This is a genomic window from Lacibacter cauensis, from assembly GCF_007830055.1.
GTDB lineage: Bacteria > Bacteroidota > Bacteroidia > Chitinophagales > Chitinophagaceae > Lacibacter > Lacibacter cauensis.
The window spans coordinates 173,014-288,356 of sequence record NZ_VLLE01000006.1 but is presented as its reverse complement, the minus strand read 5'-3'; the positions used below and the strand labels follow the sequence as shown (position 1 = coordinate 288,356).

85 protein-coding genes, 2 tRNA genes and 1 riboswitch (1 of these 88 running past the window's edge) are annotated in these 115,343 nt (G+C 42.0%); of the genes, 63 read left to right on the top strand and 24 right to left on the bottom strand.

The features are described 5' to 3' along the window. Positions 1-1,358, bottom strand: the 5' portion of a protein-coding gene (locus tag IQ13_RS17805) for an NAD(P)/FAD-dependent oxidoreductase (protein ID WP_144887981.1). Its footprint begins 244 nt before the window's first position; the window shows 1,358 of its 1,602 coding nt (coding positions 1-1,358); the start codon lies at positions 1,356-1,358; its stop codon lies off the left edge, out of view. A gap of 143 nt (positions 1,359-1,501) precedes the next feature. Between IQ13_RS17805 and IQ13_RS17800 the strand changes: the two genes are divergently transcribed. The 4 genes from IQ13_RS17800 (at position 1,502) to IQ13_RS17785 (ending at position 4,942) form a co-directional block, all read left to right on the top strand. Continuing rightward, a complete protein-coding gene (locus IQ13_RS17800; RefSeq protein WP_144887980.1) occupies positions 1,502-2,248 on the top strand; it encodes a 5'-nucleotidase C-terminal domain-containing protein in 747 nt (248 codons plus the stop codon). After that, positions 2,238-3,164 (top strand): bifunctional metallophosphatase/5'-nucleotidase, encoded by a 927-nt coding sequence (locus IQ13_RS17795; protein ID WP_144887979.1) that lies wholly within the window; start codon positions 2,238-2,240, stop codon positions 3,162-3,164. Before IQ13_RS17800 ends, IQ13_RS17795 begins: the two co-directional genes overlap by 11 nt. 141 nt (positions 3,165-3,305) lie before the next feature. After that, positions 3,306-4,739 (top strand): chromosomal replication initiator protein DnaA, encoded by a 1,434-nt coding sequence (gene dnaA, locus IQ13_RS17790; protein ID WP_129129938.1) that lies wholly within the window; start codon positions 3,306-3,308, stop codon positions 4,737-4,739. A 129-nt stretch (positions 4,740-4,868) separates the two neighbouring features. Beyond that, positions 4,869-4,942, top strand: a tRNA-Pro gene (locus IQ13_RS17785). Positions 4,943-4,999: 57 nt separating this feature from the next. Here IQ13_RS17785 and IQ13_RS17780 read toward each other — a convergent pair. Further along, entirely contained in the window at positions 5,000-6,028 is a 1,029-nt protein-coding gene (locus IQ13_RS17780; RefSeq protein ID WP_144887978.1) for a LacI family DNA-binding transcriptional regulator, read from the bottom strand. A 602-nt stretch (positions 6,029-6,630) separates the two neighbouring features. Here IQ13_RS17780 and IQ13_RS17775 point away from each other — a divergent pair. The 7 genes from IQ13_RS17775 to xylA all read left to right on the top strand — a co-directional run bounded on the left by IQ13_RS17775 (position 6,631) and on the right by xylA (position 21,663). Then, on the top strand, positions 6,631-9,774 hold the full coding sequence (locus IQ13_RS17775; RefSeq protein ID WP_144887977.1) for a SusC/RagA family TonB-linked outer membrane protein: 3,144 nt from the start codon (positions 6,631-6,633) through the stop codon (positions 9,772-9,774). Between the two features lie 18 nt (positions 9,775-9,792). Then, a complete protein-coding gene (locus IQ13_RS17770) occupies positions 9,793-11,577 on the top strand; it encodes a RagB/SusD family nutrient uptake outer membrane protein (protein ID WP_144887976.1) in 1,785 nt (594 codons plus the stop codon). Between the two features lie 126 nt (positions 11,578-11,703). After that, positions 11,704-13,152 (top strand): vanadium-dependent haloperoxidase, encoded by a 1,449-nt coding sequence (locus IQ13_RS17765; protein WP_144887975.1) that lies wholly within the window; start codon positions 11,704-11,706, stop codon positions 13,150-13,152. Between the two features lie 21 nt (positions 13,153-13,173). Next, positions 13,174-16,509, top strand: a complete 3,336-nt coding sequence (locus IQ13_RS17760) for a VCBS repeat-containing protein (RefSeq protein ID WP_144887974.1) — start codon at positions 13,174-13,176, stop codon at positions 16,507-16,509. A gap of 11 nt (positions 16,510-16,520) precedes the next feature. Then, on the top strand, positions 16,521-18,635 hold the full coding sequence (locus tag IQ13_RS17755; RefSeq protein WP_144887973.1) for a thioredoxin domain-containing protein: 2,115 nt from the start codon (positions 16,521-16,523) through the stop codon (positions 18,633-18,635). 166 nt (positions 18,636-18,801) lie between these two features. Further along, on the top strand, positions 18,802-20,280 hold the full coding sequence (locus IQ13_RS17750; RefSeq protein WP_144887972.1) for a xylulokinase: 1,479 nt from the start codon (positions 18,802-18,804) through the stop codon (positions 20,278-20,280). A 54-nt stretch (positions 20,281-20,334) separates the two neighbouring features. After that, positions 20,335-21,663, top strand: coding sequence for a xylose isomerase (xylA, locus tag IQ13_RS17745; RefSeq protein WP_144887971.1), 1,329 nt, complete (start codon positions 20,335-20,337; stop codon positions 21,661-21,663). Between the two features lie 88 nt (positions 21,664-21,751). On the opposite strand, the gene recN is transcribed toward xylA, so the two are convergent. Next, on the bottom strand, positions 21,752-23,404 hold the full coding sequence (gene recN / locus IQ13_RS17740; RefSeq protein WP_144887970.1) for a DNA repair protein RecN: 1,653 nt from the start codon (positions 23,402-23,404) through the stop codon (positions 21,752-21,754). A gap of 588 nt (positions 23,405-23,992) precedes the next feature. Between recN and IQ13_RS17735 the strand changes: the two genes are divergently transcribed. The 11 genes from IQ13_RS17735 to IQ13_RS17685 all read left to right on the top strand — a co-directional run bounded on the left by IQ13_RS17735 (position 23,993) and on the right by IQ13_RS17685 (position 43,290). Then, on the top strand, positions 23,993-26,944 hold the full coding sequence (locus IQ13_RS17735) for a SusC/RagA family TonB-linked outer membrane protein (RefSeq protein ID WP_144887969.1): 2,952 nt from the start codon (positions 23,993-23,995) through the stop codon (positions 26,942-26,944). A gap of 27 nt (positions 26,945-26,971) precedes the next feature. Beyond that, a complete protein-coding gene (locus IQ13_RS17730; RefSeq protein WP_144887968.1) occupies positions 26,972-28,549 on the top strand; it encodes a RagB/SusD family nutrient uptake outer membrane protein in 1,578 nt (525 codons plus the stop codon). A 50-nt stretch (positions 28,550-28,599) separates the two neighbouring features. Next, entirely contained in the window at positions 28,600-29,286 is a 687-nt protein-coding gene (locus IQ13_RS17725; protein ID WP_144887967.1) for a fasciclin domain-containing protein, read from the top strand. A 40-nt stretch (positions 29,287-29,326) separates the two neighbouring features. After that, the gene (locus IQ13_RS17720; RefSeq protein WP_144887966.1) at positions 29,327-30,379 is read left to right on the top strand and encodes a DUF5007 domain-containing protein; all 1,053 of its coding nucleotides are present in this window, start codon (positions 29,327-29,329) and stop codon (positions 30,377-30,379) included. Positions 30,380-30,427: 48 nt separating this feature from the next. Then, the gene (locus IQ13_RS17715) at positions 30,428-33,586 is read left to right on the top strand and encodes a SusC/RagA family TonB-linked outer membrane protein (RefSeq protein WP_158637435.1); all 3,159 of its coding nucleotides are present in this window, start codon (positions 30,428-30,430) and stop codon (positions 33,584-33,586) included. A 22-nt stretch (positions 33,587-33,608) separates the two neighbouring features. Then, positions 33,609-35,165 (top strand): RagB/SusD family nutrient uptake outer membrane protein, encoded by a 1,557-nt coding sequence (locus IQ13_RS17710; protein WP_199758308.1) that lies wholly within the window; start codon positions 33,609-33,611, stop codon positions 35,163-35,165. A 32-nt stretch (positions 35,166-35,197) separates the two neighbouring features. Next, positions 35,198-35,911 (top strand): hypothetical protein, encoded by a 714-nt coding sequence (locus IQ13_RS17705; RefSeq protein WP_144887964.1) that lies wholly within the window; start codon positions 35,198-35,200, stop codon positions 35,909-35,911. 59 nt (positions 35,912-35,970) lie between these two features. Then, complete coding sequence (locus IQ13_RS17700) at positions 35,971-37,641, top strand: DUF5008 domain-containing protein (protein WP_158637434.1); 1,671 nt, start codon at positions 35,971-35,973, stop codon at positions 37,639-37,641. Between the two features lie 68 nt (positions 37,642-37,709). Beyond that, the gene (locus IQ13_RS17695) at positions 37,710-39,470 is read left to right on the top strand and encodes an alkaline phosphatase family protein (RefSeq protein WP_144887962.1); all 1,761 of its coding nucleotides are present in this window, start codon (positions 37,710-37,712) and stop codon (positions 39,468-39,470) included. Between the two features lie 44 nt (positions 39,471-39,514). Next, the gene (locus tag IQ13_RS17690) at positions 39,515-41,539 is read left to right on the top strand and encodes a M60 family metallopeptidase (protein ID WP_144887961.1); all 2,025 of its coding nucleotides are present in this window, start codon (positions 39,515-39,517) and stop codon (positions 41,537-41,539) included. Positions 41,540-41,565: 26 nt separating this feature from the next. Then, entirely contained in the window at positions 41,566-43,290 is a 1,725-nt protein-coding gene (locus IQ13_RS17685) for an alkaline phosphatase family protein (protein WP_144887960.1), read from the top strand. Between the two features lie 132 nt (positions 43,291-43,422). Here the strand turns inward: IQ13_RS17685 and IQ13_RS17680 are convergent, their stop codons facing one another. After that, complete coding sequence (locus tag IQ13_RS17680) at positions 43,423-44,175, bottom strand: zinc ribbon domain-containing protein (RefSeq protein WP_144887959.1); 753 nt, start codon at positions 44,173-44,175, stop codon at positions 43,423-43,425. Between the two features lie 41 nt (positions 44,176-44,216). Continuing rightward, entirely contained in the window at positions 44,217-45,314 is a 1,098-nt protein-coding gene (locus IQ13_RS17675) for a Nif3-like dinuclear metal center hexameric protein (protein WP_144887958.1), read from the bottom strand. 135 nt (positions 45,315-45,449) lie between these two features. On the opposite strand from IQ13_RS17675, the gene IQ13_RS17670 reads away from it, so the two are divergent. From IQ13_RS17670 to IQ13_RS21415, 3 genes are all read left to right on the top strand, one after another. Then, on the top strand, positions 45,450-45,875 hold the full coding sequence (locus tag IQ13_RS17670; RefSeq protein ID WP_144887957.1) for a hypothetical protein: 426 nt from the start codon (positions 45,450-45,452) through the stop codon (positions 45,873-45,875). Positions 45,876-46,078: 203 nt separating this feature from the next. Then, positions 46,079-47,014: a hydrogen peroxide-inducible genes activator gene (locus IQ13_RS17665; protein WP_144887956.1), complete on the top strand. Its 936-nt coding sequence runs from the start codon at positions 46,079-46,081 to the stop codon at positions 47,012-47,014. Positions 47,015-47,112: 98 nt separating this feature from the next. Continuing rightward, the gene (locus IQ13_RS21415) at positions 47,113-47,271 is read left to right on the top strand and encodes a hypothetical protein (protein WP_158637433.1); all 159 of its coding nucleotides are present in this window, start codon (positions 47,113-47,115) and stop codon (positions 47,269-47,271) included. Positions 47,272-47,544: 273 nt separating this feature from the next. Here the strand turns inward: IQ13_RS21415 and IQ13_RS17660 are convergent, their stop codons facing one another. Beyond that, positions 47,545-48,420: a LysR substrate-binding domain-containing protein gene (locus IQ13_RS17660; RefSeq protein WP_144887955.1), complete on the bottom strand. Its 876-nt coding sequence runs from the start codon at positions 48,418-48,420 to the stop codon at positions 47,545-47,547. A 151-nt stretch (positions 48,421-48,571) separates the two neighbouring features. Between IQ13_RS17660 and leuC the strand changes: the two genes are divergently transcribed. The 6 genes from leuC (at position 48,572) to IQ13_RS17630 (ending at position 54,449) form a co-directional block, all read left to right on the top strand. Further along, positions 48,572-49,978, top strand: coding sequence for a 3-isopropylmalate dehydratase large subunit (leuC, locus tag IQ13_RS17655; protein ID WP_144887954.1), 1,407 nt, complete (start codon positions 48,572-48,574; stop codon positions 49,976-49,978). A gap of 114 nt (positions 49,979-50,092) precedes the next feature. Then, positions 50,093-50,689, top strand: a complete 597-nt coding sequence (leuD, locus tag IQ13_RS17650) for a 3-isopropylmalate dehydratase small subunit (RefSeq protein WP_144887953.1) — start codon at positions 50,093-50,095, stop codon at positions 50,687-50,689. Positions 50,690-50,710: 21 nt separating this feature from the next. After that, positions 50,711-52,246: a hydroxymethylglutaryl-CoA lyase-like TIM-barrel protein gene (locus IQ13_RS17645; protein WP_144887952.1), complete on the top strand. Its 1,536-nt coding sequence runs from the start codon at positions 50,711-50,713 to the stop codon at positions 52,244-52,246. Positions 52,247-52,339: 93 nt separating this feature from the next. Beyond that, positions 52,340-53,413: a 3-isopropylmalate dehydrogenase gene (leuB, locus tag IQ13_RS17640; protein ID WP_144887951.1), complete on the top strand. Its 1,074-nt coding sequence runs from the start codon at positions 52,340-52,342 to the stop codon at positions 53,411-53,413. A 105-nt stretch (positions 53,414-53,518) separates the two neighbouring features. Further along, on the top strand, positions 53,519-53,989 hold the full coding sequence (locus IQ13_RS17635; protein ID WP_144887950.1) for a redoxin domain-containing protein: 471 nt from the start codon (positions 53,519-53,521) through the stop codon (positions 53,987-53,989). 208 nt (positions 53,990-54,197) lie between these two features. Next, positions 54,198-54,449, top strand: a complete 252-nt coding sequence (locus IQ13_RS17630; protein WP_158637432.1) for a T9SS type A sorting domain-containing protein — start codon at positions 54,198-54,200, stop codon at positions 54,447-54,449. Between the two features lie 96 nt (positions 54,450-54,545). Here the strand turns inward: IQ13_RS17630 and IQ13_RS17625 are convergent, their stop codons facing one another. Next, positions 54,546-55,718: a class I SAM-dependent rRNA methyltransferase gene (locus IQ13_RS17625; protein WP_144887948.1), complete on the bottom strand. Its 1,173-nt coding sequence runs from the start codon at positions 55,716-55,718 to the stop codon at positions 54,546-54,548. Between the two features lie 170 nt (positions 55,719-55,888). Between IQ13_RS17625 and IQ13_RS17620 the strand changes: the two genes are divergently transcribed. From IQ13_RS17620 to IQ13_RS17575, 10 genes are all read left to right on the top strand, one after another. Beyond that, positions 55,889-56,440: a nucleotide exchange factor GrpE gene (locus IQ13_RS17620; protein ID WP_199758307.1), complete on the top strand. Its 552-nt coding sequence runs from the start codon at positions 55,889-55,891 to the stop codon at positions 56,438-56,440. Positions 56,441-56,517: 77 nt separating this feature from the next. Further along, positions 56,518-57,684, top strand: coding sequence for a molecular chaperone DnaJ (gene dnaJ / locus IQ13_RS17615; RefSeq protein WP_199758306.1), 1,167 nt, complete (start codon positions 56,518-56,520; stop codon positions 57,682-57,684). A 222-nt stretch (positions 57,685-57,906) separates the two neighbouring features. Beyond that, on the top strand, positions 57,907-58,353 hold the full coding sequence (locus IQ13_RS17610) for a hypothetical protein (protein ID WP_199758305.1): 447 nt from the start codon (positions 57,907-57,909) through the stop codon (positions 58,351-58,353). Positions 58,354-58,478: 125 nt separating this feature from the next. Continuing rightward, positions 58,479-60,323 (top strand): aspartate--tRNA ligase, encoded by a 1,845-nt coding sequence (aspS, locus tag IQ13_RS17605; protein ID WP_144887945.1) that lies wholly within the window; start codon positions 58,479-58,481, stop codon positions 60,321-60,323. 63 nt (positions 60,324-60,386) lie between these two features. Continuing rightward, positions 60,387-60,908: a hypothetical protein gene (locus tag IQ13_RS17600; protein ID WP_144887944.1), complete on the top strand. Its 522-nt coding sequence runs from the start codon at positions 60,387-60,389 to the stop codon at positions 60,906-60,908. Positions 60,909-60,968: 60 nt separating this feature from the next. Beyond that, complete coding sequence (locus IQ13_RS17595) at positions 60,969-61,811, top strand: alpha/beta hydrolase (RefSeq protein ID WP_144887943.1); 843 nt, start codon at positions 60,969-60,971, stop codon at positions 61,809-61,811. A 65-nt stretch (positions 61,812-61,876) separates the two neighbouring features. Further along, positions 61,877-63,139 (top strand): replication-associated recombination protein A, encoded by a 1,263-nt coding sequence (locus IQ13_RS17590; protein ID WP_144887942.1) that lies wholly within the window; start codon positions 61,877-61,879, stop codon positions 63,137-63,139. Between the two features lie 15 nt (positions 63,140-63,154). Further along, complete coding sequence (locus tag IQ13_RS17585) at positions 63,155-64,504, top strand: M28 family metallopeptidase (RefSeq protein WP_144887941.1); 1,350 nt, start codon at positions 63,155-63,157, stop codon at positions 64,502-64,504. Then, the gene (locus tag IQ13_RS17580) at positions 64,501-64,962 is read left to right on the top strand and encodes a GNAT family N-acetyltransferase (RefSeq protein ID WP_144887940.1); all 462 of its coding nucleotides are present in this window, start codon (positions 64,501-64,503) and stop codon (positions 64,960-64,962) included. The genes IQ13_RS17585 and IQ13_RS17580 overlap by 4 nt, the downstream gene beginning before the upstream one ends. Positions 64,963-65,121: 159 nt before the next feature. Next, positions 65,122-66,114 carry a hypothetical protein gene (locus tag IQ13_RS17575; protein ID WP_144887939.1) on the top strand — a complete coding sequence of 331 codons (993 nt, stop codon included), beginning with the start codon at positions 65,122-65,124 and terminating at the stop codon, positions 66,112-66,114. Positions 66,115-66,643: 529 nt separating this feature from the next. On the opposite strand, the gene uvrA is transcribed toward IQ13_RS17575, so the two are convergent. After that, positions 66,644-69,478, bottom strand: a complete 2,835-nt coding sequence (gene uvrA / locus IQ13_RS17570) for an excinuclease ABC subunit UvrA (protein ID WP_144887938.1) — start codon at positions 69,476-69,478, stop codon at positions 66,644-66,646. A 271-nt stretch (positions 69,479-69,749) separates the two neighbouring features. Between uvrA and IQ13_RS17565 the strand changes: the two genes are divergently transcribed. From IQ13_RS17565 to IQ13_RS17475, 19 genes are all read left to right on the top strand, one after another. Then, on the top strand, positions 69,750-70,208 hold the full coding sequence (locus IQ13_RS17565; RefSeq protein WP_144887937.1) for a hypothetical protein: 459 nt from the start codon (positions 69,750-69,752) through the stop codon (positions 70,206-70,208). An 87-nt stretch (positions 70,209-70,295) separates the two neighbouring features. Next, a riboswitch (SAM riboswitch) is annotated at positions 70,296-70,410 on the top strand. Between the two features lie 436 nt (positions 70,411-70,846). Continuing rightward, positions 70,847-72,169: an O-acetylhomoserine aminocarboxypropyltransferase/cysteine synthase family protein gene (locus IQ13_RS17560; protein WP_144887936.1), complete on the top strand. Its 1,323-nt coding sequence runs from the start codon at positions 70,847-70,849 to the stop codon at positions 72,167-72,169. A gap of 186 nt (positions 72,170-72,355) precedes the next feature. After that, the gene (locus IQ13_RS17555; protein ID WP_144887935.1) at positions 72,356-73,408 is read left to right on the top strand and encodes a homoserine O-acetyltransferase family protein; all 1,053 of its coding nucleotides are present in this window, start codon (positions 72,356-72,358) and stop codon (positions 73,406-73,408) included. A gap of 1 nt (position 73,409) precedes the next feature. Beyond that, the gene (locus IQ13_RS17550; protein ID WP_144887934.1) at positions 73,410-74,672 is read left to right on the top strand and encodes a homoserine dehydrogenase; all 1,263 of its coding nucleotides are present in this window, start codon (positions 73,410-73,412) and stop codon (positions 74,670-74,672) included. Between the two features lie 2 nt (positions 74,673-74,674). After that, entirely contained in the window at positions 74,675-75,409 is a 735-nt protein-coding gene (locus tag IQ13_RS17545) for a phosphoadenylyl-sulfate reductase (RefSeq protein ID WP_144887933.1), read from the top strand. A 103-nt stretch (positions 75,410-75,512) separates the two neighbouring features. Then, positions 75,513-76,421: a sulfate adenylyltransferase subunit CysD gene (cysD, locus tag IQ13_RS17540; RefSeq protein WP_144887932.1), complete on the top strand. Its 909-nt coding sequence runs from the start codon at positions 75,513-75,515 to the stop codon at positions 76,419-76,421. 89 nt (positions 76,422-76,510) lie between these two features. Further along, positions 76,511-77,752 carry a sulfate adenylyltransferase subunit 1 gene (locus IQ13_RS17535; protein WP_144887931.1) on the top strand — a complete coding sequence of 414 codons (1,242 nt, stop codon included), beginning with the start codon at positions 76,511-76,513 and terminating at the stop codon, positions 77,750-77,752. 68 nt (positions 77,753-77,820) lie between these two features. Continuing rightward, positions 77,821-78,630, top strand: coding sequence for a uroporphyrinogen-III C-methyltransferase (cobA, locus tag IQ13_RS17530; RefSeq protein ID WP_144887930.1), 810 nt, complete (start codon positions 77,821-77,823; stop codon positions 78,628-78,630). A gap of 15 nt (positions 78,631-78,645) precedes the next feature. Next, entirely contained in the window at positions 78,646-80,361 is a 1,716-nt protein-coding gene (locus IQ13_RS17525) for a diflavin oxidoreductase (RefSeq protein ID WP_144887929.1), read from the top strand. Positions 80,362-80,501: 140 nt separating this feature from the next. Further along, entirely contained in the window at positions 80,502-82,166 is a 1,665-nt protein-coding gene (gene cysI / locus IQ13_RS17520) for an assimilatory sulfite reductase (NADPH) hemoprotein subunit (RefSeq protein ID WP_144887928.1), read from the top strand. Between the two features lie 18 nt (positions 82,167-82,184). Then, positions 82,185-82,856 carry a DUF2490 domain-containing protein gene (locus tag IQ13_RS17515; protein WP_158637431.1) on the top strand — a complete coding sequence of 224 codons (672 nt, stop codon included), beginning with the start codon at positions 82,185-82,187 and terminating at the stop codon, positions 82,854-82,856. Beyond that, a complete protein-coding gene (locus IQ13_RS17510) occupies positions 82,843-84,330 on the top strand; it encodes a TSUP family transporter (RefSeq protein ID WP_144887926.1) in 1,488 nt (495 codons plus the stop codon). Before IQ13_RS17515 ends, IQ13_RS17510 begins: the two co-directional genes overlap by 14 nt. Positions 84,331-84,635: 305 nt before the next feature. Then, positions 84,636-87,218, top strand: a complete 2,583-nt coding sequence (locus IQ13_RS17505) for a TonB-dependent receptor (RefSeq protein WP_144887925.1) — start codon at positions 84,636-84,638, stop codon at positions 87,216-87,218. A gap of 74 nt (positions 87,219-87,292) precedes the next feature. Further along, positions 87,293-87,363 (top strand) — tRNA-Cys (locus tag IQ13_RS17500). Positions 87,364-87,377: 14 nt separating this feature from the next. Then, entirely contained in the window at positions 87,378-88,139 is a 762-nt protein-coding gene (locus IQ13_RS17495) for a DUF2490 domain-containing protein (RefSeq protein WP_144887924.1), read from the top strand. Beyond that, positions 88,136-89,020, top strand: a complete 885-nt coding sequence (locus IQ13_RS17490) for an aldo/keto reductase (protein WP_144887923.1) — start codon at positions 88,136-88,138, stop codon at positions 89,018-89,020. The genes IQ13_RS17495 and IQ13_RS17490 overlap by 4 nt, the downstream gene beginning before the upstream one ends. 10 nt (positions 89,021-89,030) lie before the next feature. Next, positions 89,031-89,354 (top strand): carboxypeptidase regulatory-like domain-containing protein, encoded by a 324-nt coding sequence (locus IQ13_RS17485; protein ID WP_144887922.1) that lies wholly within the window; start codon positions 89,031-89,033, stop codon positions 89,352-89,354. Between the two features lie 7 nt (positions 89,355-89,361). Further along, the gene (locus IQ13_RS17480) at positions 89,362-90,585 is read left to right on the top strand and encodes a sterol desaturase family protein (RefSeq protein ID WP_199758304.1); all 1,224 of its coding nucleotides are present in this window, start codon (positions 89,362-89,364) and stop codon (positions 90,583-90,585) included. Between the two features lie 92 nt (positions 90,586-90,677). Then, positions 90,678-91,853: an O-succinylhomoserine sulfhydrylase gene (locus IQ13_RS17475; RefSeq protein ID WP_144887921.1), complete on the top strand. Its 1,176-nt coding sequence runs from the start codon at positions 90,678-90,680 to the stop codon at positions 91,851-91,853. A gap of 174 nt (positions 91,854-92,027) precedes the next feature. Here the strand turns inward: IQ13_RS17475 and IQ13_RS17470 are convergent, their stop codons facing one another. From IQ13_RS17470 to guaB, 12 genes are all read right to left on the bottom strand, one after another. Then, positions 92,028-92,513, bottom strand: coding sequence for a hypothetical protein (locus tag IQ13_RS17470; RefSeq protein ID WP_144887920.1), 486 nt, complete (start codon positions 92,511-92,513; stop codon positions 92,028-92,030). Between the two features lie 193 nt (positions 92,514-92,706). After that, entirely contained in the window at positions 92,707-93,465 is a 759-nt protein-coding gene (locus IQ13_RS17465) for an SDR family NAD(P)-dependent oxidoreductase (RefSeq protein ID WP_144887919.1), read from the bottom strand. A 51-nt stretch (positions 93,466-93,516) separates the two neighbouring features. After that, positions 93,517-94,893, bottom strand: a complete 1,377-nt coding sequence (locus tag IQ13_RS17460) for a Gfo/Idh/MocA family protein (RefSeq protein WP_199758303.1) — start codon at positions 94,891-94,893, stop codon at positions 93,517-93,519. Positions 94,894-95,025: 132 nt separating this feature from the next. Beyond that, positions 95,026-96,327 carry a glycerate kinase type-2 family protein gene (locus tag IQ13_RS17455; RefSeq protein WP_144887918.1) on the bottom strand — a complete coding sequence of 434 codons (1,302 nt, stop codon included), beginning with the start codon at positions 96,325-96,327 and terminating at the stop codon, positions 95,026-95,028. A 168-nt stretch (positions 96,328-96,495) separates the two neighbouring features. Further along, a complete protein-coding gene (locus tag IQ13_RS17450; protein WP_144887917.1) occupies positions 96,496-97,029 on the bottom strand; it encodes a hypothetical protein in 534 nt (177 codons plus the stop codon). Positions 97,030-97,179: 150 nt separating this feature from the next. Then, complete coding sequence (locus IQ13_RS17445; RefSeq protein WP_144887916.1) at positions 97,180-98,511, bottom strand: Gfo/Idh/MocA family protein; 1,332 nt, start codon at positions 98,509-98,511, stop codon at positions 97,180-97,182. A gap of 229 nt (positions 98,512-98,740) precedes the next feature. Continuing rightward, the gene (locus IQ13_RS17440) at positions 98,741-99,037 is read right to left on the bottom strand and encodes a hypothetical protein (protein ID WP_144887915.1); all 297 of its coding nucleotides are present in this window, start codon (positions 99,035-99,037) and stop codon (positions 98,741-98,743) included. Positions 99,038-99,208: 171 nt separating this feature from the next. Further along, positions 99,209-99,640, bottom strand: a complete 432-nt coding sequence (locus IQ13_RS17435; RefSeq protein WP_144887914.1) for a hypothetical protein — start codon at positions 99,638-99,640, stop codon at positions 99,209-99,211. 211 nt (positions 99,641-99,851) lie between these two features. Then, the gene (locus IQ13_RS17430) at positions 99,852-102,500 is read right to left on the bottom strand and encodes a PKD domain-containing protein (protein WP_144887913.1); all 2,649 of its coding nucleotides are present in this window, start codon (positions 102,498-102,500) and stop codon (positions 99,852-99,854) included. Continuing rightward, complete coding sequence (locus IQ13_RS17425; RefSeq protein WP_144887912.1) at positions 102,497-103,321, bottom strand: alpha/beta fold hydrolase; 825 nt, start codon at positions 103,319-103,321, stop codon at positions 102,497-102,499. The genes IQ13_RS17430 and IQ13_RS17425 overlap by 4 nt, the downstream gene beginning before the upstream one ends. Positions 103,322-103,398: 77 nt before the next feature. Continuing rightward, positions 103,399-104,979, bottom strand: a complete 1,581-nt coding sequence (lnt, locus tag IQ13_RS17420) for an apolipoprotein N-acyltransferase (RefSeq protein WP_144887911.1) — start codon at positions 104,977-104,979, stop codon at positions 103,399-103,401. A gap of 158 nt (positions 104,980-105,137) precedes the next feature. Continuing rightward, entirely contained in the window at positions 105,138-106,634 is a 1,497-nt protein-coding gene (guaB, locus tag IQ13_RS17415) for an IMP dehydrogenase (protein ID WP_144887910.1), read from the bottom strand. 254 nt (positions 106,635-106,888) lie between these two features. Here guaB and IQ13_RS21410 point away from each other — a divergent pair, with 254 nt between their 5' ends. Next, a complete protein-coding gene (locus IQ13_RS21410; protein WP_158637430.1) occupies positions 106,889-107,614 on the top strand; it encodes a collagen-like triple helix repeat-containing protein in 726 nt (241 codons plus the stop codon). Positions 107,615-107,659: 45 nt separating this feature from the next. Here the strand turns inward: IQ13_RS21410 and dprA are convergent, their stop codons facing one another. From dprA to IQ13_RS17390, 4 genes are all read right to left on the bottom strand, one after another. Then, complete coding sequence (gene dprA, locus IQ13_RS17405) at positions 107,660-108,760, bottom strand: DNA-processing protein DprA (protein WP_144887909.1); 1,101 nt, start codon at positions 108,758-108,760, stop codon at positions 107,660-107,662. A gap of 23 nt (positions 108,761-108,783) precedes the next feature. Beyond that, positions 108,784-110,703, bottom strand: coding sequence for an OmpA family protein (locus tag IQ13_RS17400; protein WP_242009583.1), 1,920 nt, complete (start codon positions 110,701-110,703; stop codon positions 108,784-108,786). Positions 110,704-110,787: 84 nt separating this feature from the next. After that, positions 110,788-111,459, bottom strand: a complete 672-nt coding sequence (locus IQ13_RS17395; RefSeq protein WP_242009582.1) for a 7-carboxy-7-deazaguanine synthase QueE — start codon at positions 111,457-111,459, stop codon at positions 110,788-110,790. A gap of 23 nt (positions 111,460-111,482) precedes the next feature. After that, entirely contained in the window at positions 111,483-112,358 is an 876-nt protein-coding gene (locus tag IQ13_RS17390) for a bifunctional 5,10-methylenetetrahydrofolate dehydrogenase/5,10-methenyltetrahydrofolate cyclohydrolase (protein ID WP_144887908.1), read from the bottom strand. A 112-nt stretch (positions 112,359-112,470) separates the two neighbouring features. On the opposite strand from IQ13_RS17390, the gene IQ13_RS17385 reads away from it, so the two are divergent. Further along, positions 112,471-113,301, top strand: a complete 831-nt coding sequence (locus tag IQ13_RS17385; RefSeq protein WP_144887907.1) for a PorV/PorQ family protein — start codon at positions 112,471-112,473, stop codon at positions 113,299-113,301. Next, positions 113,298-115,343: a ComEA family DNA-binding protein gene (locus IQ13_RS17380; RefSeq protein WP_144887906.1), complete on the top strand. Its 2,046-nt coding sequence runs from the start codon at positions 113,298-113,300 to the stop codon at positions 115,341-115,343. The genes IQ13_RS17385 and IQ13_RS17380 overlap by 4 nt, the downstream gene beginning before the upstream one ends.

The window sequence follows — 115,343 nt, the reverse complement described above, 5'->3', positions numbered from 1 at the left end:
GCCAGTCGCAGATCATCGTAAATAAACCCCGGCAGTACAGTTGAAAGATCGGTACTGCTGATGCCCGGCAAATAGGAACAATCGGGCAGGGAAGAGGATTTTTTTTTATCGAACATATCAACAATTCGCTGGGCAGGTGCAACAAACTTACCACCACCTGCAGTAAATGCTTTTTGTTCAATTGTCTGTTGAAATTTCATCAGCAGCAAAGGGTCATCTTCTTGCAATTGAGGATTGGATTTTGGGTTTTGTTTTTTGAAATAGAGGTAGGCATCTTTTGCATCAACCGTAACAACCATACCACTGTTGGCAAAAGCATTGTTTCGTTTTGATGGGCTCCAGCCATTCACCACCAATTCGCCGGGCGATGTTGCAGCAGGCGCAATAATACCTCCCGGACACATACAAAAACTAAATACACCTTTGCCTTGCACCTGCTCTACTAAACTATACGAAGCTGGTGGTAAAAACTCGCTACGTACCGGACAACGGTACTGAATAGAATCGATCAATGCCTGTGGATGTTCAATACGTACACCTAATGCAAAGGGCTTTGCTTCGATTGCGATGTGATTGCTGTGCAGTAATTCAAATATATCTCTTGCACTGTGGCCGGTAGCGAGGATTGCAGCATCGGCATAGAGTTTTTCTGCATGGTTGATCTCGATACCTTTTAAGGTATTACCCTCTGTAATAAAATTGGTGAGCTTGGTTTCGAAATGAATTTCACCACCGCAACTGATAATAAACTCACGCATAGCCGTAATAATGTGCGGCAGTTTATTGGTACCTATGTGCGGGTGACTCTTGTACAATATTTTTTCCTCAGCACCAAAGCGCACAAAGAGTTGAAGAATACGATCAATGCTTCCACGTTTACTGCTGCGTGTATATAATTTGCCGTCACTATAAGTACCTGCACCGCCTTCGCCAAAGCAATAATTACTTTCAGGATTTACTTCGCCTTGTTTATTTAAAGCAGCAAGGTCTCTTCTTCTTGCACGCACATCTTTTCCTCTTTCAATAATAACCGGTTTTATACCAAGCTCAAGTAAACGGAGTGCTGCAAACAAACCTGCGGGTCCTGCACCAACAACAATCACTTTTTTGGCTGCATGCTGTACGTTTTGAAACGTAAAGGCAATCGCCGGTCGCTCCTGCACAGGCTCGTTAATAAATGCCTGTACAGTAAGATTGATATAGGCTTGTTTGCTGCGGGCATCAATTGATTGCTTGTGTACGTAATAGCCTATAACCGCATCGGGCGAAACTCCTGCAGTACCTGCAATTTCTTTTTTTACGGCAGCAGAATCAGCAGCCAAAGAGGGTAATAAACGAAGTGTAATTTGTTGTTGCATCTGTGTCAGGCAGTTAACCTAAAAACTATGATTTGCTGCAAAGATACCGGTAACAGGAATGGATAAAAATTTTACTGCAGCACAGTAAAAACATTTTTTTCTAGGTATAAAAAAAACTACCTTCCAAAAGTTAACACGAGTACATGAGAAGAATTACCCCGCTGATCAGTTTCCTGGTTTTTAGTTACTTTTTTTCAGCCTGCAATCCTGCATACAAGGCTGCTGCCGTACAATACAAGGGGTATACAATTGCAAACACTGCTAAAGATTCATCGTTCGTTACTTTTTTACAACCCTATACCGATAGTGTAAACAGCAGCATGAATATGGTTGTTGGCAAGGTTGCTGTAGATATGGATAAACGACAACCGGAAGGTTTGCTGGGCGATTTTATGGCCGATGCAATGTTAACCTTAGCAGAGAAATATTATGAAACAAAAATTGATGCCGCATTTGTAAACTATGGTGGCATACGTATTCCTTATGTAAAGGCCGGTAATATAACAAGAGGAATGGTATTTGAAATGATGCCGTTTGACAATATCATCATTTTACAAAAAGTATCAGGTGCTGTGTTGAAACAGTTTTTAGATCATATCGCAGGCCGTGGTGGTTGGCCGTTAGCAGGCATAACCATGAGCATTAAAAATGGAAAAGCAACGAATGTAGTAATTGCAGGGAAACCCCTCGATTTGTCGGCAACATATACCATTGCCAATTCGGACTATGTTGCGAATGGTGGCGATAACAGTGAAATGCTCAAAACAATTCCGCAAATAAACAGAGGCGTGTTGTTGCGTGATGCATTAATTGAATACATCCAGGAATTTTCAAAACAGGGAAAGCCTGTTACAGTAACCGTTTTAAACAGGGTAAGTAATGCTGAATAGACGAAAATTTATAAAACAAACTTCTTTAAGTGCAGCGGCTTTGCTTGCAGTGCAATGGGCTGCTGCAGAAGATACAGCTGTACAACGCCTTGTTATTTTGCATACCAACGATGTGCACAGCAGGTTGGATGCTTTTCCGATGGACGGCAGCCGTAACCAGGGAGCTGGAGGCGTTGCTGCAAGGGCAAAGCTGATAGAGGATATAAGGGCAGAAGCAGAACAGGTGTTGTTGTTAGATGCAGGCGATATTTTTCAAGGCACACCTTATTTTAATTTATATAAAGGTGAACCTGAAATGAAAGCCATGCAGATGATGGGTTATGATGCATGTACTATGGGTAACCATGATTTTGATGCGGGGCTGGAAAATTTTGCCACACAACTGCAACATGTTCGTTTCCCGGTGTTGTTGTGTAATTATGATTTTACGCAAACGCCCATGGAACATAAATCTGTTCCGTACAAAATTTTTACCAAGGGTAAATTGAAAATAGGTGTAACCGGGGTAGGTATTGAAATGAAAGGATTGGTGCCCGATAACCTTGCGGGTAACACCAAGTATCTCGATCCGGTGCAGAAGTTGAATGAAACAGCTGACCATCTAAAACGAACAAAGGGTTGCGATATGGTTATCTGTTTGTCGCATTTGGGATATCAGTACCGTGAAAATTCAACTAAAATATGCGACCTGATTCTTGCAAAAGAAACAGAACATGTCGATCTCATTATTGGCGGACATACACATACATTTTTAGATGAACCGGCGTTAGTAAAAAATAAAAAAGGCGAGGATGTGCTTATTAACCAGGTGGGTTGGGGAGGCATTCGGTTGGGTCGTTTAGATTATGAATTTATGCCGTATAAAAAGAAAAATCTGGCGGCGGCAAAATCCATTTCAGTGGGTAAAAAAACATAAGAATAAAAAATTTTTTTTTCCACAAAAAGTGTTGATATTCGCCGTCCCCCTAATTTTTTTATGATGATATTCATTATAGAAAAATGCACGAGAGAAACAACAGAACATTATTAACTCATTATATAAACTGCTTTTGGAACAATGACGAAAACGGCTGAACAAGTTTGGAAAAGTTGTTTGACCATAATTAAGGATATAGTCGAGTGGCAACATTTTAAAACTTGGTTTGAACCGATTAAACCGGTTGAATTAAAAAATAAGATCCTTACCATTCAGGTACCCAGTCAGTTCTTTTTTGAGTACCTGGAAGAACACTATGTAACGCTGCTTGCAAAAACGTTGAAGCGTGAATTAGGAAAAGATGCGAACCTTGAGTATCGTATTATGATGGACAGCGGTAACAACAGTAACCGGCCCATTACAATGGATGTTCCCGGTCATGGATATAAAACTTATACAAATAACGAAATGGATTTTCCGCTCGTGATAAACAACCCCGTTAAGAACCCGTTTGTAATACCGGGCTTAAAGAAGGTGCAGATTGATCCGCAGCTGAATCCGAATTATACCTTCGATACATTCATTGAAGGCGATTGTAACCGTGTTGCCCGCAGAGCAGGTAAAACAGTTGCCGATAAGCCCGGTGCTACTTCTTTTAACCCGCTCGTGATCTATGGCGGTGTTGGTTTAGGCAAAACACACCTGGCGCAGGCAGTTGGTAACGAAGTAAAGCGTCAGCACCCCAACAAGGTAGTGTTGTACGTAAGTTCCGAAAAGTTTATTAACCAGTTTGTCGACCATAGCCGTAACAATGCCATCAACGATTTCATTCACTTTTACCAGTTGGTAGATGTATTGATTATTGATGACGTGCAGTTCTTCAGCCGTGCAGAAAAATCGCAGGATGCCTTCTTTGCTATTTTCAATCACCTGCACCAAAGTGGCAAACAACTGATTCTTTCTTCAGACAAGCCACCGAAAGATCTGGAAGGTGTGCAGGAACGTTTACTCAGTCGTTTCCGTTGGGGACTGAGTGCAGATCTGCAAATGCCCGACTACGAAACCCGTATTGAGATCCTGGAAAAGAAAATGAAAAACGATGGGTTGGATATGCATAAGGATGTAGTAAAATACATCGCTTATAATATCAATACCAATATTCGTGAGCTGGAAGGCGCTTTAATTTCATTATTGGCACAATCCTCGCTGAATAAAAAAGAAATAGACTTAGATCTTGCAAAGAAAGTGCTGAAGAATTTCGTTAAAACATCATCCAAAGAAATTACCATCGACGCCATTCAGAAAATGGTGTGCGATTACTTTGATGTGCCTTACGAAAAACTGTTGCAGAAAACACGTAAGCGTGAAATTGTACAGGCTCGCCAGATTACAATGTATCTCGCAAAAACATTTACCAAAAACTCACTCAAAACAATTGGTGAACATTTTGGAGGAAGAGATCATACAACAGTTATTCACTCTTGCCAAACAGTAAAAGACTTGATGGATACCGATAGTATGTTTAAAGAAAGTGTGCTGGAACTGCAGCAGAAAGTGCAATTGGCTGCAATGTAAATAAGCCCCAAAACCTGATAAAAAAATTGATCCCGGATTCGTAAAAGAATTCGGGATTTCTTTTGGTGCTTTAACAGCATACAACTATTTTTGCAGCCCCTTAGGGGAGTTTACCGCTGGTAAACAAGGCGGGAGGTAGTTCAGCCCGGTAGAATACCTGGTTTGGGACCAGGGGGTCGCAGGTTCGAATCCTGTCCTCCCGACAGAGTAAAAAGGTAATCAGCAATGATTACCTTTTTTATTTTATATGCTGTTAGTTGTTATTTCTTTTTAAGGGAAGATCCTCTTACTAATAAAGAGGAATGCAGAATAATGCGATTTGTGTTTTTTACATTTTCATCTCCTTTGAGTAAATTAATTAAACAGGATACAGCTACCTCTCCAATTTTATTACCGGGATAATCGATGGTGGTAAGGTTCGGTTCAATCATTCTGCTAACAGCATCGTTATTAAAACCAACGAAAGCAATATCATCGGGAATGCGTATACCATGTTGTTTTAATTGTACCATGCAATAAACGGCAGAAACATCATTAGCACAAAAAACAGCATCCGGTCGTTGTGCTCTATCCATTGCCAGAATCGCATTAGCAAAATTCGTTGCGTCCTGTTCGTTTAATGTACTTGTTACAACACGCTTCTGGTCGAACGGGATGTTGTATTCGTCCAATGCATCCTTGTATCCTTTTAAACGATCAGCATAAATATCTCTCGTTAGGTCACCTGTCAGGTGCATAATTTTTCTACAGCCCTGCTCTAAAAGATGTGCGGTTGCTTTGTAGGCTGCCTGGTAATTATCGATAACAACAGAAGTGCTTTCTACACCAGGAAAGCTGCGGTCGAAAAAAACAACAGGAATCTGCCTGTCGAAAAAAGGTTGAATGTGTGTAAGGTCTGTTGTGTTATAAGCCAAGGAAATCAGTAAACCATCAATACGCTTGTTAAACATGGTATTGGCATTACTTTTTTCAAGTTCTGATTTCTCCAGGGACTGGCTGATGATAAGATCATAGCCCTCCTTACTTGCAACATCTTCCATACCTGCCAATACAGAAGTCATGAAGTAACTATTCAGTCGGGGAACAATAATGCCCAGGGTTTTGGTACGTTTATTTCGAAGGTTGCTGGCAAAGTTGTTATGACGGTAACCCATTTCTTCTGCTTTCGCCAAAATGCGTTGTACGGTGCTTTTATTCAAAGCCGTACTTTTTTTTAGTCCCCGGCTGATGGTTGCGGGCGACAGATTAAGTTCCCGGGCCAGGTCATATATCGTTACTTCTTTTTGCATCAGTTCTTTACAGTCTTCAACGATGAAGCTAACGGAAAAGATTTTTTAAAAAAAATATGCAATCGGTTGCATATTTGAAAATAATTCCTACATTAGCTTTAAGAAAGGCAGTAAGGCATTTCGAAATTGTGGCAAATTTCAAATTCAGCAACGGCTGGAGGTGAAAGTAACAACAGATCGAACCTTTGAGATTTGGTTTTGTTGATTTGAATACGGCATTGTAAGACGGGTGATCCGTTGGATAATGCTAATTTTTTGCCCGATTTATGCAACCGATTGCAAAAATAAAAAGCCTGTAAAAATCCCGAAATATCGGGGCCATTTATCGATCACTACTGTTATGAGAATGTTGATTGCTATGCCAAATGCTATGTTTGTTGCAACCTTTTTGCGCAAGAGCGTTTTCTGTTTGTCCTTACCTGGGCAAAGGTCATGGCTATCATGTTCCTTCCTTCAGTTACACAACTTCGATTTTGACATAACTAAGATTTTCTTCGAAAAGAATATCCAACATCCTCCAACCTGAAAAAGCATATTCCATCATTTTAAAATTCTGTCAAGACCATTCTAAACTGTTTCAAAACTCAAAACTCGAATTGACTATGCCAAACAAAACGATGAACTTGCCGCCTCTCAAGCGAAGGGCGATGCATGCAGTAACGCTGGCCATGGCCATGTTGCTGCATTTCCTGTTATTTAGTACATCCGTTACAGCTCAGAATCTTACGGTGAAAGGTAAGGTTACAGGCGAAGACGGATCACCGGTTGAAGGAGCTTCAGTAGTGGTAAAAGGTACAACAACAGGTGCTACTACAGACAATACCGGGAACTTTACCATTTCGGCTGCCAGAAATGCTGTTTTAGTTATTTCTGCTATCAATTTTGCAGACCAGGAAGTGAGGGTAACTGGTACCGAGCTTACTGTAAAGCTGGTATCTATTGAAAAGTCTTTAGGTGAAGTTGTGGTAATCGGTTATGGTACACAACGTAAGAAAGACATTACTGGTTCTACTGTATCACTCAAAGGCGAAACCTTAAATGAAATCAAAGCGCCTAATATTTTTAATCAGCTGCAGGGACGTGCTCCCGGTGTGGATATTGTAAGCAACAGTTCACAAATCGGTGCTGGTGGTGAAATTCGTATTCGTGGTAACCGATCTCTTACTGGAAACAACAATCCATTAATTGTCGTAGACGGTATGGTGTATGGCGGAAGCGTGAATGATATCAACCCTGATAATATAGCCAGCTTAGACATTTTGAAAGATGCATCGGCTACTGCCATTTATGGTTCACGTGGTTCTAATGGTGTAATTATTATTACAACAAAACGTGGTACAGTACAAAAAACAACTACAACCTATAACGGCTTTGTTGGTGTTGTAAATGCAATTGGCACTTATCGTTTATTTAACGGTGAAGAGTATGCTAAATTTAAGCAGGACGCACGTGAAGGTCAGCCAAATCCTGCCAACCAAAATCCTTACCAGTTAACTGCTGATGAACAAGCAAATTTAGCAGCAGGTGTAAATACAGATTGGCAGAATTTATTGCTTACAACAGGTATCAGAACAAGCCACGATCTTGGTGTTAGAGGCGGAAACGAAAGAACACAGTTTTATTTTGGTCTTGGATATTACAATGAAACAGGTATCATTCATGATCAGAATCTGAATCGTTATACATTTAATGTAAACATCGATCATAAAGTATCAGACAGAATCAAAATCGGCTTTACCAGTTTCAATACTTTACTCCGTTCTAACAGACTTGGTACAAATGCGTATGGTGCAGGTACTCGTTTAAGTCCGCTATACAAACCTTACAATGCTGATGGTTCGTTGAACTTTAAACCAGCTATTCAGCAAGGTGTTGATAATGCACAAATCAATCCGCTTACTGCTATCGGCAATAACGATCTGATTGTTGCATTTAACAGACGCTACCAGTTCCAGCACAACTTTTACGGCGAAGTAAAAATCCTTAAGGATTTAAAATTCAAAACAACATTTGGTTATGGCTGGTCGCAAACTTTTGCAAGCAATTATAATGGGCCTAACACTGTATTCAACATCAACGCCACAACTGCAGGTTCTACCATGAGCCAGAGTAACGCAGAAGGTTGGCAGTATACCATTAATAATTCGCTCGATTACAACAAAACTTTTGGCGGAAAACATAAGGTACAGGCTTTGGTGTTACAAGAGGTACAGAAAAACCATTTCCGTGCGCAGCAGTTTAACGGACAGGGTATTCCTGCCGACTTTATGCAGGATTACAACTGGCTGCAGGTTAACACCGTTAATCCACAGGCGGGCAACTTTAACGAATCTGCTGTAATAGGATACATGGGAAGAGCAGTTTATTCGTACGATGACAGATACTTACTTACTGCAACCATGAGAACGGATGGTGCTTCTGTGCTCGCACCGGGTAACCAATGGGTAACTTATCCTGCGGTTTCTGTTGGTTGGAATATTGCGAACGAAAAATTCATGAACGATGTTGATGCTATTTCGAATTTGAAATTAAGAGCAGGATGGGGTATCAGTTCAAATGCAGGTATTGGTGCCTACACAACTTTGGGTAGCCTCGGTAACAACTTCTACAACTTCGGTTCTGGCTCAACCATTGGTGTGAACTATGTAAACGGTTACCTCATCAATACAAGTCCAAACCCAAATCTTACCTGGGAAAAAACAACTGGTATCAACCTTGGTTTAGATTTCGGTTTATTTAAAAATCGTATTTCAGGTTCAGTTGATTTTTATAATAATAAAACTACTGACATCTTATTGCAACGTCAATTACCACGTAGTAATGGTGTAAACTCTATTTTGGTAAATGCCGGCGAGACTTCTTCTTATGGTTTAGAATTTTCGTTAAGCAGTGTAAACATTCAAAGCAAAAACGGTTTCAAATGGACCACTGATTTCAACGGTTTCTTCAACAAAGAAAAAATTGTTGCACTGCAATTAGGTCTTAAACAGGATTTAGGAAACGGATGGTTTGTTGGTCAGCCAATTACTACCATTTTTGATTACAAGAAAATCGGTATCTGGCAAACAGCAGAAGCTGCACAGGCTGCTGTATACGGATCTGCTCCCGGCGACATCAAAATTGAAGATGTAAATAAGGACAATGTAATTAATGCAGCAGACAGACAGATTATTGGAAACTTCCAGCCGAAACTTGTTGCTGGGTTAACCAACCGATTTGAATTCAAAAACTTTGATCTGAACATTGTCATGTTCGGTCGTTTTGGTCAGACAGTTGTTGTAAACTATTTATCTGCTGATGGCGGTGGTGCAGGTTATCCATTCTTCCTCAACAGCCGTGTTAATCAGCATAAGGTTGACTACTGGACTCCAACCAATCCAACCAATGCGTTCCCTCAGCCCGATGCAAGTAAAGATGCGTTGCTGTTTACTTCAACACTCACGTATCGTGATGGTTCTTTCATAAAACTCAGAACAATTGATTTGGGTTACAGTTTCCCAAGTGCAAAACTTAAGAAAGTAAAGATCGACGGTTTGCGTATTTATGCTTCGGCTCAAAATCCTTTCATTTTGTGGGCTCCGCTTGTTAGAGATGGATTAGGTATTGATCCTGAAGGAAACGGTAACGGTAATGCTGTAGGTTCACAAGGTGGTGGTGTAACACCGGTTCCCGGACGTGCTATTACCGTGGGTATGGGTGTTCCTCCAACACGCCAGATCATTTTTGGAGTTAATGTTCGCTTTTAACGTTTAAATTTTCATTGTATGAAATATAAAAAAATCATATTCAGTCTGTTTCTCGGCAGTCTCCTTCTTATGGCTTCGGGTTGTAAGAAATTATTAGAGGAGCAGCCAAGAACATCATTCACACCATCCTTCTTTGCAACTTCGGATGGTATACAAGGTGCGATTGCGGGTATCTATTCCAGCTTTCGTGGACATTGGGGTACACAAATTTTTACGCAATTGTTTAATGCCGGTACCGATGAAAGTTTGAAGGGTGCTGCGGCAGATGTGCAACACTGGTTTGAATACAACAATGCGGTTATTAAAAGTAACACCAATAACTATGAAGGTTTCTGGAACAGCATGTTCATCAACATCAATACAGCAAATGGTGTATTGGAGTATGGTGCAAATGCCGATATTCCGGCTGCAACAAAAACACAGTTACTGGCGCAGGCAAAATTCTTACGTGGATTTTGTTACTATTATCTCGTTACAACGTTTGGTGCAGTTCCTTTAAAAACAAAGTTCAATACTTCACCTTCTGCTGCAGATGCACCTGCACCTATTGCAGATGTATATGCGTTAATTATTAAAGATTTTACAGAAGCAGCGGCAGATTTACCCAATACGCCCGGAGCTGGTTTAGGTAAACCGGCAACAAAACCAACTGCCTTGTTTTTACTTGCAAAAACATATCTCTGGAGAGGCTGGTCGAATGTAGCGCAGGCAAACGATTTTCAGCAGGCATATGCAATATCAAAAGCATTAATTGATAACAGAGCAACTTATGGTTTAGCATTACAGCCATTCTTCCCTGATGTTTTCAGAGAAGGTCGTGAATACAGCTCAGAAGTATTGATGGTAATTGATCATACAAAAGATTTGAAGTTTGGACAGAACTCTGCAGTTGGCGCAGGTGCTACAAACGGTTCTGAAAACAAAGCCAACTTCTTCTGGCGTCCTAACTATCCCACCATCAATGCCAACTATCCTGCAGGTGGTGGTGCAAATGTTACAGTGCGTGATATTAACAATGGTCGTCCGTTCCAGCGTATTCGTCCAAACACACGTTATATCATGGATGTAGCATTTGCTAACCGTGCAACTGATTCTCGTTTCGATGGAACATTCCAAACTGTGTGGCTTTCTAACAGTTCTGAAATGTCTGTAAGAGGTTCGCTTGGTGCAACTACACCGAGAGGTCAGTTGATCAACGGTGTAGATACTGCCATCTGGATGCGTGACCGTTTGGTTACACCTGCAGAAAGAGCAGCATTTAAAGGAATTATGTTTGAACCTAACCACTTACCAGGTGCAGCAGTTCCATACACTGCAAGCTACTTCCCAAGTGTACGTAAGTTCGATGACTCTACAAGAGGCAACCTCAATGACTATTCTGACAGACCTTATATCTTGTTCCGTTTTGCAGAAGTTTATTTGGTTGCTGCAGAAGCGGCGGCAAAAGGTGGTGCTACTATGCAGGATGCGGCAGATATGATCAACGTGTTAAGAACACGGGCTGCTTTAAAAGCAAATCAAACCCCTGCAGAATATGCAGCAGCAGTAGCAGCTCAGCAAATTACAGCTGCCCAGATAACAATCGATTTTATATTAGAAGAACGAAGCCGGGAGTTGTTTGCAGAGGATACCCGCTGGTGGGATCTGGCCAGAACGAAAAAACTTGTTGAACGTGTTAAACTGTACAACACTGAAGGTGCTGCAGGTGTACAACCATTTAATATGCTGCGACCAATTCCTCAGTCGCAGATTGATCTGGTAACCGAAGGACCTAAGTTCCCGCAAAATCCTGGTTACGAATAGAGCTTAGCAAATTGTAGATAAACTAATCAAACCGGGTACCAGCTAACTGGTTCCCGGTTTGATTTAACTGTACAAAACAAAACGAAGAAGAATTTTGATTATTAACTTGTAGCAGTTTACCACAACATGAGTGTCCGGATTCTTTTTATTCTCTTTATAATAGTTTGCTCTTGTAAAAGCAATAAACAAGCTATTGCAGAACCTGAAGGAGCTCAGAATGCAGCCTACAAATGGGGTAAAATTGCTTTAGAAGCAACCGCAAATGATACAGAGAAATTCAGACCACGACCAACTGTTACTTCCAGAATGTTGGGGCTGGTATGGACAGCTGTTTTTGATGCATGGTCGAGATACGATGCGAAAGCTGTTCCTGTTTATTTGCAAAATGTAGAAAGAGTAGCTGTAAGCGACCGTACGTTAAAGAATAAAGAAGCCGCAATCAGTTATGCTGCTTACAAAATGATGCGCACCTATTTTTATTCCGATTCGGTGATGCTTCGGAATAAGATGAAAGAATTTGGTTTTGATCCCGATAGCGAATCCCTTGACCCAACTACACCAGAAGGTATTGGCAATCTCGCCGCCAAAGCTGTTCTCGAAAACAGACAAAATGATGGTTCAAACGAAACAGGAACTATGCCTGGTTCTGCCGGCAAAGCTTATGCAGATTATACAGGTTACCGGCCTGTTAACAGTGCCGATACACTAAACGATATTAAACGTTGGCAGCCCAAATATTTTGCCGATGGCAAAGGTGGTAAATTTGCACCGGCTTGTTTAACGCCACACTGGGGAAAAGTAAAGCCGCTCTTATTAGATTCAGGAAGTCAGTTTCGTTGCCAGCCGCCACCAGCTATTGGTTCGGTGCAGTTGCAACAGGAGGTGAAAGAAGTCGTGGAGTTACAGGCAAACCTTACCAATGAACAAAAAGCATTGGTTGAATTTATGCGTGATGGTCCAAAGAGTGTACAACAGGCAGGTCATTGGCTCATTTTTGCGCAGGATGTTTCTGTAAGAGACAAGCACACACTTGATGAAGATGTGAAAATGTACTTTGCTGTTGAAGCAGCAGCAATGGATGGTTTTATTGCCTGTTGGGATACAAAAATGGAATATGATTTTGCACGGCCTTATACGTTGGTGCATTACTACTATAAAGACAAAACAATTAAAGGTTGGGGTGGTCCGGAAAAAGGAATGATTGAAATGAAAGGGCAGGAATGGCGTCCTTACTCTCCTGAAACATTTCTTTGCCCTCCGTTCCCCAGTTATATTTCCGGGCACAGCAGCATTAGTGCAGCTTGTGCCGAAATTTTAAAGTTGTTTACGGGCAGCGATCATTTTGGTATTGAAGTGAAACGCATACCCGGAGAAATGACAGAGCCTGAACGAAAAGGAAAAGAGGTGACATTAAAGTTTAACAGCTTTACAGAAACAGCAAACATGGCAGGTTTGTCGAGAGTGTTGGGTGGCTATCACATACAATGTGAAAACAAAGAGGGTCTGCAGTTAGGACGTAATGTGGCAGCAGCAGTTTGGAAAAAATATTTATACCATATTGGTGAAACTATTTAAGCGATTGCATAATTATCAACCATGACAAAAAAAGCATTCATTACACTTTGCGCTTTAGGGATCTTTTTTGTTACAGCTACACTTTTACAGGGGTGTAAAGAAAAAAGTGCTGATGCTGCTGCAGTTGATCCTGTGTTTAGAAAAGTAGATTCATCGCAAAGTGGTATCGGCTTCGCTAATTATTTAAAAGAAGACTATCAGCGTTATTACTTCGATACGTTTGCTTATGTGTACAATGGAGCGGGCGTAGCCACCGGCGATTTTAATAACGACGGCTTGATGGATGTTTATTTTACCGGTAATCAGGTGCCGAATAAACTTTATCTCAATACCGGTTCCTTAAAGTTTAAAGATATTACCGCAACAGCCGGTGTAGATGGTGGCAACGGCTGGAATAACGGTGTAACGCTGGTTGATATTAACAACGATGGCAATCTCGATATTTATGTTTGCAGAGGTGGGTTTAGAGATACAGAGCAAGAAAGAAGAAACTTGTTATTTATCAATAAAGGCAACTTAACCTTTGAAGAGCAGGCAAAGAATTATGGGTTAGATGATGCTGGTTATTCTATTCATGCAGCATTCTTCGACATGGATAATGATAACGACCTGGATATGTATCTCACCAACAGGCCCGATTCGTTTTATCTCGGTTTGTCGAGAATGGTTTCAGGCAAACGAAACCCGCCCGATATGTGCCGGGATAAATTATACCGGAACGATAACGGACGTTTTACAGAAATCGGTAAACAGGCAGGCATCAATCATAATTTCGGTTATGCCTTGTCGGTAGTAACAGCCGATCTCAATAACGATGGCTACCAGGACATTTTTGTTTCGAACGATTATGCCGATAACGATTACATCTACATTAATCAAAAGAACGGAACCTTCAAAGATGAAGTGAAGAGCATGACGAATCATTTGTCGCTCTTTTCAATGGGTGCAGATATCGCCGATCTCAACAATGATGGTTATGAAGATATACTGGTGATGGAGATGTTGCCCGAAAACTACAAGCGTTCAAAAGTATCGATGCCCCGTATGGATGTGGAAGGCTTCTGGGCAATTGTTGACAGTGGTTTTCACAAGCAGTATATGCACAACGTGCTGCATTTGAACCATGGCAATGGTTTCTTCAGCGATGTGTCGCAAATGGCCGGTATTTCCAAAACAGAATGGAGTTGGTCTACATTGGCATCTGATTTCGATAACGATGGACAGCGGGATATTTTTGTAGCCAACGGTTATCGTCGTGATTTATTTGATGGTGATATTCAGCAAAAGCAAGACATGTATGTGCGTGCCAACATGCACAAGTACCAATCTGCCGACGAAATGTTTACCAAAGGTTTCCAGGAATACCTAAGTATTTACGATCCCATCAAAGTAAGAAATTATCTCTTCAGAAATAAAGGTCAGCTGCAGTTCGAAAATGTATCGGAAGCCTGGGGCTTTAAAGACAGTACATTTTCAAATGGTGCAGCTGTTGCAGATTTTGATAACGATGGCGACCTTGATCTTGCAATCAACAATATTGATGAAGAAGCTTTTTTGTATGAGAATGTAACCAACAAGAAGAATAATCACCTGCGTATTCAACTGGCAGGTCCGGAAAAAAATCAGGATGGTATTGGTGCAACAGTTTCATTATATTATGATGGTGGTTTGCAGCAATTCTTTCAACAAAAACTGGTGCGTGGTTATCTTTCATCCAACGAACCAACAGTTCATTTTGGTGTAGGTAAAAAAGATAAGCTTGATAGCGTAGTCATTCTCTGGCCCGACGGCAAAAAAAATACAATCAGTAATGTAGCAGCTAACCAGGTAGTAAAAGTTAATTACAAAGAAGCTGTTCAGTTTGTGCGTTCAGCGAATGTATCTCCTTTATTTGCAGAGGCATCAGCGAATTTGTTAGCAACGCCGTTTCTGCATACCGAAAATAAAATCAATGAATATGCCGACCAGGTTTTGCTGCCACACGAATTCAGCAGGAGCGGACCTTTTATTGCCACAGGTGATGTAAATGCAGATGGACAGGAAGATTTTTATGTTGGTGCTGCTAAAAACCAGGCAGGTAAATTATACCTGCAGCAAAACGGAAAATTCATCAACAAAGTTATTCCAGCATTTGAAGCCGATCAGCAGTACGAAGATATGGGCACCGCATTCCTTGATGCAGATGCAGATGGTGATCTTGATTTGTATGTTGTAAGCGGCGGCAGTGAGTTCAACGAAGGTTCGGCGATGTATCAAGACAGGTTATACCTGAACGATGGGAAAGGTAATTTTTCAAAAGGCATGTTGCCTGCAACAGTAAGCAGCGGTTCTTGTGTTGCGGTATTTGATATGGATGGGGATGGTGATCTCGATGTTTTCAGAGGAGGCGAAGTTGTGGCGCATCAGTATCCGTATGCACCACAAAGTTATTTGCTGGTGAATGATAAAGGAAAGTTTACCGACAGAACAAATGAAATAGCACCAGAACTTCGAAAAGCGGGGATGGTAAAGTCGGCAGTATGGGCCGATCTGAATGCGGATAAAAAGGCAGAATTGATTCTTACTGGCGAATGGATGCCGGTGAAAATATTTGAGTATGCAAGTGGTAAAATGAAAGATGTGTCTGCTGCATACGGTTTACAAAATACAGAAGGTTGGTGGAACAGAATCATAGCCGATGACATTGATGGAGATGGTGATCAGGATTTGGTTGCAGGAAACATTGGCGAAAACTATAAGTTCCAGGCAAGTACAGCCAAGCCATTTGAAGTGTTTGCAAAAGACTTTGATGCCAATGGTACCAACGATATCTTTTTAGCAAAACACTTAAGCGATAAAATGGTGCCCATCCGTGGTCGTGAATGTACATCGCAGCAATGCCCGATGATCTTACAAAAATTCCCAACGTATCTGTCGTTTGCAGAAAGTGATCTGTCGGGTATTCTTGGCGAAGATGAAATGAAAACAGCATTGCATTACAAAGCACATCTTTTCTCAACGGTTCTTTTTGTAAATGAAAAAGGAAAATTTGTAACAAAGAAGTTGCCGATGGAAGCACAGCTCTCTACAGTAAACGGTATCATCGTTAAAGATTTTGATGGCGATGGAAAGAAAGATATTCTGATCGCCGGTAATAAGTTTGATGTTGAAGTAGAAACAACGCCTGCCGATGCATCACCCGGTGCTTTCCTGAAAGGCATGGGTAACAACGAATTCAAAAGTTACAAACCGGGACAGAGTGGATTTTTTGTTCCCTACAATGTAAAAGATATTCAACCGATAAAAACAAACAGCGGATACGCTGTATTGGTTAGTTCGAATAACGACAGATTGCGTGTTTTTGAAAGCCGTCGTTAATAGTTGTAAGAATGCCAGCAAAGAAATTGACATATCACACAAGACTTTTTACAGCAGCAATTACATTGCTGTTGTTGAGCGGCTGTTCTTTGTTGGGAAAACATAAACAGGAAGGCAATAAATTAAGCAATGCATCAAGTCCTTATTTGCAGGAGCATGCAGACAATCCTGTTGATTGGTATGAATGGGGCGAAGAAGCATTGGCCAAAGCAAAAAAGGAAAACAAACCATTACTCATTAGTGTGGGTTATGCTTCCTGCCATTGGTGTCATGTAATGGAAAAGGAATCATTCATGGATACAGCTGTTGCAAGAATCATGAATGAATCTTTTGTGTGCATAAAGGTTGACAGAGAAGAGCGTCCTGATATTGATAATTTATACATGAATGCCTGCCGTCTTTTAAACAATGGCGATGCAGGCTGGCCATTGAATGCATTTGCATTGCCAGATGGTAAACCTTTTTTTGCCGGTACGTATTATGCAAAAAGCAATTGGATCACGTTGCTGAAACAGGTAGCAGAAAGTTACAGAACCAAACGTACTAAAGTAGAATTGCAGGCTGCATCAGTTTATTATGGTATGATTGATAATGATCAGTTGAACCTTCAACCTGCAGGTACAAAATCAACCGTTGATGCAGCATTTCATACTTCTCTTTTTCAAGCAGCGTATCAGCAGGTTGATGTTGTAAACGGAGGAATAAAAGGCAAGCAGAAATTTCCAACAGCACCTGTTTGGGATTTTATGCTGCAGTACTACTACATCACCGGCGATCAAAAAGCAAAGGATGCTACGTTGCACACGCTTACAAAAATGGCACTCGGCAGTATTTACGACCAGGTAGGTGGCGGCTTTGCCCGTTACTGTACCGATAGTGTATGGCGTGTGCCGCATTTTGAAAAAATGCTCAATGATAATGGCCAGTTAGTGAGTTTGTATGCACAGGCTTATAAATTAACGCAAAACAGTTTGTACAAAAAAGTACTGACTGAAACTTTGGAGTTTATCGATATAGAACTGTCTGCGCCGCAAGGTGGTTTCTACAGCTCGTTAAATGCAGATACAGAAGATGGAGAAGGAAGTTTTTATGCTTGGAGTTATAATGCGTTCAACAATGTAGTTACAAGCGAACAAAAAAAGTTGTTGGCCGACTATTATAACCTGACAGAAAAAGGCAATTGGGAAAAAGGAAAGAACCTGTTGTATGCAATAGATGATCCTGCTGTATATGCAGCTGCAAAAAATATGGATGTCGCTGCCTTTCAACAGTTGCTCCAAAAAAGCAGATCAGAATTAAAGGCTGCAAGAAACAAACGTACCAAGCCGGTTACCGATACCAAGATCTTAACCTCCTGGAATGCCATCATGCTCAGTGGATATGTAGATGCATACACTGCAACCGGCAATAATGCTTATTTACAAAGAGCATTAGCGAATGCTTCGTTCCTTCAAAAAAATATGCTTCGTGCAAACGGGGAATTGATGCGGAATTATTATCAAGGTAAAGTTTCAGTGTCTGCTTTTCTTGAAGATTATGCGTGGTTGTCGTGGGCATACATCAAACTCTACCAGGTTACATTTCAAAAACAGTGGATAGATCTTGCGAAGAAGATAACTGATCATGCAATCGTACATTTTTATGATCCTGCATCGGGTTTGTTTTATAATACTGCAGCATCATCGGATGCTGTGTTACGCAAAATGGAACTACAGGATAATGCAGTGCCTTCTTCCAATGCAATGATGGGCTTTGTATTGCATCAGTTGGGTACATTATTTTCCGATACGGCCTATACTGCTAAAAGTGAAAAGATGTTGCTGGCAGTTTCAGAAAAAATAAAAGCAGCACCAATCTATTATGCACAATGGTGTCGGTTGGCGGGTTTAAAAGCAGGCAAAACATACGAAGTAGCCATCATGGGTAGGCGTGCAAACGAACACAATATCGCATTGCAAAAAAAATACCTGCCTACCAGTGTGTTTCTTGGCGAAACGAGTAATGAAAATCTTCCGTTATTGGCAAATAAATATCAACCTGAAAAAACAATGATCTATGTATGCAGTAATGCAAGTTGTAAAAGACCGGTAGAGCAAACAGACGAAGCATTGTTGCAGATAAAATGAAATAATATAAAAATGAACAGCAGAAAACAGCAATTAAAAATTAAGCATAATACTCGAAAAGGTAAGGTAGAAGCTCCTTTTCTCATGTTAGTTTGTTTAGGGTCATAATCAACAGCACGGGGGAATGTTTCTCGTTCCCCCTTTATTTAAACTCAAAAAAGGAAGAATGTTATTATTAGGAATTGATATAGGAACATCGTCGATTAAAGTTTCGGTAGCGGATGCACAAACGCAACAACGTGTTGTGTCGGTCAACTGGCCCGATACCGAAACGGAAATTATTTCGAAACAACCCGGTTGGGCCGAACAAAGCCCCGATACATGGTGGGAGCATACCCAGCTGGCTATACAAAAAGCCAATGCCAGTAATTTGTATAACCCGAAAGACATTGCGGCTATCGGTATTTCGTACCAGATGCACGGGCTTGTAATTACCGATAAAGACAACAATGTGTTGCGTGAGAGCATCATTTGGTGCGACAGCCGTGCAGTTGAAATTGGTAACAAGGCGTTTGATGAAATCGGTCCTTCCAAATCGTTACAACATTTACTCAACTCACCGGGAAATTTTACGGCCAGCAAACTTGCTTGGGTAAAACAGAACGAACCACAGTTGTACCAGCAGGTAAAACATGTAATGCTGCCCGGTGATTACATCGCCATGAAGTTGAGTGGTTCGGTTACCACCAGTATTTCAGCCTTGTCGGAAGGCGTGTTCTGGGATTTTGTGAATAACGAACTGTCGAAAGATGTGTTCGAGTACTATGGATTCAAAGAAAGTTTTATTCCAATAATTAAAAATGTATTTGCAGAACATGGCCGTTTAAGTGAAGAGGTTGCCAATAAACTTTCGTTGAAGACAGGCATTCCTGTCGCATACAAAGCAGGCGATCAGCCCAACAATGCATTATCGCTAAACGTACTTGAAGCTGGCGAAGTGGCTGCAACTGCAGGAACAAGTGGAGTGATCTATGGTGTGAGTGATGAACTGACATTCGATCCGCAATCACGCATTAACAGTTTCGCCCACGTTAATTATACAAACGAAGCAAAACGTATTGGCGTACTCTTGTGCATTAACGGTACAGGTATTCTCAATCGCTGGATGAAAAATCTTACTGCAAACAACAGTTACCAGGCAATGAATGAAGCTGCAGCTGCTGTTTCCATTGGCAGTGATGGTGTATTTGTGCTACCGTTTGGTAACGGCGCCGAACGTATGCTGGAAAATAAAATTGCCGGCGCCCACATACAGGGGCTCGATTTCAATACACACACACAGGCACATTTATACCGTGCATCGCAGGAAGGCATTGCTTTTGCATTCCGTTATGGTCTGGATATTATGCGGGAAAATAAAATGAATCCTTCTGTTATTCGTGCAGGCAAAGCCAATATGTTTTTAAGCGATGTATTTACCAAAGCATTTGTGAATACACTTAACATTCCTGTTGAATTGCACAATTGCGATGGAAGTGTTGGAGCAGCATTGGGTGCAGGCATTGGCGCAGGAATTTATAAACATGCAAAAGAAGCCTTTAGTAACGCAAAGCCATTGGCAGTAATTGAACCGGACAGTACAGGTAAGCTGTACGATGAATTATATGCAGAATGGAATACCTTGCTGCACAAACAAATTAACTGAAATAGTAAACATTCGATAACGCTGCTGTAGAACAGCAGTTAAATAAAAACAACCATGAAAGTAGTAACTGGACAAACAGAATTTTTCAAGGGCATTCCTCAAATTAAATTTGAAGGAACTGGTAGTGATAATCCTCTTGCGTTCCGCTGGTATGATGAGAACAGGGTAGTTGCAGGAAAAACCATGAAAGAATGGTTACGTTTTGCTTGCGCCTATTGGCACAGTTTTGTTGGAAGTGGTGCCGATCCTTTTGGAGAACCTACACATATTTTTCCTTGGGATAAAAAAGCAGATGCAGTTGAGCGTGCAAAAGATAAAGCTGATGCGGCCTTCGAATTTATGACCAAACTTAGCTTGCCTTACTATTGTTTTCACGATGTGGATGTGGTGGATTACACCAACGATGTTAATGAAAACGATAAACGCTTACAGGCAGTAACAGCCTATCTCGCCGAAAAGCAAACTGCAAGCGGTGTAAAATTGCTTTGGGGTACAGCAAATTTATTTTCGAACAGACGTTACATGAACGGTGCTTCAACAAATCCTGATTTTCATGTGTTGGCACATGGTGGCGCACAGGTGAAAGCAGCATTGGATGCAACCATTGCGCTCGGTGGCGAGAACTATGTGTTCTGGGGCGGACGTGAAGGTTACATGAGTTTGCTGAACACAAACATGAAACGTGAAAAAGAACATCTTGCACGTTTCCTGCATACTGCAAAAGATTATGCACGCAAGAACGGTTTCAAAGGAAAATTCTTTATTGAACCCAAACCTTGTGAGCCAAGCAAACACCAGTACGATTATGATTGCGAAACAGTAATTGGCTTCCTTCGTCAATACGATCTGTTGAATGACTTCAGCTTGAATATTGAAGTGAACCACGCAACACTGGCTGGTCATACTTTCCAGCACGAATTACAGGTAGCTGCCGATGCAGGTTTACTCGGCAGCATGGATGCCAACCGTGGCGACTACCAGAATGGCTGGGATACCGATCAGTTCCCTAACAACATTAACGAGTTGGTTGAAGCGATGCTGGTAATTGTGGAAGCAGGTGGTTTTGCAGGTGGTGGAATTAACTTCGATGCAAAGATTCGCCGTAACAGTACCGATATGGAAGACCTGTTCCATGCACACATTGGCGGTATGGATGCGTTTGCCCGTTCGCTGGTAATTGCAGATAATATTTTGCAGAAATCAGACTACAAAACAATCCGCAGCAACCGTTATGCTTCGTTCGACAGCGGTAAAGGAAAAGAGTTTGAGGAAGGTAAATTAACATTGGAAGATTTACGTGCATACGCCATTGAACATGGTGAACCTGCTGCTACAAGTGGTAAGCAGGAGTATCTTGAAAATCTCATCAACCGCTTTATCTAAACGGGCGTAGTTGAATAGCATAAAAAAATCCCCTTCGCAATGAAGGGGTTTTTTATGCAGTATTGTAATTGATAATTGGAAGGAAGTATTAACCCGTTACCATTTCTCTTGCAGTAACAAGTGATGAATCGGTAGGTTTTTCTCCGCTGAGCATTTTTGCCACTGCTTCGATCTGCTCATCTTTTGTCAACCTGCGGATTTTAGTTTTAATAACAGATTGTTCATCCTGTTTATAAACAAAATAATGTGCTTCGGCTTTCGCAGCAATTTGTGGTAAATGTGTAATGGTGATTACCTGTTGACGATTCGCCAGCTCCTTTAATAAAATGCCTACCTGCTTTGCAGCCTCACCACTGATGCCCGTATCAATTTCATCGAAAAGCATTGTGGAAAGTGAAATACGTTCGGCTACCAGCGATTTAATACAAAGCATTAAGCGACTTAACTCACCACCACTGGCAACTTTACTGATTGGTTCAAAGCGGTTGCTTTTATTGGCATCAAACAGGAAATTAATTTTATCGATACCATAGGGTTGCAATGCACCCGTAGTGAGTTCAACTTTTAATTGTGCATTGGGCATGCCTACACGTGCAAGCAATGCGTTTACCTGTTTCACAAATGGCTCTGTTTGTTTGCTGCGTAACTGATGAATAGCTTTAGCTTCTTTCTCCAGCTGCAGTTTTAATTGCTCCGCTTCTTTTTCTTTTGCAGCAATGGTGTTGTCTGCATCCGCTACGGCCTGCAGTTCATTTTCCAGTTGTTGTTGTAAGGCAAGGAGTTCGTTGGTAGAATGCAGTCCGTGCTTTTTCTGCAGTTTATAACCGATCTCCATCCGTTCATTTAACTGCTGCATACGTGCTTCATCAATGCTGATGCTGTTTTGCAAATGATCGAGCTCCGAAGCAATATCGCTCAGTTCAATTTGCGCACTCAACAACCGTTGGCTGATGTTGCTGATATCGGGATGTACATCTTTGTATTGCTGTAAACGTTGCAGTACAATTTTCAGTTGTTGCACAACAGGGGTTTCGCCGTCTTTTAGAAAAGAAACCGAATCGGTTAACACTGCCGCAATGCTTTCAGCACTGTTCAACAGTTTTAATTCCTGCTCGGCCTCTTCCAATTCGTTTTCTTTAAATGAAGCTTGCTCCAGTTCATCCAGTAAAAACTGCTTGTAATCCTGTTCTTTTTGTTGTTGAAGCTGTTGTTGCTTTAACTGTTCCAGTTCTTTTTGCAAACGGGCAAAACTGAGGTATTGCGTGCGGTAGTGTTCTACTGTTTCTGTACAGCCCGCCAATGCATCAATCACCTCACGCTGGAAATCCTCTTCGCCTAATTCCAATGTATCGAACTGCTGGTGCAGATCAACCAAAGCAGCGGTAAGTTCTTTCAGCTGTGTAAGTGTAACGGGTGTATCGTTAATAAACGCTCTCGATTTTCCAGTGGCTGCAATCTCTCTGCGTAAAATCAGTTCTTCCTCAATATCAATTTCATTTTGTGTTAACCATTGCTGCAGTTGTTTTTTATTACTGCTGAACGTGGCTTCAACAATACACTTCTTATCGGGCGCACGTAAGGCAGAGCTGTCGGCACGGTTACCTAAAACCAGGCCCAATGCTCCCAGTAAAATAGATTTACCGGCGCCGGTTTCACCGGTAATAATATTCAGCCCTTGCTGAAAGTCGACAGTAAGCTCATCAATAATCGCAAAATTCTGTATAGATAAATGTAGCAACATAAGCAGCTCAAAACTAAATGAAATAGGGCAAATCTGCGAATGCTGTTTAGAGGGCGAAAATCACGATAATATTCTTTGCAATGGCAATTTTAGTGACCAAAATTAACACACAGAATGCATTCTTTTTTTCTTGTAAACCCACGATCGGCCCGAAATACTATGTGCCAACTTTTTCTTTGAAAAATAGCACAACCGTTTGCGCAGGTTTTTCAACCGTTTGCGCAAGTGTAAAGGGTTTCAGGGCTTTTGGAGAGATAAAATCACCCGTCTAAATTTGGTTTAACGAAGAGTTAATCATTACATCACAACAAAGTAATCGTTCGATAAAGTTGACGATGTATGAAAAGACTGTCGAGAACGATTTGCTTGATTACGATTGAAAATCCTTTATCCTGTTTGATATAAGTTGTATCGAGTAAACAGGAGATTAAATGATAAGGATAAGATTATTCCAGTGCAGCCCGATTAGAAGATTGAAGCGAATTTGATCAAGAGCCTGAAAGGTGGAGATTGATTTTGATAGACAGGAAAACTGCTGTTAACTGCTGCAGTGTTTTTTGGATATAAACCTAAACTAACTAGTTAATTATGAAGAAGCGAATGATTCTGTCTGCGACAGCACAGAAGCTTATTGTTGGTGCATTCCTGTTTTCTTTTATTGGTAATGCAAGTGCCCAATCCGACACTACTTCAGCCTCTCTCAAAGGCGACTCTGTACAAATGCTTGTTACCAATGGTATTAAAGTAGAAACTGCAACAGCAGGGTTTAAAGAAATCAGCTTTGTGCCTTTGCGTTATGCGCTCAAGCAGCCGGTTATTTCGTTACAGCAAATAGTGAAAGGTAACGCTGCAGGTGTGCATGTGCAGGAGCCAAGTGGTGAACCTGGCAGCGAGCAGAATGTGTTTATTCGTGGCATCTCCTCTCCATTACTCAGCAAACGTGAATTGTTCGATCAGCAGGCAGCAATTTTTTTGAATGGTATTCCGCTAGCACAGGATAATCCTTTTGCTTACGAAATACAGAAGTACGATTTTAACCGTATTGGCCCTGCTACCAATCTGCTTGCAGCCATTAGTCCCGATAATATTGAATCGATTGAAATTATTAAAGACCCGGTTACACTTGCGGCTTTGGGTCCGGTTGCAGCAAACGGTGCTATCTGGATTACAACAAAGAATGCACATTCCGGTTACAGAGAAATAACGGTAAACAGTTATTATGGTTATGCAATGAAGCCATCCTATACGCCTGTAAATGCAGCTTACGAAAATAATTTCCGCAAACCATTTTACGATCGTTTTGGTACAATCGCAGACAGGTTGAATTATCCGCCGTACTTAAGAGATTCAACAAATGCTGATTATTATGGTCCGGCAAACTGGGGCGATAAGTATTTCGATAATGCTGCGCTGTACAATCTTGATCTGAGCTTAACAGGCGGATCGGAGCGTGCTAATTTCAGGTTCTTCGGAAGTGCTACAAAAAATGCATCCAGTGCCGATCGTACAGCCATCAACCGCTACACAGGATCGTTCTTTATTAATGCTGCTCCCATTAAATGGTTAATGGTATCGAGCATGCTTAACTATAACCGTTTAGAACGTACACGTAACCGTAACATACGTGACCGCCTCGCAGAACAACGGTATATCCCCGATTTAACCAACCCGCTTACACCTAATAAAAATTTATACAGTGCCTATCTGAACGAGTTTAATAAGGTAATCGATAATAATACATCTAACGTTATTCAAGGTTATTTTGCTTTATCAGCCAACCTTAACAAATTCAGTTACCGTGGCCGTATTGCATTCGATTATAATGAAGGTATTCGTGATGTTTTCTGGCCAACTACTTTATTAGAGAAGAACAATTTCGTGTCAAATTATTTCGGCTACAATCAACGGATGGTAGTAAGTAATACGGCAACCTACCAAATTGATGTAAACCGTAAACAAAAATTAATGCTCGAAGCAGGCCAGAATTTTATGGCCGATACTTATAAGTACGATTATGCCTATGCTTACAATGGTCCTAACGATTTCGTGAAGATCAATGTTGTAAATGGTGCTACCGGAAGCGACTATTTACTGCCTGCTGCATTCAGAGTGTATTATTTCCCAAGTAAAATGCGTTCGGCGTTGGCTTCTTTTTCGGGTAAAGCAACATACTCCTTTGATGATGTAGTAAAGCTGCATGCTGTAGTAAGCAGGGATGGCTCATCGAACATGCAACCGGATAACCGCTGGACGACGAATTTTTCCGGTGGCGTTGAATGGGATGTGAAGAAACAGTATGGCGATGCATTAACCAACATGAATGCATTTACCGTAAACGCATCGTGGGCACGTTTAGGAAGATTGTTGAATGACGACCGTTTTAATGCAGGTGCTCAATACCGTGTAGATATGGGTTGGGGTAATGAACCAACATTGGGTTCTTATGCAGGTATTCCGGGCATATCAAGACCGTATACCAGTGGATGGGTTGGTTATGGTATACCCTGGGCACGCAGCGAACAGTCGAACCTTGCTGTGCGGATGGCTTTCTTGAACAGCAATCTCAAATTTGGTATTGATGTGTATAACAGAGAAGATAAACAGATGCTGTTGCCTGTACCTGTACCAACAGAATGGGGTTATACCGGTGCTTACAAATCGGGACTGCATGTGCGCAACAACGGTATCGACTTTACCATGTTTGCCAATATTCTTCCTGCAGAGAACCATCGTATCAGCTGGAGTATTTCTTCCAACTTTAATTATAACAGAAACAAACTTGTTGGCTTGCCCGGTGGTTTAAACGAGCTCATCATCGGTAACAATAAACTGGTTGTTGGTAAACGTATCGACGCATTCTGGTTACTGAAAAATTTCGGCACGTATAAACGTCAAAGCCAGATCACCGTTAACCCGCAAACAGGCGTAGCATTGAACTATCGTGGTGTGCCTGTTACAATGGGCGATCCCTGGTGGTTAGATTTAAACAATGATTTCCGCATCAACGATGAGGATAAACTCGTAACAGGGAACTATTTGCCAAAAGTTACAGGTGGTTTCAGTACAACACTTGCTTATAAAGCATTTACCCTCGATATGCAGTTTTATACAGCATTGGGCCACCAGGTATTAAATCAGTATGCATCATCACGTCTCGATTTTATTAATGTAGAAGCGAGTAATAATATCAACTCTGTAAAAGAAATTACATTCTGGCAAAAGAAAATGGATTTGTCGGGCTATCCCATGTACAATCCATGGAGTTCGGTAGTGCCTTACCGTCTCGATCAAAGCCTGTTCCTCGATAATGCTTCTTTCTTGAAGCTGCGGTCTGTAACGCTCAGTTACGAGCTGGCAAAAGCAAACGCAAAACAGAAATCGCTGCGCAGTTGTGTGTTTTACATAACAGGCACCAACCTCTTAACCATTACCTCTTTCAAAGGCGATGATCCTGAACTGGTGAACTACAACGGTATTTATACAGGTTATGGATTACCGCTTTCACGAACAGTTATAGCAGGTGTTAGAATAGAATTATAATAGAATCATTTAAAATAATCAGTAATCATGAAGATGATTTCAACAGCAACAAACAAAGCAATGCAGATTGGAAAAAAAGTGCTGCTTGCTACAGTATTGATGCTTTTCATGGGAGCTTGTAATAAACAACTGGACATCAAATCGTCTCGCCAGGCCGATGAACTGGGACATTGGGATTCGTACGAAGATGCAAGAAGTGGTTTGATGGGGCTGTATGGTTTGTTGCGTGCAGCACTCGCAGATAACAATGCGCATTGGATGTGGGGCGAGCTGCGTAACGGAGATTTTCTTTCAGTTTACAGAACCGATCTGAAGGCAGTGATTGATGGTAAACTCAATGCATCGTTTCCAACAATTGATGCCGTTACAAACTGGCGCAGGTTTTATGCAGTAATAAATGCAAGTAATCTGTTTATTGAACGGGTGGGTGGTTGTAAAGCAGATCAGCGTTATACCGAATCGTATTACAAACTGGATGTTGCACAGGCAAGAGCTATTCGTGCATTCACTTATTTCTACATGGTACGCATTTGGGGCGATGTTCCGTTGATCGTTAATACAAAAGAAGGAAGTTTTGATGCATTACCACGTACAAGCCAGAATGCTGTGCTTTCTTTTGCAGAGCAGGAGTTGATCCAGGTAGCGCCAAGTCTTCCATTCCTTTATTCCGGTGTTGATCCTGCGCAACTTTATCCAAACAATTATTATGGTTATAATTCTTCACAATGGTTAAATGCGCCGGTTACACGTTTGGCAGCGTATGCAATTCTTGCACATGTGGCTGCATGGCAGGGCCGTTATATTGATGCTGCTGTTTATACTGAGTATATCGTTAACAATGCTTCAAAAAGTAATCTCTCTTTAGTAAGTACAAGCAATCTTGTAACAACACTGTTCAACAGTGGCGTAAATAATAATTACAACCAGCTGCTTGGTTTCAGCTTTAACCGAAACCTTGGCGAAACCACTTCGGAAGGACATATTGAGCAGCTCACCTTGGCAAATACAACCTTGTATCCAATGTCGAAACCGCTGCCCGAAATCTATGTTCCAAAAGATTCAATCGCAGCTATATTCCCCAGGAGTAACGGCGGAACCGATCAACGTTTTGGTGTAGACCCTGCTTCTGTACAACAAACCATTTATACCAACTACTTCGAAAATTACAGCGCAGCGGTTCCTGTATTTAAAAAGATAAGAGTGGTAGATGGTAATGTTGGTAATGCCGGACAGTTTGCTGTATTTAATTCATCTATTGTATTTACACGCCTCGAAGAAATAAAATTACTCCGTGCAGAAGCATTGGCAGTATTAGGACAAACAGATGCTGCGTACCAGGAACTGAATGCAGTAAGAGGTGTAAGAGGTCTTGCATCTATATCGCCTGCACCATCACGTGATCTGTTAACAGAAGTTTTTGCAGAGCGCAGAAGAGAATTAATGGGCGAGGGTTGGAGATGGTACGATCAGGTTCGCTTCAATAAATTAAAACGTACCAATGCTGCATTTAATGAATTGATAGATAAAGGTGGCATTTACTGGCCGATAGCGCAGGATGTGTTAAACAGGAATGCAAAGATTACACAAAATGCCTACTGGCAATAAGCAGGTTGTTGGTATAAACGAAATGTTTTCAGAAAAGTAAAAACGTAACAATGAGCTTTATCAGAAATAATTTTTTAGTGATTGCAGTATGTGTGTTAACTGCAGCAAGCCTGGCAGGTTGCAGCAAGAACAACAAAGAGTACTACAATTATACAAACACAGCAGGTACGTTTAAAGGATCTACCTACGAATATCTTACAGCACAAACAGGTGTGTATGATTCGCTGTTATTTGTAGCAAGCCGGTTAACAGGTTTAACCGATGCACTTAAGTCGGGCAGTATTACACTGTTTGCAGCGAATAACCGAAGTTTTGAACTGGCGCTTTTTAATATTAACCAGGCTCGTAAAGATTCTATTCCTGCTATGCCGAAGTTGTCGCTTGCAACAATTGATTCTGCATTGCTCGACACATTTGTTTGCCGCTATATTATTCCAGGTTTGCAAAATACTGATAGCCTGAAAGGATTTACTGATGGTAAACTCTATGCTTCTTTCCGCTACGATTACAATATGCAGTTGCAGTATGTAGCAACCAATGCATCGGGCTTTTTAGGTGGTGGCCCCAAGGCAATCACCTTCAGCGATCCCCGTAACTCCATTTTTACACGTAACTGGGTAAGGGTTAACACCATTACTGTAGATATTAAAACAACAAACGGAATTGTGCACCTCTTACCCGCCGGTCATGATTTTGGATTCGGAAATGATTTTATTAAACGGGTTAATAAACGATAAGCACTAGTAAATCTCATTTTCTCTAAAACAGAAGATAACGATGAATAAGAAAATACAAAAAGTTGTGCGTAAACGCCGTTACTACATGCTTGCAGTTGCTGTACTGTTGGCTGCAAGTGCCTGTAAAAAATACCTACCAAAGGAAAGAGAAACGGTAGGAGCCGATTCGCAATACACCATCGATACGTATCAACCGGTGTTGGGACGTACAACATTTTTTACTGATAATTTTTACCAGGGCAGTACTACCTATCCTTCCGATTTTAAAATTGTAAATCCACGCAGACGTAATGGCGATCCTGCACCGGAACTTACCGATGTTTTTCCCGTGATGGTTTGGAAAGAAGCTTATGATGGAACTGAAAAATCGGTTGCAGAAATTGAAGCAAAACGTGTAAAGCAATACCGTCCGTTGTTTGAAATAGGGCCACACTCAGGAGCATTTACCATGTGGGCAGAAGCTCGTTCGGCATTTGTACGTTCGCAACCCGATTCAGGTTATTTGTTTGATGTAGAGTTGTCGAATTCGGGTGGCCGCAGGTATTATCGTAATATTAAACTGATGCCGTTGAAGGAGCGCCCTTACGAACCTTCTAACTACAACGCATCAACAGGGCAACCTGTATCGAATGGTGTATATGCTTCTGTTGTTACCAACATTAAAGGAGCAAATACCAACCGTTATCTTTCGTACAATGATGTTGATGTGTATATACGCAAAATAGTAAAAGCAGGTGTGCCTGCAACCAACACCTTAACCTTCCGTTTTCTTGATACGCTGTACAACCCGATTGATCCTGCAAAATTTGCTGAAACAGACTGGAACAACCTGGTGCATGGTTTTGAAAAGCAAATAACCGCAACAGGTGTTACCTATAAAATGGCTTATCCAATACCTGCTGTGGAAGTTCCTACACGCTTCACCACTTCTGATGGCCGTCGTGCAAAAACAAGATTCAGTTATTCTCGTCTTGGTTTTAATGGAGGCAGAGAAACTGCAGTACTCGGGCTCGACTTTGCCATTTATGAACCGGGCGATTGGGAAATAGTATTTGCGTTTAAAAACGATAATCCAAAATTCACCAACGATTAATACAGGACACACATGTTAAGTATAAACAAAAGCAAAAAAATAACTGCAATGAAATGGTTACCCTGTATAGGCGTGCTGGCTTGCCTGCTTCTTTTTGCTGTGCCTACGCACGCACAGAATAAAATTACTGTAAAGGGTGTTGTAAAAGACAATGCACAACAAACCGCAATGCAGGGTGTAACTGTTTCTACAAGCAAGCCTTCTAAAACAATTGCAACTACCGATGCAAACGGTGCGTTTACTGTAACTATCGATGCAGGTGCCGAGCTTGTATTTACACACTCCGGCTACGCTGCTGTTCGCAAAACATTTATGGCAAGCACATCTTCTGTATCAATCACTATGTCTGTAAAGGATAATACCATGCAGGAAGTGGTTATACAGGGCTTCCGCCAAAAAACAAAAGAAACAGCTACAGGCTCAAGTGCTGTTATCAGCGGTAAGGCTTTACAGGATGTACCTGTATCGAACGTTGTGGAATTGTTGCAGGGTAAAGTGGCCGGGTTAAACGTGCAAAACAACTCCGGTTCGCCGGGTGGTATGGGCACTATTAACTTACGTGGTGTTTCCAGTATTAACGTAAGCAGTGATGGTTTCTTAACACCAACATCACCCTTGTTTGTTATTGATGGTGTACCTGTAGATTTAAATACAAATTACGAATATGGTTTCCAGGGTGGAGGTGCCGGTATTAATCCGTTGGCATTAATACCACCTGAAGATATTGAGCAGATGGAAGTATTGCGTGATGCTGCTGCCACTTCTGTATATGGTGCAAGAGCTGCTTACGGTGTTATTATTGTTACCACACGCAGAGGTAAATCGAAAGTGCCGATTGTACAATACTCAACTAACTTCTTTGTAAAAGCTCCGCCCCGTCTGCGTGATGTAATTGGTGGTAAAGAGGAACGTTTGTTCCGCATACGTACCATTTTAGATTATGATACATCGGCCGCTGCGGCACAGGCGCTGATCAATCAAACCCCGTTTTTATCCGATAGCCTTAATCCGTATTACAACAACGCCACAAACTGGCAGGATTATTTTTACCGTACCACTTATAACCAGCAGCACAACCTGAGTATACGTGGTGGCGATGATCGGTTCAACTATAAAACCAACCTCAACTATTACCAGGAAAACGGTATTGTGCAGAACACAGGGTTTAAACGTTATGGTCTTAGCATGAATGCACAGTATGCACCAACCAACCAGCTGCGTGTACAAATGAACCTGTCGAGTTCACTTGGGCAAAAGCAAAACGGTAGTGGTGTAGGATTGATCCAAACAGGTATAGCAAGCGGAGGTTCATCCTCTTCGTTATTGCCGCCGCCATCATTGTTTTCGGAGAACAACAGCGCATTGGCGGCATCGAGAGTAATCAACAATAACAAAACAGCAAATATTGCTACAAGCCTCGACATATCGTACGAGCCAATTAAAGGTATTCGTTTTGGTAACCTGCTTAGCTACAACTTTATTTCCGGTACAGCCGACAGGTTTACTCCTTCATTTCTCAGTAACGGATCATCAGAGTCGTACAGCTATAACGACCGAACATATACTTTATATAACAGGTCGCTGATCAACTTTACCAAAACATTGTATAACCTGCACAATCTGAATGCCTATGTGTTTAATGAAATTAATACCTATGGTTTCCAGGCAAACGTGATCAGTCTTGATCGCACAGCAAATGATCAGATAACCGGACCAATCGGTTACGGTTGGGCAAGCTCTCGTGGCGGTACATTGAATAATATCCGTGAAACAAGACAGCATGGTTACGGTGGATCGGTTTCTTACAACTACGATCGGAAATATGTACTCGATTTCAATTTCCGTTTCGATGGTTTGTCAACAACAGGTTCAAAGCAACCATATTCGCAAAATCCATCTGTAAGCGCACGCTGGAATTTTAACCGTGAAAAATGGCTGGAGAAAGTTAGCTGGTTGAGTTATGGTTCTGCAAGAGTATCGTGGGGCCGTAATATTAAACCAACAGGTAGCATCTTCGATACGTATGGACGTTATATTGTTGGTTTACCATATAACAATAATCCAACTGTTGCTATTGATTATGCAACGGTACCCAATGAAAACTTTTTACCCGAAACACAAACACAAACAAATGGAGGTGTTGAGGTAGGTCTCTTCAATAATGCTTTACAATTAACCTACGAAACCTATTACCGTTCTATTGATAACCAGATCATGCGTATTCAACTGGCGAACACCAGTGGCTTTAACGAATTACAGACAAATGCAGTAAGTCTTGTAAACTATGGTATGGAATGGTCGGCTATGATGCGTATGTTTAAACAAAGCAAACCGTTTCAATGGACGCTTTCAGTAAACGGTGCCATCAACAAACAAATACTAACCAAACTGCCTGATAACCTGCGCCAGATTCGCCAGGAAATTACAGACGGAGGAAGTAATGTGCCGATTGTTTACAGAATAGGCCGCAGTGCAATTTCCAATCTTATTTATCATACGCAAGGCGTATATGCAAACACGGGCGATGTGCCTGTAAACATTGCAACAGGTAAACGTCAGCAGTTGGGTTCAGGTACCGGTTATTATTTCCAGGGTGGTGATCCACGTTGGACAGATGTAAACGGCGACTATATCATTGATGAAAAAGATCTGTTGCCGATTGGTAATCCAATACCAAAAGTAACAGGTGGTATTCTGTCGCAGATGCAGTATAAAAACTTCCAGTTAAACATCAATGCATCGTATACCTTGTTTCGTGATCTGCTGAATGCATCCTTGTCGCAAACCATGCAAAACTTCAGCCGTCCTACAACACCGGGTGCATTGGTGCCAATTGATCAATACAATTACTGGAAACCATCAGCTTTCGATAAAGGAAGTGGTACTCCGAATGCACAATATCCAAATCCATTCGATTTCAGAAGAGCTGGTGTAATGCAACCATTCCGCAGTAACCAAACTTTGTTCCTTGAAGATGGTTCGTACTGGAAAATTAACAACGTTGTGCTTGCATACAATCTCGACAGGAAAATGATCAGCAGATTGCATATGACATCCTGCCGCTTAACATTAACGGTAAACAACGTTTATACATTTTCAAATTACAGTGGCCCCGATCCGGAACTGGTTACGCAGTTGGGCAGAGATAATTCCGGTGGTTATCCCAATGCAAGGAGTTATGCAGTTGGTTTAAATGTTCAGTTTTAATTGTAAAAGAAAAACGAAAAAGATGAAACGTATTATCAGCATACTTGTAGTTACCACATTGCTCCTTGTGGGTAGTGGTTGCAAAAAGTTTTTAAGTCTCGATCCGCCGAATGCGTTATCGGGTAATAATTTCTGGAAAACAAAAACTGATCTGGAAAACTATACGAATGGTATGTACGAGCTCCTGCGCAAATCTGTTGCAAGGCTCGATATGAAAGCCGATGCCAGCTCGTTCAACTTTCCCTTCTTTGCTTTCAGCGGCGATTTACGTGGGGGCATGGCAAAAGAAAATACAGAGATAGGTTGGGGACGTACCTATGTTGCCAACTTATCAAACAATAACATAAAAGCATTATTTGTTGATGCTCCGAGTGGCGGTAACAACTGGTACCGTGTGTTTAATATGATTCGGTTTAGCCAATGGGATCAGTTTTATAAAGTAATTGCAGCAGCAAACATTGCAGTTGATCGTGTTGACGGCGTACCAGATCCTTCATTAACAGCAGAAGAAAAAAGACAGTACAAAGCAGAAGCAATCTTCATCCGTAACATGGCTTATTTCCTGATGGTTCGTCAGTGGGGCGATGTTGCATATTATACCGATGCCTACCACAGTGCGCCGTTGAAACGTATGCCAATGGTAGAGGTGTTGAAGAAGTGCCGTGAAGATTTGATGGCTGTGAAGGATGATTTGCCATGGACCTATAAAGATCCTGTGTTTGTTGCTGTAAGAGGAATGCGTGGTTCGGCACTTGCATTACTGATGCACATTAACATGTGGCTTGCAGGGTTTGATACAGGTAATGAGAAAGCTTACTACGAAGCTGTGGATGCATTAGGCGACGAACTGTACAACGAAAATGGTGGTGCCTATGCGTTGTTGCCATTAGAACGAAATGGTGAAATCTTTAAAGGGCGTTCGAAAGAAGGTTTGTTTGAAGTACCACAGAATGCAAACTATGGCGAATCGTTTGGATGGTCTTACTATTACGACCTGGTTTATTATAATCGTTTGGCCCCCGATCCAACACATCCGTACATCAGTTACGATACAAAGTTCATGGAAACAATTTACCCGGTAGGGCAGGCCGATAAGCGTACCGATTATTGGTTTGATGTATCGACCATGTATAGCGGTAACAGGAATTTTAAAATGCTGAAGTTTTTTGTAAACCGTGATCCCAATTCGGTAGATGGTACTTCGTTTGATGCGAGCCAGATCATCTTCCGTTACACGGATGCTATTTTATTGCATGCAGAAGCATTGGCAAATCTTGGTAACGATGGCAAGGCAAAGGAAAAATTAAATATTGTACGCAATAGGGCAGCGGCTGCACCTATTACAAGTACAGGAGCAGAATTGAAAACAGATATTTTCTATGAGCGCTGCCGTGAGTTACTGGGCGAAGGTCATTACTGGTTTGATGTAGTACGTACAAAACGCATCATCGATCCATCATACAAATTTGGCTACCACTGTACAGTAGAACAATTTAAAGCAGGAGCATGGACATGGCCTATTCATCCATCGGCGTTGATCAACAATCCTGGTATGACGTTAAATACATACTGGCAATAAAAAACGAACTGTAATAAAATAAAACAAAGCAGATGAAATATATGAATCGTTTCCTCATCGTTGCTGTTATCCTTACAACCATTGCAGTTGGTTGTCAGAAAAAAGATTATTTCACCAACACCGGAAAGCATACACCTGATTATGATGGTACGGTATTGGATTATTTGAAATCGAAACCAAAAAGCTGGGATTCGTTGCTGAAGGTTATTCGTATTGCAGGCATGGAAAATGTATTTAGTACTGAAACCATTACCTTTTTTGCGCCCAACGATTCCTGTATCAGTAATACAATCCGTGTATTAAATGCGAAGCTTGATGAAAAAGGCCAACGACGTGTTACAAAGCTGGAGCAGATAAAACCAGAGGTGTGGAAGAAGCAACTCTGCCGTTACCTCTTCAAAAGCTCTCGCTCCATGAATGACTTCCCGCAACTCGATCCCGGAAACCTGTCGGCTTACCCCGGGCAGATCTATAGCTCTTATCTCGGCGACATTATGAACATTGGTGTTATCTACAATGATGCCGGCGGTGTAAAATATGCAGGTTACAGGCAGTTGATGATTTCGTTTATTCCTTCTGTATCGGCACCAAGAGATTATAACAGTTGGTATTCGGCAATTGTAGCTTCTGTAAACGTAGCTCCTAAAAACGGGTATGTACATGTGTTAAACTATCCCAATCATTTCTTTGGTTTTGCAACCGGGCAGTTTATCGAAGATGTATTTGATAAAGGAATTATTTACTGATTTTAAAAAAGCGAAAGCATTTTTTCATGATAAAGCAAACGATTAAAAGAAGTTCTGCAATGACAATAAAACACGCAACCCTTGCTTTAGGAGTAGTCAGTTGTTTGTTTGCAGCTGCACTTTTTTCCTCCTGCACAAAACAGAAAGTTGAGCCTGCTGAAGTTTATCCTGCACCGCCTAAAGTGTTGGTGAAGTTTCTCGATGGAGGTCCTTATCCTGCAATTGGCAGCGAAGGTTCTGTTGTAAAATTTAATGTTACAGGTTTAAAAGGTAAAGAAGGACAGTTTAAGTTTTTTGTACACCTTACCGAAGCAGAAATTATTTCTGTTGAAGAAAATGCAATTACTGTAAAAGTGCCATTGGGCGCAAGTACAGGTGCTGCCAACGTTCTCATTAATGGGGAGTATTACTTCGGTCCAACCTTTGTTATTAAAGGAAAAGTATCGATCGATGCTTCGTTTAATACCGATGCCTATGTTTCAAATGGTGAGATCAAAGGTATCTTCCTGCGTTCTGATAACACTTCCTATTTCCTGTATGGCCGTTTCAGCAATTATCAAAACAGCGCAACCGTTGCAAATCCTATTACCAATATGGTAGTTGTAGGTTTAAATGGTGAATTTAAAACAGGATCGTCAGATCAAATGAAAGTAGGTAAAACAGGTGTGGCAGGAAGTTTAAGCAGTGTTATACAACAATCGAGCGGACAGTATTTGCTTGCAGGTACATTTGGCAGTTACGATACAACCAACGGTATCAACAATATTACACGTTTAACATCAGCCGGTGCATTGGAAACACAGGTGGTTGATCTTATCAATCCCGATCCGGTAAACGCACCTAATGATGGACAGGCAACGGTACCATCCTTAAACGGAGGAACAACCGGTGGCATCAGTAAAATGTTTGTTAACTCCACAACAGGCGATATTACAGTAGTAGGAAATTTCACAAGCCATGTAAGTACATTTTATGAGCGCTCAACAAAAACAGGTCCGTTGATCGATGTGGTTAAAGTGCGTCAGCTTATACGCATGAAATCAACCGGCGCATTTGATTCAACTTTCAATTTCAATTTTGCAACCAAAGAAGGCTATGAAGGTGGTAATGGATTTATTTATGATGCCGTTCAACTCAACGATGGAAAAATAATTGTTGTTGGAAACTTCACTACATACAATGGAACTACTGCCAATTACATTGCACGCATCAATGCAACCAACGGGCTGGTAGATGCTACGTTTAACCCGGGTGGTGTTGGAGCGGATGGGCCGATTAACAAGATCCGTTACAATACGGTTACAAATAAAATTTTGATGGTTGGTTCGTTTAAAAAATACAACGGACAGGATGCAAACGGCGTGGTTATGATCAACCCCGATGGTACTACCGATGCAGCTTTCCGTTTCGGAAAAACCTTAGGCGGTATTCCTGAGTTTGCAGCACAATTAAGCAATGGAAAAATTCTGGTTGCCGGTACGTTCAGTCATTACAATTACAATTATGTAACAATGCCCGATAAATATGTTGTTCGCCCCGGTTTTATGGTGCTGGAAAGCGATGGATCGCTGGCACTTGGCTACAACAACACAGGTTTGTTTCGTGGAATTATTAATGACATGGTACAGATTACAATCAACGGTACACCGGGTGTAATTCTGGTTGGAGATTTCGACAGGTTCGATGGTAAACCGGTAGGGGATATTGTAAAACTAAAGTTGGATAACTAACAGAGCGGATACTTTATTAAAAATAATTCGGCATTGCGTAATGCCTGGATCTTATAAAACAGTCATACATGAAACGTTTAAAATATCTGAAGATTTTTTTACTCTTTGCGGGTGCAGGATATTTTGCAGCAAGCTGTAACAAGTCTTTCCCGAATCCTTTAGAAGCAAACGCACCGGGTGGCAACTCTTCGAAAGTTATAAATCCGAAAACGCTTGTAATTATCGTGGATGGTGCTGTAGGTACACAGGTGCAGGTTGCAAACCCGCCGGTACTGAACAGCCTGGTTGATTATTCAATCTTTTCATGGGATGCATTGAGTGATTACGACAATGTTCCTGTTAGCAATAGCCTGGGATGGGCTAACCTGCTTACAGGTGTGCGGGTTAATAAGCATAACGTTACGGGTGCTGATTTCAGTAATAATCGTTTTGCAGATTATCCTTCGCTGTTTACAAGAATGAAACAGGAAAAGCCGGGCTTACGTACTACTGCATTCTTTTCTTCAAACGAACTTGCAGCTGCACTTGCTTCAGATGCAACAAAAAAAGAGTCGTTTAATGAAGATGATGCTGCGGTTAAAGAAGCAGTGAAGAATGAGTTGCGTACACAAAACTCCGACTTGGTGATGGCGCAGTTTCACGATGTGGATAAGGCAGGGGCTGCTACTTCTTATAGTATCAATTCAGCAAACTACAAAGATGCGATCTTAAGAATTGATAATTACATTGGTGAAATTTTAACTGCTTTAAAAAGCCGTTCTACATTCAGTTCAGAAAACTGGATGGTGATCATTACTTCTAACAAAGGAAGCAATACTGTTTACAATCCATCAGGTTCATGGTCTGCTTTTGAAGATACACGACACAATACCATGTTCTTTTGTTTTAATCCAAGGTTTAACAGTAAAGCACTTACAAGACCAGGCGCATTGATTCCTTATACCGGAACAGCACCACAGTTTTCAGGTACGCAATCGCAAAACAGAAGAGCAAAAGCTGTAACTGCAGGGTCGTTATTTGATATTGGTGCAACCAGCGAAATGACGGTGCAATGCAAAGTAAAAATTCCGGCTGGCAATTACTACTACCCGGCATTTCTTTCAAAGCGTGCTTCTTTTTCCGGCGGTGTTGTTGGGTGGGTATTTTTCCTAGAAGCAAATTACTGGATGGTAAACTTTGGGCAAACCGGTTTGGGTAACCGGCAGATTCGTGGACATGTTATTGCTGATGGCTTGTGGCATACACTTACCGTTGTTGTAAGAAAAGAAGGTGCTGCCCGAAATGTGTATACATATACCGATGGTGTATTATATACATCAGGTATTTCTGCTGCAACAAGAGATATTACCAGTTATGGAAACTTAAACAGTCCACAACCGCTTACCATTGGTAATCTTCCTCCCGATAATGTTACAGGGCTTGGTAATTTCTACATTACCGATATCCGCTATTTCAACGTAGCGTTACCGGATACATACATTGCAAATACGTACTGTACTACTTCAATTGATGCATCGAATACGTATTACAATAACCTGCTCGGATTCTGGCCAGGCTTTCCGGTAGTAAACGAAAACGGACAATTTAAAATGAAAGACCAGACAGCTTACCAGAACGATCTTGTACTCGACAGTTACTCACCCGGAAGCTTCAACGATCTTACGGCCAATGTTTGTCCTCCGGTATCGGAACCTGTATACAAAACAGTTCCCAACTCTGTTGATGTTGCAGTACAGATTTATGCCTGGTTTGGAATTGCTGTACCCGGCTCATGGCGGTTAGATGGAAAAAACTGGATTCCTACGTACAGCGATGTAAGTGGCGGTTAAGAAAAAGAACAACTCATTAAACCTGTTATAATAAAACGAATAAAATGAATGCTGTTATGCTTGTTAAGCGTTTATCGGTTTGTTTACTGTTGCTTACAGTGGCAGTAACTGCCTGCAGAAAAAAGTATGCATACGATTTTGAAGATGGTACACCGGGCGATGGTGCAAGTGTAAGTAGTATTACCATCGATACGAGTATTAAAAATGTTGATGCAAGCAAGTACGCACAGGCGAGAGTTTTTCCCGGCCTTGTGTGTGCTTCGGAGCCGAGAATAAAAGTTGATCTTGCAATGAATCTGAACTATAACAATGTGCAGGATGAGTTGCGTATTTCTGTTCCGCCAAGTCCCCAGTTTAGTACAGGGTTGTATGCAGCACCGGGAGAGTTGGTCATTATTGATGTGCCGCAGAACGAATATTCATTGTCGGTACAGATTGGTGCATGGACGGATAATCTTTCAGTCATTCAAAACGCACCACGTGATCCGGTTATTTACACACGCAGTCAATTAAATCCCGGCCGTAATTATTTGCGGAATTTATATGGCGGACATATTTACATTTTTGCAGGTCGTCCCATTACAACTCCTGTAAACCTGTCGTTTACAAACGTGGTGAAGTCGCCCGATTTTGTATTAGGTCAAACAGATAATGCTGCATGGCAAACACAAATCCGTTCTTCCTGCGTACCATGGCTGGAGTTGCGTAGCGCCAATATGGTTTTTGTTGTTCCAAGACAATATTGTATCGATCGCCCTTTTGCAGATATTCAAAAAGCAATGCAGGATTGGGATGAAATTGTAAACCTCGATTATTATCAGTGGGAAGGGTTGAGTGCAAACCCAACTGATGCCATTGATAAAGCGCCGTTGCTTCCCTGGCGTGTGGTAATGGATATTAAACCGGTTGTTGGTTATGGTCACTCTGGTTTTCCAATTGTTGTACAAAACGATTACAGTTGGTTTGATGGTATTGGTAATGTAAGTGCTATTAACGGCGGAGGTAACTGGGGTGTGTTTCACGAGTTAGGACATAACAACCAGCAAGGCACCTACTGGAGTTGGAGTACATTAGGCGAAACAACTTGTAACTTCTTTTCGTTTAAAGTTGCAAACCGTTTAAGTGCAACAATTCCTACTGCATGGCCTCCCAAACATCCGGCTTTGGCCACAGCAATACCTGCTGCTATTACATGGGCATCATCAGCCACCGGTACAAGAAATTTTGATGGCACAGATGCCGCAATCAACGATCCGTTTGCACGGTTAACACCATTCGTGCAAATCATGAGTAAAATACCTGCTAACTGGGGTTATCCCGGTCAGCCCGATGGCTGGAGTTTTGTAACAGAACTGTATAAAAAAGCACGCCGCTCCAACCGCATTTCATTAACCGATCAGAACAAGCGTGACTTTGTGTACGAAACCTTATGCGAGTTTACACGCAGAGATATGCGTGCATTTTTCAGAGCATGGGGAATTACGATCAGCAATATATCGCTTAATAAAATGGCAGGTGTTTATCCGCTCTCCTTTCAGGAAATATGGAAATACAATCCATTAACGAAAACAGGAGGCGATACGCAAGCCGATGCAAGAAGTGTATGGGTTCCTACAGCCAGCTCTTGGTCAACAACTGAAGGTTCAAACGGAACAATTGGTAATGCGTTTGATGGATCGTTTACTACCTACTGGCATAGTAATTACGGAACCGGTTCTGGTGCAACCACTCCACCACATACAATTACAGTTGATATGGCGGTACCAACAGTTATCAAGGGATTTTCTGCTGCTTTAAGACAAAGTGGTACAGGAACTACAACAAGAGTAAAAAATATCCGTGTGCAGATTAGTAATGATAATGTAAACTGGACAGATGTACCTTTTGTAACAGGAGCAAGTACGATTCCAAGTGCTTTTACATTGATAAACCAGCAAGGATTGCAAAGTTTTAATCTGACAGGAAATGTTACTGCACGGTATTTTAGATATGTAATTTCTTCTGCTGCCGATAACGATCCGTCAGGTAATAATTCAGCACTTTCAGAAATCAACATTGTACGACCGTAATCATCCTTCAGCACTAAACGAATAATATGAAAAAGAATATACTGCTTAAAGGGCTCCTCTTTACTTCAATAGGCATGATGCTCGTTTTGTTTGCATCCTGTAAACGTTATGTTGATCCCCCGCTTTATTTTGAGGAACCAGGCGATACCACAAAGCCAGCAGCAAGAAAAGTATTGCTGATTGCTATAGATGGTGCTGTGGCAGGTGAATACAAAAAAATGGGTTTGCCTGTTTTGCAGAACATGTTGTCGAAGAGCAAATACACCTGGGAAGGCGTATCGGATGAAGTAAGCACTGATGCTGCTACATGGAAAACGTTGATGAGTGGTGTATCTTATTCTCGTCACAAGATCAAAGACAGCTCATTCATTTATACACAAAGCATCAACGATCCGCAGCATACATCGGTACCAAATTACCCTTCTATTTTTTCGTATATCTTATCATCGCCCAGAAATGATATGCGTACAACAGTTATTTCGCCGTGGCGTACCATGGTAGAGAAGCTGGTACCAGAAGTATTGGATCCTGTAGTAGCTGCAGACGATGTAGCCGTAAAAGATTCTGCATTAAGACGTATTAAAAGTGGCAATCCCGATTTTATGGTGCTGCACTTTAATTCGGTAGCCATTGCAGGAAAAGCAGGGGCGTTTCTTGCAGATAATACTATGTATAAAGATGCTGCGGTAAAAGTAGATGCCTACATTGGCGAATTGTTAACTGCACTAAAAGCAAGACCTGGTTATGATAAAACAGAAGAGTGGCTGGTAATTGTAACAAGTACACATGGTGGTGTGGGTAACAGTTACGGAGGTCCGTCGTCTGCTGAAGTAAATGCTTTTTCTGTTTTTTATCACGAGAAGTTTAAGCAACTGGAATTTGTACGTTCAGGTTTTTCAGGCGTGGCAATGAAAGGAACCGGAAGTTCAGTAATACGTGCACGCATACCAGACGATGGGGGATTGTATAATCCAGGTTTGGCACAGCAAACAATTTCATTTAAAATGAAATCGCCAACAAAAACGCAGTACCCGCATTTCTTTTCGAAGATGGATAAGTTTGCCAGTACTACAGGTTGGTCGTTGTTTACAAACTCAAGCGGAATCTGGTGCATCAGTGTAATTGGTTCGGGCGAATCTCGTATACAGGGAACAACACCTGTTGTGTTTGATGATAAGTGGCATACCGTTACATTTAAATTTATGGATAGTGCAAGCAAGCGTTGGCTGGTGCGTTATACCGATGATCGACGTATTGATCACACAGATATTACGGCACGGGGTACAGTAACAAGTACATCGCCGTTAACTATGGGCTGGGCAACAGATCAGGGTATGGGCGCTGTTACTGTAAGCTTTGCCGATTGTATGATTTTTAATACAGCATTGTCCGATGCAGAGGTAGCAGCATTGCAATGTGCAAAGGATATTACGCAGCATCCTCGGTATGCTAATCTCATCGGGTATTGGCCTTGCGGCGATGGCTTTGGCGGACGGTTCTTAAACAAAGCTCCAGGTGCAACCAACAAAGATTTTGTATTACAGGGCGCATTTACATGGGATAATTATGCAGAAGTGCCCTGCAGCATAACTCCTTTCCAGCCAGTAGCAGGAAAGGCCGCATTGTTCTTAAAATCAGTTGATGTTACTGTAACAAGTTTATACTGGTTACGAATGAATATACTGCCGGTATGGGGACTTGAAGGCAGTAAATGGCTGGAACAATATGAACAGGAGTTTGTGAAGTTATAATCAGGAATAGTTGCTTTTTTAAAAGCGTCTCCCGTTAATGGAGGCGCTTTTATTTTTTGAATGAAAAGATGAATGCAACAAAAAAGCCGCAATGATGTATCACTACGGCTTTTTAAAAATGTCCAATTTCAATTATGGCTCAACTGAATCATTCAAGTCGGCATCAACAAGGATACGACCACAGTTTTCGCACACAATGATTTTTTTGTGTTGTTTAATTTCGCTCTGGCGTTGAGGTGGAATGGTATTGAAGCAACCACCACAGCTTTCACGCTCAATCGGTACTACCGATAAACCGTTCCGGTAGCTTCTGCGGATACGGTCAAAGCTTGCCAGCAAGCGATCTTCTACTGCTTCTCTTGCGCCATTTACCAAAGAACGCAGTTGCGTTTCTTCTTTTTCGGTTTCAGCAATAATTTTATCGAGTTCGCCTTTCTTGTGTTCTAAGTTCTTCTCTTTATTGGCAATGGCTTTCTTTGCCTTTTCCAGCAACTCGCTCTTTTCAATCAACTCTTCGTTGGCATCTTTGATATGCTTTTCAGAAAGTTTGATTTCCAAACCCTGCATTTCAATTTCTTTATTGATGGCTTCGAATTCACGGTTGTTCTTTACATTCTCACTCTGCTTTTCGTATTTTACCAACAAAGCCTGTGATTCAATAATTGCATCTTTCTTGCTTTGAATAAAATCCTGTATACCGTTGATCTCTTCTTCAATACGGTTTTTGCGTGCATTCAAACCTTCAATTTCATCTTCGAGGTCTTTTACTTCCATGGGTAATTCACCTTTCAGAATCTGAATTTCATCCAGTTTGCTTTCAATTTTCTGCACACGAATAAGTGCCTTCAGTTTTTCTTCTACAGAATACTCTTTTGTAGTAGCCATATTGTTGTTTGAAGTTTTTTAGAATTTTCCTAAAGCTGCGATTACTTAAAATACTCAACAGGGTTGGTTTTCACGGCAGTTTTAAGGACGGCAAAGGTAGGGAATTTATCCTGCAAATGATCGGCCAGTAAATCTATCGTAAACTGCTCACTTTCCCAATGCCCGATGTCGGCCAGCAACAGCCGGTTTTCGGCATCAAAAAACTCATGGTATTTCACATCTCCGGTAACATAGGCATCGGCACCTGCAGCCAGTGCGGCCTTGGTTAAAAAGCTGCCGGCTCCACCACAAAGGGCCACCTTGTGAATGGGTTTGGCAGGAGGGGTGGTGTGTTTGATTACGGATAAATTAAATTGATCCTTAAGTAGTTGAAGGAAATCGTTGGGGATAAGAGCTTTAGGCAATTCACCAATTAAACCCGATCCGGTGGTTTGTAACTGATTGTCGAGACCGACCACATCGTAGGCCACTTCTTCGTACGGATGGGCTTTGATCATGGCCGAAAGAACCGGTTGCTCCAGCCATGCCGGGAAGATCACTTCTATCTTCAACTCCTCTTCTTCGTGTCGTTTGCCAATTTCGCCAACAAAGGGATTGCTGCCATCAGCTGCTTTGAAAGTACCCTTGCCTGCAGCGTTAAAGCTGCATTCGCTGTAATTACCAATATGTCCGCCACCGGCACCAAAAATGGCAGCTCGAACAAACTCCGCATGCGAAACGGGTACGAAGCAGAACAGTTTTTTCAACAATCCGCTTTTGGGTTGCAGAATTTTACAATTAACTAGCCCCAGACGCTCGGCCATTTGTGCGTTAACACCTGTAATCACATTATCCAGATTGGTGTGGATGGCATACAGCGCAATATCGTGTTTAATAGAAGCAATAACTGCACGCTCCACGTAGTTTTTGCCGGTAATCTTCTTCAATCCGCCGAAGATAATCGGGTGATGCGCCACCACCAGGTTACAGCCTTTTTGTTTGGCTTCCAGTATCACCTCTTCCGTGGCATCCAGACTAACAAGTACACCTGTACATTCCCAGGCGGCCGATCCGGTAAGTAATCCTGCATTATCGTAGCTCTCCTGTAACAATGGAGGGGCCAGTGTTTCCAGAAAACGGGTAATATCGCCAATTTGCATGCTGTAAAAATAAGATAATTCGGCAGCGGGACCAGGTTACAATTGGTAAAACCTGCCGGTTTAGTTTTACGTACTTCTACTGTTAGCGGTTCCGAAAACTAATTGTAATTTCATACTTCGTTAATTTAAAAATCTATGAGGCAGTTATTGATTCTTTTTGTGTTGGCAATGATCTTAGGTGGTTGTAAAAAGACCATCAAGAAAATACAGGAAGAAACAGCGGAAACGTTGATCGTAAAAGCAATTACCGACGGACGCTGGACAGTAACAGTTTATACCGACGGCACCACTGATTATAAAAGTGAATTTGATGGCTATGAATTTCAATTTAAAACCGACCGCACGGTTGATGCCATTAAGAACTCTGCAACAGAAGCTACGGGCACCTGGAACGAGGACAAGATAAACATTGCCATCATTGCCGATTATCCTTCCTCCGCAGCTGTTACCCTACAACGCCTGGATGGTAACTGGAAATTAAAAGACAGTAACTGGACATGGGTAAAAGCCCAGCAAACCATTAACGGCACCCTTTTTACCTTGGAGCTGCGCAAGAAATAAGCTTACTTTCCCATAAACTAAAAGCGCCCCCAAATGGAAGCGCCTTTTCCTTGTTCTCATTTATAACTCAAAAAGTTGGATGGGTATTTTTTGTATTGGTTGGTGACTGTTCCGCTACAAAAGCTTTCTTTTAAAAGTTAAAAGTGCAAAGTCTGATTTAATAAAGCAAATCAATTAATTTTATTGCCTCATAGATTTTAATTATGACTTTGACTCAGCTAGAATATCTGGTTGCGGTGGATACCTACCGCCATTTTGCAACGGCCGCATCGCATTGTTTTGTAACCCAGCCCACATTGAGTATGCAGATACAGAAACTGGAGGAAGAGCTGGGTATTAAACTATTCGACAGAAGCAAGCAGCCGGTGATACCTACGGATGCCGGTATAGAAATTATTGAGCAGTCACGTAAAATTCTGCAGGAGCGTAACCTCATTAATGAAATAGCACAGAATAAAAAAGGTGTGCTTACGGGTGAACTGCGGATTGGTATTATTCCAACACTTGCACCTTATTTGTTGCCGCTGTTTGCCAAAAGCTTTAATGAAAAATACCCATCGGTAAAACTGATTGTGCATGAAATGATGACGGAATATATTATTCGCCGCCTGCGTGAAGGACGTATTGATGCAGGATTGCTGGTAACGCCTTTGCAGGAAAGTGGAATAAAAGAAGAAGTACTGTTTTACGAAGAACTGCTGGTGTACGTATCGCCCCGGAATGAAGCGTACAAAAAGAAATATGTACTGGCGAAAGATATTGATCCTACAAAACTCTGGTTGCTGGAAGAAGGGCATTGCTTCCGATCGCAGATTGTTAATTTATGCGAATTGAAAAAAGCCAGTGAGTTAAGCACCCAGTTTGAGTACGAAGCAGGCAGCATTGAAACGCTGCGCCGCATGGTGGAAATGAACGATGGTATTACCATTATGCCCGAACTTTCAACACTGGAGATGACGCCTGAACAGCAAAAATTGCTGCGCCGTTTTCAAAGTCCTGCACCTGCACGTGAAGTAAGCATGGTGGTGCATCGAGATTTTATGAAGAAGCGTTTGAAGCAGGCACTGAAAGAAGAAATTATTGCAGCAGTACCGGAGAAATTGAAGAAGAAAAAAGCGCAGACGATAGTGCCGGTGTAGCCGGAGTGAGTAACAGCACATTATTCTGTGCGAACGATTGCGCTTTAAAAGGAGTATTAATCCTTTTCAGTTACTTTTATGCAAATCAAATAATAACCATGAACACTTTATTAGGCGTTTTAGGAACTCAGGAATTAATCATTATTTTATCTATTGTACTTTCACTGGGCTTATTCATTATTATTCCTGTTATCATCGCTTATCGTTTAGGTAAGAAAGCCGGTAAACTAGAAGCAATGGAAATGCAGCGGAAATAACCATTTATCGCAGTAAAAAATAAGATCATCGGTATACAGTTGATTTTCTAATTGGGATGATGCTTGCTCCATCTTTCGCTCATCCTTCGTTGCTAAAGGCGGGATACTCCCATTTTTCAGCCTGTTAAAAGCGCTCGAAGTAGTATCTGTTAGCCATTTACAGGCCAATCAGTGTGCTGAATTCCGCTATTGCTTCATGGGTAAAGAAAGAATAAGATAGAGTATTTCGCAGAGAGTTACCTATTCACCACTCACCATTCACCATTCACCAAATCACTTCATCTGCTTCTTAATCATCTCTGTAAAAACAATCGCTGCTTTCTTACGATAGCTTTCTTTTGGCCAGGTAATCGAGGCCTGGCTGATGATGTTCAATCCTTTGATGGGAATGGTTTTCAACGTTTGTCTTCCTTTGGCTGCAGCAACGGTCATGATCGTGCACCAGTTACCTGTTTCAACCAATTGCAGGAGTGTATTAATATCATTCAACTCCATTTTAATATTCGGCTGCACATTGTTTTGCGCCAATGCTTCATTCAAAAAATGCCTTGTATGAAACCCTTTTGCAGGTAACACCAGCGGTATATCTTTTAAGTCTTTAATGGTGATTGATTTTTTATCAGCCACAGGATTCGAAGGATGCACCACCAGTGTTAACGGCGATTCATACAAACGTTGTGAGATAAACATATCGTTGTCCTGCAACTCCAAAAACGACAACAAAAAATCAACACGGGTTGATTTGAGTTTATCCAGCAGATCTTCCGATGTACCGAACTCAACAATGATTTTTACTTCGGGGTATTGTGCCGAAAACTGCACAAGCACCGGTGTAAGCAAAGTAGATAAGCCATAAGTAACGCCAATCCGCAATTCACCTGTTTTTAATCCTTTCAAGTCATCAATCACAGCACGACCACCCTCAGCATCCGAAACCGTTAACCGGGCAAAAGGCAAAAACTGGCTGCCTGCTTCGGTCAACCGCACCCGTTTACCAATCCGGTCGAACAGCGGCATGCCCAGTTCATCTTCCAGTTGCTTGATCTGCTGACTAAGCGTACTCTGGCTGATGTACAGGCTGTGAGCTGCTTCGGTAAAATTGAGCAGTTCGGCCGATTTGATAAAGTAGCGTAGTTGGCGGAGTTCCATATTTCTAAATCGGTTTTATCAATGGATGTAATAGAAAAATAAGGTTATACAAATTTAGGGAATCGGGTTAAATTTGAGCCCCGGCAGCGAATACAAGCAGTAATTGCTGCTCTGCCCGCCGGAATTTATCAACTATTCAAATAGAAAGAATATGAGTTATACGCCAACAACATTATTCGACAAGGTTTGGGATGCACACGTGGTACGCAAGATTGAAGATGGTCCGGATGTGTTTTTCATCGATCGTCATTTCATTCATGAAGTAACAAGTCCTGTAGCCTTCTTAGGTTTGGAAAGCCGTGGTTTAAAAGTGATGTATCCGCAACGCACCTTTGCAACTGCCGATCATAACACACCAACCATCAATCAGCATTTACCGGTGCAGGATCCGCTTTCGGCTAATCAATTAAAAGCATTGGAAACAAATGCAGCCAAGTATGGTATTTCGCATTGGGGTTTGGGAAATCCAAAGAATGGTATTGTGCATGTGGTAGGTCCTGAAAATGGTATTACACTGCCGGGTATGACGATTGTGTGTGGTGATTCACATACATCAACACATGGTGCATTTGGCGCCATTGCATTTGGTATTGGTACAAGTGAAGTGGAGATGGTGTTATCATCTCAGTGTATCATGCAGCCGAAGCCAAAGAAAATGCGCATCACCATCAATGGTAAATTAGGTAAAGGCGTTGTGCCGAAAGATGTGCCGTTGTTCATCTTATCGCAAATTTCTGCAAGCGGTGCAACCGGTTACTTTATTGAGTTTGCAGGTGAAGTGTTTGAAAACATGAGCATGGAAGGTCGTATGACGGTTTGTAACCTTTCGATTGAAATGGGTGCACGTGGTGGTATGGTTGCGCCCGATGAAACAACCTTCAACTATTTAAAAGGAAGAGACCTTGCACCAAAAGGCGAGGCTTGGGATAAAGCATTGGCTTACTGGAAAACATTAAAAACAGATGCTGATGCGCAATTTGATCTGGAGTTGAGTTTTTCTGCAGATCAGATCGAACCACAAATTACCTATGGCACAAACCCCGGCTTAGGTACCGGTATTACACACACGATTCCTACAGCTGCAGAAGTAAAAGATGGTGAAGCTTCGTATAAAAAATCATTGGCGTACATGGGCTTTGCAGAAAATGAAAAGATCATCGGTAAGCAGGTTGATTATGTGTTCTTAGGTAGCTGTACCAACGGACGTATTGAAGATTTCAGAGCGTTTGCAAGTATTGTAAAAGGCAGAAAGAAAGCGGATAACATCACCGCATGGTTGGTTCCCGGCTCTCACATCGTAGAACAACAAATTAAAGAAGAAGGTATACTTGATATTTTAACGGAAGCCGGTTTCCAACTTCGTCAGCCGGGTTGTTCGGCATGTTTAGCGATGAACGATGATAAAATTCCTGCAGGTAAATACGCTGTAAGTACAAGTAACAGAAACTTCGAAGGTCGCCAGGGCCCCGGTGCAAGAACATTGCTCGCAAGTCCGTTGGTGGCTGCTGCTGCTGCTGTTACAGGCGTAGTAACTGATCCGAGAGAGCTGATTGCTTAATGGCTTGATGTCGGATGGAGGATGTCTGATGTAGGATGTCCGCAAATCGATCAACCTTTATAAATATCAGTACCAAATAAATCATAAATCAGACATCATAAATCAGACATCAAAATGGCATACGATAAATTTAAAGTCCTCACAAGCACAGCGGTTCCCATGCCGATTGAGAATGTGGACACCGACCAAATTATTCCTGCACGTTTCTTAAAAGCTACCAAGCGGGAAGGTTTTGGCGATAATCTTTTCCGTGACTGGCGTTATAACGGTGACGGTACACCGAAGCAGGAATTTGTGTTGAACAATCCGATTTACTCCGGTAAAATTTTAGTCGGAGGTAAAAACTTCGGCAGCGGCAGCAGCCGTGAACATGCGGCCTGGGCTATTTACGATTACGGTTTCCGTTGCGTGGTATCCAGCTTCTTTGCCGATATTTTTAAAGGCAATGCACTTAACATTGGTATTTTGCCGGTAACCGTTAGCCCGGAGTTTTTAGATAAAATCTTCAAAGCAATTGAAGCCGATCCGAAAGCAGAACTGGAAGTAAATCTTCCGGAGCAAACGATCAGCATTGTTGCAACAGGCGAAAAAGAATCGTTCGACATCAACGGATATAAAAAACACAACATGATGAATGGTTTCGATGATATCGATTACCTGCAATCAATGAAAGCTGACATCACTGCTTTCGCAGAAAAAAGTTTATACTAAGTTCTGATCCCTTAAGCAACCATGCCCCACAACCAACGTTACATTGAAATAATGGATACAACACTCCGTGATGGTGAACAAACCAGCGGGGTATCTTTTTCTGCATCGGAAAAATTAACGATCGCACAATCGCTCTTAACTGAAGTGAAAGTTGATCGTATTGAAATTGCCTCTGCCCGTGTATCGGAAGGAGAGTTTGATGCAGTAAAGAAAATTACCAAATGGGCAAAAGCAAACGGATTGCTCAACAGGGTAGAAGTGCTCACGTTTGTAGATGGAGATGTATCGGTTGACTGGATGATCAAGGCCGGTGCAAAAGTGGCGAATCTTTTAACCAAAGGTTCACTCAATCATCTTACACATCAGCTCAAGAAAAAACCGGAGCAACACTTTGCTGAAATTGCAGAAGTAATCAGGCTGGCAAAAAAGAAAGGCATTGAAACAAATGTCTATCTCGAAGACTGGAGCAATGGGATGCGTCATTCAAAAGCGTACGTTTATCAATACCTTGATTTTATTGTAACGCAACCGGTAAAGCGTTTGATGTTGCCCGATACGTTGGGCATCTTAACACCTGCTGAAGTGTACGATTTCATTGCTGAAATTGTACAACGCTATCCCAACACGCATTTCGATTTTCATGGACATAATGATTACGATTTGGGTACAGCCAATGTAATGGAAGCATTGCGTGCAGGTGCACATGGTTTGCACTTGACCGTAAACGGTATGGGCGAACGTGCAGGTAATGCACCGTTGGCAAGTGCCATTGCGGTGATGCATGATTTTATGCCGAACATTAAATCATCCGTGGCTGAAAAATCATTGTATGGTGTAAGCAAGCTGGTAGAAACATTTTCGGGCATTCGTATCCCGGCCAATAAACCTGTTGTGGGTGAAAATGTGTTTACACAAACTGCAGGCATCCATGCCGATGGTGATAAGAAGAATAAATTGTACTTCAGCGATCTGATGCCCGAGCGTTTCGGTCGTCAGCGCAAATATGCTTTGGGCAAAACCAGCGGTAAAGCAAATATTGAAAATAATCTTGCACAATTAGGTATTCAGCTGAGCGATGCTGATTTGAAAAAAGTAACGCAACGTATCATTGAGCTGGGCGATAAAAAAGAAGTGGTAACACAGGCCGATCTGCCGTACATCATTTCTGATATTCTCGATAGCAATACCATTCAGGATAAAGTGCGTGTAGAAAATTATGTGCTCACACATTCAAAAAATCTTCGTCCATCAGTTACGCTTTGCTTAAGTATTAATGGCGAAATAGTTGAAGAACATGCGCAAGGCGATGGGCAGTACGATGCCTTCATGAATGCGTTGAAGAAAATTTACAAACAAAATAAAACGGAGTTACCGCTGCTTACCGATTATGCAGTGCGTATTCCTCCCGGTGGTAAGAGTGATGCGTTGTGCGAAACAATTATCACCTGGGCTCACAACAATAAAGAATTTAAAACACGTGGTCTTGACAGCGATCAAACCGTATCGGCGATTAAGGCAACACAGAAGATGTTGAATATAATTGTGAGTGGTGAGTAGTGAATGCCCGTCTGACGCCCTCGTCTGACGGATTACACTCACGACTATCGATTCACGACTCACGAAACAAAAACAAGTTCAAGCAGAATAACAATGGCAACAAAACACATTTTAATTGTTCCGGGCGATGGTATCGGACAGGAAGTAACAGCAGTAGGAAAGAAAGTATTGGATAAAATAGCAGCAAAGTTTGGTCACACATTTACCTACGATGAAGCATTAATTGGTCATGTGGCCATTGAAGCAACAGGTGTTCCATTACCTGATGAGTCGTTAGAAAAAATGCGCAAGTCAGATGCAGTATTGTTTGGTGCAGTAGGCCATCCGAAATATGATAATGATCCTTCTGCAAAAGTTCGTCCTGAGCAAGGTTTGCTGAAGATGCGGAAGGAACTTGGATTGTATGCTAATCTTCGCCCGATTAAATTATTTGATGAATTGTTAGGTGCATCAAGCATCAAACCTGAGATTTTGAAAGGTGCGGATATTTTGTTCTTCCGTGAATTGACCGGTGATATTTACTTCGGCGAAAAAGGACGTAAGAACAATGGTGACACAGCTTACGATATTGCTGAGTACAGCCGTTACGAAGTAGAACGTATTGCACGCAAAGCATTTGAAGCAGCACGTACCCGTAAAAAGAAATTATGTTCTGTTGATAAAGCGAATGTGATTGAAACATCACGCTTGTGGAGAGAAGTGATACAGCAGGTAGCGTTGGAATATCCTGATGTGGAAGTGGAACATCAGTTTGTTGATGCAACAGCGATGTTGCTCATTAAAGATCCACGTCGTTTTGATGTGGTGGTGACTGCGAATTTGTTTGGTGATATTCTTACAGATGAAGCTTCGCAGATTGCAGGTTCAATGGGTATGCTGGCAAGTGCATCGATTGGCGATGGTACGGGCGTGTATGAGCCCATCCACGGTTCAGCACATGATATTACCGGTAAAGGGGTAGCCAATCCGTTGGCTTCGGTTTTATCCGCTGCCTTGTTATTGGATATTTCGTTTGGCATGAAAACAGAATCTGAAGCGGTGATTAATGCTGTGGATAAAGTATTAAAAGATGGTTACCGTTCAAGAGATATTGCCGATGCAACCACAGCACCCGATAAAATTCTTGGAACGGATGCTATGGGTGAGCAGGTCCTGCTCCATATTTAAAAGGAAACTGAACAGGTAAAAGGGAAGCATCTAAAAAAATGCTTCCCTTTTCATTTAACAAATTGTACGAATCGTTGTTATACACAGATTAAAATAATTAACAGCATGCATATTAAAATTGGACAAAAGGCCCCTGATTTTACATTATTCGATAGTGAAAGAAATAAAGTAAGTCTTGCTGACTTTAAAGGAAAGAATGTCTTGATCCTGTTCTACCCACAGGCGTTCTCCAGTACCTGTACCGAAGAATTATGTACAGTTCGGGACGATATTGCCCGCTACAGCAATGCCAATGCGCAGGTGCTTGGTATTTCAGTGGATTCGATCTTTACCCTGAAAAGATACAGAGATGAGCAGGGGTACAATTTTCCGTTGCTGAGCGATTTTAATAAAGAAGTGTCAGCGGCTTACGATTCGTTGTACGAAAACTGGATTTTCGATATGAAGGGTGTATCGAAAAGAAGTGCTTTTATTGTTGATAAAGAAGGTGTTATACAATATGCCGAACTGGTTGAAACAAAAGATGCTGTGCCCGACTTTGAGGCGATCAATAAGTGTCTGGCAGCCCTCAATTAAGATAATCTTGACATAATTGGGAAGACGGATTTAAAAGAAATCCGTCTTCCTTATGTTAAGAATTGTGAAAAAAAGCTTGTAAATTGCAGATAATAAAACTAAGTTTGTTTCGTTGAAACGGATTTCTACCATAATCGCCTTTATCCTTTTGATAGCCACAACGACCTTCGCACAGAGCGACAGGTCAAATTCAGCTGGTGCTGAAAACGTGGTTAAGGTGGTTCGTTTTTATCCCAACCCCGCTTCTGCTTTTATCAATTTCGAGTTTAAAGACATCGCCGTTTCCAACTATTCCTTCAAAGTATTCAACTTCATCGGCAAAAAAGTACTCGAAATCAACAATCTTACACCCCGTACAGTTATCAACCTTAACGACTATTTCCGAGGCGTGTACATCTTCCAGTTAACCGACCGCAGCGGTAAAGTTGTGGAAAGCGGTAAGTTTCAAGTGGTGAAGTAATTTCTTTTTTTGTTTCTGGTTTTCGGTTTAAGGTTATAATACCTGCGTAATTTGTTTTGCTGACTTGTAACCAGCAACCTGAAACCGGCAACGTTTTTAGAGTACCTGCACAATCAAAAATTTCAAATAGTGTGTATTCTCCCAACCCCAAACAATCGGGTGGTCGGAGCTTTGTGTTTGAAAAGTAACTTGTCTCAACTGTCTGCGTGCATCTTTTGCTGCCATTTGTATGATTTCTAAAAACAAATCGGGCTGCACAAGATTGGTACAGGAAGAAGTAACGAGGAAGCCGCCCGGCTTTACCAGTTTCATGCCCCGCAAATTAATTTCTTTATAACCCGTAATGGCTTTTTGAATATTGGCTCTTGATTTGGTGAACGATGGCGGATCGAGCATCACCACATCGTATTGTTTCCCTTCTTTCACCCAGGTCTTCAGTACATCAAAGGCGTTCACACATTCAAACTTGCATACATCGGCAACACCGTTCAGCTCGGCATTTTTATTACACATGGCAATGGCATTTTCTGAAATATCCAGGCCATGTACGCTTTTTGCACCGTAGTGTGCTGCATGAATTTCGAATGTACCCGTGTAGGTAAAGGCCCCCAGCACATCGGCATCTTTTACAATATGCTGAATAGCCCGGCGGTTATCCTGCTGATCGAGGAAGTAGCCGGTTTTTTGCCCATTGGCAATATCTACATGAAACTGCAAGCCATTTTCGTTGATGATGATATTGGTATCGAAGGGTTCGCTTAAGAAACCTTTCTTTTGTTCCATGCCTTCCAGCTCACGGATGGGCACATCGTTTCGTTCGTAAATACCTTTCGGCTGAAAGATTTGCTGAATGGCTTTCACAATCGCTTCTTTCCACAGATCAATTCCTAGTGCCAGCGTTTGAATAACGAAATAGTCGTTGAATTTATCTACAATCAATTGAGGCAAACCATCTGCTTCACCAAAAATGAGACGGCAGTTTTCTTTATAGCCCATTTGCTGACGCTCTTTCCAAGCCTGGCTCAGCTTGCGCAAAAAGAAATCGTCGTTGATTTCTTCGTTTTTCTTTCGAGTAAGAATACGCACCAAAATCTGCGACTTCGGGTTGAAATAACCTCTGCCCAAAAATTTATCATCGTGGGTGTAAACATCTACAATAGCCCCGGCTTCTGCATTTCCTTCCACTCGGTTTACTTCGTTGGCAAATACCCATGGGTGACCATTTAAAACACGTTGACCTATTTTCCTGTTGAGCGTAATCTTCGTCATAGCGGGCAAAGATAATGGTAAGTACGAAGTGCAAGGTTGGAACTGTGAAGTAAATAGCTGTTGGCTGCTGCAAGGCAAGACAATTTGTCCAAATTGAGCCATTGGCAATATTCTTGACCAGCTTACCTTTGCCGACAATTTTACCATTTATGGATCAAAAGACGAACGAAATGACAGAACAAAACGCAGCAGAAGCAAATAATACTGCATTCAGTGCAGATATTAATACCGATGAAAATATTGCAGGTGTCAATCACCTCAATGAACAAGTGGCTGAGGAGAGTGAACTGGAAAAGCTGAAAGAAGCGTTGGAAGAGGAAAAGAAAAAATACCTCTACCTCATGGCCGAGTTCGATAATTTCCGTCGCCGCACAGCAAAAGAACGAGTGGAGCAGATGCAGACTGCCGGTAAGGAAGTAATTGTTTCTTTACTGGAAGTACTGGATGATGCCGACCGTGCCGAAATTGAACTTTCGAAAGCGGGGCCCGTTGACGAAGGCGTAAAACTGGTGTTTCATAAACTCCGGTCATCGTTACAGAACCGTGGGTTGAAAGTAATGGAAACGAAGTGGCTGGACTTTGATGCTGACAAACATGAAGCAATTACGGAAATTCCTGCGCCAACCGAAGAGTTGAAAGGAAAAGTAATCGACGAAATTGAAAAAGGATATTTGCTTAACGATAAAATCATCCGTTTTGCAAAAGTGGTGGTCGGTAAATAATTTGAAAATTAATTCAATTTGAGAATTTGAAAATTGAACACAATTAGCACATTTTCAAATTCTCAAATTTCCACATTATGAAAAGAGATTTTTACGAAATATTAGGTGTAAGCAAAACTGCTTCTGCGGATGAAATTAAAAAAGCATACCGCAAAGTTGCCATGCAGTATCACCCCGACCGTAACCCTGGAAACAAAGAAGCCGAAGAGAAATTTAAGGAAGCTGCAGAAGCGTATGAAGTTTTAAGCGATGCAGATAAGAAAGCACAATACGATCGTTACGGACATGCAGGTGTAGGTGGTAATGGACGTGGAGGTTTTGGTGGCGGTCATAACATGAACATGGATGATATCTTCAGCCAGTTCGGCGATATTTTTGGAGATGATAGTCCGTTCGGAAGTTTCTTTGGCGGCGGCGGAGGCCAACGCAGAGGCGGTGGCAAAACAAGAGGTGTAAGAGGCAGCAATTTGCGTGTACGCATCAAACTCAATTACGAAGAAATAGCAAAAGGTGCCAGCAAAACCATTAAGGTTAAAAAATATGTTGGCTGTACAACCTGTGGCAGCACCGGTGCAAAAGATAAAAGCAGTATGCAAACCTGCGGCACCTGCGGTGGTAGCGGCCAGGTAAGGCGTGTACAAAATACATTCCTTGGACAGATGCAAACGGTAACAACTTGTCCAACCTGTAACGGCGAAGGTTCAACCATTGCCAATAAGTGTACAGCATGTAAAGGCGAAGGCCGTGTGTATGGCGAAGAAAATATTACCATCGAAATTCCGGCCGGTGTACAGGAAGGCATGCAGCTGAATGTTAGCGGCCGTGGAAACACAGGTGAGCGTGGCGGTCCTGCCGGTGACCTCATCGTATTGATCGAAGAAGAAGCACATCCACAGCTCCATCGTGATGGATTGAATGTGGCATATGATCTGCATATTTCGTTCCCCGATGCGGTGTTTGGTATCCAGGCCGAAGTGCCTACCATCGACGGTCGTGCAAAAATTAAAATACCTCCGGGCACACAAAGCGGTAAAATTTTCCGCCTCAAAGGCAAAGGTTTCCCTGCGGTACAGAGTTATGAAAAAGGTGATCAGCTGATCTATGTAAATGTTTGGACACCGCAAAACCTTAGCTCCGAAGAAAAAGCAATGCTGGAAAAAATGCAGCAAAGCCAGAATTTTCATCCCAAACCCGAAAAAGGCGATAAAGGCTTCTTTGAACGGGTACGGGAAATGTTTAGCTAAAAACAGTGATTGAAAAATAGTAAGTGGCGAGTTCAATACTCGCCATTTTTTTTGTCCCGAATATGGCCTCGTCAACAGAAGAGTGTATTACTTCAACGTCCATCTCGACTATCGCTCGATTGACAAAAAATACCCTTCGATTCTGAGCGAAGTCGAAGAACGCTCAGGACTCATGCATCCATTCATTTCTTATTTTTATGCCTTCCCATTCAAACAACATTCATGAGTAATCAAGTCATCTATTCCATTCCTGCACGGTTTCGCCGTATCGAAAATCTGCATATTCTTTTCTGGCTCATTAAAGATGCGTTCTGGGCATTGAACCTGCGGATTCCCGGCTTGATCATGATTGTACCAACCGTATTGGCTGCTGTACTCATTACCTGGCAAACCCGGAAGCTTATTTCGGAGCTGGTACATAACCTTGCTGTTGTATTCTGGATCTTTGCCAACTGTACCTGGATGATTGGTGAGTTTTATGGCTGGGACGAAGGCAAGTACGGCATGCGGCACATGGCTTTGATTCCTTTTGGCATCGGGTTGCTGATCCTCTTTGTTTATTATGGCCTGTATTTTACCAGTTCATCTTTCAGGGAAAAACTTAGCCGCCAAACCGAAGAAGTGGTAGCCGAAGAACTTACCCACGAAAAGGAACAGAAATCAGTCTGACTTCGCTTCGGCTGGTTACCGCTCAATGGTTATCTTTGCGCTCCTTAGCAAACCTTTAGGTTGAAGCTGTTAAGTTTTGGCAGCGCCTTACTTTTCATTTTCAACGTTCAACTTTAAACTTTACTATGTATCGTTCTCATACTTGTGGCGAATTAAGAAGTAATCATATTGGAACAACCGTAACCCTCGCCGGATGGGTGCAAACTGTTCGTAAGTTCGGCAGTATTACGTTTGTGGATCTGCGGGATCGTTATGGCATCACTCAATTGTTGTTTGGCGAAGAGCTGAACAAAGTACTTGATGAAAACCCGCTGGGCCGTGAGTTTGTATTACAGGCAACCGGCACCGTAAGTGAGCGCAGCAACAAAAATCCCAACATTGCAACAGGTGATATTGAACTGCTGGTGAGCGAATTTAAAATACTCAACAAGTCTGCTGTTCCTCCATTCACCATACAGGATGATACTGATGGTGGCGATGATCTGCGGATGAAATACCGTTTTCTCGATCTGCGTCGTAACGCAGTGAAAAGAAATCTGGAATTGCGTTATGCCGTAAACCGTGCTGCAAGAAACTATTTGCATGGTAATGGCTTTATGGATATTGAAACACCGTTCTTAATTAAGTCAACTCCTGAAGGTGCAAGAGATTTCGTAGTGCCTTCAAGAATGAACCCCGGACAATTTTATGCACTGCCGCAAAGTCCGCAAACATTTAAACAGCTGTTGATGGTAAGTGGTTACGACCGTTACTACCAGATTGTAAAATGTTTTCGAGATGAAGATCTTCGAGCCGATCGTCAGCCGGAGTTTACCCAGATCGATTGTGAAATGGCATTTGTAGAGCAGGAAGATATTCTGAACATGTTTGAAGGGATGATCAAATCTATCTTCAAAGAAGTAAAGAACATTGATTATACCGAAGCGGTTGAACGCATGACATGGGAAGAAGCCATGTGGCAATACGGAAATGATAAACCCGATATCCGTTTTGGTATGAAGGTTTGCAATCTCAAGTTTCCTGCACATACATTCCCAACCAAGCAGAGCCAATCGGCTTTAATTGATGGAGTTGATTTTAAAGTGTTTGATGAAGCAGAAACCGTTTTGGCGATTGCTGTGCCGGGCTGCAGTGAGTACACACGCAAGCAAACCGATGAATTAACCGAGTGGGTAAAACGTCCGCAGATTGGCATGAAGGGTTTGGTGTTCATCAAATGCAATGCTGATGGTACATACAAAAGCAGCGTAGATAAATTTTACAGCGAAGAAAAATTAAAAGCCATTGCTGATGCCGCAAATGCAAAAGCAGGCGATCTCGTGTTGATTCTTGCTGGTACAGAAGAACGTACCCGTAAAGCCACCAGCGAACTCCGTTTGGAAATGGGGAAACGTTTAGGTTTACGGAAAGACAATGAGTTTAAGTTATTATGGGTACTCGATTTTCCGTTGTTTGAGTTTGCATTGGAAGACCAGGATGGCGGTGGTGCCGGCCGTTGGGTAGCAAGACATCATCCGTTTACAAGTCCGAAGCCTTCACATATTGACATCATGATCAACAACAGTCCAAAGGTTGATGATCTGGATAAATACCTGGAGCATCCGTATGCCAACATCAAAGCCAATGCGTATGATATGGTGTTGAACGGAAATGAAATTGGCGGTGGTTCTATTCGTATTTATCAACGTGAGTTGCAGGAAAAAATGTTTGCCGCATTGGGTATGGATGCAGAAGAACAGCAACACAAGTTTGGTTTCTTACTCGGTGCATTTGAATATGGCGCACCGCCACATGGTGGTATTGCGTTTGGTTTCGATCGTTTGTGTTCGATCCTTGGTGGCAGCGAAAGCATCCGTGATTTTATTGCCTTCCCGAAAAATAATTCTGGAAGAGATGTAATGCTCGATGCGCCAAGCGAAATCAACAATAAGCAGTTTGATGAATTGCAGATTAAGCTGGATTTGAAATAATTTTTTGTAGTTAAAATGCTCTGCACAACCTGTATTGTGCAGAGCATTCTTATTTAATTATGTATGAAGTCGTTATTGCTCTATCGTATTGTTTCTTATTTTCTTTTAGTCATTGCCGTCCTTCTTGGCATCGCAGCACTGTTTACGTTGTTGATTGCATTAGCTAATCCTGCTTTGCTCATCAGTGTATTTGTAGTAGTTGCAGTGGTGCTCTATTCCATTTCAAGTTTTTTGTTTTTGCATAACGGTCTTGATGGTAAACAAAAATTAAAAGTAAAGCTGCGTGATTTTATAAGGGTGAATGCATATGTAGCCCTTGTGTTTGTTGTGATGAATATTTTTCAATCCATTGCAGTTATTCTTGAACCATCGGTACTGAACCAGGCTGTGAATGATTTTGCAGCAGTACAACAATCAAAAACACCTTTACCTACCGGGCTGTTTTTGAACATTATGAAAGTGGCCATTTGGTTCCTTCTTATCTATGCCGTGGCGTTGGGCTATCATATTTCTGCAACTTTCCGTTACATGAAGCAATATGCAGCCCTGTTTGATGAGCAGCCGAAAAATAATCAACCTTACTGAGTTTTGTTTTAACACAATGCATCTGACGGTTTTTCGTTTCTTTAAGTAAATTGATCGTATATGCGTATACTGTTCGTTTGCTTGCTGACAATGCTGTTTTTTGCTTCCTGCAAAAAGAAAGAAGATGCCAATGCAGCAAAAACCTTCCTGAATGTGAAGTATGGAACAGATGCCAAGCAGGCAATGGATGTGTATTTGCCTGCAGGCAGAAGTACAACAGGAACACCTGTACTCATTTTAATACATGGAGGTGGATGGACAGAAGGCAGCCGCAACGATCTGAATGTTTTTGTTGATACACTCAAACGACGCTTACCCAACTACGCTATTTTCAATATCAGTTACCGCTTGGCAGCAAATGGTCAGAATTTGTTTCCTGCTCAGGAGAATGATGTAAAAGCAGCTGTTGAATTTATTTTCAGCAAACGAAACGAATATGCCGTGTCCGATCGGTTTGCATTCATTGGTGCAAGTGCCGGTGCACATCTTGCATTACTGCAGGCATACAAATACAGTACACCTGTAAAAGCAAAAGCAGTGGTTTCGTTTTTTGGTCCTACAGAATTGGTGCAGATGTATAATAATCCACCCAATCCCTTGGTGCCTTTATTACTTGCATCTGTAACGGGTGCAACTCCTTCCTCTAATCCTGTGCTATATCAGCAATCATCGCCCTACACATTTGCCATTGCCGGTGTAGCCCCCACTTTATTACTGCACGGAAGTAACGATTTAATTGTTGCGCCTTCGCAATCGACATTACTGCACACGAAATTAACTGCAGCCAATGTGCCCAGCCAGTCGGTTGTTTATAACGGTGCCGGACATGGCGATTGGGATGCCGCTACTTATGCAGATGCGTTTGCAAAAGTGGCTGTATTTCTGAAGCAGTATCATCCCTGATCTGCCATTCATAAAATCCTGTTGTTTGGGTTGTTTCCGTTTGCAGAATTGCAATAACTTGCCCTATGCAACAGCCACTCGCCGAACGGTTACGACCAACACAATTGCAGGATCTTGTCGGTCAGCAACATCTTTCCGGTAATGGAGGTATTCTTCAAAAAGCAATTGCCAGCGGACATATACCCAGCATGATTTTATGGGGCCCGCCCGGTGTTGGTAAAACAACCATTACCAACATTATTGCCCATTCTGTTGATGCTGCTTATTTTCAACTGAGTGCCATCAGCAGTGGTGTAAAAGATGTACGAGAAGTAATTGAACAGGCAAAGCAGGAAACCAAAGCCATTTTGTTTATCGATGAAATTCATCGCTTCAATAAAGGGCAACAGGATGCCTTGTTAGGTGCAGTAGAAAAAGGGATCATTACATTAATCGGCGCTACAACCGAAAATCCTTCGTTTGAAGTAAACAGTGCCTTGCTGAGCCGTTGCCAGGTATTTGTGTTGAAAGCATTGGATGAAAAAGATCTTGTGCAGCTTTTACAGAAAGCTATTCGTGAAGATGAAGAGTTGAAGAAACGAACTATTGAGTTGAAAGAAACGGAAGCACTCATTCGCTTAAGTGGTGGTGATGCACGAAAGTTATTGAACCTGTTGGAAATTGTAACAGACACATCCTCATCAACAGACGAATTTGTTATTACCGATGAACTTGTGTTACAAACCATTCAGCAAAAAATGGCGTTGTACGATAAGAGTGGCGAGCAGCATTACGATATCATTTCAGCCTTTATCAAATCAATCCGTGGAAGCGATCCCAACGCAGCGGTTTACTGGCTGGCACGTATGATTGAAGGGGGGGAAGACGTAAAGTTTATTGCCCGCAGATTATTGATTCTTGCAAGTGAAGATATTGGCAATGCCAATCCGAATGCACTGCTGTTGGCCAATGCAACATTTGAAGCAGTGAGCAAAATCGGTTATCCGGAATCGAGAATTATTTTGTCGCAGTGTGCGGTTTATCTGGCTTCATCGCCAAAGAGTAATGCATCGTATGCTGCTATTGATGCAGCCTTATCTGTAGTGAGGCAGAGTGGCGATTTATCGGTGCCGTTACATATCCGTAATGCACCAACGAAGTTGATGAAGAATATGGATTATGGTAAAGGGTATCAGTATTCGCATAACTACGAAAACAATTTCTCTGTGCAGGAATATTTGCCCGATGCAATCAGCGGAACAAAATTTTATGAGCCGGGTAAAAATGCAAGAGAGGAAGAGCTGCGTCGTTTTTTAAAACAACTCTGGAAAGAAAAATATAATTACTAAAACCAACTGTACAGTATGAAGCATTTTCTGTTAGCTGCAGCATTCATTCTAACGATCGGTGCTGCAAAGAGCCAAACAATTATTCAGCGGGATCCGGATATTGAAAAGATGGTAAAGGAAATTTCACCCGATTCGTTGAAAGCCTACATCTATAAGATGGTGAGTTTTGGCACAAGGCATACCATGAGTACCGTAACCGATCAAAAGAATGGTATTGGTGCTGCACGTGAATGGGTGGTAGCGAAGTTCAACGAATTTGCCAAACAATCGAACGGCCGCATGACGGCAATGGTAGATACCACCACGTTGCAGCCCGATGGAAGACGCATCAGCAAAGCAGTGAATCTCGGCAATGCTATGGCGATCTTAAAAGGAACGAATCCTGCTGATGGACGCATCTTTGTCATCAGCGGACATTTGGATAGTCGTGTTACGGATGTAATGAATGCCACCAGTGCAGCACCCGGTGCAAACGATGATGGCAGTGGCGTTGCGGCAGTATTGGAATGTGCCCGTATCATGAGTAAATACGAATTTTCAGCAACCATCATTTTTGTAGCTGTTAGTGGCGAAGAACAGGGATTGTTAGGGGCCAACTTTTTAGCCGGTAAAGCGAAAGATGCCAACTGGGTAATTGAAGCGGTGCTCAACAACGATATTATGGGCTCCAACAACAGTAGCGAAACCATGATTATTGATAACACAAAAGTGCGTGTGTTTAGCGAAGGATTACCTGCCTATGAGTTAGATAAAAGCGCAGCGAATATCCGGAACCTTGGTTTGGAGAATGATGGCAAGTCGAGACAACTGGCCCGTTATGTAAAAGAGGTAGGCGAGCGTTATGTCGACAACCTGGAAGTGGTGATGGTTTATCGCAATGATCGGTTTTTACGTGGTGGCGATCATACACCCTTTGTACAAAAAGGGTATGCAGCGGTACGTATTACAGAAATGAACGAAAATTTCGATCATCAGCACCAGGATCTGCGTACTGAAAAAGGAACGCAGTATGGCGATTTGCCTGAGTTTATGGACTTTGTTTATCTGGCAAAAAACACAGGCATCAACCTCGCTTCGTTGGCGAATTTGGCAAAGGCGCCATCTATGCCACTGGAAGTTAAAATCGAAACAAGAAATCTTACCAATTATTCGCTGATTAACTGGAAAGCACCGGCAGCAGGTAAAGTAAAAGGCTATTATGTATTGGTGCGTGAAACAACAAGTGCCGTTTGGCAAAAGAAAATTTTTACGGCAGATACCAATGTAAAACTGCCTTATTCAAAAGACAATTATTTTTTCGCAGTACAATCGGTAAATGAATTCGGTAACGAAAGTTTACCTGTTGTTCCAACACCCGGACGATGATAAAACTAAACTGGATATTAAAAAAGTTTGAAGCGTTAACACCGTATGAGTTATACGACATCATGTGGTTGCGTAACGAAGTATTTGTAGTAGAGCAAAATTGTGTGTACCAGGATGCTGATTATAAAGATTTGAAAGGCTGGCATTATATGGGCGTTAATGAGGAGGGGAAGCTGATGGCCTATGTGCGGTTATTGCCACCCGGTGTTTCGTACGAGGAGCCTTCGATCGGGCGAGTGCTGACGAATCCTGCAGCAAGAGGTACCGGCGTTGGCAGAGTTTTAATGCAGCAAGCCATCGAACAATGCAAAGCATTATTTGGAGATGTGCCAATTAAAATAGGCGCACAATATTACCTGCAGCAATTTTATTCATCGCTTGGATTTGTACAAACAAGTGCGATCTATCTTGAAGATGATATTGAGCACATAGAAATGATTCGGAATATTGAAAACTAATAGGTAATTTTACGAAACACCATCAGTAAAACTCCTTAAAAACCTATGCTGGCAAAGGGTTTTCATGTATTTCTGAATCAAAAAATTTTGTTCTTCAAGATTTGTTGTCTAATATTGTCTTGTCGTATCCAATTGAAGAAAAACCAAATATCCAATTCTATGAAAAGACGTACACTACAAGTCTCCCTGTACGCTTTATTGTTGATGATCTTTTCCACTAATCTAGTTAGTGCACAGATTGGTCTCACTACTGCAAATTCCCGTTTCGAAATCGGTTTAAATGTTGGCCCAATGAATTTCCTTGGCGACCTCGGTGGTAATCGTGGTAAAGGAACTATTGGTCCAAAAGATAATAACGTTCCGATGACGAATATGATTGGCGGTATTTCTGCTTCTTATTATCCGTCTGAATGGTTGGGTTTTCGTGCAGCTGCTAACATTGGTCAAATGGAAGGCGATGATCGGTTAATTAAACAAAAACAACCAGCTGATACGTACGAAGGTTCAAGAAAGTTCCGTAATCTCACATTCCGTTCGCCTCTTTACGAAGCATACGTTGGTATAGAGTTATACCCCACAGCATTTCTTAGTTTAAAAAATGGCTCCGGTCTTCCACGTTTTCGTCCCTACGGAATTCTTGGTATCGGTGGCATCAGCTTTAAACCACAAGGATTGTATAAAGATGCTGCAGGCAACGAATCGTGGGTTGATTTAAAACCACTCCGTTTAGAAGGACAAGGAATGGTGGAAACAGGCGTTCCTGAGTACAGCACATTTACATATGTTATTCCGATGGGTGTCGGTATTAAATACGATATCACTGAGCGTATTACATTTGGTATCGAGTTGATCCACAGAAAAACAGGAAGCGATTACATTGATGATGTAAGTACGAAGTATATCGATCCTGCATTGTTCGACAAATATCTCACACCTGCACAGGCAACACAAGCAAAATACCTGGCTAATCCCAGTTCGTTTTACCCAGGCATACCAGGTTATACTCCATATCGTATTGGTAAAAAGAGAGGTAATCCTGAAAGAAACGACTCCTACTTTTCCAGTACGTTTCGCTTAACCTGGAAAATTGGTGATGTGTATGCCGATTGGTTCCGAAATAAAAACTCAATGAAATGTCCGCAGTATTTTTAGTCTGACAATATCCTTTAATCCATACCCAAATCCCTAAAAATGAAAACTCAATTTCCAAAAGCAAAATCAAAGGTATTAACTGCCAACCCCGAGTTAACCATATGGTTACTACGTGTTGGGTTGATATCGCTTTACGTAATCCTTTATATTTTCAAGAAAAAATTATATCTGTAAACTTCTTAAGCAAAGTATGCAATAAACGTTAGTCCGTACCCTATTCTCTATTTTTCCAATCCTGTGAAAATCTAAAAAGAGAACTGTAGACCGATATTTATTTCACCATGCTTTGCTTATTTTTTTATTCCACGTTTGTAAACCAAGACTTCTATCAATGATTTGAGTAAAGTATGCAATAAACGTTAGTCTGAACCCTAATTCGAAGTTTTCCAATCCTTTGAAAATCTAAGAAGAGAGAACCAGTGACTGATATTTATTTCACCATGCTTTACTTTGTTTCTCTTGGTCCGTACTCTATCCTGTTGCCCCCCATTGGTCTGGGGGGCTTTTTTTTATTTGTAGAGTTCAAGTATTATAACTCAGTTTTCAGAAAACGTCCTGTATGACTTTCTTTACAGTTGATGAGTTCTTCCGGGGTGCCTTCAAATAATATTTTACCACCACCATCGCCTCCTTCAGGCCCAAGATCGATAATGTGGTCAGCTACTTTAATTACATCCATATTGTGTTCAATGACCAATACGGTATTACCTCTGTCGGTTAATTTATTCAATACCTCCAGCAAATGCTGAATGTCCTGGAAGTGTAAACCGGTTGTAGGTTCGTCAAGAATATAAAATGTTTTACCAGTATCTTTTTTAGCGAGTTCGGTTGCAAGTTTTACCCGTTGTGCTTCACCACCACTTAATGTAACAGCACTTTGTCCGAGTGTAATGTACCCGAGACCAACATCTTCCAGTACTTTTATTTTGCGATAGAGATAGGGTACCGATTGGAAAAATTCCACAGCTTCTTCCACTGTCATATTTAGTACATCAGCAATGGATTTCCCTTTGTAACGAATCTCTAACGTTTCACGGTTGTAACGCTTACCATTACATTCTTCGCAATGCACATAAACGTCTGGTAAAAAGTTCATTTCAATTACACGCATGCCACCACCTTCACAAACATCGCAACGACCCGTTTTAACATTAAACGAAAAACGACCGGCATTGTAACCACGGATCTTTGCTTCGGGCACGGCAGCAAACAATGTCCTTATTTCGGTAAAGAAACCACAATAGGTTGCAGGGTTGCTGCGTGGTGTACGGCCAATGGGCGACTGATCAATTTCAATTACTTTATCAATATGCTCCAATCCTTTAATGCTTTTGTATGGCATCGGGTTGGTTTTTGAATCGTAACAATATTTGCTGAGGATAGGGTAGAGCGTTTCATTAATGAGTGTACTCTTGCCACTGCCACTAACGCCTGTAACAACGATCAATTTACCCAAAGGAAATTTTGTACTTACATTGTTCAGGTTGTTGCCCCTTGCACCTTTCAGTTCAATAAACTTTCCATTGCCTTTGCGACGTTCTTTCGGAACGGCAATTGTTTTTTCGCCATTAAGGTATTGTGCGGTTTCACTTTTCGAACGTAATACATCTTTCGGGGTTCCTGCAGAAACAATTTGTCCGCCATGCTTGCCAGCCTGTGGACCCACATCTATCAGATGATCAGCTGCAAGCATAATATCTTTATCGTGTTCAACAACCAATACACTGTTGCCAACATCACGCAGGTTTTTCAATGCTTCAATTAAACGATGATTATCCCGTTGGTGTAAACCAATACTTGGTTCATCTAAAATGTAAGTGATGCCTTGCAGCTGTGAACCAATTTGTGTAGCCAAACGAATACGCTGACTTTCACCACCACTTAATGTACGGCTCGAACGGTTTAATGTGAGATAGGTTAAACCAACATCCAACAAAAACTGCAAACGCTCCCTAATCTCCTTCAACACATCTTTGGCAATTGCTGCCTGTTTATTGTTGATGCGTAATTCCAAGCCATCGAACCAGGCTGCAAGATTGTCGAGGTTTTGCTCGCTTAGTTCGGCAATGTTGCGGTCATCAATTTTAAACCAAAGACTTTCTTTACGTAAACGTGCACCGTTACAGCTGCCGCATGTTTTTAGCGTCGTAAACTGTGTTACCCATTCACGCAAACCTTCAGTGCTGTGTGTAGAAGTAAACCAACGTTTCAGCATAGGAATAATGCCTTCATAGCTACCCGTATATTCTTGCGGCACAGTTTCATCGCTTACATCAATCTCCAGCGCAGGATTAATATTCTTATCACCAAATAATAAAAGTTCAAGATGTTCTTTCGAAAGTTTTTCAACAGGAGTATCTAACTTGATCTTGTATTTTTTTGCAAATGCACTTACCTGTTGATATACACTTGCATCACGCTCTTCGCCTAGTGGCGCAATGCCGCCTTCTTTTACAGTAAGTTTGCTATCGGGGATAACCGATTCCATATCGATGGTATAAACATTACCCAAACCTTTACAGGTGGGGCATGCGCCGTAAGGAGAATTAAAAGAAAACGCATTTGGTGACGGTTCTTCATAACTAAGCCCTGTGTCTTCGCACATCAATTGTTTGGAGTACGATACAACGCTGTTCTTTTCTGTATCGATAAACATCAGATCTTTTCCAAGCCTGAGCGTTTGCTGTACACTCTGGCTGATGCGGACACGAAAATCATCACTCACCTTTAAACGATCAACCACTACTTCAATGTCATGAATTTTGTAGCGGTCTACCTGCATCTTTGGTGTAAGATCAACGATCTCTCCATCTACACGCACTTTTACAAAACCCTTTTTGCGGATATCTTCAAACAACTCACGGTAATGTCCTTTACGTCCTCTTACCAACGGTGCCAGTAACGAAATTTTTTGTCCATCGAAACGAGTGAAAATATTCTCCACAATTTCTTCTTCGCTCCACTTTACCATTTTTTTACCGGTGTTGTACGAGTAAGCTTCACTTGCACGGGCAAACAGCAAACGCAAAAAGTCGTACACCTCGGTAATGGTGCCAACCGTTGACCGGGGATTTTTATTGGTGGTTTTTTGCTCAATGGAAATAACAGGCGAAAGACCGGTAATCTTGTCTACATCGGGGCGTTCCATATCGCCAACAAACTGGCGGGCGTATGCACCAAAGGTTTCCATATAGCGACGTTGTCCTTCGGCGTAAATGGTATCAAATGCCAACGACGATTTACCACTGCCGCTGATGCCGGTAATCACTACCAGTTTGTTCTTAGGTATCTGTACATCAATATTCTTGAGATTGTGCACCCTTGCTCCCGAAACATCGATGTATTCATTCATTTCTTCACTCATAATTTTCACTGCCCGTTTTACGATCGGAAAGCGAATTTACCGTGAAATCGTTTACTAAAGTTATTAGGTTTAAGGAAATGCTTCTGAATGGTTTTCAGGAGTTTAAATTGTTGTGGGTGGAATACTGCGACCGACAGGGTAAAAAGCACGACGATCGGAGGCTCCATTAAATAATTGTTATGTGGAAAAGTAAGCTGTTGAAGGGTTTACGTTTGCGGAAGTATACGCTATCTTAAGGGTACAATCGATTCGCCATTTAAAACTTACACATATGGGCATTGCAGTTTACAACGAAGTTCCAATGATTTTAAACGATGGCAGAGATGAACATCGTTTTACAGTAAAGCTTAGTCCGGCAACTGAAAGTTTTCGATTGGAAAACGGAATGATTAAACGAAGCATCTTCATCGGAAAGCGCATGTTTAACCGGTTGTTCCAGTTTGTACGAAATGAGTATGGGCACAACCTGGGAAAAATTAAGTACGATGATGATCAGATGGTGAAAGGCTCTGCAACAATCGAACAACACGATCAATTCCGATTTCGTATAGAAGAAGGCGAAGGCATTGAAGTGGTGCTGGAAAATGAAGCAGTACCTGAGCGCAAACTTCGTGCAAGCATTAAACCCGTTTACGGTAACGAAACAGAACGAAAAGCACACCTGCGTGCTACAATTCCATCGGTATTGGCAGCATTGATCCTGGTACGTGAGGCGAATCCGGTGCTGTAACAACTGTTAGTGAAACAAATTTGGCAGATACCTCTTTTTCTGCCTACTTTTGCGCCAGTTCTTTATTAATCCCGCTTAAAACGGGACTACTTATCAAGAAAGGCAGAGGGTAATGGCCCGATGAAGCCTTGGCAACCTCTCTCAACGAAAGTTGACAGAACAGGTGCCAATTCCATCCGCACAAAGTGTGGGTAGATAAGTCAGATTCAAAGCTTAACAATGTTCAATTACATAATTAAAGCTCATCTGATTTTATCGGATGAGCTTTTTTGTTGCATATACAGTATGTAGCAAAAACATTCGTCGATGGTCTGCTTTCTTCGATAAGTATTAAAGCACATGATAACTGAAAGCAGATGAAACAAACAATCGTTAAGCAAATCATTGACAAAACTTTTACAAGTTCAAATTTGCAGATGCAAGAGAACCCTTCTACATTTGTAGGGTCTTTTATAAATATGTACAACAACAACTATACAAACTCTTCTTTTGCTGCATGCATGCAGTGTTGTTGTATTTGTTGTATGCCGTAAGGCATACATATCTATTTCCGACCCCTTCACGGGGAGGTACTACATCGGTTTTTCTCTTTTTCTTTTCAGTCTTTTATTTATTCAATCATTTAAAATAATTCAGCTATGAGCACTTTACGTTTTGAGACATTACAACTGCATGCAGGTCAGCAAATCGATCCAACAACAAAATCACGTGCAGTACCTATTTATCAAACAACTTCGTATGGTTTCGATAACAGCGAACATGCAGCTAATCTTTTCGGCTTAAAAGCATTTGGTAATATTTACACCCGTATTATGAACCCGACTACCGATGTGTTTGAACAACGCATTGCAGCATTGGAAGGTGGTGTGGCAGCTTTAGCAACAGCCAGCGGACAGGCTGCTCAGTTTCTTGCACTCAGCAATATTTTGCAGGCAGGCGATAATTTTATTACAACCTCTTACTTATACGGCGGTACTTACAATCAGTTTAAAGTTTCGTTTAAACGTTTAGGTATTGAAGCACGTTTTGCTGATGGTGATGATGTTGAAAGTTTTGCAAAGCTCATCGATAAAAACACCAAAGCCATCTATCTTGAAACAATCGGTAACCCCCGTTTAAATATTCCTGATTTTGAAAAGTTTGCTGCCTTGGCAAAAGAATACGATTTGCCATTAGTGGTTGATAATACATTTGGTGCAGGTGGTTATCTCTTCCGCCCGTTAGAACATGGTGCAAACATTGTTGTAGAAAGTGCAACCAAATGGATAGGCGGACATGGTACCACCATCGGCGGTGTTATCATTGATGGTGGTAATTACAACTGGGGTAATGGTAAGTTTCCGCAGTTTACCGAACCAAGTGAAGGTTACCATGGATTAAAATTCTGGGATGTGTTTGGCGAAGGTAATCCGCTCGGCTTACCCAATATCGCATTCATCATTCGTGCACGTGTAGAAGGTTTGCGTGATTGGGGTGCGTCGCAAAGTCCGTTCAACTCTTTCTTATTAATACAAGGATTAGAAACATTGTCGCTGCGTGTTGAACGCCATGTACAAAATGCACTGGAATTAGCACAATGGCTGGAGCAACATCCATCGGTTGAATATGTATTGTACCCTGGTTTAAAAAGCAATCCTTATCACGAACTGGCAAAGAAATATTTAACCAATGGTTTTGGTGGTATTCTGCAGGTGGCTATTAAAGGTGGTAAAGAAAGCGCTGCCAAATTCATCAACTCATTAAAACTGGTAAGTCACCTGGCAAATGTGGGTGATGCAAAAACATTGGCGATTCATCCGGCAAGTACAACACACGAACAGTTGAGCGAAGCTGAACAGGTAGCGGCAGGTGTTGATCCGAACCTGGTACGCATCAGTGTAGGTATTGAACACATCGATGATATTAAAGCAGATCTGGAACAGGCATTTCAACAAGTTGCAGAAAAGGAATTGGTAGGATAAAAACCCTCCCGACCTCCCTAAAGGGAGGCCACCAGCACACGCCCTCGCTTAGTTTATCAGTAAGATTAAGTTGTAAGGGTTGAATAGAGATAAAAGATGAAATGCTTAATTACAAAAGATAAAAAGTAAAATGCCGCTCGGCCTCCCTTCTCCTTCAGGAGAGGGGAACGAGGGGTAAGGTAGAAAATGTCAACAAAAGTTTTTACATACAATAAACCATTCAGGCTGGAGTCGGGCGCATTGCTCAACCAGTATCATTTAGCTTATACAACATTGGGTGAGTTGAATGCAACCAAGAGCAATGTTGTCTGGATTTTTCATGCATTAACAGCCAACAGCGATCCGAGCGAATGGTGGGATGGGTTGGTAGGCGAAGGAAAGTTATTTGATCCGGCAAACTATTTTATTGTTTGCGTAAACATGCCCGGCAGTGCATATGGCAGTATTGGTCCGTTGGATATTAATCCATTAACCAACGAACCTTACTATCACGATTTTCCCTGGTTTACTACAAGGGATATGATCCGTGCATACGATCCGTTGCGCAAAGAATTAGGTATTGAAAAAATACACATCGGCATTGGCGGAAGCATGGGCGGACAGCAATTGCTAGAATGGGCCATTGAAGAACCGCAACTGTTCGAACATATTATTCCAATTGCAACAAATGCGTATCACTCGGCATGGGGTGTAGCATTTAATGCATCGCAACGTTTGGCCATTGAAGCAGATGTTACCTGGAAAAATAAAAGTGCAGATGCCGGACAGGCTGGTTTAAAAGCAGCACGCAGTATTGCTTTGCTTTCGTATCGTCATTACGATGCGTATGGCATCAGCCAGATAGAAGAAACCAATGATGTGCTGGAAAATTTTAAAGCCGAATCGTACCAACGTTACCAAGGCGATAAACTGGTGAAACGTTACAATGCATTCAGCTATTATTTTCTTGGCAAAGGAATGGATGCGCACAATGTTGGTCGCAGCCGTGCGTCTATTGAACTGGCGTTGAAAGAAATTACGGCAAAGACATTAGTCATCGGTATCAGCAACGATTTGCTGTTTCCAATCAGTGAGCAGCAGTTCTTAGCCAACACCATCAGTGGGGCACACTTTAAAAGCATTGAGTCGTTTTATGGTCATGATGGATTCTTACTGGAGTACGATCAAATCAATAAAGCCATCAATCATTTTTTACAACAAACACAGAAAACAGATTTAAAGAAACAATTAATCAAGTAATATGTCAAGCGATAAACAGTTAGTAATCGGCCTTTTTGGTTTTGGCGTTGTGGGCGAGGGTTTATACAAAGTGTTACATCAAACAGCTTCGTTAAATGCAAAAATTAAAAAAGTTTGTATTAAAGATCCAAATAAGAAAAGGAACGCTCCGGATGAGTTATTTACAACAGACAGAGATGAGATCCTGAACGATCCGGAAATTAATGTAGTAGTAGAAGTGATCAATGAAAGTGAACCTGCTTTTTATATTGTATCAACAGCATTAAAGAACGGTAAAGAAGTGGTTAGTGCCAGCAAAAAAATGATTGCTGAGCATTTGCCTGAATTACTGAAGCTGCAAACGGAAACCGGTCTTTCATTTTTGTACGAAGCTTCATCGTGTGCTTCGATTCCTGTTATCCGTAACCTGGAAGAGTATTACGACAACGATCTGTTGCATGGTATCCGTGGTATTGTAAACGGCAGCACCAACTATATCCTTACCAAAATGTTTGAAGAGAAACTCGACTTCAAACAGGCGTTGTTACAGGCGCAGGCTTTAGGTTTTGCTGAAGCAGATCCTACTTTGGATGTAGATGGATGGGATGCCGTAAATAAATGGGTGATCCTGTTATTACACGCATACGGTGTTGTATCGCATCCTGATGATATTTTGTTTACAGGAATTCAGAACATACAGGGGTCAGATGCTACGGTGGGCCGTGAAAAGAACCTGGAAATCCGTTTGGTTGGCCAGGCGAAGAAATTACAGAATGGTAAAGTGGCTGCATTTGTGTTGCCACAGTTTGTAAAGCACGACGATCATTTAAGTTTTGTAAAGAACGAATACAACGGCGCTGTTGTCGAAAGTTCATTTGCCGATAAACAATTCTTCTACGGTAAAGGTGCAGGTTCGTTCCCCACAGCATCTGCTGTGTTGAGTGATATTTCAGCTTTGCGTTATGATTATAAATATGAGTATAAGAAACTCTATTACCATCAGCCAAACGAACTCACAAACGATTATTACCTGAAAGTGTACTTAAGTTTTGATGACTGGAATTTTATTCCAAAAGAAAAACTGGAGTGGATCGAAGAATGGCATGCAGAAAGCGACCGCAAATATCTGGTGGGTGTGGTACATGCAAACGAACTGAAGCAAAACAACTGGTGGCGTGAAAACGGAACCTCTTTAATTTTGAGTCCGGAGCCTATCATTGAAGATGTAGAGATCCGTAAACTGAAAAAAAAGAGTCTTGAACTGGCTGGTTTAAATATTAACTAATCATGAGTTTACAACAACAAATAACCGAACTGGAAAGCGAACTGCAGGGTAAAAGCCCTGCAGCAGCTCTTCAAATACTCAGCGAGCGTTTTAAAGGCAGCATTGTTTTCTCCACCAGCTTTGGTTTGGAAGATCAGGCGATCAGCCGTCTCATCTTCAGTCAGCAATTACCGATTGATGTGTTTACGTTGGACACCGGACGTATGTTCACCGAAACATACAGCACCTGGCGCTCAACGTTGGAAACATACAATCAACCTATTCATGCATACTATCCCAACGCAGAAGCCTTGCAGCGGTATGTTACGGAGAAAGGTCCCAACGCATTTTACGAATCAACCGATAATCGTAAGCAATGTTGCGGCATCCGAAAAGTAGAGCCATTGAAGCGTGCATTAAAAGGCCGTCAGGTCTGGATCACCGGGTTGCGTGCTGAACAAAGCCCCGACCGCCAGCAAACTGCACAGCTGGAGTGGGACGAAAGCAATCAGATCATCAAGTTTCATCCGATTCTTCACTGGACATGGGAAGAACTCAATCAGTTCATCCGTGAAAACCATGTTCCCTATAATTCGTTGCACGATAAAGGGTTTGTAAGCATTGGTTGCGCCCCCTGTACAAGAGCTATCCGTCCCGGCGAAGATTTCCGTGCCGGCCGCTGGTGGTGGGAGGATAAAAGCAACAAAGAATGCGGGTTGCATGTGCATACAGATGTAAGCCAATCGTCAAATTCCTGAGCTACGCAAATGTTTGCGTAAGAATAAACAAGTGTTAGGCGCTTTGCGTCTTATATTTGCAGTTATATAACCCTACCTGTAAAGTAGGATAATAAACAGATTCATGAGTCAGTATCATTTAAATTATTTAGAGCAACTGGAGGCGGAGAGTATTTACATTTTCCGTGAGGTGGCAGCGCAGTTTGAAAAACCGGCCCTTTTATTCAGCGGAGGAAAAGATTCGATTGTAATGGTGCACCTGGCACGAAAAGCATTTGCACCGGGTAAAATTCCTTTTCCGTTGGTACATGTAGATACAGGACATAATTTTCCTGAAGCGTTGCAGTTTCGTGACTGGCTTGCAAACGAAGTAGGTGCTACATTGGTGGTGCGTAAAGTAGAAGATACCATTAAACAACGCAGCTTAACTGAGCCGAAAGGAAAGTTCCCCAGCCGTAACTGGTTGCAAACATATACACTGCTCGATACCATTGAAGAGTTTGCATTTGATGCATGTATTGGTGGGGCCCGCAGAGATGAGGAAAAAGCACGTGCAAAAGAACGCATCTTTTCGGTGCGTGATGAGTTTGGACAATGGAACCCCAAGCTGCAACGTCCCGAGTTATGGAATATTTACAACGGCCGTATTCACAAAGGTGAAAACGTTCGTGTATTCCCTATCAGCAACTGGACTGAATTAGATATCTGGAATTATATCCGTAAAGAAAAGATCGATCTGCCTTCTATTTATTTCGCACACGATCGTGAAGTAATTGAACACGAAGGTCAGCTGGTGGCCATGAGCGAATATGTGCAGCCATCTGCTGATGATAAAATTATTACCAAACGAGTTCGTTACCGTACGGTTGGCGATATGACCTGTACTGCGGCTGTAGAATCCAATGCCTCCAATTTAGATGAAGTAATTGAAGAGATCATTGCAACACGCATCAGCGAACGTGGGGAAACACGTATTGATGATAAGGTTACCGAAGCAGCAATGGAAGACCGGAAGAAGAACGGATATTTCTAAGAGTAATAGGTGATAAGTAATAAGTCATAAGACGATTACGATTGCCGCAACTCTTCACTTAAAACTTATAACATACAACTTATAACTTAATGGATTTACTTCGTTTTATTACAGCAGGCAGTGTAGATGATGGCAAGAGCACATTGATTGGTCGTTTGCTGTACGACAGCAAAAATATTCTCATCGATCAGCTGGAAGCCTTGGAGAAATCAACCAAGAACAGAGCCGATGGTTCTGTTGATCTGGCATTGCTGACTGATGGGTTGCGTGCAGAGCGTGAGCAAGGTATTACCATTGATGTGGCGTACCGTTATTTCTCAACACCCAAACGCAAGTTCATCATTGCTGATGCGCCCGGTCATGTGCAGTATACCCGTAACATGATTACCGGTGCAAGCAATGCCAACCTCATTATTATTTTAGTTGATGCACGGCAAGGCGTGGTGGAACAAACACGTCGCCATTCCATTATTGCTTCATTGCTTAAGATTAAGCATGTAGTGGTTGCTGTAAATAAAATGGATCTGGTGGAATATTCGCAGGATGTGTACAATAACATCCTCATCGATTATGCAGAAGTAGCGAAGCAATTAGGGTTGAATAATGTAACCTATATCCCGATCAGTGCATTAAACGGCGATAACATTGTAGATAAATCGGAAACAATTACGTGGTACGAAGGTAAACCATTGCTGGAGTTTTTAGAAGCGGTGGAAATTGATAACGATATCAACTTAACAGATGCACGTTTTCAGGTACAGCTGGTCATTCGTCCGCAAACAGAAGAGTTGCACGACTATCGTGGTTATGCAGGTACTGTAACAAGTGGTACGTATAAAGTAGGCGATAAAGTAATCGTGTTGCCTGCCGGTATTGAAACAACCATCAGCACATTAGAGGCAGGTGGTAAACAGGTGGATGAAGTATTTGCACCACAGAGTGTAACCATTCAACTGGCCGATGATATCGACATTAGCCGTGGCGATTCAATTGTGAAATCGGATAACCAACCGCAGGTGAGCAATGAGCTGGATGTACTCCTTTGCTGGATGGACGATAAGCCGTTGATCCCCGGTAATAAATACTACCTGCAGCATGGCAGCCGTTTGGTTCGTTCTGTGGTAAAGCACGTGGAGTATAAACTGGATGTAAACAGTTTGCAGCAACAACCTGTTGAGGGTAATGTGAAATTGAACGAAGTGGTGAAAGCAGTGATCAAAACCGCTTCTCCTGTTGTATTCGACTCGTACGATAAATTGAGCGAGAATGGTAGTGCTGTATTAATTGACGAAACAAGTAACAGCACTGTAGCTGCTGTTTTAATTAAATAAAAAAACCGAAAGGTTTTTTTTATGCAAACAAACCCTACTCGCAGAGTAGGATAATAAAGAAGCATAACATGTCAAACGAACTGAATCAAATAACCGGTAAAGTAGTTATTGCAGGGGCTGGTCCCGGCGATGTGGAGCTGATTACGGTAAAACTGCAGAAGCGTTTAGCCGAAGCAGATGTGATCATTGTTGATCGGTTGGTGAACCCTGAGATCACCGATTTGTACGCCCGTCCTGATGCATTAGTGCTGATGACAGGAAAACAAGGCTATCATGATGGTTCGGTTGCACAGACAGATATTAATAAACTGCTTGTTGGTCATGCACAAAACGGTAAAACCGTTTTGCGTTTAAAAGGTGGTGATGTTGCTTTCTTTAGTAATGTGCTGGATGAATTACAAAGTCTGCACGAAGCAGGTATTTCATTCGAAATTATTCCGGGTATTACAGCTGCATCAGGTGCATCGGCTTATGCAGGTATTCCGCTTACTGCAAGAGGTTATGCAAAAGCAGTACAATTCATCACTTTCAATCCCTGCAGTTTTTACAACAGAGATCAATGGAAAGCATGGGCATCATCATCTGATACGTTGGTGTTTTATATGGCGGCTCGTAACCTCGAAGGTTTGGCTGAATTGTTTCTGCGTTACACGAAGAAACCACATACAGCATTGGCAGTGATAGAACAGGCTACAACTGAACACCAGCGTGTGCATGTTTCAACACTTACCAATGTGAAGAATGATTTTGCCGGCGTAAAATTCAGTTCACCTTCATTGGTAATTATTGGTGATGTGGTGGAACTGCACGAACAGTTCAACTGGTATGTTGCAAACAAAGCCGGTTCTGTATTTAATGAATTAGTGACGGTTAAATAAAAGAAATTTCAGAAAATGATTGGCGAAGCAAGATTAAACCAACTGCATGCTTTTTTAAAAGACTATTCAACCGAAGAATTGATTTGGGTGAATGGTTATTTGAGTGGACTTGTTGCAAAAGAAAAGCCCAATGGAAATGGCGTAACTTCTACTGCAGCACACGCAGCTGTTACAGCAAAGAAATTAACCTTATTGTTTGGTACAGAAACCGGCAACTCTAAAAAGCTGGCAACAAACTTAGCCGCTGTTGCAAAGAAAAAAGGCTTGCAGGTAAAACTTGCCGATGTAAGTCAGTATCGTATTACCGATCTGTCCAAAGAAGAATATCTTTTTGTGGTCATCAGTACACAGGGCGAAGGTGAACCGCCGATCCCGGCTAAAAAGTTTTACGATTACCTACACGAAAATGAACTCAAACTCCCCAACCTGAAGTACAGTGTGTTGGCATTGGGCGATTCATCGTACCCGATGTTTTGCAAAACAGGCGAAGATGTGGATGCTCGTTTGAAAGCATTTGGTGCAACAGAAGTAGTACCGATTCAGAAGTGCGATGTGGATTACGAAGATGATGCCGCTGTATGGTTTGAAAAAGTAATACAGGTAATTGAGCAGAAAGCAACTGCAGCTCCTGTTGAAACAGCTGCACCTCTTGCAAAGAAGCCTACAGGTAAAAAGCATTATCACGGCACAGTATTGACCAACGTCAACCTTAATGATCGTGGATCGAACAAAGCAACCTTTCATATAGAAATTGGTACAGACGAACCGATTGCCTACGAACCCGGCGACACCATTGGTATTGTTCCGGGTAACCGAGCCGAGGTAGTTGATCGTATTATATCAATTACGGGTATTGCAGCAGATAAAATAATTGTGACAGCAAAAGCAGAAGGAACAGTAAGGGAACTGCTGTTACACAATCTTAATATCTGTTACCTGTTATCATCAACTGTAAAGAAATATGCAACTATTACACAGCAGGAAATTCCTGATACAAGGATGGATCTGGTTGATCTGTTGCGTATTTATCCGGTTAAAGATGCCGCACAGTTTGAAGATGTAGTAAAAATATTAATGCCGATTGCTCCACGCTTGTATTCGGTATCTTCTTCACCTGCAGCACATGGTGAAAATGAAATTCATATTACCGTAGCGAAAGATGCATTTCTGTCGCAGGATGAACAACGTTTTGGTTTGTGCAGTGCTTTCCTGGGCGATTTGCCCGTGGGTGCGCCACTTACATTTTATGTGCATAAGGATAAAAACTTTAAGCTTCCTGCTGCCGACAAAGATGTAATCATGATCGGGCCGGGTACAGGTGTAGCACCGTTCCGTTCATTTATTTCCGAACGTGATGCAACCGGTGCAAGTGGCCGTAACTGGTTCTTCTTTGGTGAACAGCATTTTGTAACCGACTTTTTGTACCAGACCGAAATGCAGAATTTTGTGCAAACAGGTGTGTTAACACATATTGATCTTGCTTTTTCAAGAGATCAGCAGGAAAAGATTTACGTGCAGCATCGTATGCAGCAGAAAGCAGCAGAACTGTTCAGTTGGATTGATGGTGGAGCTTCCATTTATGTAAGCGGTAAAAAAGATCCGATGAGTAAAGATGTGGAAGCAACGCTGCTCAACATCATAGCAACCGAGGGAAAGAAAACAGCAGATGAAGCAAAAGCCTATCTCGAACAACTGAAGAAAGAAGGCCGTTACGAGAAGGATGTGTATTAAAGAGTTGATGGTTCATAGATCATAGTGAATAGTAAAGAGACCGGAAGTTAGTATAGTCAGATAGCCCGATAGAATAATGAAAGTTCGGAGTGTTTCTTCCCGTCTTACGGACTTGCCGACTTTCGGACAAACAAAATATAATGAGCGAAAAAAATAATTTATCTCCTGTAGAACGTATTAAAACAGCGAGTGAAGGTTTAAGAGGAACGTTGAAAGAAAGCCTGCAGGATGGCTTAACCGGTGCGTTGTATGAAGATGATCAATCGTTGATCAAGTTTCATGGTATGTACCAACAGGATGATCGTGACCGCAGGGAAGAACGCTCTGCAAAAAAGTTAGAATGGTTGTATTCGTACATGATCCGTTTGCGTTTGCCCGGTGGTTTTTTAACACCCGAGCAATGGGTTGCCTTGCATAATGTTGCAGGCGAACATTCAACAGGTACCATCAAGATCACAACTCGCCAGACAGTTCAGCTGCATGGTATTTTAAAATCGCATATTAAACCAACTATTTCTTCTTTTAATCTTGCCGGTCTTGATTCGATTGCTGCCTGTGGTGATGTGAACCGGAATGTAACCTGCAGTGCACATCCGTTCGAATCGGAAATTCATGAGGAAGTATTTGCGTTTGCAGATAAGATCAGTGTAATGGCTTTGCCCAAAACGAGATCGTATTACGAAGTGTGGCTCGACCAGGAAAAGCTGGTAGAGAAAACAGAAGAAGATCCTTTATACCAGGAGCGTTACCTGCCACGTAAATTTAAAATTGGTATTGCTATTCCGCCAAACAATGATGTAGATGTATTAACCAATGATGTGGGTTTAATTGCAGTGATCGAAAACAACAAACTTATTGGTTTCAATATTGCAGCAGGCGGTGGTTTAAGTTCAACACATGGTAACCCAAACACCTATGCACGTTTGGCAACCGTGTTGGGTTTTGTTACGGTTGAGCAAACATTGAAAGCTGTTTACGAAGTCATCACCATACAGCGTGACTATGGTAACAGAAGCGATCGTAAACTGGCACGCTTGAAATACACCATCGATCGTTTAACTGTTGAAGGGTTAAAAGAAGAACTGGAAAAGCGTTGCGGTTTTAAACTCGGCGCAATCAAACCATACACATTCACTTCACGTAAAGATCATTATGGCTGGAAACAAAATCACCAGGGCAAATGGTATTTCACACTGTTTGTAGAAAATGGTCGTGTGCTGGATGATGAGCAGGTAGCCATGAAAACGGCATTGCTTGAAATTGCAAAAACAGGAAAAGCAAATTTCCGTTTTACCGGTAACCAGAATGTAATTATTGCTGATGTCCTGGAATCAGATAAGCCTGCCATTGATACATTACTGCAACAGTTTAAACTCGATGCACATACCGAGAATGCAGGTGTATTGCGTAAGAATGCGATTGCATGTGTGGCATTTAATACTTGTCCGCTTGCATTAGCCGAAGCACAGCGTTATTTGCCCACATTGATTGATAAGATCGAGCCATTGCTTGCAAAGCATGGATTGGAAAAGGATGAAATCATTCTGCGTATGACGGGTTGCCCCAATGGTTGCGGCCGTTCAAGCGCATCGGAGATTGGATTTATCGGTACTGCTTACGGTCATTATAATTTGCATATTGGTGGCGATCGGGAAGGTGAACGGTTGAATACCAAATTCAAAGAAAGCCTGAACGAAGAACAGATTTTGATTACACTCGATGAATTGTTTGCGGTGTACAAAGCCGAGCGCAATGAACATGAAACCTTCGGCGATTTTTCTTACCGTAAATGGATCTTGAATTAAGCAGTGAAGTATTGGTTATTGATAGCAGCATTCTTCGTAAGTGTAAATCTGTTTGCACAGGATCCGCCGGCAGAAATGTGGGTGGGTGTTGCAGTACCGGTTCATTTTGGTAAAAACGATCACTGGCAATGGCATAACGATGCGGGCTATCGAACCAATGGCGTAAGTGTATTGCCACACCAGGCTTTGTATCGTACCGGCATCCGTCATTTTTTTAATCAGCATTGGAATGCGGCTGCAGGCGGTGCCTTATTTTTCACTCGGGTGAGTTACAAGAAAGAGGACAATGAATTTGGACAGGAAAACAGGCTGTGGCAGGAAGTGGTCCATCAAACTGATCAACAGAAAACATGGAGGGTCCAGAGTCGTTTTCGTTTGGAGCAACGTTTTTTTGAGGCGACTGAAGTTCGGGCAGCATTTTATGCTACCCGTTTTCGTTATCGTAGTGCCCTGGTGTATGCTCCAACCGGAAAGCTGCAGGTACAGCTGGCAGATGAATACATGCAACAACTGAGCAATAGCAAAATGAAGTTTAATCAAAACCGCATTATTGGGTCTTTGGTTTGCGCTATGAAAAAGCAAACACAACTGCAGTTTTCCTACATTTGGCAGTATCGTTCTGCTAGCTCATCGCAAAACATTGTAGCAATCATTTTTCAAAAAAGCATAGGAATTAATGGAAACAACTAATCCGGTTACAACAAAAAATAACTTATATCCTGTTTTCTTAAAACTGGAAGAGTTGCGTGTGTTACTGGTAGGTGCCGGTAATGTGGGTTTGGAAAAACTGCATTCGTTGCTTGCTAATTCGCCCAATGCTGCAGTAACCATTGTTGCGCCGGTTGTTAAAGAAGAAGTACGGCGGTTGGTGTGGAAGCATCCCTCTTGCGAAATTGTACAAAAAGCATTTGAAGAAACTGATCTGGAACAGAAAGACCTTGTTATACTTGCTACAGATGATCGTAAACTTCATGAAGAGGTAAGAGTGCTGGCAAAAGCCAAAGGATTATTGGTGAATGTGGCCGATACACCTGATCTCTGCGATTTTTACCTGGGTAGTATTGTGCAGAAGGGAAATTTAAAAGTAGCAATTTCAACAAACGGTAAATCGCCTACTGCGGCCAAGCGCATTAAAGAAGTATTGCACGATGCATTGCCCGATGAGTTGGATGAAGTGATTGAAAATCTGCACAAGGTTCGCAATAAGCTCAATGGAAATTTTGAATACAAAGTAAAAAAGCTCAACTCCATTACAAAAGTATTGGTGGAGAACGATCGTATTGGTACAGAGAAGAAATGGAAAAAAGTTGCAACCTATTCGTTGCTTGCTTTTGCATTTATGCTGGTGGGTCATTTCATTTTTTCATACATCCCTTTCCGGCAAATTGCTACGGATACTGCAGCATGGTATCAAACACTCGATAAAAATTTTCATTGGTTAATGTTGGCAGGTTTTCTTGCACAGCTTGTTGATGGAGCTTTAGGAATGGGTTATGGTGTAACCAGTGCAACCGTTTTGTTGTCGGCAGGTGTTAGTCCGGCAGCTATCAGCGGGGCTGTACATACAGCTGAAGTGTTTTCAAGTGCAGCTTCTGGTTACAGTCACTACAAATTTGGAAACGTAAATAAAAAGCTGTTCAAAGCATTGGTGATACCCGGTGTTATTGGTGCTATACTTGGTGCTGTATTGTTAACCTGGCTGGGTAATAAAGATGCTATCTGGTTACGTGCATTACTTGCTTGTTACACATTATTTCTTGGGGTGAAGTTTTTAATCAATGCATTTCGTGAGCAACGGCAGCAAAAGAAATTCAAACACTACAGTGCGCTCGCAGGTGCCGGTGGTTTTTTAGATTCGTTCGGCGGAGGCGGCTGGGGACCCTTGGTTACCACCACGCTTATAAACAAAGGCCGTAGCCCCAAGTATGTAATTGGTTCGGTAAGCTTAACGGAGTTTTTTGTAACACTGGCAAGTGCATTTACATTTTTTACCTTATTAGGTGTTACACATTGGCAGGTAATCGTTGCTTTAATGCTGGGTGGCTTTGTTGCAGCACCAATAGCAGCAAAGTTGGCTGGTAAAATGCCAAAGAAAACGGCCTTTTTCTGTTTGGGAATTTTAGTGATTATCTGGAGTCTGCGCATTCTTGTAAAAGTGTTTTAAGTAATCGGTACTCTTAATTAAAGGGCGGAAAAACGAACTCGTTTTTCCGCCCTTTTTCTTTTAATGCAATACATTAATGGAAAATAAAAGTCTATTAATTTGGTAGGGATATAATACTCTACTAAATTTGTAGGGTAAATGAAACAAATTACTCCCTTTAATGCTCACCTGGTCATGCGGTTTACATCGGCTACCCGATGTTGTGCCTTTGCCTGTTAACCATTGTTCCATATAGCATTACTTAACAGCTGCACCGGCTTACACCGTGTGGCACGAACTACTTATTGTTTAAACTAATTGAAAAAATGAGAAAGAGTTTACTTTTTGTATTGTTGCTCACTGTTGCAACACTCACCGTCCGAAGTCAAAGTGTTTTAAAAGGCGTTATTAAAGATGGAAAAGGAATAGCTGTGGAATCGGCTACGATTAAAATAGTTGGTTCAACCGTTTTTACCGTGGCGGATGGTAAAGGGCAATTTACAATTCCTGCACCGAAGCAATTACCGTTTACCTTACAAATAACTTCTGCCGGCTACTCACCAAGTGAAGTGGTAATAGCAGAATTAAAAGACAGTGTATTGAATATTCTGTTGATTGAAAATAGTCAGTTATCGGAAGTAGTGATTACTTCACGACGCAGAATTGAAACTGCACAGAATGTGCCTATTGCTATTTCTGTAATTGGTGGTTCGCAGGTTGACAATGCCGGCGCTTTTAATGTAAACCGTTTAAAGGAACTTATACCAAGCGTACAGCTGTATACATCCAATCCTCGTAATACAGGTATTAATATCCGTGGGTTAGGTTCTCCGTTCGGTCTTACAAATGATGGTCTTGACCCAGGCGTAGGTTTTTATGTTGACGGCGTGTATTATGCACGACCTGCTGCAGCTACACTTGATTTTATTGACATTGAACAGATAGAAGTATTACGTGGCCCGCAAGGAACATTGTTTGGAAAGAATACAACTTCCGGTGCATTCAACATTACTACACGCAAACCCAGTTTTAATCCTGGTGCAAATTTTGAAGTGAGTTATGGTAACTATGGTTACATACAGGCGAAGAGTTCAATAACGGGTGCTCTTACCAAAAAAATTGCAGGACGTCTTTCGTTTTCCGGTACACAACGTAATGGATTAATTGAAAATGTACGTACAGGAAAATACACCAACGATATTAATAACCTTGGCTTCCGTGGTCAGTTATTGTTCAAGCCATCAACCAATACATCCATGATACTTGCTGCAGATTTATCCCGTCAACGTCCGGATGGTTATGCACAAGTAGTAGCAGGTGTGGTACAAACCAAACGCCCCGGTTACCGTCAGTTCGATTCAATCATCAAAGCCTTAAATTATCAGTTGCCAAGCCGTAATGCATTTGATCGTAAAATTGATCATGATGTTCCCTGGAATTCCGGTAATGATTTAGGAGGTGTTTCGTTAAATATCGAACGTAAAATAGGTCCCGGAACGCTTACTTCAACAACCGCATGGCGCTATTGGAATTGGGATCCTTCAAACGACAGAGACTTTACAGGGTTACAGGCTTTGGCAAAATCGCAAAATCCGGCGAAGCATCAAAACTGGTCGCAGGAAGTTCGTTATGCCGGCCAAATCTCTTCACGTCTGAGTGGTGTTATTGGTTTGTTCTATATCGATCAGGAAGTGAAGATTAACGGTACAGAAGAATCCGGTTCGGCACAATGGCGTTTTTCGCAAAGCTCCACAAGTGCGCTCTGGCAAACACCCGGTTTATTTGAAGGATTTGGAATTAATACAAAGGCTTCGATAAAATCGAAAAGTGCGGCTGTATTCACAAATATTGATTGGGAAGTTGCAGAGGGGCTTCACATTTTACCAGGCTTGCGTTATAATTACGATAAGAAAGATGTTGTTTATAACCGTGTTGCATCAGGTGGTTTAGACACGGCCACTTATAATGGTACAACCGCTCAGAAAACAACGTTGCAAGGATTTAAAAATGGTGTTTACACCAGCCAGTCGTATGTAGCCAATGCGGAAGAAAATAATCTTACTTATCAACTTACAATTTCTTACAGGGCCAACAAGTTTATTAATGCATTTGCAACTTACTCAACCAGCTTTAAGCCGGTGGGTGTAAACGTAGCCGGTTTACCAACTGTAAATGGTGCGGCTGCTACCAACCTTGCGGTGATTAAGCCGGAAGATGTAAAGCATATAGAGTTGGGTGTTAAAACCAACCCTGCTGAAAATTTTATTTTCAACCTGATTTTCCATAATACGAATATTAAAAATTATCAAACGAATGTACAGTCTGCAGAGTTAGGTGTTAACCGTGGTTATATTGCTAATGCAGAGGAAGTGAATGTAAAGGGTTTTGAAGCAGATGCAAACTATAAAGTAAACAGTCATTTCTTATTCTATGGTGCGATAACGTATACTGATGCGAAGTATGTAAAGTTTACGAATGCACCTCTTCCACTTGAAGAAACAGGATTAACTGAAAATGGTGTGCAAAAAGCGTTTAAAGATATTTCCGGTGGTGTACTGCCCGGTATTTCAAAGTGGTCGGGTTCATTGGGTGGAGAGTTTACAAATCCAACTACATTTTTAGATAAGCCTGCAAAATTCTTTATTGCATTGGAAAGTTTTTATCGCTCATCGTTTTCATCGAGCCCGTCTCCATCGGCTTACCTCAATATTGATGGATATACGTTGGTGAACGGTCGGGTTGGTTTCCGTGCAACAAACAATGGCTTCTCTGCTTTTGTCTGGGGTAGAAATATTTTTAATAAAAACTACTATGAGCAACTGTTGCCGGCAGGTGGTAATGCAGGTCATTACGCTGCTGTACTTGGCGATCAGGTGACATACGGCATTACATTACGTTACTCATTTTAAAAAGTTCAGTTTTTCCTAAGCAATAAGCAATCGTAACAAAGCAGCGTCCCGATTCTTCGGGATGCTTTTAAAACAGCTGTATGGCCGAGTGGTGAGGTGAAAGTCTGCAAAACTTTTTACGTCGGTTCGAATCCGACTGCAGCGTCAATACAAATAAAAATGAAACAGATACTTGCTTTTACCGTTGTTACTTTTTTTGCAGCGCAGTATGGAAATGCGCAACAGAAAATAATTGCAGAAGAAGAGCAGTTTTGGACAGGTTATTTCAATCAAACAAGATTTAATAACAAGTGGGGTATATGGGCTGATGTACACATACGAACAAAAGAAAATTTTTTCAACAATCTTTCGCAGATTGTAGTGAGGCCGGGCATCACCTATTATTTATCGAATGATTTAAAGCTTACAGCCGGTTATGCTTATATCAATCATTTCCCGGCAGATAATCATAAAAATATTTCTCAGCCGGAACATCGACCATGGCAGCAGTTACAATTTCATTCGAAGTATCCACGTATTAAACTTATGCAGTGGATTCGGCTGGAAGAACGCTTTCGGCGAAAAATATTAAATGATGATGCATTGGCAGATGGGTATAATTTCAACTTCCGGTTACGTTATAATATTCTGTCGCAATTTGCATTAAACCGAAAAATACCTTTTAAGCCAGGAAGTTTTTCGTTTGTACTGTCAAATGAACTATTTATAAATGCAGGCAGAGAAATTACGTATAATGTTTACGATCAGAATCGGTTTTTTGCGGGCTTTCATTATCACATTAATACCCACGACAATCTGCAGTTTGGTTATATGAATTTATATCAGCAACAGGCGGCAGGTAATAAATACCGAAATCTACACGTCGCAAGGGTATTTTATTTTCATCAACTCGATTTAAGAAAGAAAACAACGAAATCATGAATAAGATTTATTTAAGCGATTCAGGCCCGAAAGTTTCACCGGCTATTTACGGTTTTTATCGTTGGAAAGAAGAAGAGGTAACAGTAAAAAATGTAGAACGTATTGTGCAGTTAAGCCTTGAGCTGGGCATTAATACATTCGATCATGCAGATGTGTATGGCGGTTACCAGGCAGAAACTGTATTTGGCCATGTAATTAAATCATCATCTATAAAAAGAGAAGATATTGTTCTCTTCAGTAAATGTGGATACAATGTGCCACACCCGACAAAGCCGGAAATACGTGTAGCACATTATAATACTTCAAGCAAACATATTCTTGCGAGTGTTGAGCAGTCCCTAAAGGATCTGCAGACTGATTATCTCGATGTGTTTTTACTAAACGGCCTTGATCCTTTATCCGATCTGGAAGAAACTGCTCTAACATTGCGCCGTTTAAAAGATAGTGGAAAGATCAAGAATATTGGTGTTGTAAATTTTTCTGTGTTTCAGCATCAACTGCTCAGTTCTTATTTACATGTGCCAATTGTTACGAATCATATTGAGTTGAACCTGCTTAATACGACAGCATTTGATAACGGACAGATCGACTACATTAAGCAGAAATACATTCGTCCATTAGCTACTGCACCATTAGCCGAAGGAAGAATTGCCGAAAGTACAGAGCGTGTGCCGTTGCGTGTAAGGGCAAAGCTGGAGGAACTTGCACAGAAATACAACGTGCATTTTGAATCGGTTGCGATTGCATGGCTTACAAAACTGGGCGCATTGCCTCTTATTGGATCAAGTAATGAACAACGCATACGCAATATTGCCAAAGCATTTGAAATTGATCTCGATCATCAGGATTGGTATGAACTGTATGCTGCTTCAAAAGAATAAATAGCTTTTTATGAAAATCAGATTTGTAACACTTACACTGTTTACCTTCTTTTTTATGATTTTTTCCTCTGCAGAAATAGTGAATTTTTTACCGGCGGTTGTAAAAGGCCAGGTAATCGATAGTGAAACAGGAAAGCCTGTACGGGGAGCGCATGTGTTTATTATCCGGGGCGAAGAAGAAGTGTTTAGTTCTGCAAAAGGTGATTTTTATTTTAAAACATGGAATCTGTTTCCGCTTACCGTAACCGTTGAACATAAGTTGTATAAACCGGTGAAGGTTAGGGTCGCAAGCGAAACCGATCTCTTAAAAGTAACATTAACGCCACTTAATTAATGTTTGAATGATGCAGTTGAATTACCTTGCGTTGGCTGTTCCATTGTTTACAGGGTTTATGTTGCTGGAGTATGCGGTAGCTGTAAAAAGAAATCAGCAGCAGTTATTTACCTTCGATGAAGCTGTTGCCAATGTAAACGTTGGTATTGCCGAACGGCTGAGCGATTTATTTACAACAGGTCTGTTTTATTATTTCTTTGCCTGGATACATACGAATTTTGCTTTGTTTGATATAAAGCCGAACTGGTTTACGTGGATCGCCTTGTTTCTGTTTACCGATTTGTTGTGGTATTGGTATCACCGGTTTGGGCATGAGGTAAACCTGTTTTGGAGTTTGCATGTAGTCCATCATCAAAGTGATGATTTTAATTATACGGTGGCAGCACGCATAACCGTATTGCAATCAGCTGCCCGTAGTTTGTTCTGGGCATTTTTACCTTTGCTGGGCTTTCCGCCGCAGATGATTACAACGCTGCTGTTAATTCATGGTGCGTATCCATTCTTCACTCATACACAGCTGGTAGGTAAATTGGGCTGGCTCGAATATTTGTTTGTAACACCCTCACATCACCGGGTGCATCACAGCTCTAATCCGCAGTACCTCGATAAAAATTATGGTGATGTACTCATCATTTGGGATAAACTCTTTGGCACTTTTGCAAAAGAAGAAGAGCAGCCAACATACGGATTAACCAAACCATTGAACAGCCATAGTTTTTTATGGCAGCATTTTCATTTCATACTGGAAATACTGGTATCGTTTAAACGTGCTGCAACTATAAAAGGAAAGTGGCGGAGTATTTTTGGAAAACCCGATGATATTGATGCTCGAATCCGATCCGGTCTGGAAAGAAAATTCTCACGTAAGGAATACGAACTGTCGCAAACAAAAGCAGTACGTAATTATATCAAGTGGCAAACAATTATTTCCTTACTGTTGCTTTTTGCTGTTATTCTTTTTGAACACTACCTACAGCTTTTACAATTAGTCACCGCTGCTTTGTTTATTATTTTAAGTGTAATTACAACAGGCGCTATGCTGGAGCAACGCCGGTGGATCGTTTTTCTTGAATATGCCCGTATAGGCCTGGCGGGAATTTTTATTTATTTCTGCTACCCATCTTACAGCATCAGCATCCTCATTTTATTATTGCTCACAGTGCTGCTGCTTTTTTACAAAACAATCGGCCAACGATACAATGGTTATCTCTATACTTCCATTCGTTCGTAACGGCAATATAATACCGCTAAAAGCATCGATTGGCTTGGGGTTGAAACAGCTTTAGGTCTTACCTTCGCAGCTCATTTAGCCACACAATCATTATGAGTAAGTACAAGCCGGAAACAGATGCCATCCGATTGCAGATGAAGCGTACCAACGAGAAGGAACACAGTACGCCTTTATTTTTAACCAGCAGTTTTGTGTACGACAGTGCAGAGAATATGGCTGCTGCGTTTTCTGATGACAGCCTGGATGTAAACATCTACTCCCGTTTTTCCAACCCAACGGTTGATGAGTTCATTGGTAAGATAGCAGCATTGGAAGGAGCAGAAGATGGGATTGCAACAGGTACGGGTATGGCTGCGGTGTTTTCTACGTTCATGACCTTTCTCAGCAAAGGCGATCATATCATTTCTGCATCAGCTGTATTTGGTTCAACACATACTATTCTTACAAAGTATTTGCCCAAGTGGGGTTTCGAATCGAGCTACTTCGATATGAATGCGCCGGAAACCATTGAAGCGTTGATTAAACCCAATACAAAACTGTTGTATGTGGAAACGCCTTCAAACCCCGGTTTAGATATCATCGACCTGGAATATGTTGCAGCTATTTGTAAAAAGCACAACATTCTTTTTGTGGTAGATAATTGCTTTGCAACACCTGCTGTGCAACAGCCGATCAAATTCGGTGCTGATCTGGTGTTGCATTCTGCAACCAAGTTTATCGATGGACAAGGAAGAGTGCTGGGTGGAGTAGTAGTAGGCCGTAAAGAACTGGTGCACGAAATGTATTTATTTGTACGCAATACCGGTCCTTCGCTTAGTCCGTTTAACGCCTGGGTGTTAACCAAGAGTTTAGAAACACTTTACTTGCGCATGGATAAACATGCAGACAATGCACTGAAGCTTGCAAAACGTTTAGAAGGTAATCCCAAACTTAATTCAGTTAAATATCCGTTCCTGCCCTCGCATCCGCAATATGCAATTGCAAGGAAGCAAATGAGTAATGGTGGAGGTATTGTAACGTTTGAATTGAAAGGCGGTATTGAAAGCGGCCGTAAGTTTTTAAATGCATTGGAAATGTTATCGATGACGAATAACCTGGGCGACAGCAGAACCATTGCATCGCATCCGGCATCTACTACCCACTCGAAATTATCGGTCGATGAAAAGAAAGCAGTAGGTATTACCGATGGACTGGTGCGTATTTCTGTTGGGTTGGAGCATATTGATGATATTATTGCAGACATCGAACAGGCATTGGAAAAATGCTGATAGAATAGTATAAATAATAAAAGAAGAGCCACGTTTTGCGTGGCTCTTCTCATTTGGAGTAGCTTTCATTACTTTTATCGTCGGGCCGCTTTGAGCGGCCTGACTCGGGCGTAAAAAAAGCCCCGTCACTTGCGTGTACGGGACTGTTATTACCTGATAAAACCAAAACAAGATTTAGCGTGTGGGCATTCCTTCGTTGGTGCCTTTTACTTTCTTCAACAAGAGAATATAACCACAGCACTCTTTATTCTTTTTATTAACCTGAACAGGCTTAATCATATGCCATTCGCTGAACTTTGGCATATAAGCATAGCTGATGATGTTGCCATCCAGTTCGGGTTTTAATTTTTTATAGTATACCTGCTTCTCATCGTAATCGTACATGCGCACTTCGGTGATCTTGCTGCCCGGGTCGCCAATAAACACAATGTGATACCATGCACCCTGCGTCATGGGAACAATTACAGGCATTTCAAATTCGCTTTCCATGGTCATGCTGGCTTCTTTCAAAACCATAAAACCACTTTGCTCAAACGATTTTTTTAAACTATCTACCTGTTGTGAAATGGATTGATTGGTGCAACTGCGTTGCCGGATGTCTTGTGCCTGGAGGAGATGGCTTGTAAAGACACATGCCACCATTAGGAAAAAGGTTTTCATACTTGTACGGATCTTTAAATTCTTGTCGCTGTTTTTCAGCAGGATTGGGTACGATTTCCTGTACAAGATACGTCGAATAAGATGATATTGGAATGTTTTAAGCACTATGTTTTATTACTACGTATTATCCCTTATGGTGATTTATGACTTTTACCTGCTGAATATACCAAGAATTATGCCTCAAAGTTTTAAATCAGCCTTTGTAGGTATAAAAAGAGTTGGCCTGGGCCGTACAGGTAAGCACCAGATCGTTGATGCACACATGGGCGGGCAGGCTGGCACAGTAGTAAATTACATCAGCCACATCCTTGGCCGAAAGGGGCATATACCCTGCATAAACAGCCGCAGCTTTGCTTTCATCGCCCTTAAAACGGATCATTGAAAACTCGGTTTCTGCCGCTCCGGGGTGGATAGCCGTTACTTTGATATGGTGGGGTAACAGATCAATACGCATGCCTTTGCTGATGCTGTCTACCGCTGCTTTACTTCCGCAGTACACATTGCCTTTTTCGTACGCCTCTTTGCCTGCAGTAGAGCCAAGGTTAATGATATGGCCCTGTTTGCGTTTGGTCATGTAGGGTAATACAGCTCGGCTTACATACAGCAGCCCTTTAATATTGGTATCGATCATGGTTTCCCAGTCACTCATAACTGCTTCATCAAAATTATCACGACCGAGTGCAAGCCCGGCATTGTTCACCAGTACATCAATGGTCTGCCAGTTTTCGGGCAGCGATTGAACTGTGGCGAAGACAGCTTCTTTCTGCTGTACATCAAACGCCAACGTATAAACGCTGATGCCATATGTTGTTTCCAGTTCTGTTTTAATGGACTGTAAACGATCTGCACGACGACCGGTTATGATCACATTCCAATTGTTGGCTGCAAATACTTCGGCTGCAGCTTTGCCAAAACCCGATGTAGCACCGGTAATAAAAACAAGCTTACTCATGCTGTGAATGTACAGAGAAACTGTTTTGGGCGAAGCGACTGTGGAATGTTTTTATAAGCGGATGTCTTCGATGGTGCGGTTTTGCCGGCTGCGTTCGGCGCCGAAGGCCATGAGGTGACTTTCAACCGACACTTCGATCGATGAGCTGAGCAGATCTTTGTTTTGCTGATAAACGGCCTGTACCCAATCTTTCACCAGTCGATGATCGCCCCCACCATGTGCATCGGTTTTTAAACTCCATGCTGTTTGTTTGCGTGTTTTAAAATCGGTGAGTACAAAACTTTCCATATCGCCGATAATATCACCTTTCGATCCCATGATTCGTGTTTTACGACCTTCGTACGATACATGTGCTTCCATGGAAAACGCAGCAGTTGTTCCGTTTTCAAACAACATGTTTACTGTTAAATGATCGGGCTGATCGTTATCCATGCGATACACACAACGTCCGTAGTCGGTTACTTTCAATTGCTCGAGAATGTAGGCTGCCTGTTCATCTTCCTCTTCGGGCAAATCGAATACATAGGTGCGTTTACGATCACGGTAATAGATCTGCAATGCAGAATAAGGACAAGTGCTTTCAACAGCACAACCATCGGTACAACGTTCGGTACTTCCTTCGGGTGCGTTGGCATTTCTAAACCAGCGCAGATTACCGAAACAATGCACATCGTGCACCGGACTGTTTACCAGCCAGCGGATAATATCGGTGTCGTGCGATGATTTTGCAAGAATGATAGGTGCTGCCATTTTACTGTTGCGCCATTTACCACGCACATACGAATGGCTCATGTGTACATGTTCAATGGGCTCCATGTGTTGGATGCTGATGATTTCGCCAATCAATCCCGCATCAATTACACTTTTCAACTCACGAAAATAAGGCGAGTAACGCAGTACATGACAAACACCCACAATGCGGCCTGTCTCCTGTGCTTTTTTCAAAATCAATCTGCACTCTTCTTCTGTGGGTGCAATGGGTTTTTCCAACAATACATCATATCCGGCATCCAACGCAGCAAGGCATGGAGCAGAGTGCAACTGATCGGGTGTTGCAATGATCACTGCATCAGCCAGTTTTTCTTTGGTGAAAACTTCCTTCCAATCTTGATAACAATGTTCGGCTGCAATTTTATGTTTACGAGCTGAGCGTCTTCTCCGTTCCGAATTGTTATCGGCTACTGCAACAATCTGCAATTCGTTGGGGTTTTCGGTTGCATAATCTGCATAGATGGTGCCACGGTGCCCTGCACCAATCAACACCGCAGTTACAGGTGTTTCAATTTCTTTATGCAGCGGGTTGTGAAATACATCATCTTCCAAACCTAACAAGGCTGCAACTTCTTTCCAGCCATCGGTAGCCATGTTGGTGAGTATTTCTACCGGACGTAATATTTTTCGGGATGCAATAAACTGGCGTAACGACATAGTTATTCTTCTTTAACGCAAATAATTATTCTTACAGGCAGTTGTTTGATGTTTTTCTGTAATAAACAGTTGCTTGCAGTCGGTTCATTCTTTGCAGCAATGTTTTGCAGTTTAAAATTAGGAAAGGAATTGTTAAGGAAGTAACACAATTACAAGATCCATCACATTTGTTTGTGTTGCACCTGTTATGAATAAACCATCAGTCTGTTGAAAAAATGTATAGGCATCGTTTTGTTCAACGAAGTGTGCAGGATGTAATTGCTGCTGCAAAGCTTGTTGTACAACAACATTGTCTGCAAATGCGCCGGCTGCATCTGTTGGTCCATCGGTGCCATCGGTACCCGCAGCCAATAGTGTAATCGGGTTATTTGCCTGGATGTGTTGTGTTGCACAAAGTGCCAGTTGTTGATTACGTCCGCCTTTGCCTTTACCTGTAACCGTTACAGTTGTTTCACCACCATAAATAAAACAGGCCGGTCTTATGCCATTATATGCCGTTGCCTGTTGTACAATGCTTGCAGCAGTATCTGCTGCTTCGCCCTGCAGAGATGCAGGAAATGTAAAGACGGTATAGCCGAGTGCGGTTGCCTTGTGTGCAGCTGCCTGTAATGCTGTTTCGTTGCTGCCGATGATATAGTGTTGTGCCTGTTGCAATAATGCATCGCCGTGTTTGATGGTTTCAGCAATACTTCCATCAATACCTTTTTGCAAATGTTGTGCAACAGATGCCGGAATTATTTTTTCTAATTGATAGTGTTGAATGATGTTCCATGCATCAGTAAAACTTGTTGGATCCGTAGTGGTTGGTCCGCTTGCAATGGTTTCAAGATTATTGCCGGGCACATCGGAGATGATGAACGTATGCCAGTGTGCATGCGGGGCATAACGTAATAACTGTCCACCTTTGCTATTCGATACATGTTTGCGTACACAATTCATTTCGGCAATATCGGCACCGCTGTTGAGCAAGAGTTGAAAGGTTTGCTGCAGTTCTGCTAATGCAATACCTGCAGGTGTATCGGCCCACAATGCAGAAGCACCACCGCTGAGTAAACAAAGAATATGATCGCCGGGTTTTGTTTGTTGCAACAAGGCAATGGTTTGCTGCATTGCTTTTATACTGTTTTCATCCGGCACCGGATGTGCAGCTTCGGTGCACTGAATGATTTGCAGCGGTGCCGCATGTTTGTATTTGGTGCTGATGAAACCACTTTGTATAAAATGGCCAAGCAATTGTTCTGTTGTTTGTGCCATTGCTGCAGCTGCTTTGCCAGCACCAATTACATAGAGATTGTTTTCTGCCAATGCAATGCTGTTGTTACCTGCCTTCAGTACATTGCCGTTCAGTTGCAGGTACTGCGGTAGTAACGCCGATGGTTGTACTGCTGCAACTGCTGCTGCATATATTTCTTTTGCATGATTTCGATATTGCATATTGTTATCTCAGAATAAACGTAAAGAATTCTGCTGAAACAAAAACATATATCGTGCCTGCTTTGAGTTAGTGGTACGTTGTTGTTTGTTTTTTATTGCAAGAATTTGTTTGGGGTAAAAACTCGGTTGCAAGCGGCACACTTACGCTGCTAAGAGTTATAATAAAAATCAGGCCATCGTTACCCAATTAAACAGGATCCATTCTGTGTTTGTTTCAATCAGGAAGTTCTGCTCATTCCATGAGTCATCAAAACATAGTACTTGCAGTATATCTTCTTTGATTATTTTTTCTGCATACACTTTTTTCTCACCTTTTTCCGTGTATTCAAATGAGGGTTCTGATGTGATGGCTGTTATTGTTCCGATATAACTTTTCCAGAATTTTTCAATAATAAGGTTTTGTCCATTTGTGTTTGTAAACCGTCCCCACGCCAGTAAAGCTGAAACAAAGGCGGCTGCTGTTGGTATGCCGTCGCCCCATTGTTTTTCCCACAGCGAAAGTACTTTCGATTCTTTCTGTAGTAAATAGAGCAGGGCCGCAGATGCATCTGCTGCATAGTCTTTCGATAAGCTGATGAATGATGCCCGGTTCCAGAATGTACTATCTGTATGAAGGTCACAAGCAACTGCGTATTGCCAGTTTCCATCAGTTAATTTACGATCATTTGAAGGATTATCTGCAAGATCAGAAAGGTTCAACATGAATGGAAAATAAACAATTATAGCTGATTATTCTTTTGTTCTTGTTACGCAGGCGTTGCACTTGTTCAATAAACCGAAATCATTCATTTGTTAAAAGGCACAAGCATCTCGAATGTGCCTTTTATTACTAATGATTCAGCTGTAGTGTACTTAAATTTTTATTCCCCATTCATTCAGCATGGGTCTGCCCAGCAATGCATTTGCTTCTGCATCGTTTTTGAATTTTTCTTTTTTCGGATTCCATTTTAACGGACGTTTCAGTTGGTAGGCAATGTTCGCAATATTGCAAACCGATGCGGTACGATGCCCGGTTTCAACATCACAGATTGGTTTTACACGTGTACGCATTGCATTCAAAAAATCTTTGTAATGATTTTCACTTTTGTATACATGCTTTTGCACATCACCGATGATTTGATTTTTTAAGGATGCAGGTGTGGTCTCCAGTTTACCACGACCAATCCGCACTTCACCTTCGGTGCCGGTAAATAACAATGCATTGTTCCATTCCCATTTTTCATGCGTCATTACAACTCCGTTTTTATACTTGAACGTAAGAACGGGATGATCAGCATCGGGAGCAAATATTTCCACTGGTCCGCTCTTGTCCATATTCAATGCCCATTGTGCTATATCAAACATGTGTGCACCAAAATCGGTGACCATACCGCCACCAAATTCTTTGTACAGTCTCCAGTTGGGATAAACATCTTTTGTAACAGGTGGTGCCAGTTCGGCATTAAACGGTTTGAATTCATTCGGCCCAAGCCATTTCTTCCAGTCTAAACCGGCAGGTGTAGCTTCTTCCGGTAAATTATAAGCAATGGGCGGTGCACCAATATTTACTTTAATACTTTTTATTTCACCGATGTAACCATTGCGGATCAGTTCAACTGCCTGTCTGAATTCGGGCCACGAACGCTGCATGCTTCCTGTTTGAAAAATACGCTTGTGTTTGCGTGTGGCATTCACCATGGCTCTTCCTTCTTTTACCGTAAGCGATAATGGTTTTTCACAATAGATATCTTTACCCGCTTCAGCAGCACGTACGGCCATTGCTGCATGCCAGTGATCGGGTGTGGCAATAACAACCGCATCAATATCTTTTCGGGAAAGCAATTCTCTGAAATCCGTGTACACCGAAATGTCCTGCCCGTTACCGGCCTGCTTGTATTTTTCCTGGTTGCTTTTGATGGTACGAAGCATCAGTTCCGTTTTGTCGTTATACACTTCACTTACTGCCAGTATCCTGATTTCGTTTGTTGCTAAGAAGTAATTGCTGAGGATGCGTCCCTGCTTGCCACAACCAATAAATCCAAGAGAGATCATATCGCTGGGAGCAATGTATTTCGAACCATCAGGACGGGTGCCACCTAACACATAACGGGGTACAATAATAAGCCCGGCCAATGCAGTGGCGGATTGTTTAATGAAATCTCTGCGGCTGTTGTTGGTTGGGATTTCGTTTTTCTTGGCAGTCATTGGTTGTTGCTTTTTTTGGTAAGACAATCGTTTCTTAATGTGCATCTGAAAATACGAAGATTCGGTTAACGGAAATCATATCCTTTTTGTATGAACTTATTTGTACCGGTACTGAATTAATCAGAATAAAAGGATTGGCGTTGGATATTTTGCTGAGGGAGAATTTTAATTTGGCACAAGCGAGAATGCTTGCGCCATTTGGGGATTTAGCTTTGGATGACAATAGATTTCATGAATTTATCTGTGTCAGTTGAGCCTTCACTGTAAAGCAATCAAAGCAAACAAAATTGTGAATTACCATACAGTCTGCAAGATCGAATTTGTCACCAATTGAATCTATTTGTGCGTAAAATGTCATTTTATTACTGCAACTTTCACAGACTGGATAGTCTGCTTCATTAAGCCCCTCAGGTTTTCCTCCCAAGTGATACCTTGTTCCTGCTATTTGGTTCCATTTATATCCTACTATTTCTTTGGCTTCATCAGTCTCAGGATGAGGTATCAGTTTAACTTTTGGTATTTCCATTGTGTTCTATTTTTAGCGTAAGTCTTTTTGAAAGATCTTCATGTAGCACCATCGTTCCACTTGTGCATTTTGTCGAAATCATTTCGTTGTTATCAGGCGCAAGCGAGACGCTTGCGCTATTTGACTTACATAAACACTTGCGGAAAAACTTTTGTTTACAGCAGTTTTTTGTTATAGATAGCAGTTTAATTTTAGTCTGTCTTCATTTAAGTTAATTGAAAACTGTCCAATACTGTTCATTAACTCCACAATCTGGTCTAAGTCTTGCAAAATGTTATTGTCTGTGTTAACGATTCTTGGAAAAATTAGATATTCTATTTCTTTATATATCAACCATCCGCCAATAGAGTTGCATCCTTCAAAACCATTTTCCCAATAGTCGAATCCAAAAGTGAGACCCTCATTTAAGTACAGCTCCCCAACTACTTCGTTTTGAACTTTCTTAAATTCAACTTTTTTCACTTTGTCAATATTATTGACAAGACTGTCAATTAGCCGAACCCACTTAGCATTGGACATAAGATGCTGAGAGAATTTTGAAACAGCTTTTTCAATTTCTCTATCAATTTGCTTGTCATATTGAATAGCCTGATTCGTACTCATAAATTTATCTTTATCATACTTGATTGCTGAAATGATTGCCTGATCCTAACGAATTTTCTAATCTAATTTTACTGAAAAATATTGCTACTAGGTGGTCGTCTTGCATTGCTCGTAGCTCTAAATTATACCCCACTCCGCATAAAACCAAATCGTCAACGCAAACAAAAAAGGCGGCATCACTGCCGCCTTCATGTATACTTTCATCTTAACCTCATCGTATCAATATCACTGTTCCTTTCTTGGTTATTCTTCTTCCTAAATAATCGGTACCGCTTACCATCCACACAAATGCACCGGGGTCTTGTTTTACACTTTTAAATGTTCCATCCCAACCTTCTTTTTGTTTGGTGGTGGCAAACACTTCCTGTCCCCAACGGTTGAACACACGGAAATAATGAAACTGTGCAATGCCCACCGTAAACGGCGTTAATACATCGTTTAGATTATTACCATCAGGTGTAAAGCCGGTGGGTACTAAAATGTCGGGCGCAATTTTAAAAATGCGCACATTCACTGTATCATAATTAAAACAACCTTCGGGTGTTGTTGTGAGCATGATGTAGCGGAAGTTCTCAACCGATCCATCAAAAATGGCAACGGGGTTTTGAATGTTGGGGTTGTTTAAATACGTTGGCGGCTGCCATTGATAAATTGTACCACCGCTTCCGTTTAATTGTAACGGTTGACCAACCACTACTGCTGTATCGTTTCCTGCAAAGGCCATCACCGGCGGTATTACTGTTACCCTAACGGTATCGAATACCGGTTTCGGACAACCCAGTGTATCGGTACCACGTACAACAAAATCGGTTGTGGTTAATGGAAACGCTGTAGTGGTTGCCCTGGTGGGCGAACCTACATATCGTGCAGGCGACCATAGCCAGCTGCTGGCAACACCCGATGCCGAAATGGTTGTAGTATCATCAAAGCAAATCGTATCATCCGGTCCTGCATCTACAATCGGGTAAGGTACTGTTGTTACCACTACATCGGCTGTTTGTGTACACTTACCGATCGATCCAAGTACGGTATAGGTATTGGTTGCACCCAATGGTGTTACGACTGGATTTTTTGCAGTGGGATTCCGGAACTGGTTAACGGGTGTCCAGGAAAATAGCAAGCCATCACCACCCGGTCGCAGTGTAATGGAATCGCCACGACAGATGGTGGTGTCGTTGGGCGCAATTAATGTAACCGAATCAACCACATTTACAAAAACTGAATCGGTATTGAAACAACCCGGCGCCAGTGTAAGTGTAACAAAATATTTTGTAGGCCTGTCGGGACTTACCAACGGATTGCCGATGTTCTGGTTGCTGATGTTGTACGATGGTGTCCATGCAAAGGTTCCTTGCCCGGCAGCATTTAACTGCAAGGTGTCAATGGAACAAATAAGTGTATCGTTCGTGAGTTGAATAGCAGGCTTATCGGTAATCACAACAGGCTTGGTAATGGTATCTAAACATCCTTTGGTTGATCCTGCAATAAGCCTCACCTGGTAGGTACCGAGATTGGGGTAGGTGTATTGCGGATTGCGCAACAGCGATGTATCGTTTAACACAGACGGATTCCCAAAATCCCATTTCCAAGAGTTGGGTGAACCATAGACCGATGTGGTACGATCGGTAAACTGGATGGGTACATTCTTACAGCCATCGTATGCATTAAAGTCGGGGAAGAAACCGGGGTACACATAAATATCGGAGTACGATGTATCGGTACAAATTTCACCACGGTTTACAATCAACATGATTTTGTATTTGCCGGTATCGGCATACGTGTACGTTGGAATACTTTGCGTTGATGTATCGGTAGTGGAGGTGCCTACACCAAAATCCCAATACCAGGTGCGTATTTCACTGCTGGGTGTTAAGTTCTGAAAGGTTTGTGTAAAGCCATCGCAGGTGCGGTTTTCCAAAGGCAGTTCAGCATCTGCAAAATCGCAATCGGAAATACGAACGGTAAAATCTTTGCGGTGTTGCGAAATGATGACGCCTCTGCGCCATTCGGTAATACATACATTCACGACAAAGAAAGAAGCGCCATTCGGATTGGGAATACCCACCGGTGCAACGCCTGAAATAACACCGGTGCGTGGATCGATGGTTACACCTGAACCTAAGGGTGTTGAACCGCTATAACCTGCAGCATAGGTAAGCGAACCGTAAGGTGGATTAAACGGTTTTACTGTTGCTGCACTGGTAATGCCTGCACTGTTGTAGGCATCGCAAAAACTATAGCTGAGAGAATCTGTTGCGTCAGGATCTTTTGCACCGAACGGTAATGTAAATCGTTTGCTGCGGCAGATAAGCACAGTATCCTGTACATTGAATACAGGGCTTGAATTGGTTTCGTTGCCGAGTTGTGCTGTACCGGGTATATTGGTTACGTAGGTTGCTCCAATACTTTGCCCGGTAACATTCGATAAACCATTGATACGGCAACAGGTTTGAAATGCAACCGTGTAACCTTGTACACTCGATGGTAAATCTATTTGTAAACTGTACAAACCCACTTCGTAACAAACAGGTGGTGCATTAATGATACAGCTGAACGGATTTTGCAGTGAGAGTGTTGTAAAACTGGTGCGTTGTACCAATACACTGTCTAAGTAAGCAGAGTTACTTCCCCTGTTGAAAATACCCATGACCACACTGGTAGGTAAGGGGGCAAGCTGTGCACCGCCGGTGTTGTTGAGTGGATTACAATCACGAAACAAGCGCAGAGTTATACGAAAGATGCTGCCGCCATTGCTGCCCGGACCAACATAACTGTAATACATTTCGCCACCGGAAATATGCCCTGCCTGTAATTGATGGATGGATAGCAGTAAAAAGAATATCAACAATAAACGCTTCATGCAGTAACAGAATCTTTGGTAAGTGTGTTGACGGTTGTTATAAACGCTGTGATTGTTTCATTGAGTGCTGTTGGTGCTTCAAGCATACCCATGTGTGCAATACCCGGTATGTGTTGTACCATGCATACATTGGGCAATGCACTTTGTGCCAATGCATCGGCAGGGTTCACCGCTTTGTCTTCTTCGCCAATAAACATGAGTACAGGTACTTTTGTTTGCTGTAAAACAGCTGTACGGTCGGGCCGGTTGATCATGGCTTTGTAATACGCAATCAATGTGTCGGCTGTAAACTGTTTACCCTGCGCAGTTAACTTCTGCACTTCTGCACTGTTAGTTCTGTTAAACGTTGCAGCAAAAAGGTTTGGTATAGTGGCTTTGATGAATTCGTATGCGCTGTGTTCCTGAATAAACGCAATGGATTTGTTGCGTGCTTCTTTTTTTTCATCACTATCGGCATAGGCAGTAGAATGGATTAAACCAAATGCCTGCAACCGTTCGGGATATTTTTCTGCAAATGCCAGTGTAACATATCCTCCCATAGAATGACCCAGCATAATGCAGGTTGTAATCTCTTCTTCATCCAGCATCAGTTTAATGGCTTCTGCCATGGAGTCGATGGTGAGCGTTGCACTGTTCAATGTAGATTCGCCGGTACCGGGTAAATCGGGGAGTACTACTTTATGTTCGTTTTGCAATACAGTCCATTGTTTTTGCCAGATGCGATGATCTTCACCAAAGCCATGAATCAACACAATGGGATCGCCTTTGCCAATACAGGTATAAGAAACGGTTAGTGTTTGTTGCTCTGCCTTTTGTTGCATGCGGTAAAATACAAAAAATACCGGCCCCGCATGAAGTTTACCGGTGAACGGGACCAATTTTACGATAAGCTTGACAGTTACGGTCTTTTACGGACAAGGAATTTTTGATACAACGCAAACAACAGCAGCAATACTGTTGCTGCCAATGCTGCTTTGCTCAACAGATCGCCCATGCGTACAAAAAAGGTTTGACGGCTTGCTGCAGTGATATTCATTTTGGTAGAAGAGGCGGTCCACCAGTTTTGCGGTTGATGTATTTCGCCTGCAGGATCAATAAAACAGCTGATGCCGGTGTTGGCGCTACGCACAACCCATGTTCTTGTTTCAATAGCACGCAATTTGGCATACAGCAAATGTTGTTTGTAGCCGGGTGTATTGCCCCACCATCCATCGTTGGTAATAATGGCAATGATGTTGGCACCTTTGCGTACATACTTACTCATGTATTCGCCATAAATACTTTCGTAGCAAATAGCAGGAGCAAGCACATTGTTGTTTTGTAAGTTGATGGGTGTACGTTCGTCCTGCTTTGCATAACCGCCTGCGGTGCCGCCGAATTTTTCAAACACCGGACCAAGAAATTTTAAGAATCCGGGCAATGTTTCTACGCCGGGTACCAGCATCGATTTGTGATAGATCTGTAACGGCCCGCTGCTGTCGATGAGTAAGCAGGCATTGTACACTTCGTAAAAAGTAGAAGTGCCTTCAATCGGTCTCGCATCGTTCGAAACACGTTCGTTAAACACACGGTAACTTTCAATGCCGGTAAATAATTGCAGTTGCGGATGCCGTTTTAAAAAATCGAAGAGAGGATTGAGGAAAAAGTTTTGTTTCAGATTGGCTTCATCAAAACCATTGCCGGTGTACAACGCAGTTTCGGGCCAAACGAGCAACGTTGTAGTACTGTCGATCTGTGCTTCGCTGAGTTTGATAAGTTGTTGCAGTTGCGCATCGAATGAACCGGTAAATAATTTTTCGTACGGATCAATATTGGGCTGAACAATAACAACAGACGTCTGATGTTGGATGTCTGATGTAGGATTCTTTGCGATAAGCAGCGAGGTAATGATGGGTGTTGCTAATACTGCTGCAATGATTACAAGTGATGAGATACGTACTTCGTACTTTGTATTTCGGACTTCAATTAATTTAAACAACAGCACATTGACCAACAGTACCCACAAGCTGCCGCCGCTGGTGCCGCTGTATTCGTACCATTGTATCCAGTTTGTGCGACCGGCAAATACATTGCCAAGTGTGAGCCAGGGCCAGCTTAAGCCCCAATCCTGCAAATGCAGGTATTCAAAGCTCATCCAGAAAACGATAAAGGAAGTATAGCCGATGAATGAGCCAAAGCGTTTACGCATAAAACGAAACCCCATCAGCGGTATGCACATGAGTAAACTGTTTACAATGATGGCCAGCCATGCGCCCAGCATATCCGCATTCCAGATCCACCAGGTGGTGCTGATGTTCCAGGTGAACATGGCGAGGTACATTAGCCCGAAAAATTTTATACCGCTGTATTCATTCCGTTCAATCAACAGCAACGGAATAAACGCAAAGAAAATGGCGACAGTAAGATTAACTGTTGGCCATGCAATAAAAAACAGCAAGCCGGAAAGCAGCGACAGTAAAACAGGTTGAAACTTTTTCAAGCAAATGGTTTTTGTAAAAATAAGAATGCCCGGCAGAACTGTCGGGCATTTTGTATGTTAAAAGAATTCGATCCTTTTTCTTTTCTCGTCGATCAAAGATTTCGACTGCGCTCAATCTTTTCAGTCCGTCCTTCGACTGCGCTCAGGACTACTGACGATTAGCGTGAATAGTTCGGGCTTTCTTTTGTAATGATCACATCGTGTGCATGGCTTTCTTTCATACCTGCATTGGTAATTTTTACAAACTGTGCTGTTTGCAGCTCTTTAATATTCTTAGCACCGCAGTAGCCCATACCTGCACGTAAGCCACCTGTGTACTGGTGTACAATTTCGCTTACGTTGCCTTTAAACGGTACACGGCCTTCAATACCTTCGGGTACTAATTTTTTAATGCCATCTTCCACGTCCTGGAAGTAACGGTCGCCGCTGCCTTGCTGCATGGCGCCGATTGATCCCATACCACGGTATTGTTTGAATTTTCTTCCTTCATAAATAATGGTTTCACCGGGGCTTTCTTCTGTACCGGCAAACACACTACCCATCATTACAGTTGATGCACCTGCTGCCAATGCTTTTACCATATCGCCGGTGTAACGGATACCACCATCTGCAATTACCGGAATGCCTTTTCCTTTTACAGCATGTGCTGCTTCCATAATAGCGGTGAGCTGTGGTACACCAACACCGGCTACAATACGAGTTGTACAAATAGAACCGGGACCGATACCGATCTTCACAGCATCTGCACCGGCATCGGCCAATGCTTTTGCACCTGCACCGGTACCTACGTTGCCCGCAATCACCTGCAATGTTTTAAATTTCTTTTTCAATCCTTTCAAGGCTTCCATTACACCTTTGCTGTGGCCGTGTGCGCTGTCGAGCGATACCAGATCAACACCTACCTGCTGCAGGGCATACGCTCTGTCGTACAAGTCAGCAGTAATGCCTAATGCTGCGCCAACCAGTAAACGGCCATAAGAATCTTTAACGGCGTTCGGGTGACTTTGCAATTGCAAAATATCACGGTAGGTAATTAAGCCAACGAGTGTGCCATCCTTTTTTACAACAGGCAACTTTTCAATTTTATGCTGACTTAAAATGGTCTTTGCTTTTTTGAGATCGGTTCCTTCCGGAGCAGTGATAAGGTTAGTCGAAGTCATTACTTCGCTCACCTTTTTCTTTCCGTTCGATTCGAAACGAAGATCACGGTTGGTAAGGATGCCGGTGAGTTTGTTGTTTGCATCAACAATGGGAATACCGCCGATCTTATTCTCCTTCATCAGTTGCAATGCATCACCGATGGTTGCATCATGCTTCAATGTAATCGGGTCGATGATAAGGCCACTTTCGCTGCGCTTTACTTTACGTACCTGCGCAGCCTGATCTTCTATACTCATGTTTTTGTGCAAAATGCCCAATCCTCCTTCACGGGCCAGCGCTATCGCTAAGCCTGCTTCGGTTACAGTGTCCATTGCTGCAGACAGCATGGGAATGTTGAGTGTAATGTTTTTGGTGAGCTGGCTGCTGATGTTTGTTTCACGTGGTAAAACCTGGCTGTAACCCGGTATTAACAATACGTCATCGAACGTTAAACCTTCACCGAAAAATTTACTTTGGATTGCTTTGTTGAGAGAGGAAGAATTTCTTGTTGCCATGTGCAAAGATAAGGTGGCAGTGGTATTGCTTCCAAATCGGTCTCGTAAGCGACCTTTATACCCGCTTTTACGTATGCCGTTTACCTGTTAGTAGTATTGGGGCAGGCAATTGCAAAAGATAGTTTTGCGCTGTGATAAAGCACCTTTAAATCTGTCTTTACGAGAAGAGTTTCGGTTTTCCGACAACTGTCATCTTCTGCAAAAGGGATGTACGAGGCGCTGCAAAAATCAATCTATTTTAAAACAACCAAAACATGAAAAAGATTTTATCTGTTCTCGCAATTTCGTTCAGTGTAGTATTTGTAGCCTGTAAAGGCGATCAAGGTCCTGTGGGTCCAACAGGCCCTGCCGGCGCAACCGGTTCTACAGGTGCAACCGGAGCTACCGGTCCTCAAGGGCCGGCAGGCGCAACAGGTCCACAGGGACCCCAAGGCCCGGCAGGTGCAACAGGTCCGGCAGGTGCCCCCGGTACACCGGCACAAGTTGTATATTCTGCTTGGGTAACCAGCCCGTTTGCACAACGTGATACAACCATCGACGGAACTTGTGTACGTGTAAGACATATCAATGCGCCATCATTAAGTACCACAATCCTTACACAGGGAACAATGATTACTTATTTCCGTGTAGGTTCAATCGGGCCCTACCAGTTGCCGTATATTTCTGATGCAGGGGGCGCTACCAACCAGATCAATTGTATTTATAACCTGCAAAAGATATTTGTGTACAGGCATACGTATAACACTTGTCGTTTTACTTCTGCGGTTCCTGAAGCGTACCCTGGACAACCTGTGTTGATTAACCTGCCGCAATCGCTGGAATATCGTTACATATTAATTCCCGGATTAATTGCAGGTGGTCGTTTTACAAGCGGACCGGCAGCAGGGTATTCTGTAGCTCAGTTAAAGGAAATGAGTTATCAAAGAATAAAAGAACTTTTCGCTATTCCTGAAAATGGTACCAACGAAAAGAATAAATAAGTTGTTTCAGTATTTTATAAAAGCGTCTCCTGGAGGGGACGCTTTTTATTTTAGCATATACATTTTTCCTGGTAAGCTGCTAACAATACCATTCATCTCCAGCATTAATAATGCAGCAGCAACTGCACTGCTGCTGATGGCTGTTTGCAGATTAATTTCATCAACATGCAGTTGTTCGTGTTGTTGCAGCAGGTCAACTATTAAACGTTCATCGGTAGTGAGATCAACGAATAGTTTTTTCTGAATCACTTTTTTCTTTTCCTGTTCTTCCCAACCCATTTGCTGGATTATGTCTTCGCCATTACGGATGAGTGCAGCCTTATTGCTTTGAATTAGATAATTGCAGCCTTCGCTTTTACTGTCGGTTGTTTTGCCGGGTACGGCAAATACATCCCGGTTGTAATTGTTGGCAAGGTTGGCCGTAATCATACTGCCGCCTTTGTTGCCGGTTTCAATAACAATGGTTGCATCGCACATGCCCGCAACAATGCGGTTGCGTGTAGGAAAGTTGTGGCGATCGGGTTTTGTTTCTTTTCTGAATTCCGTTAACAGTCCGCCGCCTGCTGCAATCATTTCTTTGGCCAGTGTGGTGTGTTGCGATGGATAAATTTTATCGAGCCCGTGTGCCAGAACACCCACTGTTGACAATTGCTGTTTCACGCAAAATTTATGTGCAATGGCATCAATGCCATAGGCCAGACCGCTTACAACCAAGGGTTGCAGTGGTTGTAACGTAGTAAGAATTTTCTCTGTCATTTGCTTTCCATAATCGGTATTGCTCCTGGTGCCGATGATGGAAATGATTTTTGCATGATTGAGATTGACGGTACCCCTGTAAAACAACAATGTGGGTGGATCGTAGCAATGCAGCAAACGTTTCGGATAATCTTCGTCGGTTAAGAACAGGGGTTTGATCTTGTACTTTTCAATAAAGCTGATCTCGTCTTCCTGTTCTTTAAACGCATCAAATGCTTTAATGCTTTTTGCCCGTACTTCGCCAATGCCTTCTATTTTTTCGAGTGTTGATTTTTTTGCTTTGAAAATGGCTTCGGCAGTGCCTAACTCATCTGTAAGCGTACGTGCATGTACAGCGCCGATATTGGGCACCTGGGTTAAAGCAAGTTGGTAAAGCAGGTCGGTGTTCATCTTGTTTCCAAGATAACAAAAAACTATTTCGCTACAACCTTCAACTCTGTTCGCCTGTTTTTTGCACGACCCTGTTCGCTGGTATTATCTGCCACCGGTTTTGTTTCGCCAAAACCTTTGCTGCTTAACCGATCGGCTGCAACGCCTTTGTACAGAAAGTAATTGATGACCGCTTTTGCACGGTTGTTCGAGAGCGTAAGATTATCTGCCGGTTTACCTACATTATCGGTGTGGCCGTTGATTTCAATTTTCAACGTTGGGTTGTCCTTCATCAGCTGTACTACTTTATCGAGTTCAATCATCGATTCCGGTTTAAGTTCTGCTTTGTTTACATCAAAGAATACATTCTTCAACACTACACTTGCATTTACTTCAATCGGTATTAAAGGAATGTTGATGGTGTAAGTAGTGTCGTTGCCAGATGTCTTAAGCGAAAAGTTTTCGGAGTAAAACAGGTATCCTTTACGGTTTACATTAAACGCATAGTCTTTACCGGTAGGAAGTGTAATGAGGTAATTGCCCTCTTCATCGGTTTGCACTTTGCTGATGGTTTGTGCCGATGAAAGATTGATGAGCTCTACTGCAGAAGGTAATCCTTGTTTTGTTTTTGCATCAAACACATTGCCTTTTACCCATAATGTTTTGTACGGACGTGCATGCTCAGGTAATTCAAAACTATACAGATCCAAACCTCCACGGCTATCGTTGCCATCGCTTGCATAATAAGCGGTTTTGCCATCACCTGCAATCATCAACGAACCTTCATCATCAATGGTATTAACAGGGTAACCGAGGTTCTGCGGTTTCTCCCAACTGCCATCATCTTTCTTCCGCATGAAGTACAAATCGGTACCACCATAACCGGGGTGACCGTTGCTGGTAAAATAGAATGTTTGGTTATCGGGGTGAATGAACGGACAACTTTCATCGGCACTGGTGTTTACTTCGGGGCCCATGTTGCGTGGCGTGCCCCATTGTCCGTTTGGCTGCAGGTAACTCACAAACAGATCACTGCCGCCAAAGCCCGATGGATCACGTGCTGCGAAATACAACGCACGTTTGTCGGGCGATAAGCTGGGCTGACTTTCCCAATACTCGGTATTAATGATGCGGCCCATGTTGATGCGTTCGCCCCAGCCATTTTTTGTTAAGTAAGAAACATACAGATCGCAACTGCCTTCACCATCTTCCATATTACAACCGGTAAAGATGAGCATACGCCCATCCTGCGAAATAGTTTGTGCACCTTCGTTTTCCTCGGTGTTGAGATTGCCGGGTAAAGGTTCGGCTTTGCTCCAAACGCCGTTTCTTTTTTCACTGATGAAGAAATCTTCCTGGCCAATCCGGCGTGTAAACACCAAAGTGTTGCCGTCGATGGTTGCAGATGGGAAATACTCCAATTGTTTGCTGTTGATGCTGTCGCCTAAATTCTGCGGAGCAAAAACATAGCTTGTTGCAGGCATCGATTTTTTATAGTCAATTGCAAATTGATAGGTGCGTTTTCTGTACTCAGCCGATTTGATGGTTCGTTCGTTTAAGTTTGGTTTTTGAAGGAAGCGATTGATAGCTGTCAACGCATCTTCAAAATCGCCGTTACCTGCATATGCAATGGAAATGGGCAGTAAAAATGTAACACAGTACACCGAGTCGAGTTCTGTTGCTTTGCGATAGAATTCAACCGCCTGTTTGTATTTTTTTTGTTCGGAAAAAACGCCGGCTTTGCTCAAGTAGGCATCTACAAATTTTACATCGACTGCAATACATTCATCCAGCAGCTGCATGGCACGGGTGTAGTTTTTTACACGTGCTTCGTTAATTGCTTCGCCGTATTTGTAACCAAGTTTAGTATTTACTTTTTGCGGATCGTACCATTGGGCAGAAGTGGAGAGTGCTGCAAATACACATAGTAAAAGGCATAGTTTTTTCAGGAGCATTGAATTCATAGTTCAATATACGAAGATTCAATGGAGGGGCTGTTAAAGCAGTGTTGAATTTAGGAGGTGCTCAAATCCCGATTTCGCTCAGGACTAGGGTACGTTAATGTACTTGTGTACCTGCAAACTTAGTTCCCATTGCGGGTTTACTTTGATATAGTCGATGATGAGTGGCGTAACCTGTGCGGCTTTATCCCACTCGGGCTGCAGGTATAATTTGCAGTTGGGCGAAACCTGTGCGGCATATGTTTCGGCCCAATTAAAATCGCTCTTGTTAAAGATCACCACTTTTAATTCGCTGGCATGTGGCACTACTTCGGGCAGTGGTGCTTTAAATTTTTTAGGCGAAAGACAGATCCAATCCCATTCGCCACTTAACGGTGAAGATCCCGATGTTTCAATATTGGTTTGAAAGCCGGCTGCATGAATCGCTTTTGTTAATGCATCTAAATTATGCATCAGCGGTTCTCCGCCGGTGATAACAACGATCGGAAGGTTGGAATTTTGGAACTTGGGATTTGGATTTTGGAATTTGGTTGTTGTTTCTTCCTTCAGCTTTGCAACAATTTCACCCACACTAAACTTCGGATGTTTTGCTGCATCCCAACTATCCTTCACATCGCACCAAACACAACCTACATCGCAACCGCCGAGGCGAATGAAATAAGCAGCACGACCCTGATGGAATCCTTCACCCTGTAAGGTGTAAAACGATTCCATTACAGGCAATACCTGTTGCGTTGTATCAATCAACAATTCATTCATTTGAAATACAAAGTTAGTGCAGCTTACAGTTTACTTACGTAAGCGTTATAGGTATTCATCAGTAAACCGGCAATGGTCATTGGTCCAACGCCGCCGGGTACCGGTGTAATAGCGCTGCTCTTAGGAGCAACTTCATCAAACTTTACATCGCCTTTTAAGGCAAAGCCATTTTTCTTTGTTGCATCGTTCACACGGGTAATGCCTACGTCAACAATTACAGCGCCTTCTTTCACCATATCAGCAGTTAAGAATTCGGCCTGGCCTAATGCTGCCACTATAATATCGCCCTGTAAGGTCATTTCCTTGAGGTTGGTTGTTGCAGAATGGCAAATGGTAACGGTGCAGTTGCCGGGGTAGGCTTTGCGGCTGAGCAAAATACTCATGGGTGTACCCACAATATGGCTGCGGCCAATCACTACAGCATGTTTGCCTTTTGTTTCAATTTTATAATGTTCGAGGAGGAGTAAAATGCCATACGGTGTTGCAGGAATAAAGGTTGGTGTACCGGCAACCATGTTGCCCACACTTACCGGGTGGAAGCCATCTACATCTTTTGAAGGATGAATAGCGCTGATCACCTTTTCATCGCTGATGTGTTTGGGCAAAGGCAACTGCACAAGGATACCATCAATAGCAGGATCGTTATTGAGCAGTTCAATTTCTGCCAGCAATGCTTCTTCCGAAATATCATCGGGTAAACGTTTCAATGTAGAACCGAAACCAATTTCGCCACAGGTCTTAACTTTTGAAGCTACATAGGTTTCACTGGCGCCATTATTACCAACCAGGATGGCTGCCAGGTGCGGGGCTCGTTTACCTTGTTGCAATAAAGCACTTGTCTTTTGTTTCAGATCTTCTTTAATGGCTTGGGCTGCCAGTTTACCGTCGAGTAGTTGCATGCCGCAAAAATAACGCAGCCGGGCCTTGTTTCCATTGAACCGTAAAAATTAAAATTGATGCAGGTTGCACACGGCAAATAAAAACTATAAATTAGTCTAAAACCTAACCTGCTTGAAACATTTTCTAACCTTCACCTGCATTGTAGCTATCCTTTCTCTAAAAGCACAAACTGTACGACAGCCATTATTGGCAAGTTATCCGGGAGCCGGCGCTTACAGCAAACAATTCGCAGATGCGTTTTCGTTTACGGTTAATCCGGCCGCACTGGCCAATCTCCAACAAAGTGGAGCAGGGGTGTACAGCGAAAGGCGTTTTTTGCTGCATGCGTTTAACCAGTATACAGCGGTAGCTGCTTTACAAACAAATTCCGGTTCATTTGGATTGCAGGCCGATTATTTTGGTTATGCCAATTATACCGAAACACAGTTGGGGTTGGGTTATGCACGTTCGCTCGGAAAAAAAGTTGATATCGGTGCGAAATTCAATTATTACAGTCTGCGTATTCCTGCCTATACCTCTGCTTCTGCTGTTCATTTTGAAGCCGGCGTATTGCTGCATTTGAGCGAAAAACTGCATGCAGGGTTTAGTGTGTTCAATCCAGTAGGAGGGAAGCTGAATAAAACAACAAATGAAAAACTTGCATCGGTGTTCAGAGGTGGATTGGGTTACGAAGTGTCGGATCGTTTTTTTATCAGTGCTGAAATTATTAAAGAAGAGAATAAAAATACCGGTGTGAATGCCGTGTTTCAATATGAGCTAGTTAAACAGTTATTGATCCGGGCAGGAATTAATACAGTTAACACGCAGCCATTTGCAGGTGTTGGTTTACGGTTTGGAATGTTCAGGGTTGATGTAGCGACAGCCTATCATCCGCAGCTGGGTATTTCACCTGCAGTGATGATTTTGTTTGCGGGTAAACGAAAAGAAAAAGCCAACGAATGAAAATGCACCTGACCATATTGTGTATGATGTTAACCATTGCAGCAAATGCACAGGAAACACAAACCACCGAACAACAGATTGAAAACATTACCGAAGTAAACGAATCGGAAACGGAAGATGATTCGTACCTGCAAGCACTTCGGCTGTACCAGCGCAACAAACTCAACTTAAATACTGCTACCGAAGCAGAGCTGAAAGAGTTTCCTTTTCTTTCGCCGTTGCAACTGGCCAGTTTTTTTACATACAGAAAACTGTTTGGCAAATTCATCAATATCTACGAATTACAAGCTATCCCAACATGGGATTATGAGTTGATCCAGAAAATGCTCCCGTATATTATGGTTGGACCTGCGTTATCGTTGAAAGAAGATATGGGTTCCCGGCTGAAAGACGGAGAGCATACCATCCTTTCAAGATTAACTTATGTAGTAGAAGAAGCAGAAGGTTTCAGACGAAAGAAAGATACGGCTGCCACCAGTTTTTATCCGGGTGGAAGGGAGCGGGTATTGTTCCGATACAAATACAATTACAAAAACCTGCTGCAGTACGGTATTACCGCCGAAAAAGATCCCGGTGAACAATGGTTTAAAGGCGCACAGAAAAACGGGTTCGATTATTATTCTGCACACTTGTTCATCCGCAATGCTGGCATCATTAAAAGTTTTGCCTTGGGTGATTTTACGGTGAACATGGGGCAGGGGTTAATTCAATGGCAATCGCTGGCATTCAAGAAAAGTGTGGATGTGCTGAATACAAAGAGACAGGCATCTATCTTACGCCCATTCAATTCGACAAATGAATATTTCTTCAACAGAGGTGCAGGTATAACCCTGGAAAAAAATCATTTTCAACTGACAGGCTTTGCCTCGTTCAGAAAAGTAAGCGGCAACCTCACTGTTGATACGGTGAGTTCCGACGATTATTTTACATCGCTTATCACATCGGGCTTGCACCGAACACCTAACGAACAGGCCGATAAAAATGCGGTGCAAATGAATTCGTACGGTGGAAACATCAGCTACAATAAAGGCGCATTGCATATTGGTGCCAATGCGGTGTACTTTCAGTTCAACCGTCCTTTTGTTCGTGAAGATCAGCCGTACAACAATTTTGCTTTTCGTGGTCGGCAATTAACCAACGCCAGTGTTGACTGGAGCTATACCTGGCGTAATATGCATTGGTTTGGCGAGGCGGCCAATCATAACGGTAACAATTATGCCATGATGAGTGGTTTACTTGTAAGTGCCGACCCGAAGGTTGATCTCTCCTTTGTGTATCGCAGTATGCAAAAAGGCTATCAATCCATTTTTGGCAATGCGTTTACAGAAGGTACCTATCCCACCAATGAAAAGGGATTGTTTGCAGGAGCTTCTATTAAGCCCAACAGTAAATGGCGGTTGGATGGATATATGGATTTTTACCGGTTTCCATACTTACGTTTTCGGATTGATGCACCCTCGAATGGACAGGATTACCTGGTGCAGTTAACACATCGTCCGAATAAACAACTGGAAATCTATACACGTTTTCGCCAGGAGAGTAAGGCCCTCAACTACACCGGCGATGGCGAGTTGATAACAGCATTAGTGAAACCGGTTACCCGTAAAAACTGGCGCACCCAAATTCAGTTCAAAGTAAACACATCCATTACGTTGCGTCAGCGGTTTGATGTGATGTGGTACGATTTGGGCGGACCGCTGGAAAGCAGGGGCGTTCTTACTTTTTTCGATGTGTTTTACAAACCAATGCTCAAACCTTTTTCGGCCAACATGCGTCTGCAATATTTTGAATCGGATGATTACAACAGCCGTATTTATGCCTATGAGAACGACGTTCTTTACGGGTTTTCCATCCCTTCGTTTTCCGATAAAGGTTACCGTTATTACCTGAACGTTAACTTCGACTTAACGCAAAAACTATCTTTTTGGCTACGTTGGGCACAAGTAATTTATGCGGGTAAAACTATTATTGGTTCGGGGTTGGATGAAATTTCAGACAGTAAAAAATCGGATATTAAGCTTCAATTCTCATTCAGGTGGTAA

Bases quoted from the DNA above. Each gene is read 5' to 3' on its own strand.
- IQ13_RS17800 (WP_144887980.1), top strand. From the start codon at position 1,502: ATGAGAAGAATTACCCCGCTGATCAGTTTCCTGGTTTTTAGTTACTTT.
- IQ13_RS17795 (WP_144887979.1), top strand. From the start codon at position 2,238: ATGCTGAATAGACGAAAATTTATAAAACAAACTTCTTTAAGTGCAGCG.
- dnaA (WP_129129938.1), top strand. From the start codon at position 3,306: ATGACGAAAACGGCTGAACAAGTTTGGAAAAGTTGTTTGACCATAATT.
- IQ13_RS17780 (WP_144887978.1), bottom strand. From the start codon at position 6,028: ATGCAAAAAGAAGTAACGATATATGACCTGGCCCGGGAACTTAATCTG.
- IQ13_RS17775 (WP_144887977.1), top strand. From the start codon at position 6,631: ATGCCAAACAAAACGATGAACTTGCCGCCTCTCAAGCGAAGGGCGATG.
- IQ13_RS17770 (WP_144887976.1), top strand. From the start codon at position 9,793: ATGAAATATAAAAAAATCATATTCAGTCTGTTTCTCGGCAGTCTCCTT.
- IQ13_RS17765 (WP_144887975.1), top strand. From the start codon at position 11,704: ATGAGTGTCCGGATTCTTTTTATTCTCTTTATAATAGTTTGCTCTTGT.
- IQ13_RS17760 (WP_144887974.1), top strand. From the start codon at position 13,174: ATGACAAAAAAAGCATTCATTACACTTTGCGCTTTAGGGATCTTTTTT.
- IQ13_RS17755 (WP_144887973.1), top strand. From the start codon at position 16,521: ATGCCAGCAAAGAAATTGACATATCACACAAGACTTTTTACAGCAGCA.
- IQ13_RS17750 (WP_144887972.1), top strand. From the start codon at position 18,802: ATGTTATTATTAGGAATTGATATAGGAACATCGTCGATTAAAGTTTCG.
- xylA (WP_144887971.1), top strand. From the start codon at position 20,335: ATGAAAGTAGTAACTGGACAAACAGAATTTTTCAAGGGCATTCCTCAA.
- recN (WP_144887970.1), bottom strand. From the start codon at position 23,404: ATGTTGCTACATTTATCTATACAGAATTTTGCGATTATTGATGAGCTT.
- IQ13_RS17735 (WP_144887969.1), top strand. From the start codon at position 23,993: ATGAAGAAGCGAATGATTCTGTCTGCGACAGCACAGAAGCTTATTGTT.
- IQ13_RS17730 (WP_144887968.1), top strand. From the start codon at position 26,972: ATGAAGATGATTTCAACAGCAACAAACAAAGCAATGCAGATTGGAAAA.
- IQ13_RS17725 (WP_144887967.1), top strand. From the start codon at position 28,600: ATGAGCTTTATCAGAAATAATTTTTTAGTGATTGCAGTATGTGTGTTA.
- IQ13_RS17720 (WP_144887966.1), top strand. From the start codon at position 29,327: ATGAATAAGAAAATACAAAAAGTTGTGCGTAAACGCCGTTACTACATG.
- IQ13_RS17715 (WP_158637435.1), top strand. From the start codon at position 30,428: ATGAAATGGTTACCCTGTATAGGCGTGCTGGCTTGCCTGCTTCTTTTT.
- IQ13_RS17710 (WP_199758308.1), top strand. From the start codon at position 33,609: ATGAAACGTATTATCAGCATACTTGTAGTTACCACATTGCTCCTTGTG.
- IQ13_RS17705 (WP_144887964.1), top strand. From the start codon at position 35,198: ATGAAATATATGAATCGTTTCCTCATCGTTGCTGTTATCCTTACAACC.
- IQ13_RS17700 (WP_158637434.1), top strand. From the start codon at position 35,971: ATGACAATAAAACACGCAACCCTTGCTTTAGGAGTAGTCAGTTGTTTG.
- IQ13_RS17695 (WP_144887962.1), top strand. From the start codon at position 37,710: ATGAAACGTTTAAAATATCTGAAGATTTTTTTACTCTTTGCGGGTGCA.
- IQ13_RS17690 (WP_144887961.1), top strand. From the start codon at position 39,515: ATGAATGCTGTTATGCTTGTTAAGCGTTTATCGGTTTGTTTACTGTTG.
- IQ13_RS17685 (WP_144887960.1), top strand. From the start codon at position 41,566: ATGAAAAAGAATATACTGCTTAAAGGGCTCCTCTTTACTTCAATAGGC.
- IQ13_RS17680 (WP_144887959.1), bottom strand. From the start codon at position 44,175: ATGGCTACTACAAAAGAGTATTCTGTAGAAGAAAAACTGAAGGCACTT.
- IQ13_RS17675 (WP_144887958.1), bottom strand. From the start codon at position 45,314: ATGCAAATTGGCGATATTACCCGTTTTCTGGAAACACTGGCCCCTCCA.
- IQ13_RS17670 (WP_144887957.1), top strand. From the start codon at position 45,450: ATGAGGCAGTTATTGATTCTTTTTGTGTTGGCAATGATCTTAGGTGGT.
- IQ13_RS17665 (WP_144887956.1), top strand. From the start codon at position 46,079: ATGACTTTGACTCAGCTAGAATATCTGGTTGCGGTGGATACCTACCGC.
- IQ13_RS21415 (WP_158637433.1), top strand. From the start codon at position 47,113: ATGAACACTTTATTAGGCGTTTTAGGAACTCAGGAATTAATCATTATT.
- IQ13_RS17660 (WP_144887955.1), bottom strand. From the start codon at position 48,420: ATGGAACTCCGCCAACTACGCTACTTTATCAAATCGGCCGAACTGCTC.
- leuC (WP_144887954.1), top strand. From the start codon at position 48,572: ATGAGTTATACGCCAACAACATTATTCGACAAGGTTTGGGATGCACAC.
- leuD (WP_144887953.1), top strand. From the start codon at position 50,093: ATGGCATACGATAAATTTAAAGTCCTCACAAGCACAGCGGTTCCCATG.
- IQ13_RS17645 (WP_144887952.1), top strand. From the start codon at position 50,711: ATGCCCCACAACCAACGTTACATTGAAATAATGGATACAACACTCCGT.
- leuB (WP_144887951.1), top strand. From the start codon at position 52,340: ATGGCAACAAAACACATTTTAATTGTTCCGGGCGATGGTATCGGACAG.
- IQ13_RS17635 (WP_144887950.1), top strand. From the start codon at position 53,519: ATGCATATTAAAATTGGACAAAAGGCCCCTGATTTTACATTATTCGAT.
- IQ13_RS17625 (WP_144887948.1), bottom strand. From the start codon at position 55,718: ATGACGAAGATTACGCTCAACAGGAAAATAGGTCAACGTGTTTTAAAT.
- IQ13_RS17620 (WP_199758307.1), top strand. From the start codon at position 55,889: ATGACAGAACAAAACGCAGCAGAAGCAAATAATACTGCATTCAGTGCA.
- dnaJ (WP_199758306.1), top strand. From the start codon at position 56,518: ATGAAAAGAGATTTTTACGAAATATTAGGTGTAAGCAAAACTGCTTCT.
- IQ13_RS17610 (WP_199758305.1), top strand. From the start codon at position 57,907: ATGAGTAATCAAGTCATCTATTCCATTCCTGCACGGTTTCGCCGTATC.
- aspS (WP_144887945.1), top strand. From the start codon at position 58,479: ATGTATCGTTCTCATACTTGTGGCGAATTAAGAAGTAATCATATTGGA.
- IQ13_RS17600 (WP_144887944.1), top strand. From the start codon at position 60,387: ATGAAGTCGTTATTGCTCTATCGTATTGTTTCTTATTTTCTTTTAGTC.
- IQ13_RS17595 (WP_144887943.1), top strand. From the start codon at position 60,969: ATGCGTATACTGTTCGTTTGCTTGCTGACAATGCTGTTTTTTGCTTCC.
- IQ13_RS17590 (WP_144887942.1), top strand. From the start codon at position 61,877: ATGCAACAGCCACTCGCCGAACGGTTACGACCAACACAATTGCAGGAT.
- IQ13_RS17585 (WP_144887941.1), top strand. From the start codon at position 63,155: ATGAAGCATTTTCTGTTAGCTGCAGCATTCATTCTAACGATCGGTGCT.
- IQ13_RS17580 (WP_144887940.1), top strand. From the start codon at position 64,501: ATGATAAAACTAAACTGGATATTAAAAAAGTTTGAAGCGTTAACACCG.
- IQ13_RS17575 (WP_144887939.1), top strand. From the start codon at position 65,122: ATGAAAAGACGTACACTACAAGTCTCCCTGTACGCTTTATTGTTGATG.
- uvrA (WP_144887938.1), bottom strand. From the start codon at position 69,478: ATGAGTGAAGAAATGAATGAATACATCGATGTTTCGGGAGCAAGGGTG.
- IQ13_RS17565 (WP_144887937.1), top strand. From the start codon at position 69,750: ATGGGCATTGCAGTTTACAACGAAGTTCCAATGATTTTAAACGATGGC.
- IQ13_RS17560 (WP_144887936.1), top strand. From the start codon at position 70,847: ATGAGCACTTTACGTTTTGAGACATTACAACTGCATGCAGGTCAGCAA.
- IQ13_RS17555 (WP_144887935.1), top strand. From the start codon at position 72,356: ATGTCAACAAAAGTTTTTACATACAATAAACCATTCAGGCTGGAGTCG.
- IQ13_RS17550 (WP_144887934.1), top strand. From the start codon at position 73,410: ATGTCAAGCGATAAACAGTTAGTAATCGGCCTTTTTGGTTTTGGCGTT.
- IQ13_RS17545 (WP_144887933.1), top strand. From the start codon at position 74,675: ATGAGTTTACAACAACAAATAACCGAACTGGAAAGCGAACTGCAGGGT.
- cysD (WP_144887932.1), top strand. From the start codon at position 75,513: ATGAGTCAGTATCATTTAAATTATTTAGAGCAACTGGAGGCGGAGAGT.
- IQ13_RS17535 (WP_144887931.1), top strand. From the start codon at position 76,511: ATGGATTTACTTCGTTTTATTACAGCAGGCAGTGTAGATGATGGCAAG.
- cobA (WP_144887930.1), top strand. From the start codon at position 77,821: ATGTCAAACGAACTGAATCAAATAACCGGTAAAGTAGTTATTGCAGGG.
- IQ13_RS17525 (WP_144887929.1), top strand. From the start codon at position 78,646: ATGATTGGCGAAGCAAGATTAAACCAACTGCATGCTTTTTTAAAAGAC.
- cysI (WP_144887928.1), top strand. From the start codon at position 80,502: ATGAGCGAAAAAAATAATTTATCTCCTGTAGAACGTATTAAAACAGCG.
- IQ13_RS17510 (WP_144887926.1), top strand. From the start codon at position 82,843: ATGGAAACAACTAATCCGGTTACAACAAAAAATAACTTATATCCTGTT.
- IQ13_RS17505 (WP_144887925.1), top strand. From the start codon at position 84,636: ATGAGAAAGAGTTTACTTTTTGTATTGTTGCTCACTGTTGCAACACTC.
- IQ13_RS17495 (WP_144887924.1), top strand. From the start codon at position 87,378: ATGAAACAGATACTTGCTTTTACCGTTGTTACTTTTTTTGCAGCGCAG.
- IQ13_RS17490 (WP_144887923.1), top strand. From the start codon at position 88,136: ATGAATAAGATTTATTTAAGCGATTCAGGCCCGAAAGTTTCACCGGCT.
- IQ13_RS17485 (WP_144887922.1), top strand. From the start codon at position 89,031: ATGAAAATCAGATTTGTAACACTTACACTGTTTACCTTCTTTTTTATG.
- IQ13_RS17480 (WP_199758304.1), top strand. From the start codon at position 89,362: ATGATGCAGTTGAATTACCTTGCGTTGGCTGTTCCATTGTTTACAGGG.
- IQ13_RS17475 (WP_144887921.1), top strand. From the start codon at position 90,678: ATGAGTAAGTACAAGCCGGAAACAGATGCCATCCGATTGCAGATGAAG.
- IQ13_RS17470 (WP_144887920.1), bottom strand. From the start codon at position 92,513: ATGAAAACCTTTTTCCTAATGGTGGCATGTGTCTTTACAAGCCATCTC.
- IQ13_RS17465 (WP_144887919.1), bottom strand. From the start codon at position 93,465: ATGAGTAAGCTTGTTTTTATTACCGGTGCTACATCGGGTTTTGGCAAA.
- IQ13_RS17460 (WP_199758303.1), bottom strand. From the start codon at position 94,893: ATGTCGTTACGCCAGTTTATTGCATCCCGAAAAATATTACGTCCGGTA.
- IQ13_RS17455 (WP_144887918.1), bottom strand. From the start codon at position 96,327: ATGCAATATCGAAATCATGCAAAAGAAATATATGCAGCAGCAGTTGCA.
- IQ13_RS17450 (WP_144887917.1), bottom strand. From the start codon at position 97,029: ATGTTGAACCTTTCTGATCTTGCAGATAATCCTTCAAATGATCGTAAA.
- IQ13_RS17445 (WP_144887916.1), bottom strand. From the start codon at position 98,511: ATGACTGCCAAGAAAAACGAAATCCCAACCAACAACAGCCGCAGAGAT.
- IQ13_RS17440 (WP_144887915.1), bottom strand. From the start codon at position 99,037: ATGGAAATACCAAAAGTTAAACTGATACCTCATCCTGAGACTGATGAA.
- IQ13_RS17435 (WP_144887914.1), bottom strand. From the start codon at position 99,640: ATGAGTACGAATCAGGCTATTCAATATGACAAGCAAATTGATAGAGAA.
- IQ13_RS17430 (WP_144887913.1), bottom strand. From the start codon at position 102,500: ATGAAGCGTTTATTGTTGATATTCTTTTTACTGCTATCCATCCATCAA.
- IQ13_RS17425 (WP_144887912.1), bottom strand. From the start codon at position 103,321: ATGCAACAAAAGGCAGAGCAACAAACACTAACCGTTTCTTATACCTGT.
- guaB (WP_144887910.1), bottom strand. From the start codon at position 106,634: ATGGCAACAAGAAATTCTTCCTCTCTCAACAAAGCAATCCAAAGTAAA.
- IQ13_RS21410 (WP_158637430.1), top strand. From the start codon at position 106,889: ATGAAAAAGATTTTATCTGTTCTCGCAATTTCGTTCAGTGTAGTATTT.
- dprA (WP_144887909.1), bottom strand. From the start codon at position 108,760: ATGAACACCGACCTGCTTTACCAACTTGCTTTAACCCAGGTGCCCAAT.
- IQ13_RS17400 (WP_242009583.1), bottom strand. From the start codon at position 110,703: ATGAATTCAATGCTCCTGAAAAAACTATGCCTTTTACTATGTGTATTT.
- IQ13_RS17395 (WP_242009582.1), bottom strand. From the start codon at position 111,459: ATGAATGAATTGTTGATTGATACAACGCAACAGGTATTGCCTGTAATG.
- IQ13_RS17390 (WP_144887908.1), bottom strand. From the start codon at position 112,358: ATGCAACTACTCGACGGTAAACTGGCAGCCCAAGCCATTAAAGAAGAT.
- IQ13_RS17380 (WP_144887906.1), top strand. From the start codon at position 113,298: ATGAAAATGCACCTGACCATATTGTGTATGATGTTAACCATTGCAGCA.